The 113,946-nt window shown below is 65.6% G+C and carries 103 protein-coding genes, 1 tRNA gene and 2 pseudogenes; 41 read left to right on the forward strand and 65 right to left on the reverse strand.

Annotated elements, in window-relative coordinates; translation table 11 throughout:
* Positions 1–318: 318 nt before the first annotated feature.
* The gene (locus tag K3F48_RS01835; protein WP_222573709.1) at positions 319–1,320 is read right to left on the reverse strand and encodes an adenosine kinase; all 1,002 of its coding nucleotides are present in this window, start codon (positions 1,318–1,320) and stop codon (positions 319–321) included.
* Positions 1,321–1,675: 355 nt separating this feature from the next.
* Between K3F48_RS01835 and K3F48_RS01840 the strand changes: the two genes are divergently transcribed.
* The 3 genes from K3F48_RS01840 to fba are packed head-to-tail and all read left to right on the forward strand — an operon-like array spanning position 1,676 to position 5,675.
* Entirely contained in the window at positions 1,676–2,551 is an 876-nt protein-coding gene (locus K3F48_RS01840; protein WP_222573710.1) for a phosphoribulokinase, read from the forward strand.
* Positions 2,552–2,562: 11 nt separating this feature from the next.
* Positions 2,563–4,569 carry a transketolase gene (tkt, locus tag K3F48_RS01845; RefSeq protein WP_222573711.1) on the forward strand — a complete coding sequence of 669 codons (2,007 nt, stop codon included), beginning with the start codon at positions 2,563–2,565 and terminating at the stop codon, positions 4,567–4,569.
* 23 nt (positions 4,570–4,592) lie between these two features.
* Positions 4,593–5,675 (forward strand): class II fructose-bisphosphate aldolase, encoded by a 1,083-nt coding sequence (gene fba / locus K3F48_RS01850; RefSeq protein WP_222573712.1) that lies wholly within the window; start codon positions 4,593–4,595, stop codon positions 5,673–5,675.
* Between the two features lie 82 nt (positions 5,676–5,757).
* Here the strand turns inward: fba and K3F48_RS01855 are convergent, their stop codons facing one another.
* The gene (locus tag K3F48_RS01855) at positions 5,758–7,302 is read right to left on the reverse strand and encodes a hypothetical protein (RefSeq protein WP_222573713.1); all 1,545 of its coding nucleotides are present in this window, start codon (positions 7,300–7,302) and stop codon (positions 5,758–5,760) included.
* A gap of 340 nt (positions 7,303–7,642) precedes the next feature.
* Here K3F48_RS01855 and rpe point away from each other — a divergent pair, with 340 nt between their 5' ends.
* The 5 genes from rpe to K3F48_RS01880 all read left to right on the forward strand — a co-directional run bounded on the left by rpe (position 7,643) and on the right by K3F48_RS01880 (position 12,634).
* Positions 7,643–8,323, forward strand: a complete 681-nt coding sequence (gene rpe / locus K3F48_RS01860; protein ID WP_222573714.1) for a ribulose-phosphate 3-epimerase — start codon at positions 7,643–7,645, stop codon at positions 8,321–8,323.
* Positions 8,324–8,461: 138 nt separating this feature from the next.
* Entirely contained in the window at positions 8,462–9,949 is a 1,488-nt protein-coding gene (locus K3F48_RS01865; RefSeq protein ID WP_222573715.1) for a pyruvate kinase, read from the forward strand.
* 77 nt (positions 9,950–10,026) lie between these two features.
* A tRNA-Gln gene (locus K3F48_RS01870) sits at positions 10,027–10,101 on the forward strand.
* A 135-nt stretch (positions 10,102–10,236) separates the two neighbouring features.
* Positions 10,237–11,157, forward strand: a complete 921-nt coding sequence (locus tag K3F48_RS01875) for a hypothetical protein (RefSeq protein ID WP_222573716.1) — start codon at positions 10,237–10,239, stop codon at positions 11,155–11,157.
* A gap of 397 nt (positions 11,158–11,554) precedes the next feature.
* A complete protein-coding gene (locus K3F48_RS01880) occupies positions 11,555–12,634 on the forward strand; it encodes an ATP-binding protein (protein WP_222573717.1) in 1,080 nt (359 codons plus the stop codon).
* 2 nt (positions 12,635–12,636) lie between these two features.
* Here the strand turns inward: K3F48_RS01880 and K3F48_RS01890 are convergent, their stop codons facing one another.
* Genes K3F48_RS01890 through K3F48_RS01905 form a run of 4 tightly spaced genes read right to left on the reverse strand, consistent with a single transcriptional unit; the run spans position 12,637 to position 17,557 of the window.
* The gene (locus K3F48_RS01890) at positions 12,637–13,644 is read right to left on the reverse strand and encodes a class I SAM-dependent methyltransferase (RefSeq protein WP_255608014.1); all 1,008 of its coding nucleotides are present in this window, start codon (positions 13,642–13,644) and stop codon (positions 12,637–12,639) included.
* A 24-nt stretch (positions 13,645–13,668) separates the two neighbouring features.
* Positions 13,669–14,535, reverse strand: a complete 867-nt coding sequence (locus tag K3F48_RS01895) for an ATP-binding protein (RefSeq protein ID WP_222573718.1) — start codon at positions 14,533–14,535, stop codon at positions 13,669–13,671.
* Between the two features lie 2 nt (positions 14,536–14,537).
* Positions 14,538–15,506 (reverse strand): hypothetical protein, encoded by a 969-nt coding sequence (locus K3F48_RS01900; protein WP_222573876.1) that lies wholly within the window; start codon positions 15,504–15,506, stop codon positions 14,538–14,540.
* Between the two features lie 5 nt (positions 15,507–15,511).
* Positions 15,512–17,557 (reverse strand): hypothetical protein, encoded by a 2,046-nt coding sequence (locus tag K3F48_RS01905; protein ID WP_222573719.1) that lies wholly within the window; start codon positions 17,555–17,557, stop codon positions 15,512–15,514.
* 818 nt (positions 17,558–18,375) lie between these two features.
* On the opposite strand from K3F48_RS01905, the gene K3F48_RS01910 reads away from it, so the two are divergent.
* Positions 18,376–19,365, forward strand: coding sequence for a DUF1566 domain-containing protein (locus K3F48_RS01910; RefSeq protein WP_222573720.1), 990 nt, complete (start codon positions 18,376–18,378; stop codon positions 19,363–19,365).
* A 314-nt stretch (positions 19,366–19,679) separates the two neighbouring features.
* Entirely contained in the window at positions 19,680–20,120 is a 441-nt protein-coding gene (locus tag K3F48_RS01915; RefSeq protein WP_222573721.1) for an SRPBCC domain-containing protein, read from the forward strand.
* A gap of 116 nt (positions 20,121–20,236) precedes the next feature.
* Here K3F48_RS01915 and K3F48_RS01920 read toward each other — a convergent pair whose 3' ends face one another.
* Both K3F48_RS01920 and K3F48_RS01925 read right to left on the reverse strand, forming a co-directional pair.
* The gene (locus K3F48_RS01920; RefSeq protein WP_222573722.1) at positions 20,237–21,604 is read right to left on the reverse strand and encodes a VOC family protein; all 1,368 of its coding nucleotides are present in this window, start codon (positions 21,602–21,604) and stop codon (positions 20,237–20,239) included.
* Between the two features lie 173 nt (positions 21,605–21,777).
* Positions 21,778–23,313, reverse strand: a complete 1,536-nt coding sequence (locus K3F48_RS01925) for an aldehyde dehydrogenase family protein (protein WP_222573723.1) — start codon at positions 23,311–23,313, stop codon at positions 21,778–21,780.
* A gap of 218 nt (positions 23,314–23,531) precedes the next feature.
* On the opposite strand from K3F48_RS01925, the gene rocD reads away from it, so the two are divergent.
* Both rocD and K3F48_RS01935 read left to right on the forward strand, forming a co-directional pair.
* Entirely contained in the window at positions 23,532–24,761 is a 1,230-nt protein-coding gene (gene rocD / locus K3F48_RS01930) for an ornithine--oxo-acid transaminase (protein ID WP_222573724.1), read from the forward strand.
* A gap of 95 nt (positions 24,762–24,856) precedes the next feature.
* Positions 24,857–25,720 carry a dimethylarginine dimethylaminohydrolase family protein gene (locus K3F48_RS01935; RefSeq protein WP_222573725.1) on the forward strand — a complete coding sequence of 288 codons (864 nt, stop codon included), beginning with the start codon at positions 24,857–24,859 and terminating at the stop codon, positions 25,718–25,720.
* A 172-nt stretch (positions 25,721–25,892) separates the two neighbouring features.
* Here K3F48_RS01935 and K3F48_RS01940 read toward each other — a convergent pair whose 3' ends face one another.
* Together K3F48_RS01940 and K3F48_RS01945 are read right to left on the reverse strand one after the other, a co-directional pair.
* On the reverse strand, positions 25,893–27,005 hold the full coding sequence (locus K3F48_RS01940; RefSeq protein WP_222573726.1) for a PAS domain S-box protein: 1,113 nt from the start codon (positions 27,003–27,005) through the stop codon (positions 25,893–25,895).
* A gap of 267 nt (positions 27,006–27,272) precedes the next feature.
* On the reverse strand, positions 27,273–29,528 hold the full coding sequence (locus tag K3F48_RS01945; protein ID WP_222573727.1) for a response regulator: 2,256 nt from the start codon (positions 29,526–29,528) through the stop codon (positions 27,273–27,275).
* 443 nt (positions 29,529–29,971) lie between these two features.
* Between K3F48_RS01945 and K3F48_RS01950 the strand changes: the two genes are divergently transcribed.
* Complete coding sequence (locus K3F48_RS01950; RefSeq protein WP_222573728.1) at positions 29,972–34,285, forward strand: DEAD/DEAH box helicase; 4,314 nt, start codon at positions 29,972–29,974, stop codon at positions 34,283–34,285.
* Between the two features lie 105 nt (positions 34,286–34,390).
* Here the strand turns inward: K3F48_RS01950 and K3F48_RS01955 are convergent, their stop codons facing one another.
* Positions 34,391–35,314: an extensin family protein gene (locus tag K3F48_RS01955; RefSeq protein ID WP_222573729.1), complete on the reverse strand. Its 924-nt coding sequence runs from the start codon at positions 35,312–35,314 to the stop codon at positions 34,391–34,393.
* A gap of 680 nt (positions 35,315–35,994) precedes the next feature.
* On the opposite strand from K3F48_RS01955, the gene chpT reads away from it, so the two are divergent.
* The 5 genes from chpT (at position 35,995) to K3F48_RS01980 (ending at position 41,597) form a co-directional block, all read left to right on the forward strand.
* A complete protein-coding gene (chpT, locus tag K3F48_RS01960) occupies positions 35,995–36,681 on the forward strand; it encodes a histidine phosphotransferase ChpT (RefSeq protein ID WP_222573730.1) in 687 nt (228 codons plus the stop codon).
* A 198-nt stretch (positions 36,682–36,879) separates the two neighbouring features.
* Entirely contained in the window at positions 36,880–39,462 is a 2,583-nt protein-coding gene (locus tag K3F48_RS01965) for a chemotaxis protein CheW (RefSeq protein ID WP_222573731.1), read from the forward strand.
* On the forward strand, positions 39,459–39,992 hold the full coding sequence (locus K3F48_RS01970; RefSeq protein ID WP_222573732.1) for a chemotaxis protein CheW: 534 nt from the start codon (positions 39,459–39,461) through the stop codon (positions 39,990–39,992). The genes K3F48_RS01965 and K3F48_RS01970 overlap by 4 nt, the downstream gene beginning before the upstream one ends.
* A complete protein-coding gene (locus K3F48_RS01975) occupies positions 39,989–40,354 on the forward strand; it encodes a response regulator (RefSeq protein WP_222573733.1) in 366 nt (121 codons plus the stop codon). The genes K3F48_RS01970 and K3F48_RS01975 overlap by 4 nt, the downstream gene beginning before the upstream one ends.
* A 400-nt stretch (positions 40,355–40,754) precedes the next feature.
* On the forward strand, positions 40,755–41,597 hold the full coding sequence (locus K3F48_RS01980; protein ID WP_222573734.1) for a protein-glutamate O-methyltransferase CheR: 843 nt from the start codon (positions 40,755–40,757) through the stop codon (positions 41,595–41,597).
* 57 nt (positions 41,598–41,654) lie between these two features.
* Here K3F48_RS01980 and ctrA read toward each other — a convergent pair whose 3' ends face one another.
* Positions 41,655–42,356, reverse strand: coding sequence for a response regulator transcription factor CtrA (gene ctrA / locus K3F48_RS01985; protein ID WP_004448313.1), 702 nt, complete (start codon positions 42,354–42,356; stop codon positions 41,655–41,657).
* A 609-nt stretch (positions 42,357–42,965) separates the two neighbouring features.
* Here ctrA and rpmH point away from each other — a divergent pair.
* The 8 genes from rpmH to K3F48_RS02025 all read left to right on the forward strand — a co-directional run bounded on the left by rpmH (position 42,966) and on the right by K3F48_RS02025 (position 52,195).
* Positions 42,966–43,100, forward strand: coding sequence for a 50S ribosomal protein L34 (gene rpmH, locus K3F48_RS01990; protein WP_004448308.1), 135 nt, complete (start codon positions 42,966–42,968; stop codon positions 43,098–43,100).
* A gap of 102 nt (positions 43,101–43,202) precedes the next feature.
* On the forward strand, positions 43,203–43,607 hold the full coding sequence (gene rnpA, locus K3F48_RS01995) for a ribonuclease P protein component (RefSeq protein ID WP_255608022.1): 405 nt from the start codon (positions 43,203–43,205) through the stop codon (positions 43,605–43,607).
* Positions 43,604–45,433 (forward strand): membrane protein insertase YidC, encoded by a 1,830-nt coding sequence (gene yidC / locus K3F48_RS02000; RefSeq protein ID WP_222573736.1) that lies wholly within the window; start codon positions 43,604–43,606, stop codon positions 45,431–45,433. Before rnpA ends, yidC begins: the two co-directional genes overlap by 4 nt.
* The gene (yihA, locus tag K3F48_RS02005; protein WP_222573737.1) at positions 45,430–46,089 is read left to right on the forward strand and encodes a ribosome biogenesis GTP-binding protein YihA/YsxC; all 660 of its coding nucleotides are present in this window, start codon (positions 45,430–45,432) and stop codon (positions 46,087–46,089) included. The genes yidC and yihA overlap by 4 nt, the downstream gene beginning before the upstream one ends.
* 154 nt (positions 46,090–46,243) lie before the next feature.
* Positions 46,244–47,128 carry an acetylglutamate kinase gene (gene argB / locus K3F48_RS02010; protein WP_222573738.1) on the forward strand — a complete coding sequence of 295 codons (885 nt, stop codon included), beginning with the start codon at positions 46,244–46,246 and terminating at the stop codon, positions 47,126–47,128.
* Positions 47,129–47,139: 11 nt separating this feature from the next.
* Positions 47,140–47,940, forward strand: coding sequence for a pyrimidine 5'-nucleotidase (locus K3F48_RS02015; RefSeq protein WP_222573739.1), 801 nt, complete (start codon positions 47,140–47,142; stop codon positions 47,938–47,940).
* Between the two features lie 102 nt (positions 47,941–48,042).
* Positions 48,043–49,326, forward strand: a complete 1,284-nt coding sequence (eno, locus tag K3F48_RS02020; RefSeq protein ID WP_222573740.1) for a phosphopyruvate hydratase — start codon at positions 48,043–48,045, stop codon at positions 49,324–49,326.
* Positions 49,327–49,480: 154 nt separating this feature from the next.
* Positions 49,481–52,195, forward strand: a complete 2,715-nt coding sequence (locus K3F48_RS02025) for a valine--tRNA ligase (protein WP_222573877.1) — start codon at positions 49,481–49,483, stop codon at positions 52,193–52,195.
* Between the two features lie 247 nt (positions 52,196–52,442).
* Here the strand turns inward: K3F48_RS02025 and K3F48_RS02030 are convergent, their stop codons facing one another.
* From K3F48_RS02030 to nifH, 20 genes are all read right to left on the reverse strand, one after another.
* On the reverse strand, positions 52,443–52,736 hold the full coding sequence (locus K3F48_RS02030) for a ferredoxin family protein (RefSeq protein ID WP_222573741.1): 294 nt from the start codon (positions 52,734–52,736) through the stop codon (positions 52,443–52,445).
* A gap of 14 nt (positions 52,737–52,750) precedes the next feature.
* Positions 52,751–54,058, reverse strand: a complete 1,308-nt coding sequence (locus K3F48_RS02035) for an FAD-dependent oxidoreductase (RefSeq protein ID WP_222573742.1) — start codon at positions 54,056–54,058, stop codon at positions 52,751–52,753.
* Between the two features lie 15 nt (positions 54,059–54,073).
* Positions 54,074–55,180: an electron transfer flavoprotein subunit alpha/FixB family protein gene (locus K3F48_RS02040; protein ID WP_222573743.1), complete on the reverse strand. Its 1,107-nt coding sequence runs from the start codon at positions 55,178–55,180 to the stop codon at positions 54,074–54,076.
* A 13-nt stretch (positions 55,181–55,193) separates the two neighbouring features.
* Positions 55,194–56,045, reverse strand: a complete 852-nt coding sequence (locus tag K3F48_RS02045; RefSeq protein ID WP_222573744.1) for an electron transfer flavoprotein subunit beta/FixA family protein — start codon at positions 56,043–56,045, stop codon at positions 55,194–55,196.
* A gap of 40 nt (positions 56,046–56,085) precedes the next feature.
* Complete coding sequence (nifW, locus tag K3F48_RS02050; protein WP_222573745.1) at positions 56,086–56,421, reverse strand: nitrogenase stabilizing/protective protein NifW; 336 nt, start codon at positions 56,419–56,421, stop codon at positions 56,086–56,088.
* Positions 56,418–57,161, reverse strand: a complete 744-nt coding sequence (gene cysE, locus K3F48_RS02055; RefSeq protein WP_222573746.1) for a serine O-acetyltransferase — start codon at positions 57,159–57,161, stop codon at positions 56,418–56,420. The genes nifW and cysE overlap by 4 nt, the downstream gene beginning before the upstream one ends.
* A complete protein-coding gene (gene nifV, locus K3F48_RS02060; protein ID WP_222573747.1) occupies positions 57,158–58,330 on the reverse strand; it encodes a homocitrate synthase in 1,173 nt (390 codons plus the stop codon). The genes cysE and nifV overlap by 4 nt, the downstream gene beginning before the upstream one ends.
* Positions 58,331–58,344: 14 nt before the next feature.
* The gene (nifS, locus tag K3F48_RS02065) at positions 58,345–59,538 is read right to left on the reverse strand and encodes a cysteine desulfurase NifS (protein WP_222573748.1); all 1,194 of its coding nucleotides are present in this window, start codon (positions 59,536–59,538) and stop codon (positions 58,345–58,347) included.
* A gap of 10 nt (positions 59,539–59,548) precedes the next feature.
* On the reverse strand, positions 59,549–60,586 hold the full coding sequence (gene nifU, locus K3F48_RS02070) for a Fe-S cluster assembly protein NifU (RefSeq protein ID WP_222573749.1): 1,038 nt from the start codon (positions 60,584–60,586) through the stop codon (positions 59,549–59,551).
* A gap of 22 nt (positions 60,587–60,608) precedes the next feature.
* Complete coding sequence (locus K3F48_RS02075) at positions 60,609–60,929, reverse strand: iron-sulfur cluster assembly accessory protein (RefSeq protein WP_222573750.1); 321 nt, start codon at positions 60,927–60,929, stop codon at positions 60,609–60,611.
* Between the two features lie 222 nt (positions 60,930–61,151).
* Positions 61,152–61,829, reverse strand: coding sequence for a nitrogen fixation protein NifQ (locus tag K3F48_RS02080; protein ID WP_222573751.1), 678 nt, complete (start codon positions 61,827–61,829; stop codon positions 61,152–61,154).
* A gap of 5 nt (positions 61,830–61,834) precedes the next feature.
* Positions 61,835–62,152, reverse strand: a complete 318-nt coding sequence (gene fdxB, locus K3F48_RS02085; RefSeq protein ID WP_222573752.1) for a ferredoxin III, nif-specific — start codon at positions 62,150–62,152, stop codon at positions 61,835–61,837.
* Positions 62,152–62,352: a CCE_0567 family metalloprotein gene (locus K3F48_RS02090; RefSeq protein ID WP_222573753.1), complete on the reverse strand. Its 201-nt coding sequence runs from the start codon at positions 62,350–62,352 to the stop codon at positions 62,152–62,154. The genes fdxB and K3F48_RS02090 overlap by 1 nt, the downstream gene beginning before the upstream one ends.
* Before the next feature lie 19 nt (positions 62,353–62,371).
* Positions 62,372–62,839, reverse strand: a complete 468-nt coding sequence (locus K3F48_RS02095; protein WP_222573754.1) for a NifX-associated nitrogen fixation protein — start codon at positions 62,837–62,839, stop codon at positions 62,372–62,374.
* A complete protein-coding gene (gene nifX, locus K3F48_RS02100) occupies positions 62,832–63,242 on the reverse strand; it encodes a nitrogen fixation protein NifX (protein WP_222573755.1) in 411 nt (136 codons plus the stop codon). The genes K3F48_RS02095 and nifX overlap by 8 nt, the downstream gene beginning before the upstream one ends.
* Before the next feature lie 17 nt (positions 63,243–63,259).
* Positions 63,260–64,657 carry a nitrogenase iron-molybdenum cofactor biosynthesis protein NifN gene (nifN, locus tag K3F48_RS02105; protein WP_222573756.1) on the reverse strand — a complete coding sequence of 466 codons (1,398 nt, stop codon included), beginning with the start codon at positions 64,655–64,657 and terminating at the stop codon, positions 63,260–63,262.
* A 9-nt stretch (positions 64,658–64,666) separates the two neighbouring features.
* Complete coding sequence (nifE, locus tag K3F48_RS02110) at positions 64,667–66,337, reverse strand: nitrogenase iron-molybdenum cofactor biosynthesis protein NifE (RefSeq protein WP_222573757.1); 1,671 nt, start codon at positions 66,335–66,337, stop codon at positions 64,667–64,669.
* A gap of 145 nt (positions 66,338–66,482) precedes the next feature.
* Positions 66,483–68,042 carry a nitrogenase molybdenum-iron protein subunit beta gene (nifK, locus tag K3F48_RS02115; RefSeq protein ID WP_222573758.1) on the reverse strand — a complete coding sequence of 520 codons (1,560 nt, stop codon included), beginning with the start codon at positions 68,040–68,042 and terminating at the stop codon, positions 66,483–66,485.
* 126 nt (positions 68,043–68,168) lie between these two features.
* Entirely contained in the window at positions 68,169–69,635 is a 1,467-nt protein-coding gene (gene nifD, locus K3F48_RS02120; RefSeq protein ID WP_222573759.1) for a nitrogenase molybdenum-iron protein alpha chain, read from the reverse strand.
* An 81-nt stretch (positions 69,636–69,716) separates the two neighbouring features.
* Positions 69,717–70,604, reverse strand: coding sequence for a nitrogenase iron protein (gene nifH / locus K3F48_RS02125; protein WP_109027624.1), 888 nt, complete (start codon positions 70,602–70,604; stop codon positions 69,717–69,719).
* Between the two features lie 401 nt (positions 70,605–71,005).
* Here nifH and K3F48_RS02130 point away from each other — a divergent pair, with 401 nt between their 5' ends.
* Entirely contained in the window at positions 71,006–71,434 is a 429-nt protein-coding gene (locus tag K3F48_RS02130) for a response regulator (RefSeq protein ID WP_222573760.1), read from the forward strand.
* A 167-nt stretch (positions 71,435–71,601) separates the two neighbouring features.
* Here K3F48_RS02130 and K3F48_RS02135 read toward each other — a convergent pair whose 3' ends face one another.
* The 14 genes from K3F48_RS02135 to nifB form a co-directional block, all read right to left on the reverse strand.
* The gene (locus tag K3F48_RS02135) at positions 71,602–71,934 is read right to left on the reverse strand and encodes a ferredoxin (protein WP_222573761.1); all 333 of its coding nucleotides are present in this window, start codon (positions 71,932–71,934) and stop codon (positions 71,602–71,604) included.
* Between the two features lie 46 nt (positions 71,935–71,980).
* Positions 71,981–72,880 (reverse strand): SIR2 family protein, encoded by a 900-nt coding sequence (locus tag K3F48_RS02140; RefSeq protein ID WP_222573762.1) that lies wholly within the window; start codon positions 72,878–72,880, stop codon positions 71,981–71,983.
* Between the two features lie 35 nt (positions 72,881–72,915).
* A complete protein-coding gene (locus K3F48_RS02145; protein WP_222573763.1) occupies positions 72,916–73,131 on the reverse strand; it encodes a hypothetical protein in 216 nt (71 codons plus the stop codon).
* A gap of 19 nt (positions 73,132–73,150) precedes the next feature.
* Positions 73,151–73,456: a 2Fe-2S iron-sulfur cluster-binding protein gene (locus K3F48_RS02150; RefSeq protein WP_222573764.1), complete on the reverse strand. Its 306-nt coding sequence runs from the start codon at positions 73,454–73,456 to the stop codon at positions 73,151–73,153.
* A gap of 239 nt (positions 73,457–73,695) precedes the next feature.
* Positions 73,696–74,847, reverse strand: a complete 1,152-nt coding sequence (locus K3F48_RS02155; RefSeq protein ID WP_222573765.1) for a DegT/DnrJ/EryC1/StrS aminotransferase family protein — start codon at positions 74,845–74,847, stop codon at positions 73,696–73,698.
* Positions 74,848–74,851: 4 nt separating this feature from the next.
* Positions 74,852–75,115, reverse strand: coding sequence for a hypothetical protein (locus K3F48_RS02160; RefSeq protein ID WP_222573766.1), 264 nt, complete (start codon positions 75,113–75,115; stop codon positions 74,852–74,854).
* Between the two features lie 2 nt (positions 75,116–75,117).
* Entirely contained in the window at positions 75,118–75,330 is a 213-nt protein-coding gene (gene nifT, locus K3F48_RS02165; protein ID WP_222573767.1) for a putative nitrogen fixation protein NifT, read from the reverse strand.
* A gap of 76 nt (positions 75,331–75,406) precedes the next feature.
* Positions 75,407–75,634, reverse strand: a complete 228-nt coding sequence (locus K3F48_RS02170; RefSeq protein WP_222573768.1) for a nitrogen fixation protein NifZ — start codon at positions 75,632–75,634, stop codon at positions 75,407–75,409.
* The gene (locus tag K3F48_RS02175) at positions 75,631–75,927 is read right to left on the reverse strand and encodes a nitrogen fixation protein NifZ (RefSeq protein ID WP_222573769.1); all 297 of its coding nucleotides are present in this window, start codon (positions 75,925–75,927) and stop codon (positions 75,631–75,633) included. Before K3F48_RS02175 ends, K3F48_RS02170 begins: the two co-directional genes overlap by 4 nt.
* On the reverse strand, positions 75,924–76,748 hold the full coding sequence (locus K3F48_RS02180) for a 4Fe4S-binding leucine-rich repeat protein (protein ID WP_222573770.1): 825 nt from the start codon (positions 76,746–76,748) through the stop codon (positions 75,924–75,926). The genes K3F48_RS02175 and K3F48_RS02180 overlap by 4 nt, the downstream gene beginning before the upstream one ends.
* Entirely contained in the window at positions 76,738–77,283 is a 546-nt protein-coding gene (locus K3F48_RS02185; protein WP_222573771.1) for a hypothetical protein, read from the reverse strand. The genes K3F48_RS02180 and K3F48_RS02185 overlap by 11 nt, the downstream gene beginning before the upstream one ends.
* A gap of 17 nt (positions 77,284–77,300) precedes the next feature.
* Positions 77,301–77,654, reverse strand: a complete 354-nt coding sequence (locus K3F48_RS02190; RefSeq protein ID WP_222573772.1) for an iron-sulfur cluster assembly accessory protein — start codon at positions 77,652–77,654, stop codon at positions 77,301–77,303.
* Positions 77,651–77,884 (reverse strand): 4Fe-4S binding protein, encoded by a 234-nt coding sequence (locus K3F48_RS02195; RefSeq protein ID WP_004448253.1) that lies wholly within the window; start codon positions 77,882–77,884, stop codon positions 77,651–77,653. The genes K3F48_RS02190 and K3F48_RS02195 overlap by 4 nt, the downstream gene beginning before the upstream one ends.
* A 127-nt stretch (positions 77,885–78,011) precedes the next feature.
* Positions 78,012–79,571 carry a nitrogenase cofactor biosynthesis protein NifB gene (gene nifB / locus K3F48_RS02200; protein ID WP_222573773.1) on the reverse strand — a complete coding sequence of 520 codons (1,560 nt, stop codon included), beginning with the start codon at positions 79,569–79,571 and terminating at the stop codon, positions 78,012–78,014.
* 342 nt (positions 79,572–79,913) lie between these two features.
* On the opposite strand from nifB, the gene K3F48_RS02205 reads away from it, so the two are divergent.
* The 3 genes from K3F48_RS02205 to K3F48_RS02215 all read left to right on the forward strand — a co-directional run bounded on the left by K3F48_RS02205 (position 79,914) and on the right by K3F48_RS02215 (position 83,075).
* Positions 79,914–80,393, forward strand: a complete 480-nt coding sequence (locus K3F48_RS02205) for a hypothetical protein (RefSeq protein ID WP_222573774.1) — start codon at positions 79,914–79,916, stop codon at positions 80,391–80,393.
* A 126-nt stretch (positions 80,394–80,519) separates the two neighbouring features.
* The gene (gene nifA / locus K3F48_RS02210) at positions 80,520–82,292 is read left to right on the forward strand and encodes a nif-specific transcriptional activator NifA (RefSeq protein ID WP_222573775.1); all 1,773 of its coding nucleotides are present in this window, start codon (positions 80,520–80,522) and stop codon (positions 82,290–82,292) included.
* Between the two features lie 24 nt (positions 82,293–82,316).
* Positions 82,317–83,075, forward strand: a complete 759-nt coding sequence (locus tag K3F48_RS02215; protein ID WP_222573776.1) for a 4Fe4S-binding leucine-rich repeat protein — start codon at positions 82,317–82,319, stop codon at positions 83,073–83,075.
* 101 nt (positions 83,076–83,176) lie between these two features.
* On the opposite strand, the gene K3F48_RS02220 is transcribed toward K3F48_RS02215, so the two are convergent.
* The 6 genes from K3F48_RS02220 to K3F48_RS02245 form a co-directional block, all read right to left on the reverse strand.
* Positions 83,177–83,767, reverse strand: coding sequence for a hypothetical protein (locus tag K3F48_RS02220; protein ID WP_222573777.1), 591 nt, complete (start codon positions 83,765–83,767; stop codon positions 83,177–83,179).
* Positions 83,751–84,176: a group II truncated hemoglobin gene (locus tag K3F48_RS02225; protein WP_222573878.1), complete on the reverse strand. Its 426-nt coding sequence runs from the start codon at positions 84,174–84,176 to the stop codon at positions 83,751–83,753. Before K3F48_RS02225 ends, K3F48_RS02220 begins: the two co-directional genes overlap by 17 nt.
* Before the next feature lie 414 nt (positions 84,177–84,590).
* Positions 84,591–86,093 (reverse strand): sugar transferase, encoded by a 1,503-nt coding sequence (locus tag K3F48_RS02230; RefSeq protein WP_222573778.1) that lies wholly within the window; start codon positions 86,091–86,093, stop codon positions 84,591–84,593.
* Between the two features lie 144 nt (positions 86,094–86,237).
* The gene (locus K3F48_RS02235) at positions 86,238–87,191 is read right to left on the reverse strand and encodes a prephenate/arogenate dehydrogenase family protein (protein WP_222573779.1); all 954 of its coding nucleotides are present in this window, start codon (positions 87,189–87,191) and stop codon (positions 86,238–86,240) included.
* Positions 87,184–88,305 carry a histidinol-phosphate transaminase gene (hisC, locus tag K3F48_RS02240; protein WP_222573879.1) on the reverse strand — a complete coding sequence of 374 codons (1,122 nt, stop codon included), beginning with the start codon at positions 88,303–88,305 and terminating at the stop codon, positions 87,184–87,186. Before hisC ends, K3F48_RS02235 begins: the two co-directional genes overlap by 8 nt.
* Positions 88,306–88,307: 2 nt before the next feature.
* Positions 88,308–89,183 carry a chorismate mutase gene (locus K3F48_RS02245; protein ID WP_222573780.1) on the reverse strand — a complete coding sequence of 292 codons (876 nt, stop codon included), beginning with the start codon at positions 89,181–89,183 and terminating at the stop codon, positions 88,308–88,310.
* A 190-nt stretch (positions 89,184–89,373) separates the two neighbouring features.
* Here K3F48_RS02245 and K3F48_RS02250 point away from each other — a divergent pair, with 190 nt between their 5' ends.
* The 3 genes from K3F48_RS02250 (at position 89,374) to K3F48_RS02260 (ending at position 90,709) form a co-directional block, all read left to right on the forward strand.
* Positions 89,374–89,634 (forward strand): hypothetical protein, encoded by a 261-nt coding sequence (locus tag K3F48_RS02250; protein ID WP_222573781.1) that lies wholly within the window; start codon positions 89,374–89,376, stop codon positions 89,632–89,634.
* A 218-nt stretch (positions 89,635–89,852) separates the two neighbouring features.
* Positions 89,853–90,203 carry an antitoxin Xre/MbcA/ParS toxin-binding domain-containing protein gene (locus K3F48_RS02255; protein WP_222573782.1) on the forward strand — a complete coding sequence of 117 codons (351 nt, stop codon included), beginning with the start codon at positions 89,853–89,855 and terminating at the stop codon, positions 90,201–90,203.
* An 8-nt stretch (positions 90,204–90,211) separates the two neighbouring features.
* Positions 90,212–90,709, forward strand: coding sequence for an RES domain-containing protein (locus tag K3F48_RS02260; RefSeq protein ID WP_222573880.1), 498 nt, complete (start codon positions 90,212–90,214; stop codon positions 90,707–90,709).
* Between the two features lie 84 nt (positions 90,710–90,793).
* Here the strand turns inward: K3F48_RS02260 and K3F48_RS02265 are convergent, their stop codons facing one another.
* Together K3F48_RS02265 and K3F48_RS02270 are read right to left on the reverse strand one after the other, a co-directional pair.
* On the reverse strand, positions 90,794–91,264 hold the full coding sequence (locus K3F48_RS02265; protein ID WP_222573783.1) for an NfeD family protein: 471 nt from the start codon (positions 91,262–91,264) through the stop codon (positions 90,794–90,796).
* Positions 91,265–91,343: 79 nt separating this feature from the next.
* Positions 91,344–92,327: an SPFH domain-containing protein gene (locus K3F48_RS02270; protein ID WP_222573784.1), complete on the reverse strand. Its 984-nt coding sequence runs from the start codon at positions 92,325–92,327 to the stop codon at positions 91,344–91,346.
* A gap of 170 nt (positions 92,328–92,497) precedes the next feature.
* Here K3F48_RS02270 and cobS point away from each other — a divergent pair, with 170 nt between their 5' ends.
* The 3 genes and pseudogenes from cobS to K3F48_RS02285 all read left to right on the forward strand — a co-directional run bounded on the left by cobS (position 92,498) and on the right by K3F48_RS02285 (position 93,945).
* Positions 92,498–93,280: an adenosylcobinamide-GDP ribazoletransferase gene (gene cobS, locus K3F48_RS02275; protein ID WP_255608028.1), complete on the forward strand. Its 783-nt coding sequence runs from the start codon at positions 92,498–92,500 to the stop codon at positions 93,278–93,280.
* Positions 93,281–93,309: 29 nt separating this feature from the next.
* Entirely contained in the window at positions 93,310–93,567 is a 258-nt protein-coding gene (locus K3F48_RS02280; protein ID WP_222573785.1) for a type II toxin-antitoxin system Phd/YefM family antitoxin, read from the forward strand.
* Positions 93,564–93,945, forward strand: a pseudogene (locus K3F48_RS02285) (type II toxin-antitoxin system VapC family toxin). The gene K3F48_RS02280 and the pseudogene K3F48_RS02285 overlap by 4 nt, the downstream one beginning before the upstream one ends.
* Before the next feature lie 10 nt (positions 93,946–93,955).
* Here K3F48_RS02285 and dusA read toward each other — a convergent pair.
* Positions 93,956–94,969: a tRNA dihydrouridine(20/20a) synthase DusA gene (gene dusA, locus K3F48_RS02290; protein ID WP_222573786.1), complete on the reverse strand. Its 1,014-nt coding sequence runs from the start codon at positions 94,967–94,969 to the stop codon at positions 93,956–93,958.
* A gap of 106 nt (positions 94,970–95,075) precedes the next feature.
* On the opposite strand from dusA, the gene K3F48_RS02295 reads away from it, so the two are divergent.
* Positions 95,076–96,137 (forward strand): site-specific integrase, encoded by a 1,062-nt coding sequence (locus tag K3F48_RS02295; RefSeq protein ID WP_222573787.1) that lies wholly within the window; start codon positions 95,076–95,078, stop codon positions 96,135–96,137.
* 471 nt (positions 96,138–96,608) lie between these two features.
* Here the strand turns inward: K3F48_RS02295 and K3F48_RS24125 are convergent, their stop codons facing one another.
* From K3F48_RS24125 to K3F48_RS02330, 7 genes are all read right to left on the reverse strand, one after another.
* Positions 96,609–96,950 (reverse strand): hypothetical protein, encoded by a 342-nt coding sequence (locus tag K3F48_RS24125; RefSeq protein ID WP_255608029.1) that lies wholly within the window; start codon positions 96,948–96,950, stop codon positions 96,609–96,611.
* Positions 96,951–97,110: 160 nt separating this feature from the next.
* Positions 97,111–97,971 (reverse strand): alpha/beta fold hydrolase, encoded by an 861-nt coding sequence (locus K3F48_RS02305; RefSeq protein ID WP_222573788.1) that lies wholly within the window; start codon positions 97,969–97,971, stop codon positions 97,111–97,113.
* Between the two features lie 51 nt (positions 97,972–98,022).
* On the reverse strand, positions 98,023–98,520 hold the full coding sequence (locus tag K3F48_RS02310; protein ID WP_222573789.1) for a DUF302 domain-containing protein: 498 nt from the start codon (positions 98,518–98,520) through the stop codon (positions 98,023–98,025).
* Positions 98,521–98,631: 111 nt separating this feature from the next.
* A complete protein-coding gene (gene fahA, locus K3F48_RS02315; RefSeq protein WP_222573790.1) occupies positions 98,632–99,954 on the reverse strand; it encodes a fumarylacetoacetase in 1,323 nt (440 codons plus the stop codon).
* Between the two features lie 7 nt (positions 99,955–99,961).
* On the reverse strand, positions 99,962–101,191 hold the full coding sequence (locus K3F48_RS02320) for a CaiB/BaiF CoA-transferase family protein (protein ID WP_222573791.1): 1,230 nt from the start codon (positions 101,189–101,191) through the stop codon (positions 99,962–99,964).
* 1 nt (position 101,192) lies between these two features.
* Complete coding sequence (locus K3F48_RS02325; RefSeq protein ID WP_222573792.1) at positions 101,193–102,002, reverse strand: enoyl-CoA hydratase/isomerase family protein; 810 nt, start codon at positions 102,000–102,002, stop codon at positions 101,193–101,195.
* Between the two features lie 259 nt (positions 102,003–102,261).
* A complete protein-coding gene (locus K3F48_RS02330; protein ID WP_222573793.1) occupies positions 102,262–103,341 on the reverse strand; it encodes an AraC family transcriptional regulator in 1,080 nt (359 codons plus the stop codon).
* A gap of 282 nt (positions 103,342–103,623) precedes the next feature.
* On the opposite strand from K3F48_RS02330, the gene K3F48_RS02335 reads away from it, so the two are divergent.
* Both K3F48_RS02335 and K3F48_RS02340 read left to right on the forward strand, forming a co-directional pair.
* On the forward strand, positions 103,624–105,030 hold the full coding sequence (locus K3F48_RS02335; RefSeq protein WP_222573794.1) for an NAD-dependent succinate-semialdehyde dehydrogenase: 1,407 nt from the start codon (positions 103,624–103,626) through the stop codon (positions 105,028–105,030).
* Positions 105,031–105,081: 51 nt separating this feature from the next.
* Positions 105,082–105,564, forward strand: coding sequence for a tautomerase family protein (locus tag K3F48_RS02340; RefSeq protein WP_222573795.1), 483 nt, complete (start codon positions 105,082–105,084; stop codon positions 105,562–105,564).
* Between the two features lie 127 nt (positions 105,565–105,691).
* On the opposite strand, the pseudogene K3F48_RS02345 reads toward K3F48_RS02340, so the two are convergent.
* The 3 genes and pseudogenes from K3F48_RS02345 to K3F48_RS02355 form a co-directional block, all read right to left on the reverse strand.
* A pseudogene (locus K3F48_RS02345) lies at positions 105,692–106,708 on the reverse strand (ParB/RepB/Spo0J family partition protein); the annotation flags it as partial.
* Positions 106,709–106,879: 171 nt separating this feature from the next.
* Complete coding sequence (locus K3F48_RS02350) at positions 106,880–108,076, reverse strand: DUF932 domain-containing protein (protein WP_222573796.1); 1,197 nt, start codon at positions 108,074–108,076, stop codon at positions 106,880–106,882.
* Positions 108,077–108,492: 416 nt separating this feature from the next.
* Positions 108,493–112,329 (reverse strand): SIR2 family protein, encoded by a 3,837-nt coding sequence (locus tag K3F48_RS02355; protein WP_222573797.1) that lies wholly within the window; start codon positions 112,327–112,329, stop codon positions 108,493–108,495.
* A gap of 130 nt (positions 112,330–112,459) precedes the next feature.
* Between K3F48_RS02355 and K3F48_RS02360 the strand changes: the two genes are divergently transcribed.
* Together K3F48_RS02360 and K3F48_RS02365 are read left to right on the forward strand one after the other, a co-directional pair.
* On the forward strand, positions 112,460–112,750 hold the full coding sequence (locus tag K3F48_RS02360) for a hypothetical protein (RefSeq protein WP_222573798.1): 291 nt from the start codon (positions 112,460–112,462) through the stop codon (positions 112,748–112,750).
* Complete coding sequence (locus tag K3F48_RS02365) at positions 112,740–113,324, forward strand: type II toxin-antitoxin system VapC family toxin (protein WP_222573799.1); 585 nt, start codon at positions 112,740–112,742, stop codon at positions 113,322–113,324. Before K3F48_RS02360 ends, K3F48_RS02365 begins: the two co-directional genes overlap by 11 nt.
* Positions 113,325–113,946: the final 622 nt, after the last annotated feature.

A 113,946-nucleotide genomic window follows, 5' to 3' on the forward strand; every position in this document is an offset into this window, starting at 1 on the left:
CGGAACATGAGCCGAACATCACCGCCTCTTTTTCCCGCACGTCGCGGTGTCACGGCGTGGATGCCCGCGACAAGCGCGGGCATGACGCGGTTGCACGGAAGTTGTTAACCTGGATTCGAAGCCCTGCGTCCCGAGGCGGCGTCTCGAAGAACGGCTGCAGAGCGAAATCAAAGGTTTCTTCCCATTGCCGTCCTTCGAGACGCCCGCTTCGCGGGCGCCTCAGGACGAGGGTGATGGGGCTATAGTCCTTCACCCGATTGCCCTGCGTGAGCGACCCCCGGATCGCTTCGCTCACAATGCGGGAGCCCGGATCGAACGTCAGGCCAGCAGGCCGTGATCCCGGGCGAGCTGGCGCAAATCCTTCTGCGGGCGGGCGCCGACATGGGAAATGACCTCCGCCGCCGCCAGCGCGCCGAGCGAGGCGCCGCCCTCGTAAGGCAGGCCGCGCGCGAGGCCGGCGAGGAAGCCCGCGGCGAAGAGATCGCCCGCGCCGGTCGTGTCGACGACCTCCTTTACCGGAAACGCCGGAACGGCGACGCGCTTGCCGCCCTCGATCACGACGACGCCCTGTTCCGAGCGCGTCACCACGCCGAGAAGATTGCTCTCGCCGCCGAGAGCCTTCACCGCCGTTTCGAAATCGGCGGTCTGATAGAGCGAATGCAGCTCGCTCTCATTGGCGAAGAGAACGTCGACGAGACCGTCGCGCACGAGCTTTAAAAACTCGTCGCGATAGCGGTCGACGCAGAAGGCGTCGGAGAGCGACAGCGCCACGCGCCGGCCCGCGGCGCGGCTCGCCTTGGCGGCTTTGAGAAAGGCCTCCTTCGCCGCCGGCGGGTCCCACAGATAGCCCTCGAGGTAGAGGATGCCGGCCGAGCGCACGAGTTCCTCGTCGACATCGGCGGGTCCGAGCGCCTGGCAGGCGCCCAGAAATGTGCTCATGGTGCGCTGGCCGTCCGGCGTCACCAGGATGAGGCAGCGAGCCGTGGCCGCGCCGTCGGCGGCGAAGGGCGTCGAGAAGGCGACGCCGGCGCCGCGAATGTCATGGGCGAACTCGCGCCCGGCGTCGTCGTCCTTCACCTTGCCGATGAAGCCGGCCGCAAGGCCGAAGCTCGCGGCTCCGACGAGAGTGTTGGCGGCCGAGCCGCCGGACATCACCGTGGTCGGGCCCATGGCCGCATAGAGCTGCGCCGCGCGCGCCTCGTCGACGAGCTGCATCGCGCCCCTGTGCAGGTCCAGCGCGACCAGGGCGTCGTCCTCGGCCCGCGCGAGAGTGTCGACGATGGCGTTGCCGATTCCGAGGACGTCGATGGCGGCGGACATGAATGCAACCTCTTGGAACGAGCGGGAACGGGAGCGCCCTCTGTAGCCGACGCCGCCGCGCCGTCAATTGCCGACGCCCGCAGAGCGCCCTCCCCTCGCGGATCCTCATCCGCTCTCCACAGCGGCGAGATTTTGTGTAAGCTGCTGATATCGGCTGGAATGACGCCCTGGAACCGGCGCTCCCGGGGATTTCTCCGCGGCGGCGGAGTTTTTTTTTGCCGAGGCCGAGCAAAAGCCGACCTTTTCTTGTAGGAGAGGGAGCGAGAGGACGCTGGCGAGCGCCCGCGCCCGCTTCACGCCGTTGGCCTTCGGAGGCGGCGCGCGAACAGGAACGAACCCCGCGGTGAGCGCCGCCATGTCGATCAGGCACCCGATCATCTCCATCACTGGCTCGTCTGGGGCCGGCACGAGCTCGGTCAAGCAGACGTTCGAGCAGATTTTCCGGCGCGAGAAGGTCGAGGTCGCCTATGTCGAGGGCGATTCCTTCCATCGCTACGACCGCGAGGAGATGAAGGTGGCGATGGCCGAGGCGCATGCGCATGGCCACGCCCATTTCAGCCATTTCGGCCCCGAGTCCAATCTGCTCGGCGAGCTCGAGACGCTGTTCAAGGAATATGGCGAGACCGGCACGGGCCGCTACCGCCACTATGTCCATGATGAGAACGAGGCCGCCGTGCTCGGCTCTCCGCCCGGAACCTTCACGCCCTGGCAGGAGCTTCCGGCCAACACCGACCTGTTGTTCTATGAAGGCCTGCACGGCGCCGTGGTGACCGAGGAGGTCAATGTCGCCCGCTACGCCGATCTCAAGATCGGCGTCGTGCCGGTCATCAACCTCGAATGGACGCAGAAGCTGCATCGCGACCGCAACATGCGCGGCTACACGACCGAGGCGGTGACCGAGACCATTTTGCGCCGCATGCCGGATTATGTGCACTATATCTGCCCGCAATTCTCCGAGACCGATATCAATTTCCAGCGGGCGGCGACCGTCGACACCTCCAACCCCTTCGTCGCGCGCTCCATACCGAGCCCGGACGAATCGATCGTGGTGATCCGCTTCCGCGATCCGCGCGGCGTCGATTTCCCCTATCTCGTCGCGATGATCGCCGGCAGCTGGATGTCGCGCGCCAATTCGATCGTCATCCCCGGCAACAAGCTCGATCTCGCCATGCAGCTCATTCTCACGCCGCGCATTCTGGAGCTGATGAAGCGCAAGCGAGGCGCGGCCTAAGGAAAGAAGAAATGTCGAACGTGCTAGAGGAAATCGCCGACATCGCCGCCGCCAAGGACGAGCGCCGCGCCGCTAACGCCATTCGCGCGCTCGCTATGGACGCGGTGGAGAAGGCGAAATCCGGACATCCCGGCATGCCGATGGGCATGGCCGATGTCGCGACCGTGCTGTTCAAGGAGGCCATGACCTTCGACGCCGGCGCGCCCGAATGGCCGAACCGCGACCGCTTCGTGCTGTCGGCCGGCCACGGCTCGATGCTGCTCTACGCGCTGCTCTATCTGCTCGGCTATCCGGGGCTCGAGGCCGAGGATCTGAAGAGCTTCCGCCAGTTCGGCTCCAAGACGCCGGGCCATCCCGAATATGGCCACACCATCGGCGTCGAGACGACCACCGGCCCGCTCGGCCAGGGCCTCGCCACCGCCGTCGGCTTCGCCATCGCCGAGCGGCTGCAGGCGGCGCGCTTCGGCGACGATCTCGTCGACCATCGCACCTATGTGCTCGCCGGCGACGGCTGCCTGATGGAGGGCGTCAGCCATGAGGCGATCGATCTCGCCGGTCATTTGCGCCTCGGCCGGCTGATCGTGCTGTGGGACGACAATGGCATTTCGATCGACGGACCGACGACGCTCTCCACCTCGACCGACCAACTCGCGCGCTTCACGGCGTCGGGATGGCATGTGCAGAGCGTCGACGGCCATGAGCCGGGAGAGATAGCCGCGGCGCTGGCGGCCGCGCAGCTGGACGCGCGGCCCTCGCTGATCGCCTGCCGCAGCGTCATCGGTTATGGTTCGCCCGGCAAGCAGGGCAAGGAAAGCGTCCACGGCGCGCCGCTCGGCGAGTCCGAGATCGAGCTGGCCCGCGCCGAGCTCGGCTGGCCCTATGCGCCCTTCGAGGTCCCGGAGGACGTGCTCGCCGACTGGCGGGCCGCCGGCCAGCGCGGACGGGAGGCGCGGCTCGACTGGGAGCAGCGGCTCGCCGCTTCGCCGAAGCGCGCCGATTTCGAGGCCTTTCTGACGAGCGATGTCGCGCGCGACATCGCCGCGCCGCTCGCGGCGCTGCGCGCCAAATTCGCCGCCGAAATGCCGAAGATCGCGACGCGCAAATCCTCGGAGACGACGCTCGCCGTCGTCAATGAGGCGACCAAGGCGACGATCGGCGGCTCGGCCGATCTCACCCATTCGAACTTCACCATCACAAAGGGCCTCGGCTCGGTCTCCGCCGACGATTTCTCGGGCCGCTACATCCATTATGGCGTGCGCGAGCACGGCATGGCGGCGGCGATGAACGGCATCGCCCTGCATGGCGGCTTCATCCCCTATGGCGGCACTTTCCTCGTCTTCTCCGATTATGCGCGGGGGGCGATTCGCCTCTCGGCGCTGATGGGCCAGCGCGTCGTCTATGTCCTCACCCATGATTCGATCGGCCTCGGCGAGGACGGTCCGACGCATCAGCCGATCGAGCATCTCGCCAGCCTGCGCGCCATTCCCAATCTCAACGTGTTCCGCCCTGCGGACGCGATCGAGACGGCGGAGTGCTGGGAGATCGCGCTGACGAGCCGGAGGACGCCGTCGGTACTGAGCCTGTCGCGGCAGAATCTGCCGACGCTCGAGCGGCCGATCACCGAGAACCTCACCGCGCGCGGCGCCTATGTGCTGCGCGAGCCGAGCTCCGGCCGGCAAATAACGCTGATCGGAACCGGCTCGGAGGTGGAAATCGCGTTGGCGGCCGCCGATCTATTGTGGACGCGCGGCGTGCGCGCCGCTGTCGTCTCCATGCCCTGCTGGGAGCTGTTCGAGGCGCAGCCCGCCGCCTATCGCAACCGGGTTCTGGGCGCGACGCCGCGCATCGCCATCGAGGCGGCGTCGGGCTTCGGCTGGCACCGCTGGCTCGGCGAGCGCGGCGTCTTCGTCGGCATGAACGGCTTCGGCGCCAGCGCGCCGGCGAGCGCGCTCTACCGGCATTTCGGCGTCACCGCCGAGAATGTGGCGGCGGCAGCCGAGCAGCTGCTGCGAGCCTGACAGTTTCGAAGGGAGGAACGGCCATGGCCCTCATCACATTGCGACAGCTACTCGACCATGCCGCCGAGCACGACTATGGCGTGCCGGCGTTCAACATCAACAATATGGAGCAGGGCCTCGCGGTGATGGAGGCCGCGGCTTCGGTCGACGCGCCGGTCATCATCCAGGCGAGCCGCGGCGCGCGCTCCTACGCCAATGACGTGATGCTGGCGAAAATGATCGAGGCGCTCGCCATCATGTATCCCGACATCCCGCTGGTCATGCATCAGGATCACGGCAATAGCGAAGCGACCTGCGCCAGCGCCATCCGCTTCGGCTTCACCTCGGTAATGATGGACGGCTCGCTCGAGGCCGACGCCAAGACGCCGGCGAGCTACGACTACAATGTCGCGGTGACGCGCCGCGTCGTCGATCTCGCCCATTGGGTCGGCGCTTCGGTCGAAGGCGAGCTCGGCGTGCTCGGCTCGCTGGAGACGGGCGAGGGCGAGAAGGAGGACGGCCATGGCGCCGAGGGCAAGCTCAGCCACGACCAGCTGCTGACCGACCCCGGCCAGGCGGTCGACTTCGTCGCCCGCACCAAGGTCGACGCGCTCGCCATCGCCATGGGCACCTCGCACGGCGCCTATAAATTCTCGCGCAAGCCCGACGGCGCCATTCTGGCGATGCATGTGATCGAGGAGATTCACAATCGCCTGCCGAACACGCATCTCGTGATGCACGGCTCCTCCTCGGTGCCGCAAGATCTGCAAGACGCGTTCAATGCGGCCGGCGGCGAGATGCCACAGACCTGGGGCGTGCCGGTCGACGAGATTCAGCGCGGCATCAAGTTCGGCGTGCGCAAGATCAACATCGACACCGACTGCCGCATCGCCATCACCGCCTCGATCCGCGCAACCTTGCTGAAGAACAAGGGCGAGTTCGACCCGCGCAAATATCTGAAGCCGGCGCAGGAGGCGATGCGCAAGGTCTGCAAGCAGCGCTATGAGGAGTTCGGCGCGGCTGGCATGGCCTCGAAGATCAAGCCGGCGCCGCTGGCGGAAATGGCCAAGCGCTACGCCTCCGGCGCGCTCGACCCGCAATTCGCGACGAAGAAGGCGGCCGAGTAAGGGGCGGCAAGACCGCCGCGCAAGCTCTGCCGAAAAGCAAAAAGGCGCGCTTCCCTCTCGCGCGAGAGGGAAGCGCGCCCCTTCACTTCGAGCGCGTCACTTTCACCGAGAAGACCGATCCCGAGCGGCTCAGCACGTCGACCCGGATTCCATCGGCCGTCGAGACATAGGATTTGCCGACCCCATATTGCGCGTTGAACAGCGCGTAATTCGGGTAGGCGCGCCCGCCGGCGTCGCAATAGGGCGCGTCGCGGTAATCGCGGGCGGTCGCGTCGATCGGCACGGCCCAGCCGCTCGTCGAATTGAAGAAGCAGGCGTTCCCGGCTCCGATCGGCGCGCGATTGGCGCGGAAATCGTGGATGATCACGCCTTCTCCTGGCAGTCCCTTGTCATAGGCGAGCGTTTTGACCCGCGCCTCCACCGTCAGGTAATGCGCCGTCGAGCCGGCGCATGGCTCGCCGGACAAACAGATCTTGATCATCTTGAGGCGCGCGCCCAAAGGGGCCGAATCCGCCTCGAGCGACAAGGTCCGCGTCGTCACGGCGTTCACGACGAGCCTGTTGGCGGCCGGTATCCAGCCGAGCTTGTCCTTGTAGGCCGCTATATAGCCGCCGCCTGGCTCCGTGCAGAGGAGCGATCGCGTCGCATTCGCGCTATTGGCGGATTTGTAGGAGCCGCAAACAAGGGCTTGCGCGGTCGAGCCGCCGCTCATCTCGTCCCATGAGCTGTCATAGGCGTAATAGGCCCAGCCGGAATGCGGCAGGCCGAGGCTGTGCCCCATCTCATGGACATAGACCGCAGTCTCCTGCCCCCACGGCGGCTCCCAGGTCGCGCCATAGAGCTTGTTCTCGAACACGAAGCCGCCGCCCCAGGCGCAACAGTCGAGATCATTGTTGAGCACGAAATTGATATTCGCATAAGCGGCGACGTCCACCCCTTGCGCCTTGACCAGCTTCATCGCGTCGCTGGCGATGAGATCGAGATCGGCACAGACGCCGGACCAGCCGCAATTCGCATATTGCGCTTTCGTTCCCGGCAGGACCAGCCAGCCTCGCGGCGTCAGTCCGCCGACGCCGGCGACATCCGCGCTCCAGAGCTGCTTGCCCCAGGACGTCGCATTGAAAAAGCCGTTGATCGTCGCCGGAATTTTCAGCGATGCATCCGGCGTCAACGGATTGGCGAGCGCCCTGAAGAAGGCCGCGGAATGCGGCGCCTGCCGGTCGCCCTTGAATTTGAGCAGGATGAACAGCACGCGCCGGGCGGCGGCGGCGGGCTGCAGCGCCTCGGTCTGCGCATCGAGGACCGTGATCTTGCCGGCCGAGATCGGAGCGCCGGCCATGGCCGGCGCCAAATCCCTCGTCTCCACCCGCACCGTCTTGCCAAAGGCGCCGATCGCCTCCTCACGATCCGCCGGAGCGACGATCAGCGGCGAGACGGAGCCATCGGGACGCGCGAGGGCAAAGCGCAAATCGCCGCCTTCCCGGCCCTCGCGCGGGTCGCCCCAGCGAACCAGCAGGCGTCCTTCGAGCGCGGACGCGGCGCTCTGCGCCGAAGCTTCGCAGCACAATGACACGGCCGCGACGGCCGCGCAGGCCGCTTCGATGATAAAACGTCGGAATAGCGTCAATTCGCCCCCTCGCGGCCTCGGCGGCCCCCTTACGTCGATATCCGTAGGGATGATGCGCGCGAGGACTTGCGCAGCTGTTAACAGCGCGCCGCGCTCCGAAAAAGGCTTCCCTTTCCGACGGTCTCGCGGGAACCGCAGCCTATGTGATAAGTTTTGTCAAAGACGCCGTTTTCTCGGGGCCGGATCGAACGATCCGCCTCCGCGCGAGCGGCGGCTCGTCCCTTGTCGGCGACGGCCGGACGCGCATCGCGGCCTCCGTCGCTCGACGCCGCTCCTCCAGGTGGTCGAAGGCATTGCTCCGCAGCCTCTCGATCCTTCTCTATCGGAACGCCGCGCGTAAATGACAGATGTTCTCGTCGCCCCCAGCATCCTTTCCGCCGATTTCGCGCGCCTCGGAGACGAAGCCCGGGCAATGGAGGCCGCCGGAGCCGACTGGCTCCATCTCGATGTCATGGACGGGCATTTCGTGCCCAACATCACCTTCGGCCCCGCAGTCGTGGCGGCGATGCGCCGGGTGACGCGGCTGCCGCTCGACGCGCATCTGATGATCTCGCCGGTCGATCCCTATATCGCCGCTTTCGCCGAGGCCGGGGCCGACGTCATCACCGCTCACGCCGAGGGCGGGCCGCATCTGCATCGCACGCTGCAGGCGATCCGCGCGCGCGGCAAGAAGGCGGGCGTCTCGCTCAATCCGGCGACGCATGAGAGCGCGCTCGTCCATGTGCTGGACGACATCGACCTCATTTTGGTGATGACCGTCGATCCGGGCTTCGGCGGCCAGAGCTTCATTCGCTCGCAGCTCGCCAAGATCCGCGCCATTCGCGAGATGATCGGGCGGCGCCCCATCCGCCTCGAGGTGGACGGCGGCGTGACCCCGGAAACGGCGACCTGGATCGTGGAGGCGGGCGCGGACACGCTCGTCGCCGGCTCGGCGGCCTTCGCCGGCGGCGCCGACGCCTATGCGCGCAATATCGCCGCGCTGCGGCAGGCGGCGGCGGCCGCCGGCGCCATGATCGCATGAGGCGCGGATCGTATGGGGCGCGGATCGTATGGGGCGCGGATCGTATGGGGCGCGGCGTCCCGCCGCGCGTCGATGTAACGGTAATGTCATGATCGCGGACCAGAGCGTTGGAGATGAGCCGCAGGGACGCTTGAGCCAATGACCTTCTCCACGACGGCCGAGGACACGCGCCGCGAGCTCGACGACCTGCTGACGTCGCTGCGGCGCCTGCGCGAGGACGTGGCCGCCGACGGAGCCGAGATCGTCCGTGGCTTCGGCCCCGACGTCGCCGCGAGCGGATTCGCGCCGGCGGCGGAAAATCTCGCCCATTATCTCGCCCTGCGGCGGCGCGACCTCAGCGCGCTGCAGGCGCGCCTCGCCGCGCTCGGCCTCTCCTCCCTCGGCCGCAGCGAGGCCAAGGTGCTCGCCGCACTCGACGCGATCATCGCCACTTTGCGGCGCCTCTGCGGCGAGGCCGACGCCGCCTATCCGCCGCCCGCGGCCATGCGCGCCGGAGAGGAAGCGATCCTCGCCGCGCGCGACCTCATCTTCGGCGCCGTTCCAGCGACGCCGCGCGCCGTGGTGATGGTCACCCTGCCGAGCGAGGCGGCGAGCGACGCGGCGCTGGTGCGTCGGCTGATGGAATCCGGAATGGGCTGCGCGCGGATCAATTGCGCGCATGACGACGCCGACGCCTGGCGGCGCATGATCGCCAATATTCGCGCGGTCGAGGCGGAGCTGAAGCGCTCCTGCCGCGTGCTGATGGACATCGCCGGCCCCAAATGCCGGATCGAGCAGCTGCGCGCGCCCGAGAAGCTGCGGCTGTTCCGCGGCGACCGCTTCGCCTTCGTCACGAGGCTCGATCCGCAGACGCGGGGCCCCGTGGCGGTACGGCCATCCTTTCCGCAAGTGGTCGGCCAGCTGGCGCCGGGCGCGGAAGTCTGGATCAACGACGGGAAGATCGGCGCGCGCGTGGTGGGCCAGCGACCGGACGGGGTGGAGCTGGAAGTGTTCAGCGCGCGCGCCAAGGGCGAGCGGCTGAAGCTCGAAAAAGGGCTCAACTTCCCGACGACCGACCTCCGCTTGCCGCCGCTCACGCCCAAGGATTTCACCGATCTCGACACCGTCGCCGAGCTCGCCGATCTCGTCGGCTTCTCCTTCGTGCAGGAGCCTTCGGACGTGGAGCTGCTGCAGGATCATCTCGCCGCGCGGCGCGGGGACCGGCCGCGCCAGGCGCTGGTGCTGAAGATCGAGACGCCGCTCGCGGTGCGCAATTTGCCGCGGCTGATCGTGAAATCGGCGGCGCATCATCCGACGGCGGTGATGATCGCGCGCGGCGATCTCGCCGTCGAGCTCGGCTTCGCCCGTCTCTCGGAGATGCAGGAGGAGATTCTGTGGCTGTGCGAGGCGGCGCATGTGCCGGTGATCTGGGCGACACAGGTGCTGGACCAATTCATCAAGGACGGCGCGCCGAGCCGCGCCGAGACCACCGACGCCGCCATGGCGCAGCGAGCCGAATGCGTGATGCTGAACAAGGGCGCCTATCTCGCCGAAGCGGTGACCTTCCTGCGCGACGTGCTGGCGCGGATGGACCGCCATCACAGCAAGAAATTCGCTCGCTTCACCCCTCTACGCGCCTGGGGGTGAGCGGCGCGGGGGAGTTGCGGCGAGGGCGAGGGAGCATTATGGGAGAGCGCCCAGCCGCGACGAGCGGTCCGGGACGTTGGGGCGTCGCCAAGTGGTAAGGCAGCGGATTTTGATTCCGCCATACGGAGGTTCGAATCCTCCCGCCCCAGCCAACAAACTCAACTAATCGGCTGTGCATAAGGCTCGGGCTCTCTCTGTTAAGGTCCATAGTGCTTCCTATGTAAGCAGCCAGACAAGCACGAGCCTAGTTTGAGGCTCCGCTGTCCGAAGTAAAGATGAGGACGCTCGTGAGCCTGCTACGAGAGATTCAGGGAAGTTTGGTTGAGGGACACCCACTTGGCCCCATCTTGCTGAAGTTGAAATTGCTTGCGTCTCGACTAGGAAGCGATGTCCTTGAGGATTGGGTCAAGCACGAGTCGGAGGGATATCCAAATGATATCGATGTCCCCGATTATAGAAAGGTACCTGTTTCGTATACAGGAGTTTTTACTGGCCCATTTAATAGCGGAATACGGAACGCTCCTATACCAGGAGCGTTGATAAATAGCCTTGGTGGTGAAAATTGGACTATATTTCGGCTCACACAGGGCATAGTTGCAATAGACGATATATTATCTAATAATGAATCAAGATTTATTACAATAGATGCATCAAATTTGATTTTATTATTACAAGGAGAGGTCTATCCAGGATATGCATGCGTTTCTGTTATGGGAACTATTTCTACGAGTAGACTTGCGGATTTGCAAAATGCCGTAAGGGCTCGCATTCTAGATCTTACGTTGGCGTTGGAAAAGAAGCTTCCAGGATCCGCTGAAATAACTATTGTTCTATCAAAGGCACCAAATCCGAAGGCGGTGGAGACAGTGGCACAGATCACTCAACAAGTGATTCACGGGAACGTGACGACGATCTCGAACAGCGGCGAAGGAGCTCGGTTCAACTTGAGCATCACGTCGGGCGACACAAGCTCTGTTATAAAAGCTTTGGCGGATGGTGGTATCTCTGAAGACGATGCCGGTGAATTTGCGACGATTATCGCATCTGAGCCAAGCACGTGCGATAAGGAGCAGCCTTTCGGCCCAAAAGCAAAGGAGTGGCTTAGCAAAAATATTGGTAAAGCACTCGATGGGACATGGAATGCAAGTATATCTGTAGCAACTAAAATTCTGACTGAGGCGGCCCTGCGCTACTACGGGCTGAAATAGCTCCTCGTGGACTCTCACCTTTGTGACGCTGGCGCACGCCCGTGTCGCGACGGCGACCGACCCTCTGGCGTTGCCCCCCTCGCCTTTCTCGAAAAGCTCGACGCCGAACAACGCCGCGCCGTCGAGCGCGGCCTGCATGACGGCTCGTCGGCCTCCGCCAGCAGCCCGCTGCTAGGTTCAGGACTCATCGACTACGAAAGAATTCGATTTAAATTGTCGCCGTTCGAGCATCTGCTCGAACGGGTGAGATTTGTTCTTTACCTCGACGGCGACTGCCGCCAGTATGCAAGCTCGGATCGAAGGTCCGACACCAAGGAGCTTCGGCTCTACAATGAAAGCCCGGGCGGCGCTCAGCGTCGACAACCGAGGCGGTCGGGGAAATCGACTGGGAGAGCAGATGACCGACGCGCAGACGGCGGCAGATGACTGGCGTCGTCTCGTCTTCGACGAGACCAGCGCCGCTTTGATGTTGATCGACCGTGACGGCGCCGTCCTCTGCGCCAACGCAGAGGCGCAGCGCCTCTTCCATTATTCTGACGACAACCTCCGCGGCCGGCCGATCACCGATCTTCTTCCGGACTTCGCGCCTGTTTCGTCGCTCGGCGGCGGCGTCTACGGCGCGCGCCGCGACGGCGTCCGCATTCCTGTGTTCATGCGCCTGACGCCGCTCGGGCGCGACGCCGGCGCCCCCCTGCTGGCGGCCGTGTTCCGTCTCGCCGGGGGACCGGAGGGAACGGCCTCGCTCGTCGAGCGCGCCGCCGGCCTCGAGGAGGCCAATGAGCGGCTGGCGCGATTCGCCTTCGTCGCCTCGCAAGACCTGCAGGAGCCGCTGCGCAAGATCGCCACTTTCGGCGATCTGATGCAATCGGCGATCACGCGCGGCGTGCGCGACGAGATCGTGAACGCCAATGAGGTGATGCGGCTCGCCGCCTTGCGCGCCCGCGCGCTGGTGGAGGATCTGCTGTCCTTCTCGCGCATCGTCAATGACGAGCTGGAGCTCGCCGCGCTCGACCTGCGCGAGGCGATCGAAGCCTCGCTCGAAGCTCTCGCGCCGTCGCTCGCGGCGGCGGAGGCCCGCATCGAGGTCGATCTGCCGAGCGTGTCGATCGCCGCCGACGCCGTGAAATTCCAGCGCCTCATGCGCAACATCCTGTCCAACGCAGTAAAATATCGCAAGCCGGGCCGGCCGGCGAGCATCGCCATTCGCGCCTTCCGCGACGCACGGCAGCTCTGCCTCGCCATCGCCGACGAGGGCATCGGCTTCGAGGCGCAATATGCGCAGCGAATCTTCGAGCCGTTGAAGCAATTGCACAGCAAGATCGACTATCCGGGCTCCGGCGTCGGCCTCGCAATGTGCAAGGCGATCGCCGACCGGCACAATTGGCGCATATCGGTCGAGGCGCAGCCCGGCGTCGGCGCGACCTTCTTCATCGTGCTGCCGCTCATCGGAGCCGGCCTCGTGGATCTTGCGCGATAGGCTCATCGAAACTTGCCGATCGCCTTGGCCGAGGCGACGCCCCTGAACGTATGAAAGTTCGGGCTCGCTCCGGTTTCCCGGCAATAGCGGAGAAACTCGTCCGCGCCGACGTCGATCAGCACGACACGCCATCCGCTCCTTTGCCAATTGGCGATCTCTCGCGCTTGCAGACGCAGCCATTTCTCATGCGTGTCGGCGGGATAATTGTCGACGACGCGCGCCAGCGTCGCGTGATCGGCCGCCGCGACGCGCGGCAGATAGGCCGTCCTCGTCCTTGTCGTCGCCGCCCCGGCGTCTATCGCCGGCGCTTGTCTGACGGCGATCCAGCCGCCGAACAGGAACGTCTGGTAGAAGCGCAGCACGGAATCGAACCCCGCTTCGCCCAGCAGCGCGACGAGCTCGGCCTCCGGGATGAAGTCGATGTCACGCTCGATATGCGCGCGATCCGCGGCGAGTTCGTCCGCGTCGGTGTCTTGCGAAGCGTAGGACTGGAGCCAGGCGTCGGACAATCGCTCGAAATCCGGCGAGCCTTTCTCGCCGAAGAGATCGGCGAGAATGAATATCCCACCGGGCTTCAGCCTCCGGGCGACGGAGCGAAAATAGGAGAGCTTTTCGTCTCGCCCGGCGATGAAATGGGCGACGAAGATGGAGGACGTTGCGTCGAACAGCGTCGGCGCTTCGTAATTCTGCAGGCGCCCGTCGAACAGCTCCACCCGGCTCGCTATTCCGGCTTCGGCGACTTTCCGCCGACACGCGGCCAGCATGTCGGTCGAAACATCGACGCCGACGAAGCGCCAGGACAAAAAGCGCTCCCCGAGAGCGATGATCTCGGCGCCGGCGCCGCAGCCGACCGACAGGAAGAGCGCATCTTCCGGCAGGCGCCCGAGCCATGGCGCGATCATTCGATGCAGGGCGTCGTAGCTCGGACAGAATCGACGAATCCTGCGATCATATCTGGCCGCGAGGCTTTCGTCGAAATGCGCCGTGGCGTCGAACGGCTCATGGGTCATGGGCGATCACCGAGCTCTTGCATGTCACGCCTCCAGCGTCCTGCCGAGACGCCCGGCGAGGTCCTGGATATATTGCCAGGCGACGCGGCCGGAGCGCGCGCCGCGCGTGATCGACCATTCGAGCGCCTCGCGTTCGATCGTCTCCTTCGGCGCGTCGAGTCGATAATGGCGCGCATAGCCGAACGCCATGTCGAGATATTCGGCCTGGCTGCAATTGTGGAAGCCGAGCCACAGGCCGAAGCGGTCGGAGAGCGAAATCTTCTCTTCCGCCGCCTCGCCGGGAATGATGGCGGAGGAGCGCTCATTCTCCATCATGTCGCGCGGCAGCAGATGGCGGCGGTTGGAGGTGGCGTAGAACAACACATTGCGCGGCCGCCCCTCGACGCCGCCTTCGAGCACGGATTTCAAGGATTTATAGCTGGTCTCGGCGGCGTCGAAGGAGAGATCGTCGCAAAACAGCAGAAAGGCGCAGGGCGCGCCGCGCAGCGCGCCGAGCAGGCCGGGCAGGCTCTCGATGTCCTCGCGATGAATCTCGATGAGCTTCAGCGGCAGGCGGCTCTGCGGATCGCGCGCGACCGCGGCGTGAATGGATTTGACCAGCGAGGACTTGCCCATGCCGCGCGCGCCCCACAGCAGCGCATTATTGGCCGGCAGTCCGCGCGCGAAGCGGCGCGTGTTGTCGAGCAGGAGGTCGCGCTGGCGATCGATCCCTTCGAGCAGCGCCAGCTCGACGCGATTGACCTGCGCCACCATGGTCAATTCGGCGCGCGCGGCGCGCCACACGAAGGCCTCGGCCGCGCAAAAATCCGGCGCCGACGGCGGCGGCGGCGCGAGCCGCTCCAGCGCCGCGGCGATGCGGGCGAGGAGGACGAGGGCGTCGGCCTCGGGCATGTTCACATCCTTTCCGAAACGGGCGCGCCGTCGATCTGATCGAAGCCGAAGAGGAAGGCGTTGTCGAGATCGAGCGCCGCATAGAGCAGCGGATCGGCGGTGAGGAACGGCCGCCAGAATTCGGTGAAGGCGCGCGGGCCGGCGACGCCCTTGCGGCGAAAACGCCGCTCGCCGCCTCCATGCGGATCGATGTTCGGATTCTGAAACGTCTTCACGAAGCCGAAGGCCGAGAGCGCGATGAAACGGACCGCGACGCGTCCCTCGAGCGCGCGCAGCGCGTCGCTCCACGGCGCCGCCTGCAGCGACCGGCGCAGCGCGTGCAGCGCGACGGCGGGATCGCAGGCGTAAGTGAAGGCGCTCGGCCCGAGCCGCACGAACAGCCGCTCATATTGCGAGAAGGCGACGACGACGCGCCGCGCGCGATTGTCCGGCGCGAGCGCCAGCCGCTCGAGCAGCCGCGCCAGATTGGCGACCCAGAGACTGTCCTCGAAACGCGCCAGCGGCAGCACGATGACGATCGCCTCGGCGCTCTGCAATTTTCCGGCGAAATCCTCGCGCACCTCATAGGGCGCTTCCGCGGCGACATCGTCCGGAAAGGCGACGGCGCCGGCGGCGTCGATCACGCGCAGCAGAAAAGGCCCCCTCTCCCGCAGCGCCGGCGGCGCCTCGCCGATGAGCGTCAGCCGGAAGAAATATTCATTGAGCCGCGTCGGCTCCGTCGGCGCGCCGCCGGCGGCGAAATCGCGGCGCAATTTCTGGTAGTCGTCGACCTGCCCGCCGAGAAGATCGAGCTTGGAGGCGGAGGAATCGAAGCCGTGAAAGGCGGCGCGGGAAATCGTTTGCAGCATCGGCCGCAGCTCCGCCGGATAGCCATGCGCATTCTGCACGATGCAGTCGGTCGCGGTGGCCAGCAGCGAGGACTTGCCGCTTCCGCGCGGGCCGACGAGGCAGATGGTCAGCGTATCCGTCATCGGCGTCACGCGCGCGGCCCTTTCGAGCCGCCCAATCTCAACAAGCTGCGCATCGTCGCCAGCAGTCCGTCCGGCCGCCCCGCCGCCGGCGCGACGCCGCGCGGCTCGGCGAGCTGAGCGGCGCGCGGCGCGACGCGCTCGGCCTGCGGGCGCCGCCAATAGGCGTTGGCCTCGTCCACCATCACGGCGAGACGCGCGGCCTCGTCGAAGCGCGTCCAGCGCCCCGCGCGACGGCGCTCGAGATAGTCCCGGAGCGCGCGCGCCTCGTCCTCCAATTGCAGATCGTCGCAATAGATCGCCGCGCGCTCGACGATCGCCTCGTCGATGAGCAGCCGCGCCGTCGCCGCGAGCCGCGCCGGCTCCTTCGCGTCGGCGAGCTCTATCCGCGCGGCGATGAGCGGCTGCGCGAGCGCGGCCTCTCCGAGCAGCGCCCAGAGGCGCAGCTCTCCGGCAAGATCGATGTCGGCGGCGGCGAGCCCCTGCGCATGGCAGAGCGCCAGGAAGCGCCGCAGCAGCGGGCGCGCCGGACCGCAATAATCGCGAAACCGCGCCTGCGTCGCTGCGCGCGTCAGCTCGGCGCGGCGCGCGCAGGCCTCCATCAGCGGGGAATCGGCGCGATAGGCGTCATAGCCGCCGAGCCGGGCGAGGGCCGCGCGCCCGTCCGGCCCCGCCTCCCCGGCGAGCGCGACGAATGCGGCCATCATCAGCGGGTCGAACATGTCCCAAAGACGCGCGGCGGCGAAGCGCCCGCCATAGCCGCAGAGGGCGAGCGCGGCGTTGAAGCTCGCGAGCAGCCGCTCGCGCCGCCCTTGCGCGCTCGCCGCGCGCTCGCGGTCGCGCCGGCCCGAGCCGCCCTCGGCCTCGCGCTCGACGTCGACGGCGCGGCGCAAAATCTCGTCGAGCAGCCGGTCGTCGTCGGCGACGCGGCGCGCCGTCGCCCCGTCGCTCTCGATCAGGAACAGGCGGGCATAGGGCGCGCCGCCCGGATCATCGGGAACGACGCCGAAATCGCCGGCGTCGGCGCAGGTGCAGACGAGGCCGACCTCATCGCCGAGCGCGGCGCCGAAAAAATGCAGATCGACGACGAGGCCGCTCTCCGCCCGTTCGGATATGCGCGTCGCCGACACGCCGTCGAAGACGGCGCCGTCAGCCGCGGCGAGCACGTCGGCGAGGCGATGGATGACGATGGCGTCGGACGAGTCCACCGCCTCCGGACGCTCGTTCGGCTCGCCGATGGCGCGGCGAATGTCGGCGACGCCGAGCAGATCGACGGTCGGCTCGCCGGCCGCGCGCTGCTCGCGCAGCCAATCGCGGAAGCGCCGCCGCTGATGCAGCACGAGCACGATGGCCGCGCGCGCGAACAAGAGATCGCCGCGCACCGCGTTGGGGATGCGAATGCGCAGCGTCGGACAGGGCGCGCCATTCTCGCGCAGCCAATTCTCCATGATGGCGAAGGGCGCCTTCAGCGCGGTCGGCCCGCGCGTCGGCGGCGCGTCGATCGCCTCGACGGCGATGCGGCTCTGCTGGGCGGGGAAGATGCGCTCGGCGGCGGCGAGGCGCATCAGCGCGGCGGCGCCGTCGCGGCGCTCGACGCGGCGGTTTTGACGCACGGCCCAGACCAGGCGGCCGCCGCTGCGGGCGATCTGGTCACGCGCCGCCCGTTCGGCGTCGCCGCGCGCGGCGAGCGAGACGGCGCGGAACGACGGGGCCTCCGCCTCGCTCTCCCCGGCCTCGACGAGCAGAAGGCGAGCCTCGCCGCCGGCGTCCTCCGCCTCGACGCCGCCGAGGACGAAACGCAGCTCGCCGCCATCCGCGGCGCGCAGGCTCACATGGGAGTGCTCGGGCGGCAGCTCGACGACGCAGCAGCCGCAGCGCAGCCGCGGCGCGTCGAGAACATCGACGAGGCTGGCGGCGGAAAATGCCGGGTCCCTCGCGCAAAACAGCGTGAGATCGGGGCGAAGGCTCGGCGCCTCGGCTCCGTCCTCCTCGAAAAATGCAATGACGAAGACTCTGCGTCCGTCCCAAAAAGCGTCTAGCCGATCTCGCCACATGCGACAGCATTCACCACTCGAGAGACGACAGGCGGCGGCAAGATAGCCGCTAATGCGCCCCGCGCAAGCCGCATCGGGCGCGCCCCGGCGCCCCGCCGCCGTTCCCGGCGCGGGAGATGGGAGGTCCGAAACGCCGCGGCGCCGTTTCGGCCGCGGAAAGAGGAAGGTTGGTCGGAGCCGGAACGTTCCGGACCACGGCCGCCTTTTCTGTTCGCCGCCTGCGGGCTCAGGGTCCTTGCTCCCTTTCGGGTAATCGGTCCCCGTGCGAGCCTCGCATATTCGGCCCGGCTCTCGCCTCGCTGTCGCGAGGCCCTCCGCACGAAGGAGGAGCCGGAACCGGCGGCGTGGCGTCGCGAGGTTTCGAGAGAGGGTCGCCTCCCGTCCCCGCGAACCGCGCCCCGCCGACGCCGCCCGACCCTTCGGGCGGCGTCCGATGCGGCGGAAGCAGGGGAGAGAACAGGAATAAAATCCGATACTGTCAAGTAGCGCGCGCCCTTCTCCCACTTGTGGGAGAAGCGACTGTCTTGGGGGTCAAGCGGTTTTTGATCGCCATGGCTGCGAGTCCCGGATGATGGCGTTGAGGAGGACGGCCGCGGGCGCAATCAAAGGTTTCTCCCGTTGCCGTCCTTCGAGACGCCCGCTGCGCGGGCTCCTCAGGATGAGGGCGATGGGGATGCAATCCTTCACCCGATTCCCTGAACCGCGACCCCGACATCTGGTTTCGCACCAGCATATCGATTAACATACAAAAGTAGCGACTCCGTGCCGGTCGCTGATTGATTTGCATGATCTGTAGCGACGCCCGGGAGATGAAAACAATGAAATTTCAGAATTTCCTCTTGCTCGCCTGTGCGGCCGCGACGCAGGTCGCTCCAGCTTTCGCGGCGCATCCCATTTGCGGCAACGTCCCGGAATTCACAAACAAATCAGAAGAGTCGAACATCGACAAAGGAGATCTGAAAGCGGCGGCGGAAGCCCTGTCGAAGAAAGCTCTGAACATAGACATATCCGGAAATATAGACGCCGAACGAAAGACAATATATAACACGTCAGATAAAAATATAGCCGCACAAAAGGACGCCTACTTTCAATATATGATGTGCGTCCTCGTGATGGACGACAAGCAGATGGCGACGGAACAAAAATTGAAGCTCATAACCGATATGAGCAACGCAAATGTCGTAAAAGAAAACAGTGATAGAAATATAAGGCAACCAGAGGCCGCGACCTCAGAAAAGACCAGAGAAGATCCCGACCCGCCGAACGCCAACGCCCCGCGAGTCGCGAGCTCTAATTCCGGCGCCGCGCTGCTATCGAATACGAACGTCGCGCTCATCAGGTCTCCTGCAAAACCACTCGAAACCTCGACTAAAAAGGACGTCGAACTCCACGACAGATTTGTCACGCAATCATGTGGATACATATCGGATATGGAAACAGATCTGGACTGGATCATCGGTCCGAACGTCAATATGGCCTGGAACGAGGCGCGTGATTGGGTCGGCGCCCAAGCCAAGTCCAAGTGCGGAGGGAACTGGCGCCTGCCGACGGTCGATCAGCTGGAGTCTCTTTACGATCAACGCCAGACGGCGGGGCAAGGCTATCAGTTGAACGGGAAGAGCTTTCCAGCTCACATCGACCCGGCGTTCAGCGCGATCGGCGGCGGCTCGTGGGTCTGGACGAAAGAGGAAAAAGACGACAACTTAGCGGTTTCGTTCAACTTCAATCGAGGAATTCCAGTTTCCTACAGCAAGCTCAATACTGAATATTCGACGAGAGCCTTCGGCGTGCGCCGAGCAACGAGGTGAGAGCTTCTCGCCGCGGCCGTCCTTCGAGACGCCCGCTTCGCGGGCGCCTCATGACGAGGCGATAGGGATGCAATCCTTCGCCCGATCACAATCGATCTCGTGAAGCGCTTCGTCGAAATTGATGGGCCTCGAGAGCGAGCCTCTAAGGCTCTCGGTCCGAGCACGCCCCTGGACCGCGAGCCTTAGAGGCTCGCCCTTTCAACCCATCGAATTAGCTGGATCGCCACGCTCCCTCCCGCCGCCAGATCGCGTCTTATTTTCTGCGCACTGTCCCGCTAACGCTCCCCTCGTTTTCTCGGCGCGCGGAGGAGCAAATGAGTCGTCGCCAGATCGAAACGAAGATCGAGATCGATGCGCCGGCCTCGCGCGTATGGGCGCTGCTGACCGATTTCGAGCGCATGCCGTCGTGGAATCCGTTCATCATCGCCATTTCCGGCGAGCTGCGGGAGGGCGGACGTCTCGCGGTGCGCATCGCTCCGCCCGGCAAGGCGGCGATGCGGTTCACGCCGGCGATCCTGGCGGCGCGTCCGAACGAAGAATTGCGCTGGCGCGGCGGCGTGCTGTTGCGCGGCGTGCTCGACGGCGAGCATTATTTCCGGCTCGAGCCGCTCGACGAGCGCCGAACGCGGCTGACGCAGGGCGAGATATTCTCCGGCCTTCTCGCCGGCCTGATCGGCGGCATGCTGCCGGCGACCGCGCAAGGGTTCGAGGCGATGAACGCCGCCTTGAAGGCGCGGGCGGAGGCGGCGGAATAAGCGGCGGCGCTCACGCCGTCGGAACGGGTTTCAAATAGCGAGTCTGAAGGCTCGCGGTCCAGATGCGCCGTCGACAGAAGCCTTCAGGCTCGCGGTGATCGAGGCGTAGCGCCGGCTCACACTGCCGTCGCCGAGGCTCCCAGCGCCTCCAGCGTCGCCCGGATCGACGCTTCCTCCGATTGCGCATAGAGCGCCAGCTCGTCGGCGGGCGTGGCGCCGAGCGCCTCCTCGAAAGCCCCGCGGGCGGCGCCGGCGGCAAGCTCGCGGCGACCGCCCTCGCCGAGATTGGACTGGAAGATGCCGGCCGCGCTGACCGGAAGGAAATCCTCATAGAAGATCGGCTCGGCCTGCGCGAGGCCGGCCTGGATTAGCTCGTCGATCCCGCCGCGTCCCGCGCCCATGCGGGCGCCCGCCGCCGGAGCGTAGCGGAAGAAGGCGAGGCGGCGCGCGCGCAGCGTCGCGGCGTCGTCCGGGAAATCGGCGAAGCGCCGGGCGAGCTCGGCGCCGTAATCGGCCGGGCTGGCCTTGTCGGGCGGGGCGGCGGCGAGCGTCTGCGCCAGCAGCTCGTCATAGAGCGCGCGGCCCGCGGCGGTCAGCGCGGCGCCGCGCTGCTCGATCTCGCCGAAGCGCGCCTTGTGCGCGCCCTCCTCTCCGTCGAAGCGCGCCTTCTCCTCGATCGCCTTGAAGCTCGTCTGGCGCAGGAGGATCGGCGCGCGCCGGCGCGGCGGGCCTTCGACGATCGCTTTCGGATCGAGCCCATGCTCGACCATGGACTGCTGCACGGCGTCGATGTCGAGCGAGGGCAGAGTGAGGTGATTGATGTGCGGCCCCTGGAAGCACACGACATCGGCGACGAGCGGATGCGCGGCGAGGAATTTGCGATAGACGTCGGCCGAAACCTTCGCCTGTCCATGCCAGCGGAAGGTCTCCGCCGCCTCATGCACGAATTCCATCGCCTGCGCTTCGCTAAGGCCGCCATGAGCCTCGTGGAGCTCGATCAGATGCTCGCAGCGCGGCGTGAAGATGCGGCGGCGCTCGAGGATCGCGAGCGCCTCGCGGCGCAGCGCTTCGTCCTCGATCAGCTCGGGACGCAGCAGCGAGGTGAAGATGCGGAACGGACAGATGCGCGTCGCCTGCTCCGTCACCGGGCGGAAGCAGGTGGAATGCACCGGCACGCCGGCCGGCGAGAGATCGTAATAGCCGACCGGCGTCATGCCCATCACGGCGAAGAGGCGCCGCAAGCCCGACAGCTCCTCCGGCCGGCCGACGCGGATGGCGCCGTGACGCTCGACGCCGATGAGATCATAGCGGCCGGCGCGCCGCAGCCGTTCCGCCAGCGTCTCGTCGGCGGCGAGCGTGCGTCCGTCGACCTCGGCGACGATATGGGCGAGCTTTTGATATTGCGGAACCTCGGCGCGATACATTTGCGTCATTTCCGCGGAGAACATCGCGCGGATCGTATCGGCGGACACCAATTGCGTCATGACCGGCCCTCCGGAGCTTGCAGCACAATTTCGGCGCCCTCACCCTGAGGAGCCCGCGCAGCGGGCGTCTCGAAGGCTGGACGCAGCGCCGCCTTCTGGAGCATCCTTCGAGGCTTCTCGCGTTCCGCGAGAGGCGCCTCGGGATGAGGGCGCGGGCGCGGGCGCCCTCCACATCACAAGTCGAACTGCACCCCCTGCGCGAGCGGCAGCGCGCTCGAATAATTGATCGTGTTGGTCGCGCGTCTCATATAGGCCTTCCAAGCGTCGGAGCCCGCCTCGCGGCCGCCGCCTGTCTCCTTTTCGCCGCCGAAAGCGCCGCCGATCTCGGCACCCGAGGGGCCGATGTTCACATTGGCGATGCCGCAGTCCGAGCCTTCGGCGCAGAGGAAGCGCTCCGCCTCGCGCAGATCATTGGTGAAGATCGACGAGGCGAGGCCGTGCGAAACGTCGTTCTGCATCGCCAGGGCTTCGTCGAGATCGCGGTAGCGCATCGCATAGAGGATCGGCGCGAAGGTCTCGCGCTTGGCCACGGCCGCCTGCTCGCGCAGCTCCACCAGCGCCGGGCGTGCGTAAAATGCGTTCGGCCAGCGGTCGGAGAGAATGCGCTCGCCGCCGGTGACGCGGGCGCCGAGATCGCGCGCCTCGGCGAGCGCGTCGCGCATGCGGCGATAGGAGCCTTCGTCGATCAGCGGGCCGACGAGATGTTTTCCTTCGCGCGGATCGCCGACCGCGACGGTGCGATAGGCGGCGTGCAGGCGCGGCAGCAATTGGTCGTAGACGCTGTCATGCGCGATCAGCCGCCGCAGGCTGGTGCAGCGCTGGCCGGCCGTGCCCATGGCGGAAAAGGCGATGGCGCGCACGGCGAGGTCGAGCGAGGCCGACGGACAGACGATCGCGGCGTTGTTGCCGCCGAGCTCCAGAATGGCGCGTGCGAAGCGCTGCGCGAGACGCGGGCCCACGGCGCGGCCCATGGCGGTGGAGCCGGTCGCCGAGACCAGCGGAACGCGCCTGTCGTCGACGAGCGCCTCGCCGAGCTCGCGTCCGCCGATGGCGAGTCCCGAGAGCCCCTTCGGCGCCTCGTCGCCGAAGCGCTTCGCGGCGCGCTCGAACAGCGCCTGCGTCGCCAGCGCGGTGAGCGGCGTCTTCTCCGAGGGCTTCCATACGAGCGCGTCGCCGCAGACGAGCGCGATGGCCGCGTTCCACGCCCACACCGCCACGGGAAAGTTGAAGCTGGTGACGATTCCGACGACGCCGAGCGGATGCCAGCTCTCCATCATGCGATGGCCGGGCCGCTCGGTGGCGATGGTGAGGCCGTAGAGCTGGCGCGACAGGCCGACGGCATAGTCGCAGATGTCGATCATCTCCTGCACTTCGCCCTGCGCCTCGGAGGCGATCTTGCCGGCTTCGATGGTGACGAGCTGCGCCAGCTCGTTCTTCGCCGCGCGCAGCTCCTCGCCGAGCAGACGCACCAGCTCGCCGCGGCGCGGCGGCGGAACCATGCGCCAGCGGCGGAAGGCGGCGTCGGCGGCGCCGATCGTTTGTTCCAAAGCACAGTTATCGCTTGTCTTCACATTAGCGATGACTTCGCCGGTAACTGGCGAGCATGACCGTAGAGTTCCGCGCTCGAACAGCTCAGTCTCGACGGTAAGCTTGGCAAGAATGCCTGCAGCATTCGCCGCGATTTGGCGCGGATTCGTTTGCACATCCATCACTGTTCTTCCTTCGATCTCGGCGAGCGGATTATTTGTCTCGCAAATAGCTCGCGTTCGATGTATTTGCAATCCATCCGGAGCGTCCGATCGACGCGCTCCGTCCTGTGCAAATCGCTCCCGCGCGCCCGGCGCGGCGGGAGCCGCCGCCGATCGCCCGCGCAAGCACGCTTTTGAGGCGAGGCCGCGAACAGCCCGAGAAGCGAGGTCGCTCGTTCATGAACGCGAAGCTGCAAGAGATACGCGACAATCCGCACCGCGCCCGCAATTACGCGCCTCTGCCCGTCGTGCTGACGAAGGGCGAGGGCGCGCATCTCTATGATGTCGAGGGCCGGCGCTATGTCGACATGATGAGCGCCTATTCCGCCGTCAGCCACGGCCATGCGCATCCGCGCATTCTCGCCGCGCTGACCGCGCAGGCGCAGCGCCTCGCCGTGCCGTCGCGCGCTTATTTCGACGATCGTCTCGACGCTTTCCTCACCGAGCTCTGCGCGCTCACCGGGCTCGATGTCGCGCTGCCGATGAACACGGGCGCCGAGGCGGTGGAGACCGCGATCAAGGCGGCGCGCCGCTACGGCCATCGCGTGCGCCGGCTGCAGGCGCCGGAGATCATCGTCGCGGCCGGCAATTTCCACGGCCGCACGACGACGATCATCGGCTTCTCGTCGGAGGATTCCTATCGCGACGGCTTCGGCCCCTTCGCGCCGGGCTTTCGCGCCGTTCCGTTCGGCGATCTCGCCGCGATGGAAAAGGCCATCGGTCCGAACACGGTCGCCATCATGGTCGAGCCCGTGCAGGGCGAGGCCGGCGTCATCGTGCCGCCCAAGGGCTGGCTCGCCGGCCTGCGCAAGCTCTGCGACGCGCGCGGCCTGCTGCTCATCGTCGACGAGGTGCAGGCGGGATTGGGCCGCACCGGCGCCTGGTTCGCGTTCCAGCACGAGAAGGTGAAGCCCGACGGCGTGATGCTCGGCAAGGCGCTCGGCGGCGGCGTGCTGCCGGTGTCGGCCTTCGTCGGCACGCGCGCGCTTATGGAGGTGTTCACGCCGGGCTCGCACGGCTCGACCTTCGGCGGCAACACGCTCGCCGCAGCGGTGGCGCTCGAGGCGCTGCATGTGATGCGCGACGAGAAGCTGGTCGAGCGCAGCCGCGACCTCGGCGAGCATATGCTGAATCGCCTGCGCGCGATCGACAGCCATGCGCTGCGCGACGTGCGCGGCCTCGGCCTCTGGGCCGGCGTCGAGATCGATCCCTTCTATGCGACGGGCCGCGAGATTTGCGAGCGCCTCTGCGAGAAGGGCGTGTTGTCGACGGTGACGCATCAGCAGGTGGTGCGCCTGTCGCCGCCGCTCGTCATCTCGCGCGAAGACCTCGATTTCGCGCTCGATCGGCTCGAGGAGACGCTCGCCGAAATGGTGTCGCGCCGCGCGCCGCGCCGCGCGGTGGGGTGAGCGAAGAGGCATGACGAAGGGCGTTTTCTTCTCCCGCTCGCGGGAGAAGGAGCGCGCGTCGACAGTCGGCTAATGACGCAGAATGAGGAACGACGATGACCAAGCCGCTCGCCATGGCGCAGACCGTCGCCGCTGCGCGTCGCGACGCGCGGCAGCGCATATTGATGTGCGCGCCGGATGATTTCGACGTGCGCTATGTGATCAATCCGTGGATGGAGCATCAGATCGGCAAGGCGACGCGCTCGCTGGCGCGCGCGCAATGGGAGGCTCTGCGCCGCAGAATCGCGCAATCGACGGCGATCGAGCTGGTCACGCCCGCCGCGGGCCTGCCCGACATGGCGTTCACCGCCAACGCCGGCTTCGTCATCGGCGACACCGCCGTCGTGAGCCGCTTTCGCGCCGAGCAGCGCCGCGCCGAGGAGCCGTTGTTTCGCGCCTTCTTCGCGGCGCAGGGCTTCCGGCTCGCGCCATGGCCGGAGGAGGTGGCGTTCGAAGGCGCGGGCGACGCGCTCGTCGATCGCGCGCAGGAGCTCGTCTGGTGCGGCTATGGCATGCGCTCCGACGCCGCCGCGCCGCGGACGCTCGAGACGCTGGCTCGGCGCCGCGTGATCGGCCTCGAGCTGGTCGACGCGCGCTTCTATCATCTCGACACATGCTTCTGCCCGCTGTCGGGCGGCTATGTGATGTATCACCCGCCGGCGTTCGCCCCCGATTCGCGCGCGGCGATCGAGCGGGAGACGCCGCCGGACAAGCGCATCGAGATCGGCGAGGACGACGCCATGCGCTTTTCCTGCAACGCCGTCGATCTCGACGGAACGATCGTCATGAACGACGCCTCGCCGGCGCTGCAGGCGCGTCTCGCCGCCGCCGGCTTCACGCCCGTGCTGTCGCCGCTCGGCGAGTTCATGAAGGCGGGCGGCGCCGCCAAATGCCTGACGTTGAAGCTCGTCGAGGCGTGAGCAAAGGAATATCGACCTGTCACCCTCGTCCTGAGAAGCCCGCGAAGCGGGCGTCTCGAAGGACGGGCCACAGCGAGAATCCCGCGACTCGGCCCGCTGCCGTCCTTCGAGACGCCGCCTCCGGCGGCCCTCAGGACGAGGGTGGGGATTTTATTCTTCACCCGGATCTGCACTAGGCGGGCGGCGCCTCGCGCGGAATGGACAGCGTGAATGTCGCGCCAGCGCCGAGCTGCGAAGCGCCGCGGATGCGCCAGCGATGCCTGTCGCATGTGGCCTTGCACAAGGCGAGGCCGACGCCGGCGCCGGGATATTGCGCGAAGCTGTGCAGACGCTTCAGCGGCTCGAAGATCGCCTCGGCGTATTTCGGCTCGAAGCCGATGCCGTCATCGGCGACCGAGAGGCGCAGCTCCTCGCCGTCCTCGACGGAGAAGACGATGCGCGGCCGATGGTCGAGCTTGCGATATTTGATGGCGTTGGACAAGAGGGTGGCGAGGCAGCGCTCGAATTGCGGCTTGTCCGCCTCGAGCCTCACGCCGGGCGGAACCTCGATGCTGACCTGCGCGCCGGTCTGGTGAATGAGCGCGGAAAAATCAGAGACCACGGCCTCGATCTCATGACGCAGATCGAGCCGCTCCAGTCGCGGCGGCGTCGACACCTGCCGCGAATAGGCGAGCAAGCCGTCCACCAGCTCGCGCGCCCGCAGCGCCGAGCTGCGCACCACCCGGCTCGCATGGACGGCGTCGCGGCGGTCATCGCGCGCGAGCGCGGACTCGATCATTTGCGCGAAGGCGGCGATCTTGCGCAGCGGCTCCTGCAGATCATGCGAGGCCACATAGGCGAAGCGCGAAAGGCGCTCATTGGCGAGCTCCAGCTCGCGCGCGCGTTCGACGAGCTGGCGCTCGATCTCCTTGTGATGAGAGATATCGATGACGGTGACCGCAATGAAAAGTCTTTCCTGCTCGTCGCGGATCGGCGCGAGCCCGATGTGGACGGGAAATTCGGAGCCGTTCTTGCGAACCGCGAAAATGTCGCGGTCGAGGCCGATCATCCGGCGGCTCGGATTGCGATAGAAGTCCTCGCGCAGTCCGCGATGAATGTCGCGCATGCGCGGCGGCAGCAGAACGCCGATGTCTCTGCCGACGAGCTCCTCGGCGGAAAAGCCGAACATGTCCGCCGCGGCGCGATTGACATAGACGATCCGGTCGTCGGCGGCGCTCACCAGCAGTCGAGCCGCGAATGCGGTCTCGACGACCATGCGCAGCTGCTCGGGAGCCAATTCGGACATCGTCGCTTTCCGTCACGGGTGGCGTGACGCCGCTCCGGGCGAGGCGTCGCTCGGCGGGTCGCGCTGTGACGGCCTAATATGGGAACGTGTCAGGTCTGGCGCGAGGGGCGAATCGGGTGAAGGACCCCTAACCCTCGTCCTGAGGAGCCCGCGAAGCGGGCGTCTCGAAGGACGGCAACGGGAGAAACCTTTGATTTCGCCCCGCGGCCGTCCTTCGAGACGCCGCCTCCGGCGGCTCCTCAGGACGAGGGATAGGGTTTTTGTCCTTCACCCCTTGCGGCGTGCGTCGATCAGTCTCTTCAGCGCGTCGAGATCGGTCGGCTTGACGAGATGATGGTCGAAGCCGGCGGCTTCGCAACGCAGCCGCACGGTCTCGCCGCCCGATCCGGTCGAGGCGACCAGCAAAATCTCCCGCCCCTCGGGCAAGGCGCGAATCCGCCGCGCCGCCTCATAGCCGTCGATGCCGGGCAGGCTGAGATCGAGCAGCGCGATCTCCGGCCGAAAGCTCTGCGCCAGCTCGATCGCCTCCTCGCCGTTCCTCGCCACCTGCGCGTCATGCCCGTCGAGCCTCAGCAGCTCGACCATGGCCTCGCCGACGGCCGCGTCGTCGTCGACGACCAGAATCTTCGCCGCCGCCGCGCCGGGCGGCGGCGGCGCGCCCGCCTCGCGGCGGTCGAGCAGATCGCGCACCTTGCGCGCCAGTCGATCGATCGAATAGGGCTTCACGATCAATTCGACGCCCGGATCGAGCACGCCATTGTGCACGACGGCGTTGCGCGTGTAGCCCGTCGTGAACAGGATCTGCAGCTGCGGCCGCCGCCGCCGCGCCTCGTCGGCGAGATGGCGGCCATTGGCGCCGGGCATCACCACGTCGGTGAACAGGAGATCGACATTCGCGTTCATCTCGAGCTGGCGCAGCGCGGCGGCGGCGCCCTCCGCCTCGAGCACGCTGTAGCCGAGCTCGGTCAGCGTGTCGGCCGTGAGCGCGCGCACGCGCGCATCGTCCTCGACGACGAGAATGGTCTCCCGTCTCTCGCCGCGCGGAGTCGTCCGCGCATGAGGCGCGACCGGGTCCGGCGTCTCCAGCGCGCCGTGATGGCGCGGCAGATAGATCTTCACCGTCGTGCCGTGCCCCGGCTCGGAATAGATTTTTACATGGCCGCCCGACTGGCGCACGAAGCCATAGACCTGACTCAGCCCGAGGCCGGTGCCGCGCCCGGCCGGCTTGGTGGTGAAGAAGGGATCGAAGGCGCGCTCGCTCACCTCGCGGCTCATGCCCGCGCCCGTGTCGGTGACGGCGACGAGCACATATTGGCCCGCGGGAATGCCGACCTCGCGCGCCGCATATTCCTCCTCGAGATAGGCGTTGCTGGTCTCGATGGTGAGCTTGCCGCCCTCGGGCATGGCGTCGCGCGCGTTGAGCGCGAGATTGAGGATCGTCGTCTCGAGCTGGCTCGGATCGACGAAGGCGCGCCACAGGCCGCCGGCGAAAACCGCCTCGAGCCGGACCTGCTCGCCGAGCGTGCGGCGCAGCATCTCGGCCATCGCCGAGACCATCTTGTTCGGATCGAGCGGCTCGGGCGCCAGCGGCTGCCGCCGCGAGAAGGCGAGCAGCCTGTGCGTCAGCGTCGCCGCATGTTCGGCGCCTTCGAGCGCGCTGTCGAGATAGCGGATGGCGTCCACCTGATCGGCGCCGCCGAGGCGGCGCTTGGCGAGATTGACGCTGCCGATGACGACGGCGAGCATATTGTTGAAATCATGCGCGAGTCCGCCGGTGAGCTGGCCGATCGCCTCCATCTTCTGCGACTGCCGCAATTGCTCGGCGAGCGTCTCGCGCTCCCCCGCCTCGGCGGACAAGGCCTCGTTGGCGGCGCGCAGATCGGAATGGGCCGAGGCGAGCGCCCGCACCTGGCTGCGCAGCAGCGCGATCGCGGCGGCGCCGACCACCATCGTCATCGCCAGGGCGACCGCCGCGCCGACCCTCAGAAGACCGCCGCTGCGCTCGAAGTCGAGCGACTGGCGGTCGATGAGCCTCTGCTGGGACGCGACCATCGCGTCGAGCTCCGCGCGGATGCGCTCCATCAGCACCCTGCCGTGGCCGTCGCGGACGATCGCCAGCGCCTCGTCGCGGCGGCCCTCGGCTTGCAGATCAATGCTCTTCTTCAGCTCGCCGAGCTCCTCGTCGGCGAGCGCGCGGATCGTCGCCAGCGCATTCGGCTCGCTCGCGAGGCCCATCGAATTCGCCAGGGATTGAAAATGGTCGCCGAGCACACGGCCCGCCTCTTCATAAGGCTCGAGATAGGAGCGATCGCCGGTCAGCAGAAAGCCTCTCTGGCCGGCTTCGGCCGCATGGAGACGGCCCAGCAGCTCGCGTTGAATCTTGCGTTCGGCGATCAGCTGCCGCATGCCGCGAAATTCGGCCGATTGCTTGCCGACGAAAGCGAAAGCCGCGAACAGCGACGCGGCGAGCACCGCGAAGCCGAGATAGCTGGGAGCCGAATTGTCGACGAATCTGTTGCGCATGAGCTTTCCCGGCGGTGGTGACGAGACCGCGCGCTCCGCCCGCCGGCCCGGCGCCGGCGCTCCAGATCGCGCGATCCCCGAGGCTCACGACGGCGCCGGGACGAAGGCGCGGCCAGCGCCAAGGCAATCGGGTGAACGAGAATTGTTGCCGGAAGAGGCGTTTTCACCTCCCCCTCGAGGGGGGAGGCCCTGCGCCGAAGGCGCTCGGGAGGGGGGCTCCCAAAGTCTTTGCCGTGGCTCCCCACCCCGTCCGGCTTCGCCGGCCGCCCCTCCCCCTGAAGGGGAGGGCGATACGCCCCCTTCCTGCGTTCACCCGATTGCCCTGCGGTCAGCGCGCTCTCGCCTTGTGTCGCCACCGAGCGAGGACTACATCTCGCCATTGTTCTCACGCCGGGGCGCCGTTGTCCGCACGCCGCCGGGCGTCGTCTCCTCTCCTGATGACCATGCGCCTTTCCCACCTTTTTCATCCGGCGGTTGCGGCGTGGTTCGCCGATCATTTCCGCAATGCGACGCCGGCGCAAGCCGAAGCATGGCCGGAAATCAAATCCGGACGAAATATTTTGATCGCCGCCCCCACCGGCTCCGGCAAGACGCTCGCCGCCTTTCTCGCCGCCATCGACGATCTCGTGCGGCTCGGGCTCGACGGGCGGCTCGCGGACGAGACCCGCGTCGTCTATGTGTCGCCGCTCAAGGCCCTGTCCAACGACATCAGCCGCAATCTCGAGGCGCCGCTCGCCGGCGTGCGCGAAAAGCTGAGGCAGGGCGGCTATCCCGATGTCGAGATTCGCGCGCTCGTGCGCACCGGCGACACGCCTTCCGCCGAGCGCGAGCGCATGCGCCGGCGTCCACCCCATATTCTCGTGACGACGCCGGAATCGCTCTATGTCCTGCTCGGCTCGGAATCGGGCCGCAAGAGTCTGGCGACGACGCGCACGATCATCGTCGACGAGATTCACGCCGTCGCGCCCAACAAGCGCGGGGCGCATCTGGCGCTGACGCTCGAGCGGCTCGCCGCGCTGTGCGGCGACGGGCTCGCGCGCATCGGCCTGTCGGCGACGCAAAATCCGATCTCCGCCGTCGCCTGTTTCCTGGTCGGCGCGGCGGCGGGCGGCGCGCCGGCGATCGTCGATTCCGGCCATCACCGCGCGCGCGACCTCGCGATCGAAATCCCCGACGCGCCGCTCGAGGCGGTGATGTCGGCCGAGGTCTGGGCGCAGGTCTATGACCGCCTCGCGGCGCTGATCGAAGCGCATCGCACCACTCTCGTCTTCGTCAACACGCGCCGCCTCGCCGAGCGCCTCGCCCGCGAATTGTCCGATCGTCTCGGCGAGGCCGCGGTCACGGCGCATCACGGCAGCATGGCCAAGGAGCACCGCCTCGCCGCCGAGCAGCGGCTGAAGCGCGGCGAATTGCGGGCCCTGGTCGCGACCGCGTCGCTGGAACTCGGAATCGACATCGGCGACGTGACGCTCGTGTGTCAGATCGCCTCGCCGCGCTCGATCGCCAGCTTTCTGCAGCGCGTCGGCCGCTCCGGCCATGTCGTCGGCGGCCTGCCCAAGGGGCGGCTGTTTCCGCTCTCGCGCGATGATCTCGTCGAATGCGCGGCGCTGCTCGACTGCGTGCGGCGCGGCGAGCTCGATCGTCTTTCCATTCCGCCCCATCCGCTCGACGTGCTGGCGCAGCAGATCGTCGCCGAGGCGGCGGCGCAGGACTGGCCGGAGCAAGACCTCTATGAGCGCTGTCGGCGCGCCTGGCCCTATCGCGACTTGCGGCGCGAGGATTTCGACGCGGTCGTCCGCATGCTCGCCGAGGGCTTCGCGACCCGGCGCGGACGGCGCGGGGCGCTCATCCATCATGATGCGGTCAATCATATGCTGCGCGGCCGCCGCGGCGCGCGCATGACGGCGCTGACCTCCGGCGGCGCCATTCCCGAGACCGCCGATTATCAGGTGCTGCTGGAGCCCGACAATCACATCGTCGGCACGGTGCATGAGGATTTCGCCGTCGAGAGCATGGCCGGCGACATCTTCCAGCTCGGCAACGCCTCCTATCGCGTGCAGCGCGTCGAGCGCGGAACCTTGCGCGTGGAGGACGCGCAGGGCCAGCCGCCGACCATTCCGTTCTGGCTCGGCGAGGCGCCGGCGCGCACCGACGAACTGTCGGCCTCCGTCTCGCGCCTGCGCGCGGAGATCGAGTCGAAGCTGCGCGCCGACGCGAGCGCCGCCGCCGCGCTGCGCTGGCTGATGGAGGAGGTCGGCGTCTCGCCGCCCGCCGCCGAGCAGCTCGTCGATCATCTTTCCGCCGCCTTCGGCGCATTGGGCGCGCTGCCGACGCAGGACATGGTGATCCTCGAGCGCTTCTTCGACGAGGCGGGCGGCATGCAGCTCGTCGTCCATTCGCCGTTCGGCGGGCGCGTCAATCGCGCCTTCGGCCTCGCATTGCGCAAGCGCTTCTGCCGCAAGTTCAATTTCGAGCTGCAGGCGGCGGCGACCGAGGACAATATCCTCCTCTCGCTCACGACCGCGCACAGCTTCGAGCTCGCCGATGTCGCGCGCTACCTGCATTCGGCCAGCGTGCGCGGCGTGCTCGTGCAGGCGATGCTCGCCGCGCCGATGTTCATGACGCGCTGGCGCTGGACCGCCGGCATATCGCTGGCCATTCCGCGCTATCAGGGCGGACGCCGGACGCCGCCGCAATTCCAGCGCATGCAGGCGGAGGACCTCGTCGCCGCCGTCTTTCCGGATCAGATCGCCTGCGCGGAGAATATCGTCGGCGAGCGCGAGGTTCCCGCGCATCCGCTGACCGATCAGACGATTTGGGACTGTCTGCACGAGGCGATGGACATCGACGGGCTGGAGGCGCTGCTGCGCCGCATGGAGGCCGGCGAGGTGCGCGTCCTGGCCTGCGATCTGACGCAGCCCTCGCCGCTCGCTCTGGAAGTTCTTTCCGCGCGGCCTTACGCATTCCTCGACGACGCGCCGCTCGAGGAGCGCCGCGCCCAGGCGGTGATGGCGCGCCGCTGGCAGGACCCGCAAAACGCCTCCGATCTCGGCCGGCTCGACCCCGAGGCGATCGCGCGCGTGAAATCGGAGGCCTGGCCCGAGCCGGCCGACGCCGAGGAATTGCATGACGCGCTGCTGTGGATCGGCTGCCTGACCGAGGCGGAGATCGCCGCCGCGCCGGAATGGGCCGGCTGGCTGGCGGCGCTCGCGCGCGACAGGCGCGCGACGCGCGTCGAGACGCAGCAAACAGCCGTCTGGGTGGCGGCGGAACGGCTGAGCCAGTTTCACGCACTATGGCCGCAGGCGCGGCTCACGCCGAAGATCGCGCCGCCCGAGGGCGAGACGCAGCTATGGTCGGCCGAGCAGGCGCTCGCGGAAATTCTGCGCGGACGGCTCGAGGGGCTGGGGCCGGTCACAGAGGCTTCGCTCGCCGGGGCGCTCGGCCTCGCGCCCGCGGATATCGCCTCCGCCCTGCTCGCGCTCGAGGCCGAGGGCACGATCATGCGCGGGCGCTTCCTGCCCGGCGCGGAGGGCGAGCAATGGTGCGACCGCCGTCTGCTCGCGCGCATCCATCACTACACGATCAAGCGCCTGCGCGCCGAGATCGAGCCGGTCGCCGCGCGCGATTTTCTGCGCTTCCTCGCCTGTTGGCAGCATGTCGCGGCGGACGCGCGGCTGGAAGGCCCCGAGGCGCTCGGCGCCGCGCTCGACGCTCTCGAGGGCTTCGAGGCGCCGGCGGGCGCCTGGGAGACCGAGATCCTGCCCGCGCGGCTCGCCGATTACGAGCCCGCCTATCTCGACCGGCTGTGCCTTGCCGGCCGCATCGCCTGGGCGCGGCTGATCCCCCCGGCCGGCAAGAGCGGCCGCGTCGCGACGCCGGTCAGAAGCTCGCCGATCGCGCTCCTCGAGCGCCGCCGGCTCGGCGATTGGATGTCGGTCGCCGCGCCCGCCGAGGCGCCGCAGCCGAGTCCGCGCGCGCTCGCGGCGCTGGAGACGCTGCGGGCCGAGGGCGCGCTGTTCTTCGACGAGCTGGCCGACGCCTCGCGCCTGCTGCGCACGGAGCTGGAGACGGCGCTCGGCGAGCTGGCCGCGCTCGGCCTCGTGACCTCGGACAGCTTCGGCGGATTGCGGGCGCTGCTCGTGCCCTCCGACAAGCGCAAGCCGATCGACGGCGCGGCGCGGCGCCGGGGCCGCGTGCTCTCCTTCGGCATGGAGAGCGCCGGCCGCTGGTCGCCGATCCGCCGCAGCGTCGCGGAGCCGGGGTCCGCGCGAAGCGCCGCCGTGGAGCATGTCGCGCACGCGCTGCTGCGCCGCTATGGCGTCGTGTTCTGGCGGCTGCTGGCGCGCGAGGCCGGCGCGCTGCCGCCCTGGCGCGATCTGCTGCGCGTCTATCGCCGGCTCGAGGCGCGCGGCGAAATCCGCGGCGGCCGCTTCGTCGCCGGCTTTTCCGGCGAGCAATATGCGCTGCCGGACGCCGTCGGCCTGCTGCGCGAAATTCGCCGGCGGCCGGCGTCCGGCGAGTTCGTCTCGCTGTCGGCGGCCGATCCGCTCAATCTCATCGGCGTGCTGACGCCGGGGGCGAAGCTCGCCGCGCTGACCGGCAACCGCCTGCTCTATCGCGACGGCCTCCCCGTCGCGGCGCTCGCGGGCGGCAGGATCGAGTTTTTCGGTGATCTCGACGAGGCGACGCGATGGGAGGCGGAGAAGCGCCTGCTGCGCTCGGCGGCGCGGGGGCAGATGGCGGATTTGGCGTGAATGCAAATCGAAAGTATGAAAAGCAAGACATGAAGGGTGTTCGACGCCTCGAGAGCGAGCATTCAGGCTCGCTCTTTATCCCTTCAATCCGGATGACGCAGCGCTCTAGCGCCGGGATCGGATGCTCGACGTGACGTCCGTGTCTCGATAGGCGCTCTCGGGGACGAACGCCCGCGCCGGCGGGCGCGGCGGCGGCAGCGGCGCCGCTATGGCGAGGCCGTCGCCGCCGCCGCGCGAGGCGTGAATGTCGAAGGCGGCGCGCGGCGGCGGGCCGGGCAGATCCGTGTCGATGTCGATCGGGCCTTGCGAGGCGAGCAGCGGCTCGCCCGGCGGCGGCGCGACATCGCGCGGGGCCGGCTTGCAGATGCGCCGAGCGCCGCCGCGGCCGTGCATCGCGAGGTCGACGTGAATGTGATTATAGTGAAACGGATTGGAGCCCGGCGACAGCACGGTGGTGAAGTGCCGGCACGACCCGCCGTGAATCTCGGCGAGAAAATCCTTGGTCGGCTCGTCGCCGCGCGTCCAGTCGCGCACGATGGAAATCTCGCGCCCGTCGGCGAGCACGAAGCCGCCGATGTCGAGGGCGTTGCCGAAGGAATGCTCCGACAGCGGCGCGCCGCTCTGTCCATTCATGCCGCGGCAGGAAAAGGAGCCCATGGAATTGATCCGCACGACAGCCTGGCCGAAGCGCGCCTGCGCCGCGGGCTGCACGACATCGGCGAGCCATTGGTCGAGCTCGGCGACCATGGAGCAGTCGAGCGTCGCCGTGGCGTTGAAGGCGACCGCGCCGCCTTGCAGCGCGGCGACCTTGAACGGCTTGGTGAGGCCGCAAATGCCGGGGCCGTCGATCTCCTCGACGATGCGGGCGTAAGCAGTGGGCTGCGCGCGGCCCGAGGCGAGGCAGGCGTTCTCCGCCTGGGTGCGCCAGGCGGGCCGCTCGGGCTTGGCCAGAAAGGAGCAGCCCGACAGCGCCGCCACGGCGAGCGGGGTCAGCAAGACGAGCGCATAGGGGGAAACGCGAGGCGCCATGGGCGCGACAATGAGCGCGGAGCGTTAACGCGCGGTCGAAAGACGTGGTTAACGGGAGGTTTGCACGCGGCGCACCTGCTTCAACTGTGCTTTTCTAAAGAGATTAGCCATAAGCGCGAAGAGGCCCAAACGCCCGCGCGACGCGAACCAACTCGGGAAACTCGTCGTTGATATCGCCACCGGCAATGCTCGAGATGCGGCAGAGTCGGACAAGGGTCCGGTGTCCGTTTTGGGTAACTTCTTGATTTAGGGGCGGCAAAGTGTCCAAAGTCATTCGGATCACAAGGACGGATAGGCCTGATAGAGCACGCTGGGCGCCGTTACGGACCAATGCGGGATATCAACTGGTCAACAGGACCACCCCATATCCAGCTCGAAATCTGCGCAAGCATGCGACTTTCGTTTCATCACTCGATGAAGCAGGTGACTTGATCGAATCTGGATTCGCGATCCGCATGGCAGAGCCTGGTGCGCGGCGCGGGAACTATATCTACCCCGAAAATCTCTCAGTCATTCGTTCCTAATTTCAAACCGACCCACTACCGCTTTGCCGCTCTGCTTCCCAAGCCCGCCCGGCGCCGCTACCATTCGCCCGAACGATTCGCTCGGCCCGCGCTTGCCGCGAGCCGGCCGCGGCGGATCGCCCCCTATCCCGCGCTCGCGCCAGGCTGGATCGCTTCATGACCAAATTCGCGCTCGACCCCATGGATCTCGCCGCTCTTCTCTCCTCGCGCGTCTGCCATGACGTGATCTCTCCGGTCGGGGCGATCGTCAACGGGCTCGAGGTGCTGGAGGAGGAGAAGGACGCCGAGATGCGCGGACATGCGCTCGCGCTGATCAAGTCGAGCGCGGCCGAGGCCTCGGCGCGGCTGCAGTTCTGCCGCCTCGCCTTCGGCGCCGCCGGCTCCAAGGGCGCCGCCATCGACACCGGCGACGCCGAGCATGTGACCCGCCAGCTCATCGCCGACGAGCGCACCAAGCTGGAATGGAGCGTGCCGCGCGTGCTGATGTCGAAGAACAAGGTAAAGCTGCTGCTCAACCTCTGCCTGATCGCCGACGCCGCGATTCCGCGCGGCGGCGTCATCAGCGTCTCCTCGTCCGGCGACGAGGACGATGTGTCCTTCCTCATCGAATGCAAGGGGACGAATGCGCGAGTCGCGGCGGCGATTCCCGGTTTGCTCGCCGGAACGCCGGAGGACGGCGCCGTCGACGCGCGCGCCATTCAGGCCTATTACGCCGGCCTCGTCGCCGAGGCGAGCGGCCTCGCCGTCGAGATTTCCAGCGAATCCGACCGTGTGACCATCGCCGCCCGGCCGGCCCCCGGCGCTCTCGACGCCGCCGAGGAACAGGCCGAGATCGACGCCTAGCGGCTTGCGTCACACGAAATCAAAGAGCCGAAGGCCTCTCCCTCACGATCCCCCGCTGCGCGTCGCTTCGCGGGGGAGGGTTGGGGAGCGGGCGTCGAGCGACGCGCGGCGGTCGGCTCCCCAATCGGATTTCATGTCTCTTAACCCCTATGCGTCATGTAGGTCGTCACAGCCGCGAGCGCGGCCAGAGGCGACGCCATGGACGAACTGCTGAGCGATTTCCTTGTCGAGACGACCGAGCACGTCGATGCGGCGACGATGGAGCTCGTTCAGCTCGAGAAGGACCCCGGCGATCAGGCGCTCATCGCCAGCCTCTTCCGGCATATTCATACGATCAAGGGCACGAGCGGCTTTCTGAAGCTGCCGCGGGTCGGGCGGCTCACCCATGCGACCGAGGCGCTGATCGGCGCCCTGCGCGACGGCGCGCGCGTCGCTCCCTCCCACATCACGCTCGTCTTCGCCTCCGTCGACCGGCTGAAGACGATTCTCGCCGAGATGGGCCAGTCCGAGGACGAGCCCGCCGGCGACGACGGCGATCTCATCGACGCGCTGGAGGCGGCGACGAATTCGGCGCGCCTGGAGGCGGCGACGAGCTCGGCGCGCCTGGATGCGGCGCGCTTGCGCGAAGCTTTGGAGCCGCGGGCCGAGACGGGCGCGGCGTCGGCGATTCCAAATCCGAGCGTCGAGACCCACGCCTCGGGCGGCGCCGGGCATATCGGCGAGACGGTTCGCGTCTCGGTCGGCGTGCTGGACCGGCTGATGGGCATCGTCAGCGAGCTCGTCTCGACGCGCAACCGGCTGCTCGAGCTGTCCGGCGCGCGCAACGACGAAGCGATGACGAGCACGGTGCAGACTCTGTCGAGCATCACCAGCGACCTGCAGGATGCGGTGATGAGCGCGCGCATGCAGCCGGTCGGACGCCTGTTCTCGACACTGCCGCGCCTCGTGCGCGATCTCGCCCATGATCTCGGCAAGAAGATCGCGCTGTCGACGGAAGGCGCCGAAACCGAGCTCGACCGGCAGGTGATCGAGATCATCCGCGCGCCGCTCACCCATATCATTCGCAATTGCGCCGACCACGGCCTGGAATCGCCGGCCGAACGCGCCGCCGCGGGCAAGAGCGAGACCGGCCTCGTCACCGTTCGCGCCGCTTATGACGCCGGACAGATCACGATCGACATCATCGACGACGGCCGCGGGCTCGACCTCGAGCGCATCCACGCCAAGGCGCTGGCGCTCGGCCTCATCTGCGAGCCCGATATCTCCAAGCTCGCCGATCAGGACCTGTTTCAGCTCGTCTTCACCCCCGGCTTCTCGACGGCGGAGGGCGTCACCAAGGTCTCGGGCCGCGGCGTCGGCATGGATGTCGTGCGCGAGAACATCCAGTCGATCGGCGGCGCCATCACGCTCAACTCCCGCCGCGGCCGGGGAACCGCCGTCACCCTGCGCATCCCGCTGACGCTGGCCATCACCCCGGCGCTGATCCTCGCTTGCGGCGGCATGCGCTTCGCGATTCCGCAAATGACCGTCGTCGAGCTGGTCGGCGTCGGCGGCGGCTTCGAGCATTCCATCCAATATATTCACGACGCCGCCGTGCTGCGCCTGCGCAATGATGTGCTGCCGCTGCTCGACCTCGCCGGGACGCTCGACCTGCGCCGTCCGAACGCCGCGCCGCCGCTGCAGGGCTTCGTCGTGGTGCTGCGCGTCGGCCTCGCGCGCTTCGGACTCCTCGTGGAGGCGATCGCCGACGTGCAGGAGATCGTCATCGAGCCGCTGGTCAGCACGTTGGCGCGGCTCGGCGTGTTCTCCGGCCAGACCATTCTCGGCGACGGCTCGGTGGTGCTGATCCTCGATCCGTCGGCGCTGATGGAGCGCGCCGGCCTCACGCGCCTCGCGGAAGATCTGTCGCGGCTGGACGCGGCGCCCGAGGCGTTCGTTCCGCCGCAGGAGAAGACCCGCATCATATTGGTGCGCGCCGGCCCCGGCCCGCTGAAGGCGCTGCCGCTGTCGATCGTGCTGCGCATCGAGGAGGTGGAGCGCGATCGGCTGGTTGCGGCCGACGACGCTTTCGTCATGGCCTATCGCGACAATCTGCTGCCGGTCATTCCCGCCAGCGGCGACGTCGCGCGCGACCGCAAATCCTATCCGATCCTGGTGATCTCGGGCGCGGGCCAATCCATGGGACTGATGGTCGAGGAGATCGTCGACGTCACCGACGAGCTTCTCGATCTGCAGCGGGAGAGCGCCGCGCCGCATGTCCTCGGCTCGATCCAGATCGACGGGCGCATCGTCGAATTCCTCGACGCGACTCATTTCATGCGGCTGGCCTGCCCCGCGGCGGTGGCGCGCGGCGTCAACCGGCGGCTCAAGATCCTGCTGGTCGACGACAAGGCGTTCTTCCGTGACATGCTGGCGCCGATTCTCGCCGCCGCCGGCTATGACGTGACCTCGGCGGGCTCGGCGCATGAAGCGCTGTCCTTCCTGCGCAAGGGTCTCGTGGCGCAGGCCGTCGTCACCGACACCGACATGCCCGAGATGGACGGCTATAATTTCGCCCGCGCCCTGCATCGGCTGCCCGGCCTCGCCGAGCTGCCGATCGTGGCGCTGGCGGCGCAGGCGACGCCGAGCGTGCTGGCCGCGGCGCAAGCCTGCGGCATTTCCGCGGTGGCGGGCAAATTCGACCGGCGCGCGCTGCTCGACAGCGTCGCCCGCCTGCTCGAGGCGGCGCAGACGGCGCCGCAGGACATCGAGCTGCGCATCATATCGGAACTGGCGGCGTGACCGGCGCTCCTCCCCAAAGCCGGCGCGGCGACCGCGCCTTCGACGCCACGCAGCAGAGCCGCAACTTCACCATCAAGGTGCGCGCCCAGACCTTCGGCCTGCCGGTCGAATGCGTGAAGACGATCTTCCACATCGACGCTCTGACGCCGGTGCCGCTCGCGCCGCGCGAGGTCGCCGGCCTCGCCAATCTGCGCGGCCGCATCGTCACCGCCCTGCATCTCGACCGCTGCCTCAAGCTCGACGCCGAGGGCGACCGCGCGCCGGGCGCGCTCGCCGTCGGCATCGAGCAGAATGGCGAGAGATATGCGCTGCTCATCGACGACACGGGCGATGTCGTGGTCTGCGACGAGCGCGACCGCATTCCCTGTCCGACGCATGCCGGCCTGCAATTGGCCGAAGCGACGAGCGCCTGCTACCGCGTCGGCGACGGATTTCTGCCGATCCTCGACATAGACGTTCTGCTGAAGCGCATGTCCAGACTGGCCGACGCCACGCAGCAGAGAGAGGCCACAGGAGGAGGTGAGAGATGAAGCAAATTCTGGTGGTCGACGACTCGGCGGTGATCCGCAAGGTCGCGCGACGCATTCTGGAAGGCTTGGAGTTCGGCACGAGCGAAGCGTGCAATGGCCGCAAGGCGCTCGACGCCTGCGCCGCCGCCATGCCCGACGCGATCCTGCTCGACTGGAACATGCCGGAGATGGATGGATTCGAGTTCCTGCGCGAGCTGCGGCGCATGCCCGGCGGGCGCGAGCCCAAGGTCGTGTTCTGCACGACGGAGAACGAGGCCGGCCACATCGCCGCGGCGATCGACGCCGGCGCCGACGAATACATCATGAAGCCCTTCGATCAGCAGATCGTGCGGTCCAAGCTCGAGGAGATCGGCTTCATTTAGAGCAATTTCCGATCCGAGCGGATCGAAAACTGCTCCAGCTTTTTTTGATTTGGAGCGAATTCTGATCGATCCGACGATTCCGTTCGATCGGAAAGCGCTCCAGAGCCCCCTCCCCAACCCTCCCCCGCCGCGGGAGAGAGAGCAGAGTCGGCGTTTCATCGACGGTTCGCGAATGGTCGGCCGCCATCCTCCCGCGAAGCGGGGGAGGGTGAGGGAGGGAGCCTTCGGACTCGAGCCACAGGTCTCCTCGGCTTGGAGCGATGCTTCCGTTCGGGCGGAAAGCGCTCTGGAGCCGACCCCGCTCTCGAGGCGAGTTCAGCCTATGCGTGACATGCGGTCATCGGTCATCGGACGCCCGCGGGCGGTCCGCTCTGGAATCGGCGGCGGCGGAGCCGAGGCGATGAGCGTCGCCTTCGCGCGCCTGCGCCGCCTGCTCCTCTCCGTCGCCGGGATCGCTCTCGACGCCGATAAGCTGTATCTCGCCGAGAGCCGGCTCGCGCCGATCATGCTCGAGAACGGCGACGTCGACCTCGCCGAGCTGATGCGCCGCATCGAGCTCTCGGGCGACGAGCGGTTTCTCCAGGCGATCATCGACGCGATGACCACCAACGAGACCTTCTTCTTTCGCGATCGGGCGCCGTTCGAATGGCTGAAGCGCGAATGGCTGCCCCACACGATGGCGCGGCGACGGGAGCAGCGCCGGCTGCGCATCTGGTCCGCCGCCTGCTCGACCGGACAGGAGCCCTATTCCCTGGCCATCGCGCTCGAGGAGGAGGCGACACGGCTCGCGGGCTGGACCGTCGAGATTCTGGCGAGCGACATCAACGGGACGGCGCTGGAGACGGCGCGCCGGGGCGTCTACAGCCAGTTCGAGGTCCAGCGCGGCCTCTCCACACAGCGGCTGCTGCGCCATCTCGAGCCGCATATGGGCAGCTGGCGCATTCCCGAGCGGCTGCGCGCGCGCATCGTCTTTCGCAGGATCAATCTGTGCGACGACTTCCGCGATGTCGGCGCGTTCGATCTGATCCTCTGCCGGAACGTGCTGATGTATCTCGATCCCGAGGTGAAGGAGCAGGTGCTGGCGCGCCTCGCCCGCGCGCTCTTGGACGACGGCTATCTGATCCTCGGAGCGGCGGAGAACGCCGGCGCGGATCGATCCTTCGCGCAGGATGCGGCAGATTGCGGATGGCGGCTGCGGCGCAGAGCGGCGCGCGCGCGGCTCTGCGCCGCAGTCGGCGCCTGAGAGCGAATAGCGAATAGCGAGTAGAGCGTGGTCTACTATTCGCTATTCGCCCCCAACTCAGGCGATGATGCGCTCGTCGGCCTCGCTCGGCTCGCGCAGCACATAGCCGCGGCCCCACACCGTCTCGATGTAGTTGCGGCCGTCGCTGGCGTTGGCGAGCTTCTTGCGCAGCTTGCAGATGAACACGTCGATGATCTTGAGCTCCGGCTCGTCCATGCCGCCATAGAGATGATTGAGGAACATCTCCTTGGTGAGCGTCGTGCCCTTGCGCAGCGAGAGCAGCTCCAGCATCTGATATTCCTTGCCGGTCAGATGCACGCGCGAGCCGGAGACCTCGACCGTCTTCTGATCGAGATTGACGACGAGATCGCCGGTGATGATGACAGATTGGGCATGGCCCTTGGAGCGGCGGACGATGGCGTGGATGCGCGCCACCAGCTCGTCCTTGTGGAACGGCTTGGTCAGATAGTCGTCGGCGCCGAAGCCGAGGCCCTTCACCTTGTCCTCTATGCCGGCGAGGCCGGAGAGGATGAGGATCGGCGTCTTCACCTTGGCGACGCGCAGCGTGCGCAGCACCTCATAGCCCGACATGTCGGGAAGGTTCAGATCGAGCAGGATGATGTCGTAATCATAGAGCTTGCCGAGATCGATCCCTTCCTCGCCGAGATCGGTCGCGTAAACATTGAAGTTTTCGGACTTGAGCATGAGCTCGATGCTTTGAGCTGTCGCGCTGTCATCCTCGATCAGTAAAACGCGCATCTTCAGGTCCCCACCCCAGCTCCACGTACGGGCGTCGCCGCGCCCGCGCGACGGCGACGCGCCCGATTTCCTCGAGGCGCCCGCTCGATCGAATGTCCCTTTCTGGAAACGCTAAGCGGTAATGGTTAACAAACCCTGATCTCGACCCCGGCCGTCGTGCGGACGTCGCCGGCTCGGGGGGTCGCCGCCCCCCTGACAGGCGTCCGGAGGCGAAGCGAATCGGGCGGCGTCTTTCCTTATACCTCTCACCCCCGCCGGCTAGAAGCGTAGCCGGTCCGCGCCGCGCGCGCCGTTCAGCCTGGGGAAAGCCCGGAGCGCGCATGACGCCTTCGCGCGCCGGAGCGCGCACGGCGCTTTCGCGCGCCGGAGCGCGCATGGCGCGTTCGCGTGATTGACTAATGCGCGGGCTTTTTCGTATATGCGACGCGCGGCGTCGGGCGATAGGCGGTTCCAGCGACGGGTTGTCGCGCCCGCGCGACGATAGACGCGCCGCGGAACGGCGACCTTCGACAAACAAGACCACGGCGGAGCCGAAGCGTTCAGCTTTCGGCGCCCGGAACGGCGGCGGCGCACCACGTCCGCAGCCCAGAAGCGAGCGGAGACTTCGAGGTGAAGAGAACCTATCAACCCAGCAAGATCGTGCGCAAGCGCCGCCACGGCTTTCGCGCCCGCATGGCGACCGTCGGCGGCCGCAACGTCCTCAACGCGCGCCGCGCGCGCGGGCGCAAGCGCCTCTCGGCCTGACGCTCCCGCGGCCGTCGAACGCGCGGAGGCGCGCCCCATGGCCCAGGAATCATGCCCCCCGCTGGAATCATGCCCCCCGCAGAACTCATGACACCGGCCGGAATGACGGCAGCGCATCCGGAGCGGCTGCGGCGAAGGCGCGAGTTTCTGCGCGCCGCCAAGAGCGGGCTGCATCGCAGCGGCGGCGGCGCGTTCAAGCTGCAGGCCGCGGCGCGCGAGGGTCATGACGAGGCCCCGCCCCGCTTCGGCTTCACGGTAACGAAGAAGGTCGCCGGGGCCGTCGGACGCAACCGCATCCGCCGGCGGCTGAAGGAAGCGTTGCGGCTCGGCGGGGCGGCGGGCGCGCTTCGCGGCTATGATTATGTCTTCGTCGCCCGTCCCGGCGCGCTGACCATGCCCTTCTCAGAGCTGGAAGCGCAGATGGCCGAGGCGCTGGCGAAGCTGCGGCCGCGCGCGAGCGGCCCACATCCGCGCAACTCTCGAGCAAACGGGCCTCCGGCGTCATGAACGAATACACCAAGAATGTGATCATCGCCGCGGGCCTGTCGATGTTGTTCATCGGCGCCTGGGATTATTTCTACGCTTTCCCCAAGCTCGAACGCGAGCGGGCGGAACAGCTCGAGCAGCACAAGGCGGCGCAGCCGCCGCACAAGCCCGTGACCGCGACCGCGACGCCCGAGGCGGCGCGCCCGGCGCCCGCCGCGCAGCCGCAGCAGCAGCAACGTCCGGCCGTCGCGCCGAAGACGCGCGAGGCGGCGCTGGCGGAGAGCCCGCGCGTCTCGATCGACACGCCCGCGATCCTCGGCTCGATCTCGCTGAAGGGCGGACGCATCGACGACGTCTCGCTGAAGAACTACCGCGAGACCGTCGATCCGAAGAGCCCGATGATCGTGCTGCTCTCGCCGGAGAACTCGCCCAATCCCTATTACGCCGAAACGGGCTTCCTCGCCCCGGCCGGCGGCGCGCCCGCGCTGCCCAATGGCGAGACGCTGTGGACCGCGGATCGCGACAGGCTGACCGTCGCGGAGCCGGTCACGCTCACGCACGACAACGGCCAGGGCCTCACCTTCAAGCGCCGGATCTCGGTGGACCAGAACTATATGTTCACCGTTTCCGACAGCGTCGAGAACCACCGCGACGCTCCGGTCTCGCTCTACTCCTATACACGCGTCGCGCGCGTCGGCATTCCGCAGAGCGCGGGCTATGCCATTCTGCACGAGGGCTTCATCGGCGTCGTCGGCGAAAGCGCCGTGCAGGAGATGAAATACGACAAGATCGAGAAGGAGCCGCGCGCCACCAAGACCATGAGCGGCACGGGCGGCTGGATCGGTTTCACCGACAAATATTGGGCGGCGGTGGCCGTGCCGCAGCAGGACAAGCCGTTCGAGGCGCGCTTCTCGGCGGCGGGAGCGGGAACGGTCAAGGCCTATCAGGCCGATACGGTCGGCGGCCCGCTGACGATCGCGCCCGGCGCGACGCAGTCGGTCTCCGAGCGCATCTTCGCCGGCGCCAAGGTCGTCGACACGCTCTACGCCTATCAGGCGCAGGGCATCGAGCATTTCGACCTGCTGATCGACTGGGGCTGGTTCTACTTCCTGACCCGGCCGATGTTCCGCATCATCGACAGCCTCTATCATGTGCTCGGCAATTTCGGCCTCGCCATCCTCGCCGTCACCGTGCTGGTGAAGATCGCCTTCCTGCCGATCGCCAACAAGAGCTATCACGCGATCGCCAAGATGAAGGAAGTGCAGCCCAAGCTGCAGGCGCTGAAAGACAAATACGGCGACGACAAACAGAAGCTCGCGCAGGAGCAGATGGCGCTCTATAAGCGCGAGAAGATCAATCCGGCCGGCGGCTGCCTGCCCGCGCTGCTGCAGATTCCGGTGTGGTTCTCGCTCTACAAGGTGCTCGTCATCACCATCGAGATGCGCCACGCGCCATTTTACGGCTGGATCAAGGACCTCTCGGCGCCGGACCCGACGAATATCTTCAATTTGTTCGGCCTGCTGCCCTTCGATCCGACCCAGATTCCGGTGTTCGGCCCGTTCCTGTGGCTCGGCGTCCTGCCGATTCTCATGGGCGTCTCCATGTGGGCGACGATGAAGATGAATCCGGAGCCGACCGACGAGATTCAGCGCATGGCCTTCGCCTGGATGCCGGTGATCTTCACCTTCTCGATGGGCGGCTTCGCTTCCGGACTGATCATCTACTGGACCTGGAACAATATTCTCTCGGTCGCTCAGCAAGGGTTCATCATGCGCCGCGCCGGGGTGAAGTTCGAGCTGTGGGACAATGTGAAGAAGACTTTCAGCTTCAAAAAGAAGGCCGCGTGAGCGGGGCGGAGGCGGATTTCGTCGAGCGCGGCCGGCGGCTGTTCGCCGGCCCGTGCGAGTTCTTCTTCGCCAGCGCCAGATCCTCCGACCTGCCGCCGATCGGCCCGCCGGAGATCGCCTTCGCCGGCCGCTCCAATGTCGGCAAATCCTCGCTCTTGAACGCGCTCACCGGCCGCAAGACGCTGGCGCGAGTCTCCAACACGCCGGGCCGCACGCAGCAGCTCAATTTCTTCGCCCTCGGCGCCGAGCCCGGCGCGGAGCCGCTGCGCCTCGTCGACATGCCGGGCTATGGCTACGCCGCCGTCGGCAAGGAGAAGGTCGCGAGCTGGACGCGGCTGATGGAGGATTTTCTGCGCGGACGGGCGTCGTTGGCGCGCGTCTTCGTGCTGATCGACAGCCGGCGCGGAATCAAGGACATCGACGAGCAGATGCTCGACCTGCTCGACAAATCCGCCGTCTCCTATCAGATCGTGATGACCAAGCGCGACGAGCTGAAGCTCGCCGAGCGCGCGGCCGCGCTCGCGACGGTCGAGGCGGCGCTGGCCAAGCGCCCCGCGGCGTTTCCGGCGGTCGCCGCCACTTCCTCGCGCGACGGCGAGGGGATAGCGGAGCTTCGCGCAGGCATCGCGCGGCTGCTGGCCGAACGAATCGCTTGAATATTGCAGGCGCGTCCGGTCTAACGGAGCCAGCTTCTCTCACCCGAGAACGATCGGCTGAATGACCGCGGCGCCACCCTCCCCTCGAGGGGGAGGTGGGGCGCTCGCTACGACCTGTCATTCACCCGGGCGGCTCAGCACCGGAAGGCAGCCCATGACCGACGACTCGGCCGACAGCGCGCTCCAGCAAGCCCGTATCCTGATGCAGGCGCTGCCGCATATGCTGCGCTACGACGAGGCCATCGTCGTGGTGAAATATGGCGGCCACGCCATGGGCGACGACAGGGTCGCGCGCGACTTCTCGCGCGACATGGTGCTGCTCGAGCAATCGGGCGTCAACCCGGTGGTGGTGCACGGCGGCGGGCCGCAGATCGGCGCCATGCTGGGCAAGCTCGGCATCAAATCAGAATTCGCCGACGGCCTGCGCGTCACCGACAAGGCGACGATGGAGATCGTCGAGATGGTGCTCGCCGGCTATATCAACAAGCAGATCGTCGGATTCATCAATTCGGAAGGCGGCCGCGCCATTGGTCTTTGCGGCAAGGACGGCCGCATGGTCACAGCGGAAAAGTTGGCGCGCCCCACTCTCGAGGATGGCCGCACGGTCGATCTCGGCTTCGTCGGCGAAGTGGCCAAGGTCGACACCACCGTGCTCGACCAGGTGCTCGGCCGCGAGCTGATCCCGGTGCTGGCGCCGGTCGCGCAAGGCGCCGACGGCGAAACCTACAACATCAACGCCGACACATTCGCCGGCGCCATCGCCGGCGCGCTCGGCGCCAAGCGGCTCTTGTTTCTCACCGACGTGCCCGGCGTGCTCGACAAGAACAAGCAGCTCATCAAGGAGCTGAAGGTCTCCGACATTCCCGGCCTCGTCGCCGACGGAACCATCACCGGCGGCATGATCCCCAAGGTCGAGACCTGCATGTATGCGATCGAGCGCGGCGTCGAAGGCGTCGTGATCCTCGACGGCAAGCTGCCGCACGCCGTGCTGATCGAGCTCCTGACCGATCATGGCGCGGGCACGCTGATCACGCGGTGAGTGGAGAGGCGATGACCCGTCATTGCGAGAAGCAGAGCGGAGAAGCAATAGAGGCCGGGGCTCTGGATCGCCTCGCTCCGCTCGCGACGGGCGCCGGCCGATTCGCACAGGCCGGCAGGTCCGCCCCTATCGACAGCTTCGCCCATGTCGATACTTGGGTGTTCGATCTCGACAACACGCTCTATCCCGCCTCCTGCGACCTGTGGCCGAAGATCGACCACCGCATCACCCTCTATATGATCCGCATGTTCGGGCTCGACGGCGTCTCCTGCCGGGCCCTGCAGAAACATTATTATCATCGCTACGGAACCACCCTGCGCGGGCTGATGACCGAGCATGGGACCGACGCGGACGCCTTCCTCTCCTTCGTCCATGACGTCGACCGCTCCTCGCTGCCGCCCGCCCCGGCGTTGGCGAGCGCCATCGCCGCTCTGCCCGGCCGCAAGCTCATCCTCACCAATGGCTCGCGGCGCCATGCGCTGGAGACGGCGCGCCGGCTCGGCGTCGACCATCTGTTCGAGGACATCTTCGACATCATCGCCGCCGACTTCGTCGCCAAGCCGCATGAAGAGGCGTATCTGCGCTTCTTCGACCGCCATGCGGTGGAGCCCGCGCGCGCGGCCTTGTTCGAGGATCTGGCGCGCAATCTCGTCTTCCCCCATGCGCGCGGCATGACCACGGTTCTGGTGACGCCCGCGCCCGGCGGCGAGGACCGCCGCGAGAGCTGGGAGATCGCCCATGGCCGCGAGCCCCATGTCGATTTTTCGACCAGCGATCTCGCCGCCTTTCTGCGAGGGCTGAGCGCCCGATAGCCGCGCGCAAAAGCTCCAGCCGAAGGCTTTCGAGGCTTTCGCCACGGCGCGGATCGGTCTACAACGCGCCAAATTCCGTCAGAACGACGCAAGAGGCCCGGCATGACCGAAATCATCCATATTCACGCCCGTGAAATTCTCGATTCGCGCGGCAATCCCACGGTCGAGGTCGAAGTCACGCTGGAGGACGGCTCGTCGGGCCGCGCCGCCGTCCCCTCCGGCGCCTCGACCGGCGCGCATGAGGCGGTGGAAAAGCGCGACGGCGACAAGAAGCGCTATCTCGGCAAGGGCGTGCTCGGCGCCGTGCAGAGCGTCAATGACGAGATCGCCGGCGAGCTGGTCGGCTTCGAGGCCGAGGAGCAGGCGGCGATCGACGAGGCGCTGATCGAGCTCGACGACACCCCCAACAAGTCGCGCCTCGGCGCCAACGCCATTCTCGGCGTCTCGCTCGCCGTGGCCAAGGCCGCCGCCGACGCCTCCTCGCTGCCGCTCTATCGCTATATCGGCGGCGTGCAGGCGCGCGTGCTGCCGGCGCCGATGATGAACATCATCAATGGCGGCGTCCACGCCGACAATCCGATCGACTTCCAGGAATTCATGATCCTGCCGGTCGGCGCGCCGACCGTGCGCGAGGCGATCCGCTGGGGCGCGGAAGTGTTCCACACGCTGAAGGCCTCGCTGAAGAAGGCCGGTCTCTCCACTTCGGTCGGCGACGAGGGCGGCTTCGCGCCGAACCTTCCCTCCGCCGAGGCCGCCCTCGACATCATCGTCGAGGCGATCGCGGCGGCGGGCTTCGTGCCGGGCGAGGACATCTATCTCGGCGCCGATTGCGCCGCGACCGAGTTCTTCAAGGACGGCAAATATGTCTATGAGGGCGAGAAGGTGACGCGCTCGATCGAGGAGCAGGTCGCCTATCTCGCCAAGCTCGCCGAGGCCTATCCGATCGTCACCATAGAGGACGGCATGGCGGAGGACGATTGGGAGGGCTGGCGCCTGCTGACCGATACGCTCGGCGACAAGATCCAGCTCGTCGGCGATGATATTTTCGTCACCAATGTCGAGCGCCTCGCGCGCGGCATCGACGAGGACGTGGCCAATTCGCTGCTGGTGAAGGTCAACCAGATCGGCACGCTGACCGAGACGCTCGCCGCCGTGGAGATGGCGCATCGCGCCGCCTATACGACGGTGATCTCGCATCGCTCCGGCGAGACCGAGGACGCGACCATCGCCGACATCGCCGTCGCCACCAACAGCGGCCAGATCAAGACCGGCTCGCTGGCGCGCTCGGACCGGGTCGCCAAATACAATCAGCTCATCCGCATCGAGGAGGAGCTGGGCGCGGCGGCGATCTACGCCGGCCGCAATGCGTTGAAGGGGCTGGCTTAAAGCCCCCTCCCTCACCCTCCCCCGCTACGCGGGAGAGGAGGCGGCGACGTTACGCGAATTTTGGATGAAGGGCCGAGTCTGCTCCCTCTCCCGCAAGGCGGGGGAGGGCTGGGGAGGGGGCCCCTCGCACGGATATTCGGCTCCCCCCATGCCCATGGAAAAAACCTTCGATCCCGCCGCCATCGAGCAGCGGATGCGCGAGCTGTGGGAGGCGACCGGCGCCTTTCGCGCCGGTCGGCCCGAGCGCGCCGGCGCCGAGCCCTTTTCCATCGTCATTCCGCCGCCGAACGTCACCGGCTCGCTGCACATGGGCCATGCGCTCAACAACACGCTGCAGGATATTCTGGCGCGCTATCAGCGCATGCGGGGCAAGGACGTGCTGTGGCAGCCCGGCACCGACCACGCCGGCATTGCGACGCAAATGGTGGTCGAGCGCCGCCTGATGGAGCGCCAGCAGCATCGCCGCGAGCTCGGCCGCGAGAAATTCCTCGAGGAGGTCTGGGCCTGGAAGGCGGAGTCGGGCGGCGTGATCGTCGAGCAGCTGAAGCGCCTCGGCGCCTCCTGCGACTGGTCGCGCGAGCGCTTCACGCTCGACGAGGGCCTCTCGCGCGCCGTCGTGAAGGTGTTCGTGCAATTGCATCGAGACGGGCTGATCTACAAGGACAAGCGCCTCGTCAATTGGGACCCGAAGCTGCTCACCGCCATCTCCGATCTCGAGGTGCAGCAGATCGAGGTGAAGGGCCATCTCTGGCACTTCCGCTATCCGATCGTCTATCAGGACGGCCAGCCGACCGGCGAGTTCATCACCGTCGCGACGACGCGCCCCGAGACCATGCTCGGCGACACCGCCGTCGCCGTGCATCCGGAAGACGAGCGCTATAAGAGCCTCGTCGGCCGCAATGTGCGCCTGCCGCTGGTCGGGCGTCTCATTCCGATCGTCGCCGACGACTATTCCGATCCCGAGAAGGGCACGGGCGCGGTGAAGATCACGCCGGCGCATGACTTCAACGATTTCGAGGTCGGCCGCCGCCATGGGCTGAAGCTCATCAATGTGCTCGACGCCGAAGGCTGCGTGACGCTTCGCGACAATCACGAGTTCTTCGAGCATGTCGCCCCCTCGCCAGAGCTCGACGTGACCGTCGCGGCTCTGCACGGCCTCGACCGCAACGCCGCGCGCGCGCGCGTGGTGGCGATGATGGAGGAGCACGAGCTGCTCGCCGAAGTGTCGGACCATAAGCATATGGTGCCGCATGGCGACCGTTCCGGCGCCGTGCTGGAGCCGCGCCTCACCGATCAATGGTATGTCGACGCCAAGACGCTGGCGCAGCCGGCGCTGGAAGCCGTGCGCGCCGGCCACACGGTCTTCGTGCCTAAGAATTGGGAAAAGACCTATTTCGATTGGCTGGAGAACATCCAGCCCTGGTGCGTCTCGCGCCAGCTGTGGTGGGGCCATCGCATTCCGGCCTGGTATGACGCCGACGGCAATGTCTATGTCGAGGAGAGCGAGGAGGACGCGCTCGCCGCGGCGCGCGCGAAGCGCGGCAATGAGGCGGCGCTGACGCGCGACGAGGATGTGCTCGACACCTGGTTCTCCTCGGCGCTGTGGCCGTTCTCGACGCTCGGCTGGCCGGACGAGACGAAGGAGCTCGAGCGCTTCTATCCGACCAATGTGCTCGTCACCGGCTTCGACATCATCTTCTTCTGGGTCGCCCGCATGATGATGATGGGCCTCTATTTCAAGAAAGAAGTCCCCTTCCGCGACGTCTATATCCACGCCCTCGTCCGCGACGAGAAGGGCGCGAAGATGTCGAAGTCGAAGGGCAATGTCATCGACCCGCTGCATCTCATCAACGAATATGGCGCCGACGCGCTGCGCTTCACACTCGCCGCTATGGCCGCGCAAGGACGCGACATCAAGCTGGCGACGCAGCGCGTCGAAGGCTATCGCAATTTCGCGACCAAGCTGTGGAACGCCTCGCGCTTCGCCGAGATCAACGGCTGCGCGCGCGTTTCGGGCTATGATCCGAAGGCCAATGCGATCACGCTCAATCGCTGGATCGTCGGCGAGGCGGCGCGGGCGGTCGCAGACATCGGCGCGGCGATCGAGGCCTATCGCTTCAACGAGGCGGCTGCCGCCGCCTATCGCTTCGTCTGGAACGTGTTCTGCGACTGGTATCTGGAGCTGGCGAAGCCGCTCCTGCAAGGCGAGGACGGCGCCGCAAAGAACGAGACGCGCGCCGCCGCCGCTTTCGTGCTCGATCAAATTTATGCGCTGCTGCATCCGTTCATGCCCTTCCTCACCGAGGAGCTGTGGGGCGTGAAGGGTTTCGAAGGACCGCCGCGCCAGTCGCCGCTGGCGCTCGCCGCATGGCCCGAACTAGCGGGGCTGCGCGACGAGGCCGCGGAAGCGGAGATCGGCTGGGTGGTCGATCTCGTCTCCGAAGTGCGCTCGGTGCGTTCGGAGCTCAATCTCGCGGCCGGCGTCGAAGCGCCGCTGATCCTCGTCGGCGCCGGCGCCGATGTGAAGGCGCGGGTTTCGGTCTGGGGCGAGACGGCGCGCAAGCTGGCGCGGCTCTCTTCCATCGGCTTCGCCGACGCGGCGCCGAAGAGCAGCGCTCAGCTGCTCGTGCGTGGCGCGCTCGCGGCCATTCCACTCGAGGGGATGATCGACTTCGCCGCGGAAAAGACGCGGCTCGCCAAGGAGACGGCGAAGCTCGAAGGCGATGTGAAGAAGATCGAGGCCAAGCTCGCCAATGCGGACTTCCTGGCGCGCGCGCCGGAGGAGGTGATCGAGGAAAATCGCGAGCGCCTCGACGATCTGCGCGCCCGCATCGAGAAGCTGGCGGCGGCGGCGAAGCGGCTCGGCTGACGCTGCGCGGCCTCCTGCGAGCCCGAAGGCTCGGCTGACGCTAAAATGCGAACGCCCCGCTTTGCGCGGGGCGTTTCGATTCGATCATGTCGGTTTCTTGACGTCTCTGTCACAAGACCGGCGGCACGCTTTGTCGGCGCTGCCGTGTCATTGCGAGCGCAACGAAGCGATCCAAAGCCGTTGGCCGACTCCGGGATCGCTTCGTCGCTGTGGTCCTCGCAATGACGCCTCGGCGGTCGGCACGCGCTCAGCCGAACTTGAACAGCACGCCATAGCCGCCGCGCGGATAATTCCACACGATATCGCCCTGTGGCTCGCAGAGCACGCGGCAGGTGCCGCATTCGAGGCAGCCGTCCGGCGTGATCTCGACCTGTCCGGACGCATTCTGCTCATAGCAGCCGGCCGGGCAGATCTTGGTCATCGCCAACAGATTCTTCGACGGCGTCGTGTGCGGCTGCACGACGATATGGGGCTTTCCTTGGTCGACGAGATAGCGGTTCTGGAACAGCTTCTCCTCGACTCGCGCAACTTGCGTCGACATCGCAAATCCTCCTCTCAGCGCCAGGCGCGAGCCAGGCGCCATGCATCTCCGACCAATCCCGTCAGCGAGCGCTTCTGGCGGAAGGCTCTGACCGACGCCTTTTCCTTCTCGATCTTCGGCGTTCCGTCGACACGCAGGAAATTCTCCATCGCTTTCGACACCAGCGTCGGATAGTCGAGGAAGAAGTTCGACGCCTGCGTGTGCAGCAGCGCCGGCATATCTTTGTATTTCTTCAAATCCTTCATGACGAAGCTGTCGTCGAGGAGCTTCTTGTAGAGCGCCAGATTCTGCTTCGTCATCGGATCCTTGCGCGACTTCACCTGGAAGATCGCCTCGCCGGCGAGCCGCCCCGAGGTCATAGCAAGATTCGAGCCTTCGCGATGAATGGCGTTGTTGAGCTGCGCCGCGTCGCCGACGACGACCCAGCCGTCGCCGAACAGCTCCGGAATCGTCTTGTAGCCGCCCTCCGGAATGAGATGCGCGGCATATTCCTTCACTTCCGAGCCTTCGATCAGCGGCGCGATCGACGGATGCGTCTTGAAGTTCTCGAGCATGCCGTAAGGCGTCTCCTCGTTCGCGGCGAAATCCGACACGAGGCAGCCGAAGCCGACAGAAATGCTCTCCTTGTTGGTATAGACGAAGCCCATGCCGGTCATCCCCTTGGAGATGGTGCCGGCCGCCTCGATCACGACGCCCTCGTCGCCATGCAGATTGAAGCGCGCTTCGATCGTCTCGCGCGGCAGGAAGTGCATTTCCTTCACCGCGAGCGCGACATGCTCGGCCTTGGGCGTCGGCCGCAGGCCGGCGCGGGCGCCGAGCAGGCCATTGACGCCTTCCGCGAGCACGACGACATCGGCGAACACCGTGCCGCCGCTGCGATCCGTGCGCACGCCGATGACCTTGCCATAGGCGTCGCTGACGAGCTCGGTGACCGTTGTCTCGCTGATGACGATCGCGCCCTGCGCCTGCACCTGCTTGTTGAACCAGCGGTCGAACTGCGAGCGGATGATCGTGTAGCGGTTCGGACGCTCCTCGTTGAAGTCGTCCGAGCGATAATGCATGCCGGTGTGCGAGCGGTCGGTCATGAACCAGAAGCGCTGCTCGATGAGATGCCGCTCGAGCGGCGCCTCCTCGCGGAAATCCGGAATGATCTTCTCCAGCATGTCGGCGTAGAGAATGCCGCCCTGCACATTCTTGGAGCCCGGATATTCGCCGCGCTCCAGCTGCAGCACATTCAGCCCACGCGACGCCATGGTGTAGGCCGCCGCATTGCCAGCCATGCCCGCGCCGATGACGATCGCGTCGAATCTTTCTTCGATCATGATGATCTCCTCGGGTCAGCCGGCGAGCCGGTCGGCGCTCTCGGGCGAGAGCCGCTTGCGGAACGCTTCCGTCAGAGCGGGAAGCAGACGAATGGCGTCGGTCACGATGCCGACATGCGCGAAATCGAAGATCGGCGCGTTCTTGTCGGTATTGATCGCGACGATGCAATCGGCGCCCTCGACGCCGACGCGATGCTGAATGGCGCCGGAAATGCCCGCGGCGATATAGAGCTTGGGCCGGATCGTCTTGCCGGTCTGGCCGATCTGGCGATCCGCGGTGATCCAGCCTTTCTGCACCAGCGGCCGCGAGCCGCCGAATTCGGCGCCGAGCACGGCGGCGAGATTGCGCACGAGCTGATAATTCTCCGCGCTCTGCAGGCCGAGTCCGCCGGCGACGACGACGTCGGCGAAGGCGAGATTGCTCTTCGCGGATTCGCGATCCGGAATGAACTTCAGCAGCTTGGTGATGATCTTGTCCTCGTCGAGATCGGGCTTGAACTCGATCACGCGGCCGCTGCGCGTCTCGTCGCGCGCCGGCGTCGGCAGCTGGCGCGGACGCACGGTCGCCATCTGCGGACGATAGTTCAGCGTGTAGATCGTGCACAGCAGCGAGCCGCCGAAGGTCGGGCGCGTCGCCGCCAGCGAGCCATCGGCGTCGACCGCGAGCTCGGTGCAATCGGCGGTGAGCCCGGTGAGCAGCGTCGTCGCCACGGAGCCAGCGAGATCTCGGCCGAGCGTCGTCGCGCCGAGCAGCAGAATCTCCGGCTTATGCGTGTTGACGAGCTGCGTGACCGCCTTGGAGAAGGGCTCATTGCGATAATCGGCGAGGATCGGGTCCTCGACGAGATAGGCGAGATCCGCTCCGTAATAGAAAGCTTCCTGAATCGCATTGCGCGTTCCCTCGCCCGGCGCGCCCAGCACCACGGCGGCGAGATCGACCTTCAGCTGATCGGCGAGCTTGCGGCCGGCGCCGAGCAGCTCCCAGGAGACCGGGTGGACGACGCCGCGCTCGAGCTCGACGAACACCCACACATGCTTATAGCCGCGGAAATGCTCCGGGAGCTCCTTCTTCGCGCTGGCGCGGCTCTGCTGCGGCGCGGCGGGGGCGGGCTTGTCGGACATTCTCGCTTCTCCTTTAGAACCCACTGGCCAATTTCGTCATGTCGTCCTCGAGCGCCGGATGGCGCTTGAAAATCGCCTCGAGGATCGCATCCGCCGAGTCGCCCGCCGTCTTGCCCGGCTCGACGAAGGCCGCGCGCTCGGTGCGCGGCGTCGGCGCGAACACTTTCTTCACGATCGTCGGCGAGCCCTTCAGTCCGCATTTCGACAGGTCTTCGATCTCGGCGTCCTTGGCGCTCCAGGTGATGATCTCGGCGCGCGCGGCGCGCAGAGAATCCGAGATCGAGCCGCGACGCACCTCATTGGTGCCCTCGAGCATGGCGATGAGGCAGGGCATTTTCGTCTTCAGCACCTGCGTGCCGCCTTCGGCGCGCCGCTCGATGACCACCTCGCGCTTCTCCGCATCCGCCTCGACGATCTTGGAGACATAAGTCAGCTGCAACAGATCGAGACGCTTGGCGACTCCCGGACCGACCTGCGCCGTGTCGCCGTCGATGGTCTGCTTGCCGGTGAAGACGAGATCGAGATCGCCCCAGGTCTTCTGAATCTTCTTGATCGCCTGGGCGAGCGCATAGGTGGTCGCCAGCGTGTCGGCGCCGGCGAAGAAGCGGTCGGTGAGCAAAATCGCCCGATCGGCGCCGATCGCCAGCGTCTTACGCAGCGCCGCCTCCGCCATTGGCGGGCCCATGGTCAGAACCGTCACCTCGCCGCCGAACTTGTCGCGCAGCTTCAGCGCCTCCTCGAGCGAGAACAGATCATAAGGATTGATGATCGTCGGCACGCCCTGCCGCATGATCGTGTTGGTGACAGGATGAACGCGAATCTGGGCGCTGTCGGGAACTTGCTTGATGCAGACGAGTATCTTCATTTGTCCATCCTTTCCCGATCCCGACGCGCAAAATTGATGATCATCCGTTCGACACCGTGAGATTGCCGAGCGGCACGAACGGCTTCTTCGGCTCCTCGGCCGGCTTCACGGCGTCCTTGTGCACCTTGAACAGGCGCTGCTCGATCGGCGTCGAGACGAGGAAGTCCTGATAGGCCTGAGCGAGAAACGAGCGGCAATTCTCGCGAATCTCCTCGTCGCTCGCGCCGTCGGGCGCGCTCTTGTGCAGATATTCGCCCATGCGCCGCAGAATGTGCAGACGCGAGTGCCGCACGACCGTGGGATCATACTCCACGCCGAGAATGTCGAAGAATTCCTCGGCAGCCGAGAGTTTGCGCAGATCGTCCAGGAAGCTCATGGCGTGCTGTCTCCGGTTGGTCGATGAGCGGCTTCGTTGACGCGCAATTGCACATGCGCGAGCCGCGCCTCGAGGAAATCGATGCGGTCGATGAGCACGGAGATCGCGTCTCCGACCGGATCGGGAATGAGATGATGCTCGAGATCGATGCGTCCGTCGACGCCCGAACGCCGCCGCTGCTCGCGCACGATGCGGCCCGGAATGCCGACGACCGTCATCTCCGGCGGCACGTCTTCGATCACCACCGAATTGGCGCCGATGCGCGCCCGCGGACCGACCGTGATCGGGCCGAGGATCTTCGCGCCCGCGCCGATCAACACGCCGTCCTCGACGGTCGGATGGCGCTTGCCCGCCGACCACGACGTGCCGCCGAGGGTGACGCCGTGATACATGGTCACATCGTCGCCGATGACGGCCGTCTCGCCGATGACGACGCCCACGCCATGATCGATGAAAAAGCGCTCGCCGATCGTCGCGCCAGGATGAATGTCGATATTGGTGACGAGACGCGCGAACCACGACAATCCGCGCGCGGAGAATTTGCGGCCGGCGCGCCACAGGCGATGCGCGATGCGATGCCAGATGAGCGCATGCACGCCGGGATAGAACAGCACCACCTCGAGCGTGCTGCGCGCCGCGGGATCGCGATGCGGCACGCAGGCGATGTCTTCGCGAATGAGCGTGACCAGCCCTTTGGAGGAAGAGACGCGCGGCGCGGCGGCGATCGATAGCTCGCTCATGATGGGCTCCCGACGGCCTGCGCCGCGTGCAGCGCCGCGACTTCCGCGAGCGCGCGGTCGACGAGGCGGATGAACTCGCCGCGCTTGACCGGACGCTTTTCCGCGAGCGCCCGGCGCTTCACATGATCGAGCACGCGCGCCGCGGTCTCGCGGTCGAGATCGACGCCGATCTCGTCGCATTTTTTCTGGATCGCGCTCATGCCGGAGTGCTTGGCGATGACGATGCGATGACGCCGCCCGAGCCGGGCGGGATCGAGCCCCTGATAGGTGCGCACATCCTTCATCAGCGCCGCGACATGAATGCCGGATTCGTGCGTGAAGATGTCGGCCCCGACAATGGCCTTGCCGCGGCCGATCTTGCGGCGCGCCGCGCTCGCGACCAGCCGGGCCAGGCTCTGCAGGCGCTTCAGGTCGACGCCGGTGCGTCCGTGCGCCACATGGCCGAGCGCCGTCGCCACCTCCTCGAGCGCGGCGTTGCCGGCGCGCTCGCCGAGGCCGAGCACGGTGACCGAGGCGTGCGTCGCGCCGCCCCGCACGGCGGCGAGCGTGTTGGCGGTGGCGAGCCCGACATCGTCATGGCCATGGAACTCGATCGGCAGATCGGTCTCGTCGCGCACCCGCTTGACCGATTCATAGGTGGTGAAGGGATCGAGAATGCCGAGCGTGTCGGCGTAGCGAAAGCGGGTGGCGCCGGCCTTCGCCGCCGCGCGCGCGATCCTGCCGATATCGCGCGGATCGGCGCGCGAGGAGTCCTCGCCTCCCAGCGCGACGGTCAATCCTTTGCCACGCGCATAGGACACGACGCGCTCAACCCGCTCCGCCGCGCCCTCGACATCAGCCTGCAGCTTCACGCCGATCTGCAGCCGCGACATGGGCGACGAGACATTGACATGGGCCACATTGGCGGCGAGCGCCGCGTCGATGTCGCGCTCGTCGAGCCGACACCAGGCCATCACCCGGCAGGCGAGGCCCGCCGCGGCGACGGCGCCGATCGCCTCGACCTCGTCGCGTCCCATGATCGGAGTGCCCGCCTCGATCTCGTCGACGCCGGCCGCGGCGAGAGCCCGCGCGATCGCCAGCTTCTCCGCGGCCGTGAAGGCGACGCCCGGCGCCTGCTCGCCGTCGCGAAGCGTCGTGTCATTGATGAAGATGCGGGGCTGCTCGTCCACGGAGATTCGCCCTATCAAGCCAATACGGGATTGGTCTTCTTCTCGGCGTCGGCCCAGAAGGGTGACATTTCGCGCAGCTTCTCGACGATCGGCGGCAAGGCCTCGATGACCCTATCGACGTCGCTCGCGGCATTGTCGCGCGAGAAGGAAAAACGCACCGCGCCGTGCAGCGCCGCCTCCGGCACCGCCATGGCCTTCAGCACATGGCTCGGCTCCATCGAGCCCGAGGTGCAGGCCGAGCCGGATGAGGCCGCGACCCCGGCCCGATCGAGATGCAGAAGGATTGCTTCGCTCTCCACATATTCGAAGGCGATGTTGGCGGTGTTGGGCAGACGATCGTTGCGGTCGCCATTGACGATGCAATTGGGCACACGCTGCACCACGGCCGTCTCCAGCCGGTCGCGTAGATCCTTCACGCGACCCTGCTCCTCGGCCATGTGCTGCAGCGCCAGCTCCGCCGCCTTGCCGAGGCCGATGATCGCCGGAACATTCTCCGTGCCGCCGCGCCGCGCGCGCTCCTGATGGCCGCCGCGAATGAGCGGCTTGAAGCGCACGCCCTTTTTCACATAGAGCGCGCCGATCCCCTTCGGTCCATGCAGCTTGTGGCCGGACAGCGACAGCATGTCGATCGGACTGTCCTTCAGCGCGATCGGCGTCTTGCCCGCGGCCTGAACGGCGTCGGTGTGGAACAGCGCGCCATGCTGCTTGGCGAGCTCGGCCAATCCTTCGATCGGGAAGATCGTGCCGGTCTCGTTGTTGGCCCACATCAAGGAGACGATCGCCACCTTGTCCGACAGCGCCGCGCGATAGGACTCGATGTCGAGCTGGCCCAGACGATCGACGCCGATGAAATGGACCTTCGCCCGGCCGGTCTTCTCGAGATGCTCGCACAGCGTCAGGATCGCCGGATGCTCGACCTTGCTGGTGACGATCTCATTGCGCTCGGGCATGGCCTCGAGCGCGGCGAGGATCGCCGCATTGTCGCTCTCGGTGCCGCCGGACGTGTAGATGATCTCGTGATCATGCGCAGCGCCGAGCAGCGCCTGCAGCTTCTGGCGCGCGGCCTTCACCGCCTCGCCCACGCTGGCGCCGAAAGAATGCGCCGAGGAGGCGTTGCCGAAATGGTCGGTGAAATAGGGCAGCATCGCTTCGACGACGGCCGGATCGGTTCGGGTCGTGGCGTTGTTGTCGAGATAGATCGCGGTCATGTCGCGCTCCTCAAAGTCCATGGGCGTTGCGGCCGACGGGAATGACCCGCATGGGAATGCCGAGCTTGGCGATGAGCCGCTCTTGAATGCCGGAAACGGTGACGCTGGCCATCTGGCAGCCGACACAGGCGCCTGTCAGGCTGACGAGCACATTGGAGCCGTCGACGTCGATCAGCTCGCAATCGCCGCCGTCCTTGCGCAGATAGACCCGCAGATCTTCGATCGTCTCCTCGATCAGCCGGATCTTCTTGAGATTGGTCATGCCCGCCGACGGCGGCGGCAGCGGCGACGTCGGCGTCAGCGGCGACGATTCGGCGGCGGCGCGCGCCGGACGCGGGCTCTCCGGCCGCGGTTGCGCGGGCGCGGGACGCGGACGCGACGACAGCAAGGTGACGGTTCCCGGCGCAGCGGGCGCCGGCGCCTGCCTGCCGCGCGCGGCGGCCTCGGCGGCGACGCGCGCCTCCTCCTTCGCCCGCAGCGCCTCCGCCGTGACGCGCACGAGAATATCCTCGATACGCTCATAGCAGGTCGTGCAGCCGGAGCCGGCCGTCGTGCGCGCGGTCACCTGCTCGACGGATGTGAGCTGGTGCGCGCGAATGGCCTGCTCGATCGCCTTCTCGTCGACCCCATGGCAGCGGCAGACGAGAGCGCCCTCCTCGAACTCGAACGCGCGGCGCTCTCCGCGAAAATCGGCGAGCGCCGATTGCAGCGCCTCGGAGCCCATCACCGCGCAATGCCCCTTCTCCGGCGGCAGGCCGCCCAGAAAATCGGCAATGTCGCGGCTGCCGATGGCGGACGCCTGCGCCACGGTCTTGCCGATGACGAGCTCGGTCAGGGCGGAGGAGGAGGCGATCGCCGAGCCGCAGCCATAGGCCTGGAATCGGGCCTCGAGAATGATCTCCGTGACCGGGTCGATATGGAGCATGAGCGTCAGCGCATCGCCGCAGGCGAGCGCGCCGACCTCTCCGACCGCATTGGCGGTCGCGAGAACGCCCGCATTCTTCGGATTGAAGAAATGCTCCTTGACCTTGTCCGAATATTCCCACATCGCCGCGCTCCTTCGTGCCGCCTCAGCCGAACGACTTGCCGCAGGAGCAGCTCGACTTGGCCTGCGGATTTTCGAAGGTGAAGCCGGAGCCCTCGAGGCCGTTGACGAAATCGACCTTGGTGCCGTCGAGATAGGCGAGCGAGCCTTCTTCCACGAAGACCTTGACGCCGTCGCGCTCGAACACATGGTCGGCGGGATTGGTCTCGTTGACGAGGCCCATCATATATTTGAAGCCCGCGCAGCCCCCGGCCTCGACCATGATGCGGAGGCCCTCGACCTCCTGGCCGGCGCCCGCAATGGCCGAACGCACCGCATTCACGGCGCTGTCTGTGAGCTCGATCATTTGTTGAACCCCTTTGCGGAAATGTCCTGCAAAGGTTTTAGCAACCGCTATGCCAAGCTCTCCCGACTTCGAGAATCAAGTGATTCCCCGCGGCCGCAGCTGTTCGCTAACCCACAATGTCCGAGATCGTACAAGATTGGCCAACAGCTGCGAAATTGGTCGCTGCATTCGACCTCGAGACAAATCGACGACAGCAGTGCTAAGGCCCAGGAGGCGGTCGGATCAATTGTCGCGAGGTCCGGGACGGCCGAGCCGGGCGAGCGCGCTCTCGCCGCTCTCATCGCCGAAGCAGTCGTGAAAATCGCCGCACTCGCGGCAGGTCGGAGACGAGCACAGCACGAAGCCTTCGAGCTCGCACAGCGACCGATAGAAAAACTTCTTCCATTTCATCTGGTTGAAATTGCGCGCCGCCAGGCCGGGAAAGCGCTCCCCCATCAGGCGCCCGAGCTCGTCGCGCGCGCCGAGGCCGAGGTCCTGCCACAAATGCCGGGGAGACATCGAGCGCTTCGTGACGATGGCCGCGATCCAGCTCGTCTCATCCGACGGATCGCCTCTATAGCGCTCGAGCAATTGGCGGATCTGATCTTCTTCCTCGTCGAGCGCGACGCTCTCCGGCTCGCCCTCGAAGTCGACATATCGTTCGGCTTCCGGCGCCCAGGCGGCGACGAGACGGCGCAGTTCCTTCCGCCCCATGCCCAAGGCGGGACCGAGATCCCGTCCTTCCGCCAGCGTTTCCGCCAAGCCGATCGCGAGCGCGCAAGCGAAGACATGGGCCGTGAACGGGTCGCGCGCCTCCCTTTCACCGGGACGTGCGCGCAACCGCGAATAAATGCCCGCCGCGTCGGTCTCGGGCGAGACGACGCCGCTCTCCGAACGTCGATCTTCGGAGAGGAAGGCCATCGACGTCAGCCGCCCAGCTGATCGACCGGAACATGCGTCTGGCAGTCCTTCGGACACACCTTCGCACATGCGGAGCAGCCGATGCAGTCCTGCTCACGCTCGACTTTCATGATCTTGCGGTTGAGCTCGCCGTCGAAATCATCGTCGTCGTCATCGGTGACGATGCCGAGGATGTTGCTGTCGGCGTCGACGCCATAGAGCGCCATGACATTCTGCGGGCAAACCTTGAAGCAACGGCCGCAGCCGATGCAGGTCGCAGGGTTGATGTCGGTGAGATAAGACGGCGTCCAATCGGCGCCGCCCCTCGTCTTGAAAGCCCCCATCACGCCGTCTCCAATTCCTTGAGCTTCTGCCGAGCCGCCTCCAACGCCGCATAGGCGTCATGTGTCTCTTGCGCGATCGACAGGATATTCGTCCAATTGATCGGCAGTTCTTCCGAGAGGTCGTGCAAGTTCATCTTCATATTGGTCGCCTTGGCGGAGAGCTTCTTGATCTCGGCCTTCAGCTCGTCGACGGAGCTCATCGTCGCTTCCCTTTCCGTCTCAGTAACGCGCCACTTCGGGGAATTTCTCGATCATCTCGACCCCCGCGGCGACGAGCTTGGTTCCCTCGTCCGCCAGCTTCTCCAGCGTCTCGAAGCCGAAGCGATGAACGTCGCGCAGCTGCTTGTTGACGACGATGAGACGACCGGCGATCAGCACCTGACGGCCGAAGCCCTCATGGCTCATCTTCATCATCGGCTGCACCATCACGCCGGAGGCGCGCTCGATCGCGAGGCCGACCGCGCTGTAGAACAGCTCGACGCGCCAGATCGTCTCCGGATCCGGGTCGCCGATCATCGGAATTTGCTTGCGGGCTTCCTTGTCGACGATATACGGCTTGAGAAGATCGAGATCCTTCTTGTTGTCCCAGGTGCCGTGCGTGTCCTGCGCGCGCCACTGCTTGATCAGCTCTTTGATGAAGACGCAGTTCTCCGCGTCGGTCGCCGTGATGGTCCCGGTCTCAGCCATTTGCAGCCTCTTCCTCGAAGTCGAAACTTCTCTCTTTGCCCTTCGTCATCACCTTGCGCAGCCAGGGCGGCGGCGCGCCCTGCAGCACGACCCTGAGCTTCTCCAGGAGATCGATAATGCTTTCGGGCTGCGGAACTTTCATCGGATGAATGCCCTGCGCCACGACGCGCGCGGCGCCGGAGCCGCCGATCGCGGCGACATAGAGGATCGCGCAGTCCTTGATCGCCTCGAGCTTGGGCTGCAGCTTGTCCTCATTGCCGTCCTCCTGCAGATCGCCGGTGAACGGGATCGCCTCGATGAGGGAATACCCCTCCGCCGTGAGCTCATAGATCGCGATGTTCTTCGCCCAGCCGAAATGGGCGTCGACCCGCTCGAGGTCCTGTGTGGCGAATGCGACTTTCATGCTGCCCTCCTCGCTGGTCAGGCCATCGGCGTCAGCTGGACGAGCTCGCGCTCGGCTTCGCCGCCGAAATGATGGACGTCCTCGTCCGATCGACGCCACGTGTCGGGATCGGGTTCATGCGCTTGCGCAATGAACATATTGCCGACAGTGAAGATCAAACTGCGTGTTCCCCGATAGCCGACCGTCAGCTCATGGCCGGCGCCCAGGCGATCGAAATTCGGCAGGCCGAGCCGGAACAGCGGCACGCCGAGCCGTTCCGAAGCCTGTCGGCCGTGCGAATGCGTCATCAGCAGATCGGCGCCTTTCGCCCGCATCTCCAGATCTTCGAGATCGCCGATCAACACCTCCTCGATCTCCAGCTTTTCGAGCACAGGCGATTGCGTCGTCGTGATGGCCGCTTGCAGATGCGCGCCCATTTCGGTGAGCCAGGAGCCGATCGCATAGAGCAGATCGGGCTCCGCGCCGACGGCGACATTCTTGCCGCCGAAATGGAAGTGGCCGTCGAGCATCGCATCGACCAGCTGGCCTCTCTGGCGCTTCAGCTTCAGCGGCACGGGCCGGCCGCTGATGCGCGAGAGGAACGCCACCAGCTCGTCATTGGGCGCGAGCCCGGTGAGCCGGTCGAACAGAACGAAGGGAACGCCGGCTCGCTGTTCCAGCGTCGTCGCCGCGAGGCGCATCTGCTCGCCGACGGCGATCGTCCACGCCGCCGAACCCATTGCGGCCATTGTCTCGCGCGATGTGCCGCCGAGCGTCGTCGGCGTGAAATCCTCCGGCAGATGCCCGTCCAGCGAGCCCGAGAGATCGGGCAGGAACGCCGGCTCTAGCCCGAAGGCTTCGATAATGTCGCGCAGCTCGTCGATGTCGCCGGGCGTCAGGTGACATCCCGGCAGCACATTGACCCGCTGCGGCGCCCGCGGCGCCGCAGCCTCGCTCTTCGGCACGAACGCCTCGATCAGCTTGGCGACAGTTTTTTCCCAACCGTCCTGGAAGGCGTCCTTGAAGTCCGGCGTCGACACATAGACGATGCCCATGTGATCGAGTTCGGGATGACGCTGCCGGATCAGCTGAATATAGCCGTCGACGTCATCGCCTTTGGTTTCGGTCACGCCCGTAGAGCAGATGCCGATCACCTCGGGCTTGGCGCGCTTGGCGATGTTGACGATCGCCTCTTCGACATTCTCCAGGCCGCCGAGCACAGTCGCCACTTCGCTCATCGCCGTCGTCTGCAACGGGATTGCCTCTTTGAAGTGGCGAACGAACAGCACCAGCCCAAAAGATGTGCAACCCTGCGAGCCGTGCAGCAGCGGCATGCAGCCCTGCACGCCCATGAAGGCGAGCGCGCCGCCGATCGGCTGGCTCATCTTGAGCGGATTGACCGCGCAAGCCTTTTTGGTGGTTTCAACTCTCGCCATGACGCTGCCTCACGCCGCCAGTGAAGCAGGAACCGCGCCACTCGCATTCGCGGCTTCGAGCATCGTCTCGAGCGTGTCGCGGCAACCGCCACAGCCGGTTCCGGCATGGGTGGCCTCGCCGATCGCGTCGACGCTCGTCGGCTTGCTGTCGCGAATAGCGTCCTCGATCTGGCCGACATTGACATTATGGCATTTGCAGACACGCTTTTCACGACGCGCGGCCTCCGCCTTCACGGGGTCGGCGGCAAGGGCCGCCGCTTCGGCGGCGATCGCCTCATTGGCGCGTTCTTCCCAGGTCTTTTCCTGCCATGGCGGCGGACGCCGCACCTGTTCCCACACGGGATTGGACAGCGCCTTGTCGATTTCGTGCACGAGCTCGACCATCCCCTCATAGCCCGCATAAGCGTGATGGCGTTCCTGGTTGATGTCGAGCCAGGGCATCTTCGCCTTGAGCGCGATGAACTGCGACCGGCCGCCCGAGAGCATGATGTCCGCCTGCGCGTCGCGCAGCATCTTGAACATTTCGCGCGGCGTCATGTCGTCGATCATATGCGCGTCCTGGCCCATCAGCTCCTTGATGCGCTCCTTGTCCTCCTTGGTCGACTTCTTGACGCTGGTGCCCACGAGCTCCATGCCGGCTTCCTGCAGCGCGGCGACCACCGACCAGGATTTCACGCCGCCGGTGATCAGCAGCACTTTTTTGCCCGTCAGCCGCTCCTTATAGGGGGCGATCCGCGCCCAAGCGCGGGCCTCTTCGCGCGCGATCAGCGCCTCGGTGCGATCCTTCAGCTCCTCCGGCGCGCCCCGCTCGATCAGCAGACGCGCGATCTCGCGAAGCGAGTCGCTCATGTCGCCGATGCCGTAGAACGACCCTTCGAAGAAGGGAATGTCGTAGCGCTCCTCCATCTTGCGGGCGACATTGATCATCGCCTTGGAGCACACCATCATCGACGCCTTGGCGCGATGGGAATAGGCGACTTCCTTGTATTTCGCATCGCCGGAGATGCAGGAGAGAATGCGAATGCCGAGCTCGTCGAGCAGCGGCTTCACCTGCCACAATTCGCCGGCCAGATTATATTCGCCGATGATGTTGATGTCGTAGGGCGTCGTATATTCGGGCTCTTCCGTGCCGATCACGTGATCGAGGATCGCCTCGCCGGCGAGCTTGTTGCCGAGGTTCTTGGGACCGACGAAGCCGGGCGAATTGATCGGAATGACCGGCTTGTCGAATTTCTTGCTGGCAGCCTTGCACACAGCGTCGATGTCGTCGCCGATCATGGCCGGCACGCAGGTCTGATAGACGAATACGGCCGGAGGATTATATTTGTCGATGATTTCCTTGATCGACTTGTACAGCCGCTTCTCGCCGCCGAACACGACATCCGTCTCGGAAATATCGGTGGTGAAGCCGGTGCGGTAGAGGCTGGAGCCCGACGTCTTGGCGCCGCGATTGTCCCAGGAATTTCCCTCGCAGGCGATCGGGCCGTGAACGAGATGAGCGACGTCGGTGATCGGCTGCAGCGCGATCTTGGCCCCATCGAAGGCGCATCCGCCGGCGGCCGCGCCGGGCGCCAATTGCTTCGTGCAGCCCTTTTTTCGCTCTTTTTCGGATTTGCCCTTGTTCTTATCGCAACCGGGCTCGTTGAAGACGTCTTGAATTTTGGCGGCGACAGAGCTCATTTCGCACCTCCTGCGACGGCCATCGCCTCCCACACTTGCGCGATATGGCGCCGGCGCGGCGATCGACCCGAGCGTTCAATTTGATCTTGTTGTTTTGTTCCGCCGGGCCGATGACGCAAGGCCGGCCCGGCGGACGCTTTGGCGATCAGCGAATGATGTCGAAGCTGTAGTCCGACTTGGCGGGGACGATCGTGTTGCGATCGGTCTCCTCGAACACCTTGTCGAGCAGCCACACCAGAACATTCAGGCCGCCCTGATAGCCCCACACCGGATAGCGGTGATAGTGGTGACGATCGAAGATCGGGAAGCCGATGCGCAGCAGCGGGGTGCCGGTGTCACGCTCGAGATATTTGCCGTAGGTGTTGCCGATCAGGAAGTCGACCGGCTCCGTGAACAGCAGCGAACGCATGTGCCACAGATCCTTGCCGGGATAGCACTTGCAGTTCTTGCCGAAGGGCGAGGAGGCGAACAGCTCGTTCATCTTCTCTTCCCACAGCTTGCCGCCGTTGGAGGCCAGCACCGTGACCGGCTCGGCGCCGAGCTCGAGCAGGAAGGCGGCGAGGCCGTAGCAGAGATCCGGATCGCCGTAGATCGCATAACGCTTGCCGTGCAGGTGCGCGGACGAGTCGGCGATGGCGTCGACGAGGCGACCGCGCTCCTTGGTCAGCTCCTTGGAGATCGGCTTGCCGGTGACTTCCGAGACCTTCATCAGGAACTCGTCGGTGCCGCGAACGCCGATCGGATGATGGAACGAATAAGTGTCCTGGCCGCTGGCGGCGATGAGCGGCAGCGTCTTCTCGGTGGAGAAGTGCTGCATCGAGAAGGTCGCCTTGGCGTGAATGGCGTTGGCCGCGTCCTCGAGCGTCGTGCCGCCGTCATACATGCGGAACTCGCCGTCGGTCGGCGTATCCCACACGTCGCTCGGATCGCCGAGGATCGTGTATTCGACGCCCATCGAGTCGAACATGCGCTTCACTTCACGGATATTGCCGACCACATAGCCGTCGAAGCCGCCGATGAAGTTGATCTTCTCATTCGGAACGCGCTCGAGCTTCGGCGCGGTGCCGGCCTTGCCGTTCCAGAAGTGGTCGACGATGCCCTTCATCACATTGTCGTAGCCGGTGACGTGGCTGCCGACGAAGGCGGGCGTGTGAGCGAAGGGAACGTCGTACTCCATCGGAACGGAGCCCTTGTCCTTCGACGTCTTGATGAAGGCGTTGAGATCGTCGCCGATGACTTCCGCCATGCAGGTGGTGGAGACGGAGATCATCTTCGGCTTATACATATTGTAGGTGTTGGCGAGGCCGTCGATCATATTGTTGAGGCCGCCGAACACCGCCGCGTCCTCGGTCATCGAGGAGGAGACGCAGGACGTCGGCTCCTTGAAGTGACGCGAGAAATGCGAACGATAATAGGCCACGCAGCCCTGCGAGCCATGCACGAAGGGAATCGTGCTCTCGAAGCCGAGCGAGGCGAACACCGCGCCGAGCGGCTGGCAGGCCTTGGCGGGATTGACCGTCAGAGCTTCACGAGCGAAGTTCTTTTCCTGATATTCCTTGGTCTTGGCCCAATCCTTCACGCGCTCGACCTCGGAGTCGGCGACATGATTCTCGAACTCTTTCTTCTTTCTCTCGAACAGCTCGATGTATTCCGGCTGACGGAATAGATTGAAATGGTCGAGAACATTTTCTGCATTCTGTGGCATGTCGGTTCCCCTCGTTGTCCGCGAGCGCCCGCTCTCGAAGACCAAAGTCGGCGATCCGACATCGGCCCTCCCGAATGCGAACGGGGCGAACCCCGTTCGCACAGAGAGCGTTTGACTCTCAGTCGATCAAGCCGCCCAGGGCGCCTTGGCGAATTTCCAGACCGGCGAATTGATCGCCATGTCCATGTCGCGAGCAAAGATCGCGAAGCCGTCATAGCCGTGATACGGACCCGAGTAGTCCCAGCTGTGCATCTGACGGAAGGGCACGCCCATCTTCTGGAAGACGTACTTCTCCTTGATGCCCGAGCCGACCAGATCCGGCTGGATCTTCTCGACGAACTTCTCGAACTCGTAGCCGGTCACGTCGTCATAGATCAGCGTGCCGTCCTTCACATAGTGGGTCGTGCGCTGATAATCGTCGTTGTGGCCGAACTCATAGCCGGTGCCGACGATCTCCATGCCGAGGTCCTCATAGGCGCCGATCACGTGACGCGGGCGGAGACCGCCGACGAACAGCATGACCTTCTTGCCTTCGAGGCGCGGACGGTATTTCGCGATCACCGCGTCCATCAGCGGACGATATTTGGCGATGACGCGCTCGGCGCCTTCCTTGATCTTGTCGTCGAAATGGCTGGCGATCTTACGCAGCGACTCCTCGATCTTGGACGGTCCGAAGAAGTTGTACTCGACCCACGGAACCCCGTACTTCTCTTCCATGTGACGGGAGATGTAGTTCATCGAGCGGTAGCAGTGCAGCACGTTGAGCTTGGCGCGAGGCGTCGCCTCGAGCTCGGCGATCGTGCCGTCGCCCGACCACTGCGCAACCACGCGCAGACCCATCTCTTCGAGCAGAATGCGCGAAGACCACGCGTCGCCGCCGATGTTGTAATCGCCGATGATCGCGACATCGTAAGGCGTCGCCTCGAACAGAGCCGGCTTGCCTTCCATCTTGTCGAACACCCAGTCGCGGATCGCGTCATTGGCCAGATGGTGGCCGAGCGACTGCGACACGCCGCGGAAGCCTTCGCAGCGCACCGGAACGATCGTGTGGCCGTTGTACTCCTTGGTCTTGGCCTTGGAGACAGCCTCGATGTCGTCGCCGATGAGGCCGATCGGGCACTCGGACTGGACGGAGATGCCCTTGTTCAGCGGGAACAGCTCCTGGATCTCGTCGATCAGCTTGGCGAGCTTCTTGTCGCCGCCGAACACGATGTCCTTCTCCTGGAAGTCCGACGTGAACTGCATCGTCACGAAGGTGTCGATCCCGGTCGTGCCGATGTAGTAGTTGCGGCGCGACGCCCAGGAATACTGGCCGCACCCGACCGGGCCATGGCTGATGTGGATCATGTCCTTGATCGGACCCCACACCACGCCCTTCGAACCGGCGTACGCGCAGCCACGGATCGTCATCACGCCGGGGATCGACTTGATGTTGGACTTGACGCCGCAGTCCGGCTTACCGTCCTCGAACGTGTTGAGGTGCTTCGCGCGGCGCTTGGCGGTCTTTTCGGGATAAACTTCGAGGACTTCCTTGATCAGCGCTTTATTGCGCGCCTTGATGTCCTCGATGGATTCGGGTTGAGCAAGGCTCATTTCGCCACCCCTTCTCAATGGATCGTGTCTGAAAGATCGACCCGGCCCCGTGTGAGGCCGGGTCGCGTGCTTTCAAACGGATTACGCGATCGCGGCAAGATCCGCGGCGGTCTTGCCGACCTGCGACTCGTCGACCGCCTTCATGATGCCGTGCTCCATGAGGAGGTCTTCGAGCTCGTCCATGGTGATCGGGGTCGGGATGATTCCGTTGCCCTTGTTCGCATGGACCTTGTTCGCGAGATTGCGGTAGTGGCCGGCCTGCGTGGAGTCGGGAGCGTACTCGACGACCGTCATGCGGCGCAGCTCGGCGTGCTGAACGATATTGTCGCGCGGCACGAAGTAGATCAGCTGGGTGCCGAGCTTCTTGGCGAGAGACTCGGCCAGCTCGTACTCCTTGTCGGTCTGGCGCTCGTTGCAGACCAGCCCGCCCAGGCGCACGCCGCCGGAGTTGGCATACTTCAGAATGCCCTTGGAGATGTTGTTGGCCGCATACATGGCCATCATCTCGCCGGACATGACGATGTAGATCTCCTGCGCCTTGTTCTCACGGATCGGCATCGCGAAGCCGCCGCAGACCACGTCGCCGAGCACGTCATAGGAGACGTAATCGACGCCGTCATAAGCGCCCTGCTCCTCGAGGAAGTTGATCGAGGTGATGACGCCGCGGCCGGCGCAGCCGACGCCCGGCTCCGGACCACCGGACTCGACGCAACGAATGTCCTCGAAGCCGATCTTCATCACGTCTTCGATCTCGAGGTCCTCGACCGAGCCGGCCTCGGCCGCGAGCGACAGGATGGTGTCCTGGGCCTTGGCGTGCAGGATCAGACGGGTCGAGTCGGCCTTGGGGTCGCAGCCGACGATGAGGATCTTCTTGCCGGTCTGCGCGAGAGCGGCCAGGGTGTTCTGGGAAGTCGTGGACTTGCCAATACCGCCCTTGCCGTAGAACGCGATCTGTCGAAGTTCTGACATTTCTGTCTCCTTAAGATACCGTTTCTTTGCGATCGGCGCGCGCGGCGCACGAAGCCGAAGTCGTCGTTACCGACCGAGCCCGGCGCCGGTTGCGGATCGCCCCCTTGGGATCGGGGCCGCCCAATTCCGCAGCCACTCGCCTTGCGGGCCTACCGTCGCAAGCGTCGTGCCAGGTCGGACGCATCACAATAAGTATTTGAAAATACAATGATTGAAAGTTTTCGCGGGGCGTCAGTGGGCAGGTGTGTCAAAGCCGACAGTCATGCGCGGAATCGGACGAAGGTCCCCTCCTCGTATGTGTCTCGGCGTTTCGCGACGCAAATCGGACGGCGTTGTCCGTTCCCGATCGCGCCGGCATACCGATTGCTTCGTTTCGGACACGCAAACCCGGAGAAGACGACATGCAGATCGGCGTCGAAACGTCCCGCGCGGTCGAGAACAAACGAATCTTCGTCGTCGACGACGACGAGATCATTCGCGCGGCCCTGCAATTCATGCTGCATGACGAATACGAAACGCATGAAGTCGCAAGCCTCGCGGAAGCCTTCGCCAAAGCGGAGTCGATGAAGCCGGACCTCGTCATCCTGTCGGAGAACGTCGTCAAGGGCGCGGGCCTGTCCGTGCTCGCCGAGATTCCGCAGCGCATTCCCGGCACAAAGACCCTGGTCGTGGTGGATTCGCTGCAGAACGGCTTCGGCAAGGAAGCGCAGGCGGCCGGCGCGCATGGCTATTTCGTCAAGCCGCTCACCGTCGAGTTCGTGCGTCAGAAGGTGGACGTCCTGCTCGGGCGCCGTCAGGGCGTCGCCATCCCGCTCAACGTGCTCGGCTGACGATCGTCCGGCTTTCGCATCACAAAGCCCGATGTCTCGTGAGCGGCTCGCGGAGACATCGGGCTTTTTGCTGTGCCGCTGCCGAAAGCTCTGCCGCAATTCATGGGCCGAAACGAACGACGCCCGCGCGACAGGCGCGGGCGTCGGCGTTCTCTGCGGCGATCGGGTCAGAGCTGCGGCACGATGATCAATCGTTCGACCGGATTGCCCTCGATGAAATGCGATTGGACGATCTCGTCAATGTCTTCCGGCGTGCGCGGCGCATACCAGACGCCTTGCGGATAGACGACCATCAGCGGGCCGGCGCGGCAGAAGCCGAGGCAGCCGGTCGCGGTCATCGAGACATCGGGCAGCGGCTGGGCGCCGAGCTTGGCCTGCAGCCGATCCCACAGCGGCTTGGCGCCGGAGGTCGTGCAGCTGCCGCGCGGATGTCCGGGCGGGCGCTGCTGGAAGCAGGTGAACACATGATATTTGAACACTACCGGAAGGTCTTCGAGCATTTCGGTTCCTTGTCGTCGATGCCGTTCATCGCCGCGGCGCGCCTGATCACGCGGCGGCTTCGGCCGTCTTGACGCTCGCCGCGCCGTCGGTCAGCTGCGAGACAAATTCCGCCAAAGGCATGTCGATCCGTTCGATATTCTGCTCCTTCAGGAATTTCGCTTCGTTCTTGGTCAGGGCTCCGTCGATCACCGCCCAATGGACGTCGCTGGAGCGCTTCATGATCTGACGGGCGAAATTGCGCTCGAGCTGCGTGGCGAAACGGCAGCCGAGGAACAGAAAATTGCGGCCCTTGCGCAGCGATTGCACCACTTCCGGGATCGGCGTCTGAATGTCGATCTCCGTCAGAACCTCGACATAATCGGAGTCGGAAATGATGTAATTGGCCGCCGGCGTCACCGAGCCGAGCGGCTGATAGAGCAGCGTGTCCCAAGCGAGGGTTTCAGTCGGCGCCTCGGCCGGCGCCTTGGCGCCGGAGCCGTCTTGGACGAACGCCTTCTTCGTCACCATCGACCCATCGGGACGGAAGTAGTCGACCCAATAGCCGAAATGTTCGGCTTGCGACACGCCTTGCGCCTGCCCCCAATTGCCGCGAACGGCGAGCGCCTTTTGCGGCAGATCGTCGTACCAGGCGTGAACGAGCAGCGGCAGCTGCGGACGCGCCGCCAGCCATCGATGGAGCCCGCTCGGCTCGGTGGGATGCGCGTAAGCCTTCGCCATCGCCGCGACGATCGTCTTCCGATGCTTGAAATTCTCGATATACTGCGCGGCTGCGGTGAGATTGTTGCGAATCTTGTGCGGCACCGTGGCCAATGTGGTCAGATGCCCGACCAACTCCTCGGGCGACGCAGGCACGGAAGCCCCTTCACGCGCCAGCGCCAGAACGCCGGGTCCGAGATAGGGAATCACGAGGCCGCGCCCGAGGCCCGTTTCGATTGCGCTCAGCACTTGTCAGTCTCCTCTCGCCGAACCCGGTTCATTGATTATTGCAGCGCGCCGGCTTTCACCGAGTCGAGCTCTTCCGGCGTCAGCTTGAAGGCGCCACGTCCGCCGGTGAGCGCCATGTAGTCGCTCGCATAGGTGTTGCTCAGCTTGTCGAACCATTGCTGGCCGGACAGGCTGACGGGCCGCTCCCCGATTTCCGACACGGAACCGTCGGAATAGAAGCGCACGTGAATGACGACAGACTTCTCGCTCATGGTGATCCTCCGTCCAGTTTCAGCGACCCGAGTCGAAGCCGAGCAGCTCGACCGTCACATTTTCGGTTCCGAAATTGGCTTGGCAGGCGAGGCGCGACTTCGAGCCGACGCCGACGATGGAGTCGAGCCGCTCGTTTTCCGCGCGCGTCGTCTTGGACAGGCTTTTCCTGCCCTCCTGGACGAAGAGGTGGCAGGTTCCGCACTTCGCCTCGCCGCCGCATTTGCTCGGAATGCTTTCTCCGGCGGCGATGATCGCGTCCAGAAGTCTGCTGCCCTGCTCGGCCTCGATGGTTTTGCCTGACGGCAGAATAGTCAGTACCGGCATGTCGCTCGTCCTCCTTGCCAATGCCATGGTCCTCACAACAATGGATGAGCAAGTTTCGAACCACTCTAAATTGACGGTTCGGGCCGCCGCCGCTCGAGCGAAATGTGTTGGATTTGGGCTGCTTCCCGACTTGCGGCGCGTATCGGGGCGTCGACGAGGCGCGACCGACGCGCTGTTGTCGCAGCGCGTCGGTTTCTCGACAATGGCATTGGTTCGAAAGGGACGCTGTCGGCGTGGATTTAAAGATAGATCGCGGCGCCGGCGCCGATATTGATGGACGCATCCTTCATCGTGCCGACAATGAAGGCAATTTGGTTTTCCGTCAGATGCGCATGAAACGGCAGCGCCACCGCGCGATCGGCGACTTTTTCGGTCACGAAGAAATTGCCGCGGCGATAGCCGAGATCGAAATAATAGCGCTGCAGATGCAGCGGATGCGAATAGGCCGCGGCGTCGATTTTTTCCGTGTGCAGATCCTCGATGATGGAGTCGCGGCTGGAGCGCGAGAATCGCGTTCCGAGATGCACCACATAAAGGAACCAATGCACCTCTTCCACATCGGGCGCGATATAGGGGTCCTTGATGCCCTCGAAGGATTTCACATATTGATAGTACCAGCGCTCGACGCGCGTCCGCCGCGCCAGCAGCAGCTCGAGGCGCCGGAACTGAGCGAGGCCCAGCGCCGCTGTGATGTCGCTCATCGCCGCCTGCAGGGGCGGATAGGCCCCGAGCACGACGGAGGATCGCTCCTGCACGCGGCGGCTGCGCAGATTGCGGATGATCGAGGCCTTTTCGTCATCGTCGGTGACGATCATGCCGCCTTCGCCGCAGGCGAGCACGCTCGGTTGCGAGAAGTCGAAGACGGCGCAATCGCCGAATGTGCCGACGAGCCTGCCCTTGTAGATCGAGCCGATCGCCTCCGTCGAGTCCTCGATCAGCGCGACCTTCTTCGACTCTGCCAATTGGCGAAACCCGTCCCAGGCGGCGGGATGTCCGTTGGTGTTGCCGGCGACGATCGCCTTCGTCCGTTCGGTGACGACTTTTTCGGCCTTGTCCGGCTCGAGCGTCCCCGCCCAATAATCGATGTCGGCGAACACCGGCCGGGCGCCGGCCAGAGCGATCGCATGGACGGTTTCGCGGAATGAATGCGCCGAGGCGACAACCTCGTCGCCCGGCCCGATTCCATAGGCGCGCAGGATCAGCAGCAGGCCGATCGTTCCGCTCGACACCGCGATCGCATGCTTGCGGCCGAGATATTTGGCGAATTCCGCCTCGAATTGCTCGACCATCGGCCCCGCCGAGAGGCGGGGCGAGGTGAGCGTCTCGATGACCAGGTCCAGATCGCTCTGGGCGAGGTCCGGATCGTTCATCGGCAGATGGGTCGTTTGCATTCGCTCACCTTTTCGGGGCCACCACGAGACCCGTCGCGACCGTCGGGTCGGAGGTGATCTTGACGCAATGATCGCGTCCATCGATCAGGAACAGATCGCAGTTCTCATAGCTGCGATAGGGCGTTTCGTCCTGAATGTCGGTCTTGTCGCAGCGTATCGCATGGACGCCAGGCGCAATCTTGCGCAGGGCCGCGACGGCCGCCGGGTCGGCCGCCGCGGTCGCGAGCGTCGCGTCGATTGCGTCGAATAGCTCCGGCGCGATGCCCATGATCAATCTCCGCTCAGTCGTTTCGCCTCGACGGTGATCGGCAGCGACGTTTCGGCGGCCATCTCCGGAAGCTGCAGAACCCAGCCATTGGCGAGAGTGACCGTGCCGCCCCACAATTGGGCATTTTGCTGTTCGACGATCGGCTCCTCCAAATCCTTCTTCGGCACATAGGCCGAAAGCACCCCATCAGAGCCTCTACGGATCATGACTTTCACGTCGCGCCTCGCTGCTTGAATTGACGAGCATCTAAAAGCAATGTTCATACCGCCGGCGCGACAGGGGGCCTCCGGCTCAAGCCGGCTCGATCTCCTCCTCGAAGCAGCCGACGACCAAATTCTGAGCGAATTCAACGATATAGATCGGCGTGTCGGTTTCGACATGCTCGCCGATCTGGACGATTTCGCCAGGATCGCCGGCTTTCACCAGCAGCGCCTGGGGCTCATGCCCAGGGTGGGAGCCGTCATTGAACAGGTCGACGGTCGCGCGCACGCGCATGCCCCAATCATAGCGTCCGCTCATTTCTGCGCCTCTTCGGCAACGACCTCGATCGGCTCGAGCTCTTTCTTGCGCATGCCGACCTTATAGCCGGTTTCGACGAATTCGACGCCATAGATATAGAACTGCTGCAAAAACGTGCCGATGCTGGTCACATAGCCGATCTCGCCTTTCTTGACGAGAATCTCGCCGACGTCCTTGCCGCCGAAGGTGCCGTCGTTGCGCACCATCTTCTTCGACTTGACCTTCTCGCCATAGTTGAAGGCAGGCGGATCATTCAGCTCGACGGAGCCGTCGTCACGGTTGATGTTGCTCATATCCGTTCCTCGACATGAGAGGGGTTGCGATCGAAGTTCGAGCCCTGACGAGCCATGTCCGTTGCCTTGCCGAGCGTTTTGCCGAGTCGCGCCGCCGCTGTCTCGCGCACGATCGGATCATCGTCGGAGAGAAGCGGAGCGACGGCCTTGGGGTCCGCGCGTCGAGCGACTTCATAGCGCACGCGCCAGTCGGGATCGTCGCCGAGATCGGCGAGTTGGACCGGCTCCAGCCTTTGCGCCGCCTCATAGCGGACCTCGGCGTCGCTATCGGCGGTCAGCCGCTTCAGCGCCAGCGGGGCGATGCGCTGCGCCACGACGCGGCGCACCTCGATATCGGCGTCGTCGATCATCAGCACGAGCAGATCCGGCGCGATGCGGCGGGCCACGACCTGGCGCACATAATAGTCGCGATCCTCGATCATCGGCAGCAGATCGATCGGATCGAGCCGATGCGCGATCCTTATGCGCACCTCGCGATGCGGATCATTGCGGAGCTTCAGCAGATAGCGGTTCGGCAGGCGCCGCGCGGCGCTCCACCGCACCGCCTCCTCCGCATCGTCCAGCATCGCCGGCAGCAGGAAAATTTCCGCGGCTTTCGCGGCGCAGGCGCGCACTTCGAAATAGGGATGCTGGAGATAGTCGCGGGCGATCTCGGGATTCCAGTCGAAGAAGCGGTCGATGCGGCGCGCATAGCGATCGAACAGGCACGCTCGCAGCGGCCTGCACTTTTCCTGCCCGAGAAGCTCTTGATGCGGACAGCTCTCACACCGGACCGGCGCGCCGAGCCAGTCGATCGCCTCGTCGATCTCGTCAGTCGACATCCTCGGCCTCCATTCCGTCGAGAACAGAGATGAGCAGGGTGGCCCCGACCTTGTCGGTCGGATCGAGCTCCAGAAGCTTGTTGGCCGCCTCGCGGCCTTCCTCATATTCGCCGAGCCGAAGCTGCAGATAGGCGTAGCCCTTCAGCACGAACATGAAGAAGCGCGGCAGCACGGCGTCGTAGGAATCGAATGCGGCGTCTCCTCGGCGCACCTCGCGCCAGTCGAGCGGCAGCGAATTGTCGATCGCCGCCCGCGTGAGGCACGTGCGGGCGATCTCGAGCGTATCCTCGAGCCGGTTTTTGTAGAAATAGAATCGATAGAGGGCGATCAGCACCGCCACATGAGTCGGCGCGATGCGCCGCGCCTCGAACAAATGCTGTTCGGCGACATCGCCCGAGTGATAGGATAGCGCCGCTTCCCGGAGATGACGCTCGGCTTCCGCAGGCAGCCCCGCCCCGAATACGGGAGAGGAGAGGATTTCATCCGCTCCTGCGTCGAATGCCTGATTGCCGACGGCGCCATCTCCGGTCAACATGAAGCGTTCCTATTCACTCACGCCACAGTGATATCCGGCAGCTCGACGACGGTCTGCGTCGACGAGGAACAGCCGCAGGCCTTCGCCTTGGGATCGATGAAGGAGAAGCCGGTCGAGGTCGCCGTCTCCTTGAAGTCGATCGTGACGCCGTCGAGCAGCAAGCGGCTCTGCGCCGGCAGAAACAGCTTGAAGCTCGGGAAGTCGAACGCCTGCTCGCCTTCGCGCGGCGCCGGCTGGACCGAGAATTCGGCCGACATGCCCGAGCACCCGCCCGGGGAGACCATCAGGCTCAGCCCATAGCCCGGGCCGCCGTCGAACATGACGAGACGACGGATGAATTTTTCCGCGGCGGGAGTGAACTGGATATTCATGCCGCGCCCCCGGCAGCCTGATAACGCGGAAGCGACGTGTCGATGACGCAGGTGTCGTCGACCGGGCACACCGCGACGCATTGCGGCACATCGAAATAGCCGATGCACTCGGTGCACTTCTTCGGATTGATGACGAAGGTTCCGTTCTTCTCGGAGATCGCCACATTAGGGCACTCCGCCTCGCACGCCGAGCAGGACGTGCACTGCGAAGCAACGATCTTATAGGTCATCTGCCTGCTCCTCCATCGAGCTGTGGTCGGCATCAGGACGTCGGAGAGTCCGATGCGTCGAATATTCGCGCGTCCGCCGAGCGCCGAAGCTTTTGCCTCGCGTTCGGCGGACGCCGATGATTTTGCGTCAGGCCGTGATGAAGGCGCCCTGACGAAGCGTCGCGTCGCCGCGCTCCGCATGCACGATCTCGCCGCTGTTCACCTTGTCGAGATAGCGCTTGAAGTAGGTGATCGCCGACTGCTCGATGAACTCGAAGGCGAACTCGTCGACCGGATCGATGCCGGCCTTGACCAGATCGTTCTTCGGGCAGCCGCCGATCTTGGCGACGAACACGGCCGTGCAATCATTGATCGCGCGGATGATCGTCTCGAGGCTGTCCTCCTCGCCATAGCCGCCCTGGCAATAGAGGTCGACGCGGCGATGGCCGATGAACTTCGCGCCCTTGGTGGAGAGCTCGTAGATCTGGAACTCCTTCGCATGGCCGAAGTGCTCGTTGACGCGCCCCGAGCCCTTCGTCGCGACGGCGATCAGGATCTTGATGTCCTCATTGCCTTCGCCGGCCAGCGTGTTGAGCTCGGCGTTCTTGGCCGCCGCCACCTTCTGGCGCTCGATCTCGACCTGCGCCTGATAGGCCTGGCGCGACTCGAGGTCATAGGTGACTTCCATTGCCATGATCTTGTCGGTGGTGAACTCGGCGGAACGATCCTCGCCCAGCAGCCCGACCGCGTCGGCGCGGCACTGGCGGCAATGGCGCATCATGTTCATCTCGCCTTCGCAGGAGTCCTGCAGCGCCTTCAGCTCTTGAGCCGTCGGGCCGCGCTGTCCGTTGAGGCCGAACACGGTGCCGTGCTCGGGCGAGGAGATGAGCGGCATGATGTTGTGCAGGAACGCGCCGCGCGACTTCACCGCCTTGTTCACCTCGACGAGGTGCTTGTCGTTGATGCCCGGGATCATCACCGAGTTGACCTTGCAGAGAATGCCGCGCTCGGTCAGCATCTCGAGGCCGCGCATCTGGTGCTCCGTCAGGATCTCGGCGGCCTCGCGGCCGAAGATGCGCTTGCGGTTCCAGAAGATCCACGGATAGATCTGCGCGCCGATGTCCGGATCCACCATATTGATGGTGATCGTGACATGATCGACATTGAACTTGGCGATCGTGTCGACATGCTGGGGCAGAGCGAGGCCATTGGTCGACAGGCACAGCTTGATGTCCGGAGCCGTCTTCGCGATCAGCTCGAAGGTCTTGAAGGTCTTCTCCGGATTGGCGAGCGGGTCGCCCGGGCCGGCGATGCCGAGCACGGTCATCTGCGGGATCGTCGACGCGACGGCGAGAACCTTCTTGGAGGCCTGCTCGGGCGTCAGCTTCTCGGAGACGACGCCGGGACGCGACTCGTTGGCGCAATCATATTTGCGGTTGCAGTAGTTGCACTGAATATTGCAAGCCGGCGCCACGGCGACATGCATGCGGGCGTAGTGGTGATGCGCCTCCTCGCTGTAGCAAGGATGGTTCTTGACCTTGTCCCAGATTTCCTGCGGTAGATCATTCTCGCCGGCCCCCGTGCCGCAGCTCGCCTTGCCGCTGCCGCCCGAGGTGCCGCAGCCCTTGTGCTCGGCGACCTTCTGCATCACTTCGTCGATGTTTTGTGCCCCGCCGATATCGACGGTTTCGGTAGCTAGAGAGTCCATGTTCGGTTCCTCACGAGTCGAAGAGTTTCAAACTCTTGCGGAACGCAGTCGCGACATATCCGTCTGCCAGTGCTCCGGCGCTGTCGCGGAAGCGGTGTCCGGCGAGAGAGGTCGCAACAAGCATGCCATAGCGGCGCCGTCGGTTAATTGCTTGATACTGCGAGACGAAACCGCTTTGTTTGGAATCTGTCCAAATGCCGACACTTGTCGGAAAGGGGCTTTCCAGCTGTCGCGAACGCGACACTTCGCCGCGCCAGCGCGGATCGCGCGGCGAGTGGGAGCGCCGCGCCGCGCGGAAGCAAAGGATCGGAGGAATGGCGCGGCATTTGCCTAATGCGGCGCATGAATGATCTCACGCGCGAATCCGACATCATCGACTTCGGCGAGCTGTCGCCGGCGGTGAACGAGCTCCTGCAGAAAGGCGTCGCCGCCTATCGGCGCGATCCGGAGCGGGCCGATCAGCTGTTCCGCGAGGCGCTGGAGCTGTCGCCGCACGAGCTGCCAGCCTATTACTGCCTCTATAAGATTCATACTTATAACGGGAATCTCGAGGTGGCATGGGACATGGCCAATCTCGGCCTCGAGGAGGCCACGCGGCAGGCCGGCTGGTCGATCGACCCACGCGAATGGCCGCTAAAAGAAACGGCGCCGGGCTCGGCGGAACGCTTCGCGCTGTACACTCTGAAGGCGTTGAGCTTTATCGAGCTCAAACGGGGCAGAAAAGACAAGGCCTTGGATAATCTGGCGATTTTGAAAGCCGTCGATCCGTGCGGCGCGGTCGGTTGGACGGTCATCTACGAATTGGCGCAAGGAGTCGCCTGATGTCGCCACGATGACGGGGCGCGGCGCTTGGTCGCGCGTCGCAGAGTTTGTCACATCAACGGCACATTAGTTGCTAACCTTTCCAGACTGACTTATCGATTCCCGCGCACCTCTCGAGGCTAGTCGATGGGATACGAAGCTGGAACCAGCATGAACACGGCTCAAGCTCGATCGTTCGATCCGAGCGAATCGGCTCTTGTCGGAATCTATGAAATCTCGAAGCTCCTCGCCTCGCCGAGCCGGCTGGAGCGCACGCTCGCCGGAGTGCTGGCGCTGCTGTCGAGCTTTCTCGACATGCGGCACGGGCTGATCGCCCTGCTCGACGCGCAGGGCGATCCCGAGATCGTCGTCGGCTCCGGCTGGAGCGAGGGCAACGCCAAAAAATTCTTCGAGCATCTGCCGGAGCGGGCGGTCGGCCAGATCGTCGCGACCAAAATGCCTCTCGTGGTCGAGAATGTCGCCGCTTCGCCCCTGTTCGAAGGCTCGGACCTCTCCGAATGGGGACCGACCGACGGCCAGCCCTTTTCGCTGATCGGCGTGCCGATCAAGGACGGCGAGCAGGTGGTCGGGACTTTGACCGTCGACCGCGTCTACGGCAACCGCTCCTCGGTGCGGTTCGACCATGACGTCCGTTTTCTGACAATGGTCGCCAATATGGTGGGCCAGACGCTGCGGCTGCACAAGCTGATCGCCCGTGACCGCGAGCGCCTGATGCAGGAAAAGGCGAGGCTGGAGAAGGCCGATCGGCCCTCGCACGGCGAGGCGGCGCGCTACGACAACATCAAGGGCATCGTCGGCGAGAGCCCGGCGGTGCGGGCGGTGGTGGAAAAAATCCGCATTGTCGCCAAAGCCAAGTCGACGGTGCTGCTGCGCGGCGAGTCGGGCACCGGCAAGGAATTGTTCGCGGCGGCCATTCACAATCTCTCGCCGCGCCACGGCAAGCCCTTCGTGAAGCTGAACTGCGCGGCTCTGCCCGAGAGCGTGCTGGAATCGGAGCTGTTCGGCCATGAGCGCGGCGCCTTCACCGGCGCGGCGGGCCTTCGCAAGGGGCGGTTCGAGCTCGCCGACGGCGGCACTCTGTTCCTCGACGAAATCGGCGACATCACGCCGGCCTTTCAGGCCAAGCTGCTGCGCGTCTTGCAGGAAGGCGAGTTCGAGCGCGTCGGCGGCGCCCGCACGATGAAGGTGGACGTGCGCTTCGTCTGCGCCACCAACCGCAATCTCGAGGAGGCGGTGCAGAAGGGCGAGTTCCGCGCCGATCTCTATTACCGGATCAGCGTCGTGCCGATCTTCCTGCCGCCGCTGCGCGAGCGCAAAGGCGATCTGGCGCCGCTCGCCAAGGAGTTCCTGCGCCGCTTCAATGCGGAGCAGAATGTTCATCTGACGCTTTCGGACTCGGCGATGGAAGTGCTCTCGGAGTGCAACTTCCCCGGCAATATCCGCGAGTTGGAGAACTGCGTCTATCGCACGGCGACGCTGGCGCGGGGCGAGGCGATCGTCGATCGCGACTTCTCCTGCCGGAACGACGGCTGCCTCTCTTCGGTGTTGTGGAACGGTTCGCGCGAGGGCGCCGGCGCCGGGCTGCATCCGCCGAGCTTCACGCCGCTGCCGATCGTCTCGCGGCCGGTCCAGCCGCCTGCAGTTCCGGCGCGTCCCCCAGCTCGCCCGGTGGAGGAGCTCCCGCCCGTCATCGCTGCTGCGTCGCCCGGAGGCGCCTGTCCCGGCGCGGAGAACTGTAGCGCCGTCGAGGCCGACCAGCGTTCCGATCGCGAAAAGCTCATCGAGGCGATGGAACAGGCCGGATGGGTGAAGGCGAAAGCGGCGCGCCTGCTCGGCCTCACGCCGCGGCAGATCGGCTACGCCTTGCAGAAGCACGAAATTCCGGTAAAGAAATTTTGACGAGTTGCAACAGACGGCGCGACAATGGCCGCAGAGCCCGAACCCATCAGCGACGACCCACTGGATTGGCGAGGGCGCCCGATCCGATGCCGTGAGTGCTCTCATGTGGCGCTCAATCGTGAGGGCTTGTGCCGGAAAGGCGCGTCCTGTGTTCGCGACCGGCGTGCACGGCGCGTCGATCTGTTCTTCCGGGCGCATCCGGAGCTCGCCGACTCCTATCTCGATCATGCCTATTTCGAGGTGCGCGCGCGCGCGGCCCGCTTTGCGAGCGTGATGCGTTTGACGCCGCTCGTGAACGATCCGGAGCCGGAGGTGCGCGCCGTCGTCTGCTCGCGCCTGCCGGCCGCGCGCATCGCGCCGCTGGCGAAGGACCCGGAGCCGCGCGTGCGCATCGCCGTGGCCAACCGGCTCGAAGGGGCCGCATTGCTCGCAATGTATGCGGATGCTGATTATTTGGTGCGCATCCATGTCGTGCGACGGCTACAGCCGGAGCTTCTGGCCGTTGCCGCTCATGACGAGGATCCGGAGGTGCGCCGCTGGGTCGCGCGTCGCATCCCGCCGGATCGGCTGCATCTTCTGGTGACGGATCCCGAGCCGATGGTGCGCCTCGTCGTCGCCGAGCGACTGCCGGACGAGCGGCTCCATGCGCTGGCGCATGATGAAGATTTGCGCGTCCGCTTCACCGTCGCCGAGCGCTGCCCGAAAAATATGCTGAGCGCTTTCCTCGAGGACGAGGATGAACTCGTGCGCGCCTGCGCGCAAACGCGGCTCGACGAAGCCTGAGCCGGCTTCCCCTCTCGGCGAAGCGGCGATCCGAATAAAAATGCAATCCGGAGCCGGGGCTCTGGATTGCCTCTGTTTGTCGCGATTTGAACGAAAACGCGTCAGACCGGGCGATTCTCGTTGCGATTGCGCACCGGGCCCATGACCTCGAGGCCCTTCTCGAAGGTGATCTTCTCGAATTTGCCGTCGAAGGCGAGTCCCGCATTGGCCACCGCGTCGATCTTGCCGGCGGTCGACAGCTTTTTGAGATCGTTCTTCTCGATGTAGAACAGCTCGAGCAGCTCGTTGTAGACGGTCGATTCGTCGATCGGCAGCACGTAATAGTGGACGCTGTCGATCTCCACCTCGAATTTGCTGAGCAGATCGATGTTGTTGGCGAAGATGAAATATTTTCCGGTCGGGCTGAGCTTCTCCTTGAGCACCTCGTGGACGGTGCCGAGATGCTCGAAGGAGAGGAGCCACAGAGCGATGAAATCAAAGGTCGGCTTGCCGGCTTCGGCGATCGCGATCACCTGATCGGCGCAAAGCTCCGGCGGACGCGCCTCGTCGGCGACCTTCTGAGGGAATTTCAATGCCAGCATGCCGCGAAAGCCGAATCGGCCGGCCTTGTCGGTCGGTCCCTTGTGCACCGGGCTCAGCAGCCGCTTCTGCTCTTCCAAAGTCGAGAACGCCGTTTCAGTGATGCTTGTCATGTCGGTTATCCGGATCGTTACGTAGCCAATCCGCCAGTTTGGCGAAGTTCTGCTTCAGTGCGTCACGCAGTCTCACATCATCGACCACCTCTTCGAGCGCGCCAGTCATGCAGGCCATCCACGCGTCGCGCTCGGCGGGGCCGATCGCGAAGCCCATGTGTCGCATGCGCAATCGCGGATGGCCCCGCTGCTCCGAATAGGCCTTCGGCCCCCCCAGCCACTCGGCCAGATAAAGCTTCAGAACCGTCTTGGTCGGGCCGAGGTCCTCGGCGTGCATGGCGCGGATGGTCTGCGCCTGCGGCAGCACGTCCATGTTGCGGTAGAAGGTCTCGACGAGACGATCCACAGCCTCCTGGCCCCCGATGATGTCGAATGCGGTCTTGGTCGATTGCACGGCGTCCACAGTCATGCCCCAGCGCAAGCAATTCATATGCCGATGGGCCGCATTTTTCGGCCGCAGCAAGCGCTTTCGCCAGGGCGCTCCTGCGGCTTTTCGCGCGGCGCCGACCCGGAGCAACTCTTGTCGTGCGAATGTGCCCATTCGAGCGGAAAGCGCTCTAGTGGCGTGATTCAGCCGATTTGGCAGGGGGAAAGGCGAGCCTGAAGGCTCGCAGTCCAAGCGTGGCCCCTGGACCGCGAGCCTTCAGGCTCGCTCTCGAAGCCCATCAAGGCCCCCACCCCAACCCTTCCCCGCTTCGCGGGAGAGGGAGCGGAGTCCGAATAGCGAATAGCGAATAGCGAATAGCGAGCAAGTGAAGTAGCGAATGGTGAGAAAGTAAGCTCTATTCGCTATTCGCTACTCGCTTCATCCGCCATTCGCGTTTCACGCCGCTTCCTCCGTCGTCGCCGCAAGAAAGCGCGACGCGGCGGCGAGCTCGGCCGGATCCAGGGAATGACGCGGGCTCGCCTGGCGCAGGTCGCGCCGGGCCTTGCGGATTGCGACGGGGTCGACGCGCTCGCCGAAGACGACCAGCGTGATGGTGAGCAGAACGATCTCGATGTCGAGCGCGAGCGAGGCGTTGCGCAGATACCAGATGTCGAGCGCCGCCTTGTCGGCGGCCGAGATCGCGCGGCCGCCCTTGACCTGCGCCCATCCCGTCAGGCCCGGAGGTGCCATGAGCCGCGCCACGCATCCGCGCGGCTGATCGACCGGCAGCAGCGGCCGCGGGCCGACGAACGACATGTCGCCGGCCAGAATATTGAAGAGCTGCGGCAGCTCGTCGAGCCGCAGCCGGCGTGACAGGCGGCCGAGCCAGGACGTCCGCAGCTCGTCCGGGACACGACGGCCATCGGCGTCATGCGCCGCCCGCATGGTGCGCATCTTGTAGAGCTTGAACGGCCGACCGAACCGCCCCGGCCGCTGCTGCCAGAAGGTCGGCGGCCAGCCGACATCGATCACGCTCACCGCCACGGCGACCAGCAGGAGCGGCGCCAGCGCGCCGAGCAAAGCGACGGCGAGGATAACGTCCAGCCCGCGCTTCACGCGCCAATAGCGACGCGAAACCGCCTGCTCGATCGTCTCGGGATCGACGGAGAAGGGCGCCGCTCTCGTCACCCCGCCCCCTTTATCGCCGAGGCCGAGACGCTCGAGCAGAAATTCGAGCATGACGTCGCTCGACGCCTCTATGTCGAGCAGAGCGCGCTGCGCCGCAGCCGACAGCGCCTCGAACTCCGCCGCCACGACGATCTTGTCGACGAAGACTCCATGCAGCTCGAGATCGCGCAGGAGCTCGCCGACGCGCTCCGGCGCGCCGAGTACCGGATGGCCGTGAACGGAGCGCCCGACATGGCGGTCGTCATCGAGAAATCCGGCGATCCGCAGTCGATCGGGCGCATGGCTGGAGACCGCCCGAGCATAGAGCCCGCCCGCCTCGCCGACGCCGACGACGAGCACCGTGCGGCAGCTCGCGGCGAGCAGCGCCGGAGCGCGTCCGGACGAATCGCTGGAGCGGCGCCACAGCCATGTCGACACGCGCGCGCCGACGAGGAACACGAGCGTGAGCAGCCCTTGCAGCAGCGGAAGGGCGCGAGCCACTCCGTCCATGCGGTTGAACACGAAGCCGAGCGTCACGGCGCTGATGATGGTCGCCACCGTCGCGGCGACGATGCGCAGGCAATCGGACATGGTGGTGAAGCCCCATACGGCGCGATGCGCGCCGAAAGCGGGCAGGATCACCGCCGCGGAGGCGAGGGTGCAGAGCAGATAAGGGGCGACGCTCGCCGCCCGCTCGGGAGAAAATTCGAAATTATCCCTGATGACCAGGGCGGCGCCTGTGGCGGCGACAATCAATGCGAGATCGACGAGCAGCAATAAGTAATGGCGCATATCTGCGGCCTCTGTCGACGAAAGCTGTCGGCTCAACGCCGAAATACCTGGCGAAAACGACGCGACTTCGAGAGCGCGCATTGATACGCCACCTGCGGCGTTCGCGCGCGCTGGGAAAATTACAGAAAAAAAGCGAGACGGATCTCAGCGCGGCGGCGTCGGATCGCTTGTCGCGGCGGCGCGTCCGAAATCCGGCGCCGCCGTGTCCTGGCCCTGCGCCACGATGCTGCGGCGAATGGCGCGCGTGCGCGTGAACAAGGCGAACAGGCCGTCGCCGTCGCCGCTGCGGATCATGCGCCGCAGCGCCGTCAGATCCTCGTCGAAGCGGCCGAGCATCTCCAGCACGGCCTCTTTGTTGTTGAGGAAGATGTCGCGCCACATGGTCGGATCGGAGGCGGCGATGCGGGTGAAATCGCGAAAGCCGCTGGCCGAGAATTTGATCACCTCCGACTGCGTGACCTCCTCGAGATCCGCCGCCGTGCCGACGATGTTGTAGGCGATGAGATGCGGCAGATGGCTCGTCACCGCCAGCACCAGATCATGATGGGCGGCGCTCATCGTCTCGACATTGGCGCCGAGCCTGGTCCAGAAGGCCGCGAGCTTTGCGACGGCGGCCGGATCGACCCGCGGCGGCGGCGTGAGAATGCACCAGCGATTCTGAAACAGGCTCGCAAAGCCGGCGTCCGGTCCGGAATATTCGGTGCCGGCGATCGGATGGGCGGGAATGAAATGCACGCCCGCCGGCATATGCGGCGCGACCTGCGCGACCACCGCGGCTTTCACCGAGCCGACGTCGGAGAGAATGGCGCCGCGCGAAAGATGCGGCGCCAGCGCGCTCGCCACTTCGCCGCAGACGCCGACCGGCACGCAGAGGATCACGAGATCGGCGCGCGCCGCCTCGGCGACTTCCTCCACCATATCATCCGCTATGCCGAGCTCGCGCACCCGCGCGCGCACCGCGCCGGACGCATCGAAAGCGACGATGCGCCGCGCCGCGCCATAGGCGCGAATGGCGCGCGCGATCGAGGAGCCGATGAGGCCGAGGCCGATCAGCGCGACGCTGTCGAAGATCGGCGCGGAGGCGCCCTCCTCAGCCATGCGCGGCTCGCGGCGCCGCGCGCCAGGAGGCGACGAACTCGCCGAGCGCTGCGACGACGAGGCGATTGGCCTCCTCGGAGCCGATCGTCAGCCGCAGGAACTGCGACATGCCATAAGCGCCGATGGCGCGCAGCACGAGCCCGCGCGCGGTGAGGAAGCGATCGGCGTCCGCCGCCGCGCGGCCGGCTTCCTCCGGAAAGCGGATGGCGATGAAATTGGCGACGCTCGGCAGAACCTCGAGCCCGAGCGCCTCGATCTCGCGCGTCAGCCACGGCAGCCAGCGATCATTATGCGCCATCGCCGCGGAAAGATGCGCCTCGTCCGCGACCGCCGCGATTCCCGCCGCGATCGCCGCGCTGCTCACATTGAAGGGATCGCGCACGCGATTGATCGCATCGACGACCTGCGCCGGGCCATAGCCCCAGCCGAGCCTCAGCCCCGCGAGCCCGTAGATTTTCGAGAAGGTGCGCGTCACCGCCACATTCTCGCGCGTGGCGGCGAGCTCGAGCGCCGGCGAATAATCCTCGCGCCGCACATATTCCGCATAGGCCGCGTCGACGACCAGCAGCACATGCGGAGGCAGCGCGTCGGCGAGCCGCTCGATCTCCGATTTCGGCAGATAGGTCCCGGTCGGATTGTTCGGATTGGCGAGGAACACGATTCGCGTGCGCTCCGTCACCTTTGCGAGAATGGCGTCGACGCTGGTTCGATAATTCGTCTCCGGCGCGATGACCGGAACGCCGCCCGCCGAGAGAATGACGATGCGATAGGCGAGGAAGCCGTGCTCGGTATAGATCGCCTCGTCGCCGGCCCCGAGGAAGGCGAGCGCGAGCAGAGCGAGAATGTTGTCCGAGCCGGCGCCGCAGACGATGCGGTCGGGATCGAGCCCATGGGCCTTGCCGATCGCCTGCCGCAGCCGCGTCGCCGCGCCGTCCGGATAGGCGGCGATCTCCGGCGCGAGCGCACGCAGCGCCTCGACCGCCTGGGGCGAGGGCCCGAGCGGCGTCTCATTGGCCGAGAGCTTGAACACGCGCGCCGCGCCGGGCGCCGCGCTCTTGCCGGGGACGTAAGGATCGATCGCCAGAACGCTCGGCCGCACCACAGGTTTCGTCATCATCAGCTCCTCGGGGCGAAAACGCCGCCGCGCGCCTGGTCCAGCTCGAAACGCGCCGCATGGCTGCCGACCGGCGCGGCCTCGGCGCGGCCGGCGCCGGCGCGCTGCAATTCCTCGACGAATTGCGCGCTCGCAACGCGCCCGGGCGCGGCGACGAGCAGCGATAATCCGCCGGCGTGCGGCGCGGCGGAGAGAATCTCCCCGGCGAGCGCGCCGATCGCGCCCGGCGCCGCATGACTCCATTTCGGCAGCGAGACGGCGTGCAGGACGATGTCCTGCGAGGCCGCCTCGGCGAGCGGCCTGGCGACGATCAGCACCGGCAGGCCGGCCGGATGATTGGGCCGCTCGACGAAGGGCAGGCGCGCGATGACCTTGGGCGCGTCCTCGCCGGCGAGCCGGGTCCACCAGGCGCCCTCTTCCTGCGCGCCGGAGCAGCGTACCATGCCGAGATCGCCTTTGGACGCCGCCACGGCCGCGACGACCGCGCCGGCGCCGTGATGCGTCACATAAGGCACGGTGAAGCCGAAGTGGAAGCGGGCGCTGTCGCGCATGGCGGCGTCGCCGCCGGAATCATCGGCGTGGACGCTGTATTCGGCCTGCATATAAGTGAAGGTCGAGACGATGATGCGCCAGACGCCCTCCACCGTGTCGACCGGCAGCAGGCCGCAATGGCGCGAGACCAGCGCGCGCATCATCTGCGCCTCGCGGTCGGGGCGAAAGGCGGAGGCGCCGTTCCGGCCCTTCACGGCGATCAGCCGATCGATGATCTCGCCACGCCGCATCAAAAGCTCGTGCATGTCGCGATCGATCCGGTCGATCTCGGCGCGCAAGTCCTCCAGCGTCTCGGTGTCGGTGTTCGGCAAGGCGGCGTCTCGCATGGCGCGGGCGTTGGCGGCGAAAAAGGCGGAAGGTTCTCTTAGGGCGCCGCAAGGCGGGAGGCAATGCGAGCGGCGGCGCGCCTGCGACGCCTTTGCTCTGCGACGCCTTTGCTCTTGCCCGGCGCGGCGAAGCGCGTCAAATAACTCGCCGCCCCCGCCGCCGGCGGAACAGGCGCCTCGGGAGGAAACAATGCACGAAAAAACTCGCAACGGTTCGGCCCTGGCCATGGCGGCCGTCTCGCTCGCCCTCGCCGGCGCCGTGGCGACCACGGCCCATGCCGCAACCCCCGGCCGGGTGCAATGTCTCGGCGCCAACGCCTGCAAGGGCAAGGGCGACTGCCACAGCCCCAAGAACGCCTGCAAAGGCATGAACGCCTGCAAGGGCAAGGGCTGGATCCACACGGAATCGGCCGAGGCTTGCAAGGAAGCCGGCGGCAAGACGCTGGACTGACACGAAGCGTTGCGCCCGCGCCCCAGGTTGGGCGTGGGCGGCCCGCACCGGCTGAGCTGCGCCATTATTGCCGAGGCTGTCTGCGCGACGGCGCCGCGCGCTTTTCCGCCGCGGCCGGAAGAATTCCGTCGCCCTAAGCGCCATTGGGCAGACGCCCGATTTGAATATCTCTCAATGTGACGCTATATTGCGTCACAAATCACGGCGGAGGCGGCACGATGGGCTTGGCTCAATATGCAGACGACGGGATTTTCGCGCCACGCAAGATTGCGGACATTCTTCGCACGACGAGCGAGGAAATTGCACGAACGGCCGGGCTGGGCAAGGACGCGGTTCAACGCGCCAGCCGGCTGCGCTCGGATAAGACGCAGCGGCGCTTGCGCGAGATGGTCGAGGTCCTCAACAAGGTCGAGCCGCGCTTCGGGTCGGCTCTTCTGGCTTACGCCTGGTACCGTTCGGAGCCGCTCTCCGGTTTTTCCGGTCACACCGCCATGCAGCTCGTCAAAAACGGCCGGGCGGACGAGGTGCTCGAATACATCGACGCCGTCGACGCGGGCGTGCACGCCTGATCGTGGCGATCTCGTATAGGGGCAAGCTCTTTAGAGCGCTCAACCCCGTCTACGCGCGCGCGCCGATGTCGGGTCGAGTCGCAGCGCTCTACGGCGGCCGCTTCAATCCCAAGGGCGTTCCCGCGCTCTATTGCTGCCTGTCCGTGATGACAGCCATCCGTGAAGCCAATCAGGCCGGCAATCTTCAGCCGATCACGCTCGTGTCGTATGACGCAGAGGTCGAGCGGGTTTTCGACGGCCGGGATGCAAAGGCCCTTGCGAGCGAAGGCGTCGACGCCGCCGCGCTCGCCGCTCCGACGTGGCGCGATGAAATGAGAACAAACGGCGAAGCGCGAACACAGAGCTTCGCCCGCCGTCTGATCGCTGGCGAATACCGAGGCCTCTTGGTTCGGAGTTTTGCTCCCGGGACGAGCGAGGACGATCTCAATCTCGTGCTCTGGTCATGGGGAGACGCGCTTCCGTCTCGGCTGAAATTGATCGATGACGACGGACGATTGTCGAGATGACGCGCGCGGCTCTCATAGCGATTCCCGCGCGCGCATCGGCTCCGCCGCTCCGGGGGCAATCCAGCGCGGGGTCGCTCGCCATGCTCAGCTCCGCTTCTCCGAAACCGGCGTCAGCACCAGCACGAGGTTCTCGATCTCCGTCACCCGCGCCCGCACGCCCGGCGCGAGGCGGTCGGCAGGCGCGTCGGCGGCGAGGCGCGCGCGCCAGTCGACGCCGGACCAATGCACCGTTCCGCCCGATTTCGTCACCTCATGCGTGGTCGTCAGCTCGCGGCCGATGAGATCGCTGCTCTGATCCTCCTCGACATCGGCGTTCTGAAAGCGCTGCAATGGCTTCTTGCCGATGAGCGCGATTGCGAGGCCGAGCGCCGCGGCGAGCGCCGCCGTCTCGATCAGCGACGGACGAAAGCCGGTGAGATAGAGCAGCGCGCTGGCCGCGAGCGCGCCGAGCGCGAAGAACATCAGCGGCGACAGTCCGATCACCGCAATGTCGAGCGCGAGCAGCGCGAGGCCGACGACGAGGGCGAGATTGGCGGGATCGTAGAGCAGCTCCATCGCGGGCCTCATGCGGGTTGCGGGTGGTGCGAGCCTGAAGGCTCGCGGTCCAGGGGTCGGGCGCGGATTGCCTCTGGCCTCACTCGCTCTTTTGCCAAGGCTGCGCGCTCTTGGGCGCGGCGGCGCCGGAGGCGTTCACCGTCTTCAGCACGGCCATGGCCTTGGCCACCCAGCCGGCCGGATCGGACCCCTCCCCCATCAGCACCAGCGAATTGCCGGTCTTGGCGAGCCGTCCATATTGCTCGATGGCGAATTTCGCCACTTCGAGCTGCACGGCCTTGTCGCCGCCGTCCTCGGTGATCTGGTGGCGAACGAGCTCGATCGCCCGCGCCTGCCCCTCGGCGCGCAGGATCGCCGCCTGCTTCTCGCCTTCGGCGCGATTGATCTCGGATTGCTTGACGCCCTCCGATTCGAGCACTGTGGCGCGCTTGTCGCGCTCCGCCTTCATCTGCCGCTCCATCGACTGGCGCAGCGATTCGGGCATGGCGATGTCCTTGATCTCGTAGCGCGTCACATGCGCGCCCCAGAGCTGCGCCGCGTCCGACACCGCGCGCACGACGCGCTCGTTGATCTCGCTGCGGTTCTCGAAGGTCTTGTCGAGCTCCATGGAGCCGATCGCCGAGCGCATGCTGGTCTGCGCCAGATTGATGATGGCGCGGCTGATGTCCTGCGCGCCATAAGCCGCGTCCCTGGCGTTGACGATCTTGTAATAGAGCACGCCGTCGATCGTCACCGTGGTGTTGTCCTTGGTGATGGCGTCCTGCTCCGGCACGTCGATCACCTGCTCGCGCAGATCGAATGTATAGGCGGCGCGCTCGACGATCGGCCAGACGAAATTGACGCCGGCGCCGAGCGTGCGGTTGTAGCGGCCGAGCCGCTCGATGACGAGCACGGTCTGCTGGCGCACGAAGCGCACCATGGTCGCGAGCGCGAGCGCGGCGACATAAGCGAACCAGAACACCGGGCTGCGCAGGAGGCCGAGCGGCAGGCCGAGCCCGAGGCTCTGATCCAGAATCAGCAGAGCGATGGCGGCGACGCCGACGACGAGGAGCGAGGGACCCATGGCGATCTTCCCTGAGCGTTTCGAGAGACGAACACGGTCGTAGCCGCCGCCGGCCCCGGCCGATGTGCGCGAACGCACATGTTCCCTCGCAGGATTCCGCCGCCGCCGTCGGGCCCCGCAGGCTATCACGAGCAAGAGCGGACCGCTCGACAAATCGCGGATTCGGCTGCATGACGGACGTCATGCAACGCACATTTCGAGACGATCTGTTCGCCTGTCTCCGCTTCTACTCCCGCCTGCCGGTTCCGGCGCCGCGCGGGCATGAGATGCCGGACTTCCGCACCGCGGTGCGGGCGCTGCCGCTCGCCGGCGCGGTCATCGGCGCCTGCGCGGCCGCGGCTCTGCTCGCGGCGCGCGCGCTCGGCCTGTCGCCGTTTCTGGCGGCGGCGCTCGCCGTCGGCGCGCTCATCCTCGTCACCGGGGCGCTGCATGAGGACGGGCTCGCCGATCTTTTCGACGGATTCGGCGGCGGCGCGACGCGCGAGGAGAAGCTCGAGATCATGCGCGACAGCCGGCTCGGCTCCTATGGCGCGATCGGCCTGACGCTGTCGCTGATGCTGCGCGTCGGCGCGCTCTCGTCCGTAGCCGAGCGCTCCGTCGCCCAGGCCGCGGCGGTTCTCGTCTTCACGGCGGCGCTGTCGCGCACGACGGGGCTCGCGCCGATCATGATGCTGGCGCCCGCCCGTGGCGACGGCGCCGGCCATGCCGCCCTGCGGCCGTTCGAGCAGGCGCTTCGGACCGCGGCGCTGCTCGCCCTCGCCCTGGCCCTGCTGCCGCTGGGGGCGGGAACGCCGCTCGCCGGCCTGCTGCTCGCGGGCGGCGCCGCGGTGGGAGCGGCCTACGCCACGGCGAAGCTGGCCGAGCGCCAGATCGGCGGCCTCACCGGCGATGTGCTCGGCGCCGCGCAGCAGATGGCCGAGGTCGCGGCGCTGCTGGCCTTCGCGGCTCATTGATATGGGCCAAAATCAAGATGGAGCGGGCCATGCGCGTTTCCATGACGGAAGCGAAAGGGCAATTGACGGAATTGGTCCGGCGGGCGGAGGCGGGAGACGAAGTCATCTTGACGCGCCATGACCATGCCGCCGTGCGTCTGGTTCCGGTCGAGATCTCGCCCGACAGGACGTCCCGCCGCGCTTTGCTCGAGTCGGTCAGAGCTTCCGCCGCTGCGAAGGCGGCCGCAGGGCCGAGCGCGTCACGAAGCCAAGACTTTCTCTATGGCGACGACGGCCTGCCGAAATGATCGTCGTCGATACGTCGGCGCTGATGGCGGTCGTGCTCGATGAGCCGGAAGCGGACGCCTGCATCGCCGTGCTGTCCGACGAAGATGAGCTCGCGATCTCCGCCGCGACTGTCGCCGAGGCTCTGATCGTCGCGGCGCGCCGCAACGTCGGCGCGGAAATGGTCCGGCTGATCGACGGTCTCGGCTTCGAGATCGCGTCCGTGACAAAGGCCTCGGCGCGGCGCGCCGCGCTCGCCTATGAGCAATGGAGCAAGGGCGTTCATCCCGCGGCGCTGAACTTCGGCGATTGCTTCGCCTATGAGGCGGCGAAGCAGCGGGGCCCGCTTGCTCTTTGTCGGCGATGATTTTCGCGGCGCCGATAGTTTGAGCGCTCCGTAGCGCCTCGCCGTCACGCGCTCGCCGCCTCGGCCATTCGCGCCATGGCTCGGCTCACCTCGTCTGTCGCGGACAGCAGAACCTCGACCCCGGCGCCGGGGCGCACGGCCTCGCCGGCGAGGCGGCGGCGAAAGGCGCGGGCGCCGGGCTTGCCGGCGAAGAGGCCGAGCATATGCCGCGTCATCGACGAGAGCCGCTCGCCGCGCCGCAGCTGCGCCTCGATATAGGGAATGAAGGCCTCCACCGCCGCGAAGCCGTCCGCGAGCGGCGCCGCCTCGCCGAACAGCGACGGATCGACCTCGAGCAGAAGCTCGGGATTGTGATAGGCGGCGCGGCCGATCATCACGCCATCGACATGCTCGAGCTGCGCGCGCATCTGCTCGATCGTCTCAATCCCGCCATTGATCGCGATCGGAACAGAGGGAAACGCGCGCTTCAGCTCATGCACGAGCGCATAGTCGAGCGGCGGGACGTCGCGATTCTCCTTGGGCGACAGTCCCGCGAGCCAGGCCTTGCGCGCATGCACGATCAGCGCGTCGCCGCCCGCAGCGACGACGCGCTCGGCGAGCGCGAACAGCGCCGCTCTCGGCTCCTGATCATCGACGCCGATGCGGCATTTGACGGTGACCGGGAGCGCGACGGCGTCCTTCATCGCCTTCACGCAATCGCCGACGAGATCGGGCCGCAGCATCAGGCAGGCGCCGAAGGCGCCGTTCCGCACGCGATCCGATGGGCAGCCGACATTGAGATTGATCTCGTCATAGCCGAAGGGTTCGGCGATGCGCGCGGCCTTCGCCAGCTCGCCCGGATCGGCGCCGCCGAGCTGCAGCGCGAGCGGCCGCTCGGCAGGATCGAAGCCGAGCAGCCGCTCGCGATCGCCGAAGATCACGGCGCCGGTGGTGAGCATCTCCGTATAGAGCCGCGCGCGTCGCGACATCAGCCGATGGAAGAACCGACAATGACGATCGGTCCAGTCCATCATGGGCGCGGTAGAGAATCTAATGTCTTGATTTGTAAGCGATTTCATTTTGCTCTCGAGGCCCCAGGTCGGGTCGTGCGCACTCTCCCGCACGCCTCGATACGACACTTTTCGCTCCTTTTCGACTTCTCAGTGCACACAGAGCGCACACGAAATGGCGACCTTCACGAGGCTCAAATCCGGCTCCTGGCGCGCTCAAGTTCGGCGCAAGGGGAAATACGTCAACGAGACGTTTCTCCGCAGGCGCGACGCCGAGGAGTGGGCGCTCGACATAGAGCGCCGGATCGACCGTGGCGAGTCGCCGTCGAAGCGCGCGCGCAAGGAGGCGCGAACATTCGGCGATCTCGTCCGGCTCCATAGGGACGATCTCGCGGAAGTCGGAAAACGGATCGGCCGGTCTAAGGCCGCGAGCCTCGACTTTCTCGAGCGTCGCCTTGGCCGATTGAAGATTTCGGAGCTGGATCGAGAGCGGCTCATTCAATTCGGTCGAGATAGAGCGAAGGAAGGAGCCGGTCCCGTCACGCTCGGCATCGACCTCGGCTACATCAAGACGATTTTGTCGCATGCGGCGGCGGTTCACGGCATTCAGCTTTCAACGGAGCCGACCGACCTCGCACGCATTGCGCTGAACCGTTTGGGATTGGTCGGGAAGGGAAACGAGCGTGATCGTCGGCCGACGCAGGACGAGATTGATCGCATCATCGCGCGATCCGATTTGACTCCGCAGCTGACAATTCCGTTGGGACGGATTGTACGCTTCGCGATCGCGACTGCGATGCGGCTCGATGAAATTTGCCGCGTCGCTTGGGATGACTTCGATCCCGACCATAAGATGCTGATCGTCAGAGATCGGAAAGACCCGCGTCGGAAGTCGGGAAACAATCAGAAGATTCCTCTTCTCGACGTGAGTGGCTATGACGCATGCGCGCTCGTTAACGAGCAGAAGGGAGCCTCGAAAAGCAGCAAGGGTCGAATTTTTCCATACAATAGTCGATCGGTGGGGACCGCGTTTCGTCGGACATGTCGCGCCCTCAAGATTTCCGACCTACATTTTCACGATTTACGGCATGAAGGTGCAAGTCGCCTTTTCGAGGCGGGCTTTTCGATCGAGCAGGTGGCCCTGGTCACCGGCCATCGAGATTGGAAGATGCTTCGTCGATATACGCACCTCAAACCCGAGCAATTGCATACCCGAAAGAATGGGATGGCGGCGTGAAATCCGGGCTCGATGTTCATGAGAAGCGATGCGACATTGCAGCACAAAAAAGTAGGAGCGCCAGTCTCTCTTTGCCAAGGTTGGGGTCGAGGGTTCGAATCCCTTCGCCCGCTCCAAAACTCACAATGAAAATCTGATAGTTAGCAACGGCCCTTCGGGGCCGTTTCTGCTTAGAATGCCTGAACTCTCGGTTGCTCCAAGCAGAATCTATGCACTCGGATCAAAACCGCCGGGCGCGGGTTTCGGCTGCTTTGGCTCGGAGACCGTATTGGTGCGAGCGCGGTGACGGCATCGTTCACGAGAATGTCGGCGGTTCATGCATTGGCCGTGTGCAGGAAGCTCCAACTCCACGCCGCCGATAGCCAAAGCGGGTGTGAATCGCCCGACATTTTTCGGTGCGCTCACCCCGCTGACGGCCTCCCGCCGGATTTCTTGCGCTTTTTCTCCCGCAGAGTGGCTGTGTTCGGCCGCTCACACACGCAAGCGGCGCTTCAAGCCGTCGTCCAGATTCGGATTGTGATGTTGACTATTGCAACCTCCAGTATCGCCGTCAGCGAATTGAGCAGAGAGAACGTCGTCGATGTAAAATTCGAGGAAACCAAGCGCCAGCAAGGGGGAAGCCCGCCGAGTTTCTGTATAGGCCGATAAGGGGTTGTCGGTAAGAGCCATCGGCGAGGACTTGCCGAAAATGGCGTCATCGATTGATTGGTCGAAGAAGCCGGCGAGGCCGTCGTGAAAGGAATCGAGTGCGTCGGCTTTTGTCTGTGCGTCGAGAACGTCGTCTTTCGAACCGCCCCTCGGAAAGCCGGCCAACTCTCGCCCAGATCGAAGGCGCGGGAGCAAAATCGCGGCTTGCACCGAGAGTGAAGCAGAGCCGACTTGAGAGCGACACGACAACGGTCACAGCTATTCGGCGTCGCGCGTCCCAATTTTATCGGGGCTCCGTATCGCCCACCTTCATTACGCTCCTAGTCTAGGCGTCCAGAAATGCTCGCGCTTGGCTCACGAACAGCGAGTGGTGCTGGAAGAGTGCTCCATGGCCGGAGTCGGGATATAGAATGAGCTCAGCATTGCTCATCGCTTTGAACATCGCATAAGCGTTGCCCGCTGGCAGCATGGTGTCATGGCTGCCGCTCACCACCAGACTGGGCTGCTCGATCGCTCGTAGGAGCGCGTGCCCGGGATCTGTCGTTGCGCACCAGGTGATCAGCGCCTTCGCCTGTGGATCGGTTACGGCGCTGCCGTTATCGCTGTCCCGATCTTCCTTCCGGGCGTAGACTCGATCGAGAAAAGCCCTGCCAGCGGCTTGGCTGGCCGCCGATCGAGTAAAGAACAGCGGCAGCCGCGGATCCGGCGCTTCGGTATGGGAGAACGCCTCCTCGAGAACCGCCAGCAAATGCTCTTCGCCGCCTTGTGGCGCTGTGCCGACGAGGATCAGCTTCCGGACGAGGGAGCCGTGTTCGGCCGCGATCTGCTGAGCGACGCAGCCGCCGAGCGAGTATCCCAGCAGATCGACTTTCGAGAAGCCGAGAAGGTCGAGGAATGTCACGGCGTCGTGGGCCATGGCCGCGACATTGTCCGGTGTCTTGCCCGTGGAACGGCCGACGCCGGCGTTGTCGAATGCGATCACCGGACGATCCGACGCCAGGGCGTTCACGACGGCGGGATCCCATGCGTCGATGTTGCCCGAGAAATGCTGCAACAAGACCAGTGGCGTTCCGGTCGAAGGACCGAGTCGGCGATAGGCGAAGCGGATGCCGCCGCCTTCGACGTAACGTGTGGGCGCGGTTTCCAACGTCGCGCGCTCGGATGTCGCTGCATCGAGATTGGTCATGTCATCCTCCGTTTGGACAGGGAAACATAAGCAGACTGCTTCCGTGTCGACTCACGCGACAGCGCCTGTGGCGAGCTCGGCCAAAGCGCGGAGCTTGGCGTCGAGCGCGAGAGCCGCATCGGATACGTCTTCGTTGCGGAGCCTGCTCATCAGAGATGACGGCAGATCATAGGCCAGGCGAACTTCCCCCGTCGATGTTTGGAAGATCACGACCCTTATCGGGACGTTGAGGCCGACGCCGGGATCGTGTGTGATCATGGTCTGCGCGACCAAAGGGTTGCCGATGACATACGAACGAATTTTCGCGTCCGCGCCCATCCTCCCCATCCAGGCGCCGTGATCATTGGTCAAGAAGCGCATGAAACCGCTTCGACCCTCGTAGCGCCTGAGGCGCGTCTCGAAGTCGGCGCGACTCGTCGCCGCGGCCACCTCCCTTGGAATCGCGTCGTCCTCGACGCTGCCGAGCTCGGCCTCGAAGGCGGCGACGACATCCTCGAAGGAGCGATGGCTGACATGCTCATAATGCTCGACGGTGAAGCTATCGATCATGGCCGCCTCCTGGTGGTTATCGAGACCATTCGCGCATCTCCCTTGCCGACGCCGAGCCTTTGCCCCGCGATCATCGCAATGCCCGCGTGGCGCCTCCGGCGCCAGCGGCGTCTACAATGCGGGCGCTGGCTGCACCTCGCCGACGCAGTCGCCAAAGCCGATCCGAGCGAAACCGTCCTTCGCGCAATAGCCGGACAAGATGACGGCGTCGCCGTCTTCGAGGAAGGCGCGCTCCTCGCCGGCGCCCAGCGGCACGGGAGCATTTCCGGCCTTGCTGAGCTCGCTCAGCGCCCCTGCCCCCCCTTCGCCGGGGCCGGAAACCGTGCCGCTGCCGATCACATCGCCGATCTGCAAATTGCAGCCGTTCACCGTATGGTGGGCGATCATCTGCGCCACCGTCCAATATTGGTGACGAAAGCTGGTGACCGACACGCGCCGCGGCGACCGGCCGACCTCTCGTTGACGCGCCGTGCCCAAGCGGACTTCCAGGACAATGTCGAAGCCGCCGGAGGTTCGGTTCCGATTGCTGTCGAGATAGGGCAGCAGCGGGGGATCGCCCTCCGAGCGCGACGCCGCCGCGCGAAACGGCGCCAGCGCCTCCAGGGTGACAATCCACGGGGACACGCTGGTCGCGAAGTTCTTCGCCAGGAACGGTCCGAGCGGCGCCTGCTCCCAGACCTGTATGTCCCGGGCCGACCAATCATTGAGCAGGCCGATGCCGAACACCTTGTCCTCGGCCTCGTCGATCGGCACCCGCTCGCCGGGCGCATTGCCCTGGCCGATGTAGATCGCCAGCTCCGCCTCGTAGTCCAGCCTCCGGCATGCTTGGAGATGAGGGACGACCGCGCCCGGAGGCTTTGCCTGCCCCAGGGGACGGCGGACCGGACGCCCGCTGACGCCGATGCTCGACGCTCGGCCGTGGTAGGCGAGCGGCATCCAGCGAAAATTCGGCGTGACGAGATCGAGGCCCATCGCCCGGCCGATGTTGTCCGCGTGAAACAGCGAAGTATAGAAATCGGTATAGTCGCCGATGTCCGCCGCGACCTTGAAGATCGCGTCCTCCCGCGGAACCAGACACGCAGCCACGGCGTCGCGCCCGGCCGGCGGAGCGCCTTCCTTCAAGAGATCGAACAGGCCGTGGCGCAGAGCTCGCCAGGCGGTGGGCCCGAGCCGGAAGAGGGCGTTCAGGGACGGCGAGACGCAGGCGCGCGCGGCCACGGCGGCGACGCCCTCGAGCAAGGCGGCGTCCCCGAGCGCATGCAGGTCGACGATGTGATCGCCGATTGCGACGCCGCCGCGCCAATGATGCGGCTCGCCCGCGCGTCGAAACACCGCGAAAGGGAGATTCTGAATCGGGAAGTCGCCGTCGGGCTGGTCGGCGCCGGCCACCCAGCTGCGTGCGGCCGGGTCGTGGGTGTGGTTGATCGCGATCATGATGACCTCAATCGAAATCGCCCGTGACGCTGCGGCGGCTCAAAAGGATGCGTCGGTCCTTCAAGCCTTGGATGGCCTCGGGCGCCAGTTTGGCTTCCGCGCAGATCTCGGCGTTGTGCTCGCCCTGAAAGGCCGGCGCGCCCGGAGCCGGCAGCTCGGCGCCGCTGAAGATCCAGGGAGCGCCCGGCATCGGCGTCGTGCCGCCGTTGCGGTCGTCGACCGCGACGATGGCGTTCCATTCCCTGGCCCAGTCCGTCTTCGCGAACTCGGTGATCGAACGGACTTCGCCCACGGCGAGGCCGGCTTCGCTCACTTGGGTCTGCAGCTGCGCCAGATCCTCGAAGGTCAGGATCCAGGCCCGCACCTCGGCGAGGAGGGCCGCGAGGTTGGTCCGCCGGAGCCGCGCCGTGGCGAAGCGCGGATCGACCAGCAGATCCGTCCGCCGCATCATTCCGCAATAGCTCATGAACATCGGCGTGTAGATCGGGCTGGCGGCGATCGTCAGCCGTTTGCCTCCGGGCAGCTCGTAGATGTGGGATTCATTGGCCGAAAGAGCGATCGGCTCGCCCTCGGTGTCGATCTCCGACAGCAGAGCGCCGGCGCGCTCGTTGACCGAGAGCATGGTGGCGGCCATCGAGACGTCGACGTGCTGGCCTTTCCCGGTCTTGTGCCGGTGCTCGAGGGCGGCCAGCACCGCGATCACGCCCTGCAGCCCGGTATAAACGTCGGCGTGACTCGCGGCGTCGTTCATCGGCGCGCTGAGAGCGGCGCCGTAATGGGCGTGGACAATCGAAGTATGGCCCGTCTCGCCTTGCACCGTGGGCGCGAAGGCGGGCCGGCCGCGCCAGGACGTGGATTGGCCGTAACCGCTGATCGACACATAGACGATACGGGGATTATAGGCGCTCACCTCTGCGTAAGAGAGGCCGAAGCGCGCGAGCGTGCCCGGGCGGAAATTCTCCACGATGATGTCGGCGTGGCGGCAGAGCTCCGTGACGATCTCCCGCGCCTCTTTCCAATTGAGGTCGAGGCTGAGGTTACGTTTGCCGGCGTTCTGCTGGACGAAATAGAGGCCCATATCGCCGATGTGCGGCAGGCCCTTGCGACCGATGTCGCCCGACGGGGGCTCGATCTTGATGACGTCGGCGCCGAGGTCGCGTAGCGCCTTGGTGCAATGGGGGCCGGCGAGAACGCGGGTGAAGTCGATAACGCGCAGGCCTTGGAGGGGCGCGGACATCTCAGGTTCCCCGGTAGACGGCCGTGCCCGGCCCAGTCTTCAGGAACGCCTCGATCCCGCGTTTCCGATCCTCGGTTGCCCAGATCATCTCGTTGATCTCGACTTGGCGCCGGTCGGCCGCGGCGACGCCCGCGCGCGCGGATTCATGGGCCAGCATCTTGACGCCGGCGAGAATCCGCGTCGGGCCCGCGGCGAGCTGTCGGGCCCAGGTCAGGGAGACGGCGGCGAGCTCCGCTTCGGGAACGACCAGATTGATGACGCCCCACCTCTCGAAGGCCTGCGGTGAGTGGCGGCGGCCGAGCATCGCGATCTCCTTGGCGCGCGCGACGCCCGCCCGCTGCACCAGGCGCTGAGTGCCGCCGAGCATCGGGTGAAGGCCGACCGCGACCTCGACTTGGCCCATGAAGGCGGAGTCCGCGGCCAAGATCATGTCGCAGGTCAGCGCGATCTCCAGGCCGCCTCCCAACACGCCGCCGTTCAGAGCGGCGATGGTCGGGACCGGGACGTTCTCCAGACCCTCCATGAAGGCTGCGAATTTGACGGGGTCGGTGTGTATGACCGTCGTGACGCCGAAGGTCTCGACCTCCGCGCCCGCGCAGAAGTGGCGCAGGGCGCTGCGCAGCAGGATGGCGCGCGCGCCGGCCTCGACCGCCGCCCGATAGGCGGCGACGAGCGCTTCGAGCATGGCGTCGTCGAGAAGGTTGTGCGGCGGCTTGGTCATCATCACCACGGCGACTGCGCCGTCGAGCGTCCATTGGACGGGCGCGTCGGCCGCGGGCGTTCGGGAGTCCTGGACGGCGGTCGACGTCATTCCCTGTCTCCCTGTGCGCCACAGTCGCGTCGCCGCTGACTGGAACGCTCGCGCTTCGCCTCGCTGTGTCGCTGGGAGGGAGTGTGCCGGCGAACCGGTGGACCGGCCATGTCCGACTCTGCCAATTTTCGTATTCGAAACTGCCAGTCAGACCGAGCATCGAGCTTTCATATTCCCTGCTCGTCCGGCCCTCGCGACCATCGTTCGCGCAGGGGATGATAACGGGTCAGATCACGCCGAGCGCGAGGCTTCCTGGCCTCTATTCGGCGTTGGAGAGGGTCCCATCGGGGCCCTCCTGCAGGCCGCCGCGATAGACGCTCGGCGCATGTCCCGTCCACTTCTTGAAGGCCTTGCGGAAGCTCGTCGCATCCGCGAAGCCCACGCGTTCGGCGACCTCTTCGATCTGCAGCCTCGTGTTCTCCAGATATTCGGTGGCGATCGAGCGGCGCAGGTCGTCGATGATTCCCTGATACGACACGCCGCTCTCCGAGAGCCGCCGATGCAGGGTGCGCAATGAAAGGCCCAACTTGTCCGCGATCTCGCGGGCGGGCGGAAATTGCTGCGAGCTGTTGAGGCAGACGATGCGGATCTGTCGCGCCAAATCGGCGCCGCCGGTCGTCTCGGTCAACACCCGATCGCAGAATTGCTGGCACACCTGCGCGGTGATCGGATTGGCGTTCGGGCAGGCTCGATCGAGGACGGCGGGGTCGAAACGCCACTCCATGGTCTCGCCGCCGAACTCGACCGAGCAATTGAACATCCGCTCATAGAGCCGCCAATAATGCGGCCGCGGGAAGGTGAAAATCATGCGCTCGGTCGGAAAGGGCGCTCCCAGGACGTGGCTGAACAGCGACGTCATCGAGCGGCGCCAGAACTCGGCGGCGAAGGGCAGCAAGTCGCCGAGCGCCTCCACGCCGTGGCTCCGCAGAATGGCGGTGTTGTTTTCGATGCTGAAGCTGATCTGCCTCACCGCCGGCCCCGCCATGGTCACATGTTCGACGGAAAGCAGCAGCGCCTGGCCGAAGGTCGCGCTGCTGACCATGGCGTAACCGTAGATGCCATAGTCGCTCAACCGCTGACGCGCGCCGGCGAGCAGGCCGATCTCCGGTCGCGTCGCCAGCCGGCGGGCATTGGCGTAAATGGCCAGCCGCTGGCGGTGCGACATGCGCGCTTTTGGGTCCTCCAGCTGCCAAGGCTGGATGCCCGTCCGCGCGAAAAGCTCTTCGACGGAGACGCCCTGCGCGCCCAATTCCGCGGCGAGCGCGCTCAATCCAAGCAGGCTTTGCGTTGGAGCGTCGTGGTCGTCCGGCAGCGGATGCACGATCTTGATCGCTTTCAACGATCCCTCCTCCTCGTTCGGACTTTGGCGCGAATTGACCACCTCTTCCGCCGCCGCGCAACGGGTGCCCCGACGTGGGCAGGTCGATCAGAGGCTCGACGGGACACGCCAAATCGACCGGCGCCGCCGAGTTCCCCGGCGCGGCCCCTGGCACGTTCGAACGCCTAGATTGGCACAGTTCGACGTTATCGACGACGAAGCGAACGCCTAAGCTCCGCGACGAGACGGACGAACAAGCGCTGCAAGAACCATCGTGGCTCGATCACAATGACGGAGGAACGCATGGCCTACGAAACTGTGAACCCGGCGTCGGGAGCGCTTTTGAAGTCCTTCGCCGATATCTCCGAAGCGGCGCTCGAAGCGGCCGTCGCCACCGCTCAACGGGCCTACCAGACGGACTGGCGCGATCGCCCGGTCGCGGAGCGCGCTCAGATCCTTTCGAAAGCAGCTGCGCTGCTGCGGGAGCGAGTGGATGAGTATGCCGGCTACGTCACCCTCGAGATGGGCAAGCTTTCGGGAGCGGCTCGGGCGGAGGTCCAGCTCTCTGCGGCGATCCTCGACTACTACGCCAGCCACGCCGAGGAATTCTCGAGGCCGAAGACCTTCTCCGGCTTCCCCGACAGCGTGCTCGAGACCCGCCCGATCGGAGCGATCCTGGCGATCGAGCCGTGGAACTTTCCCTACTATCAGGTGGCTCGCGTGGTCGGCCCGCAACTCGCCGCGGGCAATGTCGTGCTGCTCAAACACGCCGAAAACGTGCCGCAATGCGCGCTGGCGTTCGAGCGGCTGATGCGCGATGCCGGAGCGCCTGCGGGCGTTTTCACTAACCTCTTCGCCAGCATCGAGCAGGTCGGGCGCCTGATCGACGACCCCCGCATCGTCGGGGTGACCATCACCGGCAGCGAGCGCGCCGGCGCCGCCGTCGCCGAGCGGGCCGGACGCAATCTGAAAAAGGTCATCGCCGAACTGGGCGGCAGCGACCCGCTCATCGTCCTCGAGGATGCGCCGCTCCTGTCCACGGTCGCGAGCGCCATCTTCGGTCGGATGTTCAACACGGGCCAGAGCTGCGTGTCGTCCAAGCGCATCATCGTGGTCGGCCGGGCGCGAGGACAGGCGTTCCAGGAGGCCTTTGTCAGCGGCCTGGCGGAACTGAAAGTCGGCGAGCCGACCGCGGAAGACACAGGGCTCGGGCCGGTGTCCTCTGAACGCGCATTGAACCTTCTGCTCGACCAGATCAGCGCGGCCAAGAAGGGTGGCGCCAAAGTCGTGGTCGGCGGCGAACGCATCGACCGGCCGGGCTTCTATTTGCAAGCGACGGTCCTGACGGACATAACCTCCGAAAATCCGATTTATGCGCAGGAGCTGTTCGGTCCCGTCGCGTCCCTTTTCGTCGTCGACACCGAGGAGGAGGCGATCGCCCTCGCCAACGCCAGCCCATTCGGTCTCGGAGGCTCGGTCTTCACCGGCGATACGGTGCGCGGCCGCGCGGTCGCCGATCGGATCGAGAGCGGAATGGTCTTCGTGAACCAGCCGGCCTGGACGACCCCCGAGCTGCCATTTGGCGGCGTCAAGCGCTCGGGCTATGGCCGCGAGCTGTCGGAATTGGGCTTCGGTGAGTTCGTCAATCGCAAGCTGGTCACCGTCGTTCCGGCTGGCTCCCCGCCCTGGGGACCGGTCCAATCCGGCTGACGCCTGCCCGGAAGACGCAGGGGCAGCCATAACATCGAGGGAGAAAGCACAATGCCGCTATGGAAAGTTTACACCCCGGTCGGAGCATATTCGGACGCCGACAAGGCGGAGTTCGTGGCGAAGATCACCGAAGCGTACGGCACGGTTCCGATTCCGGCCTTCTATGTCGTGGTCATCTTCGAAGAGGTGGCCGCGAATAACATTTTCGTTGCCGGCAAGCCGCACCCGAAGTTCGTGCGGTTCAAAATCGACCAGATGGCCCGAACAGCGAACGGCGCCGTGGTGAGAAGCTGGTGGGTTCAGACCATCGATAGTTTTATCGCCCCTTGGGTCAAGGACCGCGGATTCGACTGGGAGGTCACTGTTGACGAGCTTCCCGCCGATCTCTGGTCGATTCAAGGCCAGATTCCGCCTCCCTTCGAATCCGTCGCGGAGAAGCGCTGGATAGCGGAAAACAAGGTCAGCCCATATTCCTGTCACGAGACGATTCCGGCTAGCGGGAAGATTTGGAACGCTGGCGTCTCCGGCTCCTGAATGACCGGTTCCGAGCCGATGTGAGATGCGCGGGCCGGCCCCTTCCCCTGCGGCCGGCCTTCGTTTCCGCTTCAGGTGGAGCCCGCTCGACGCCCGAGTTCGCCACGAAGTGGAGGCCGTCGGCGCCCGGCAGTTCGTCGACTTTTTCATATTCGGTCTCCAGGCTCTCATGTTCGGCCTCGAGCGAATCGATCGTCGCCTGTTCGTCGTCGGTCAACTCGGTGGACGCGCCGACGAGTTCTCTCAGCCCATTCGTATGTCCGAATGGAAACGAGACCGCGACCTCGATCCATTTCCAGCCCTCGGCAGCGACCGCTTCGGCCGCCGCCTTCAACTTCTCGATGACGAGGCTGTCGAGCAATACGACATTTTCCATCCAGCCGCCGTCGTCGTGCTGAAACAGGTCGCGCATGACGATTCCGCCCGCCGATTCATAAGCGTCGAGGCCGACGAAGACGGCTCGCCGGTCGGCGGCGCGCACGGCTTTTTCCGTCAGCATGCGCCGGATCTGGTAAGGTTCCTTCGACCACGACTTTTCCAGCGCCGCCCAGACCTGCTCCTGGCGAGCATGGTCCGACGAGACGGTGAAGGCCATCAACTGCTCCAGCGACATTCCGTCTTCGGCATAGATGTCGAGGAGCTTCTCCGACACGCTGGTCAGCCGCAGGCGCTGCTTCACGACATTGACGCCGATGAAGAAGGCGGCCGCGATATCCTCCTCGGACTTTCCCTTGGCGCGCATCGCTTGAAAGGCGCGGAACTGATCGAGCGGATGCAGTGGCGCGCGCTGGACGTTCTCGGCGAGCGAGTCGTCTTCCGCGAGGATGTCGCTCGCGGGATCCCGGACGACGCAGGGGACGGGCGCCGTTTTGGCGAGCCGCTTCTGTTTGACCAAAAGCTCGAGCGCTCGATAGCGGCGACCGCCCGCGGGAATTTCGAACATGCCGGTCTCGGCGCCATCGGCGTCGAGCACGGGGCGGACGTTCAGGCTCTGGAGCAGTGTGCGCCGAGCGATGTCCTCGGCGAGTTCCTCGATCGAGACGCCGGCCTTCACGCGCCGGATATTCGCCTGGGAGAGGACGAGCTTGTTGAAAGGGATGTCGCGCGAGGACGACAGTGTGATCTTCTGAGCAGCAGTGGCCATTGGGATAAACTCCGTGACGGGCGGCCGAAAGCCTCTCTCTCGGCCTGAACCGTCACGAAGCACGGCGCCGCCCTCTCACTTTGAGGACGACGCCGCGGAATCGACGATCAGCAAATGCGGAAATGCACGAAGCCGGAGATACGGATTTCCGCGTCTCCGGCTTTCCGGAATTCAAGCTGCGCGATCGAGAAGCTTCTTGGCGCGCGCCTCCAGATCGAGACGGGCGTCTTGGTGAGTCTTATTCCGCGCGACGGCGGTGATGCCCTGCACGAAATCGAAGATGCTCTCAGGCTTGCGGCCTTCTTCGGCCAACACCGTTTCGATGATCTTCGCAGTCTCCTTCTTGGAAAAGCCGCGCCGTCGCAGGAACTCGTCTCGGTCCTCGTCGGTGCGCGCGACGATTTTCTCCCGCGCCGCCTTGATGCCGTTCACGAATGGCATGGGCGAGGAATCGGCGAATCGGGTCAGCGCCGGAGCCGCCTCATGCGCGAAGCGGGACGCGGCGTATTTCGAGTGACGGATGGTGATCTCCTCGAAATCTTCGACGCCCCAGAGATTTCTGTTTTGGCAGACCGCGCGGAGATAGAAGCTCGCCATGCCCAGCGTCTTGGCGCCGACCTCGGAATTCCAGCAGTAAAAGCCGCGGAAAAAGAGGTCTGGCGAGCCGTCCGGCAGCCGACCGGCCTCGATCGGATTGAGATCGTCGACCAGGAATAGGAAGACGTCCCGGTCCGAGGCGTAGAGGGTCGTGGAGTCTTGCGTGATATCGACGCGCGGATGGTAGACGCCGGTCGACCAGTCGAGCACGCCCGGCACCTTCCAGCGCGTATCGCCCGTGCCGTTTCCCGCAATGCGCTGCACGGCCTCGACGAGTTCGTGGTCGTAGATGCGGCCATAGTCGGGGCCGGTGACGGCGCGCAGCTCGACGCGGCCATCTTCGAGCTCCAACGTCTTGACCTGCTCGGCACGATTCGAAGTCAAGCCGTATTGGAGGTTAATGCCAGCGAGAGGCGCCGGGAGCTGGCGGAGGTAGGAGGCCGGCGCGCCGACCAGGCTCGCGAGCTGGCCGAAGCTCCAATGCGTCGGCGTCACAGGCGCGTCTGAGCCGGGCAATGTCAGAGTGAGGCGCTCCGCGTTGCCGCGGTCGGCTTCCACCCGGATCGCCGCGCTCTCCACGGTTCGGGTCCGGCTACGCTCGGTTCGGCCACGCACCGCCGCGTAGAGGTCCGACAGGGACAGATAACGCTCGTCGGCCGGCCGAGAAAACCATTCCGAGGACACGCGGCCGATTCGTTCGCCTCGATGCGCGTCCACCTTGTAGCCGCCAGTGCAATTGCGAGCCGCATCCAGAATTTCCACCTGGGTCATGGGATGTCTCCATGACGGGCGCCGGAGACCTCTCCTCCAGCCCTCGACCCGTCACGGAACACGGTCCGCACTCTCACTTTCAGCGGGGCGGTCCGCTCCTCAGAAGGGACTAAGGTCGACCGAGACCGATGCCCAGCCGTAGGGAAGGCTTTCCCCTCGAGGGTTCTGTCCGTTCGCGTCTTCCGATGAGTTCCAATCGTCGGAGCGGAGACTTCCAATCAGCCGGATGGGCGAAGCCCAGAACACTGGTCATAAGCGTCCGCGGATTTGCGTAACTCAGCCAGACATAGGCGCAGCATCTCGACTTGACCTGAAAGCATACGCCGATGATGGGATAGGCGCGGCACTCGAGAGATTCCATCGAGATAGGCGGCCGCGCCATCATTGTTGTCACCGCGCCCGACGTCCGGTTGAAACTACCGCTCCCGCCTCCGCCGCAAATCGGCGAGGCGAGGGTCGACGCTGGTCTCGGGAGCCTGCACGAGGATATCCAGCACCTTCTCGAAGTTGTAAGGCCACCCTCGGGAATCCTCGGGCAGGACCGCCTCGAGCAAATCAAGCATCGCACGCGGATGCCGGCGCGCCGAAAAGTCCGGATCTTCGCTGTTGATCGCCATGGTGATGAAGCTGCCATCGCGCACGGGCACAAGACGCGGAAGGACTAGCGCCACCACCTCAGGCATCAGATCGCCGCTCGCCATCGCGAATTCCGCCAGCCGCACGGAAATTTCGGGGATTTTCAGCGCGCGCTGTTTTGGCCACACTTCTGAAAGGAATGGAATGACGCGCTCTCGCCAACGGCCCTGGCTGCCGCTCGACCAGCGCTCGAGAGTTCTGAGCACCTGGCGCCGCAGCTGATTGTCAGAATGGATCAGCACCTCCCGAAGCTCGAGATCGCTGATCAACCGTTCGGGCTTGTCGGCGTCAGCGTCGCCGCCCCAGCCGGCGAGCAACATCGCCGCAAGGGTGCTGTCATGGGCTTCGCGGACGGGGGGCTGCAACGTCCTTGCCATCAGACAAGGCTTCAGTCGAACAAAGAGTTCCCGGCTAGGAATGCGCGCCGCCCAGAGGAAGCCGCCCCAGAAGGCGTCGCCATCGTCGCTCTCGTCCTCGACGGCAGGAAGAACCGCCGTTTCGGTCCAATTTGGATCGATATTATATAGCCATGCGACATGGAACGCGATCAGCACCAGCGCCTGTCGTCGCAGATCGCCCGGCAAGCCCAGCAAATCGTCGAGGCGGCCGCGCCACACAGGAGGGTAGCCGGCGCCGTTTTCGAGGCCGTTCTTCGCAGGATCCTTCATCAGCAAATTGACCAGCCTACCAACCGGCGCGTTCAACGCGTCGTCGGCCCAGCTGCGATCCGGTCGATGGGGCGCATTGGTCGATCCTATCATCAGCGCCTCGATCATCCGGTTCCACAGCGGGGCCAGCGCATCGGCGGCGTCTCCGAAGAGCCACGCGGCATTGCGCTCCATCCAATCGGCGACCGGATAGGCAATTTCACGGAACTGACCGATCGGTAGACGGCACAGCCTCGCCGCAATCGCGCGGATCATCCGTGGACGATTGGCGTCGCGCGCTTCCAGGCGAAGAAAGTCGGCCCATGGGTGACGAGGCGCCTCTCCACATCGGGCCGCATGGGCGAGCGCCATGAGGGCGCAGACGGGGCTGCGCTTGACCAGACCCGAAAACGGCGCGCGTTGGACGCGGTCGCGGATATCCATCCGGCCGGCCTCGCGCACGCGGGGAAGGATCTCCGAGATCGGCAGATCCATGAGCGAGTCGGGCGTGTCATCAGTGCCGATGCTAGACACTTCGGGCGCGTTCGACGCTGCGGCATCGGCGCCCGCGGCGCGCGTCCATTCAGGCGCGAGCTTGCGCAGCGCAGTCATCTCTGCGTCCAGATCAAACCCGAACGCCACTCCCTGCCCCGACAACCAGAAGAGTCGGTTGAGACGTTCGAATGCCGCAGCGCGGGTGGGGCCGCCGCGAACGTCGTCGGACCAAGGAAACGAGCCCTCGCGCAAGCGCGCCTCGAGACGCTCATGCTCCGTGACCGAAAAATCGGGCCAGCGGTCGCGCAGCGCATACAGCACATCGCGCTCGTGCTGCGATCCCCAGAAGACTTGCTCCGGCAGGCCGAGGAACACCGACGCGGCTTCGGGGCCGTCGAGCAGATCGCGCCGACCGGCCGCCCAGATTCGGAGGCGCGCGAAGACATGCTCGTCGGCGACAGGCCAACGGGAGACCTCTGCGCGCGCGCCATCCCGGTCGAGCTCGGCGAAACGCGTCATCAGCTTCTGGAAGAAGATCATCGGGCCGGTCAGCCCGTAGCTGCTCTCGTCCAGGCCCGGACCGTCATCATTGGCTCGGGTCGTCTGCAGGTAGAGATCATTGTGGCCGCTGATCTCATGCTCGAGTGCGATCGCCAACTCGAGATTTCCGCGGAACTGGCTGACGGCATAGAGCACGTAGGCGTCGGAGATCGCCACGGCCACATGCGGGCGAGGATAGTCGACACGCACGCGGATTATGTCGTCGGGGATCGGCGCTTGCCAATGGAAAGGATGGCGAACGCCAAACGCGCGCTCCACCTTCAGCTGTGGCTTGTACATGGCAGCTACGTCGCGAACGAGCGACGCCGACCAGCCATCGCGTCGGCCGCGCGCTTCCAGATCGTAGCGAATCATGTCCGGATCGTCGCGGCGGTCAGACCAGGCGGAAAACAGCCACTGCCAACCCTTTCGGATCGCGTCGGGGAAGCGGTCGGGAGAATAGCGCAAAGCGGATTGGATATGCTGCTGGATTTGCGGGTGCAGTCCTTGCTGGTGGGCGGCCCACCAGAGCGCTACCGGCTCATGCGCGACACGCTGGATCCAGACGCCGAGATTGGCGAGCCTCGGGGGCATCGGCGCCAGCGCGGATACGTTCGGGCCACGCAGCACGCCGTCTCCCGCCTGTCCGCCGTCCTCGTCGTCGAGGAAGTTTCTCGCAAAAGGATCGAACACGCCTTCCGGGAGTGGGTGGTGGTGAAACGGGTCATCCGGATTCAACGGCTCCGGCGGCGTGTCGCAATCCAAGCCGAGAGCGTCGAAGGGAAAGAACATCTCCGTCGTGTCGTCATAGGGCTCGACCCGGCCGGACGTCGCATAGCGCTGCACAGGATCGAGCGCCAGCAGCCAGCGGCTGTCGAGCGTTTCCGTCGCAGTGGCTATACGGTGTGCGCCTTCAGGGGTCGCCAGCATCTTCGCGATGACCCCGCGGAAATGCGTGTCGGTCGCCGCGGGTCCGGCGGCGGCGCGCGCGATCAGCTTGTCGTGCCAGCCGTCCACATCGCGGGCGCGCGCAGCCCATGCGGACAGAGTATCCCAGAGCGGAGCGTAGCCGCTGCTGTTGTCGAACGCTATGGCCCGTACGCCGCGATGCTCCCACAGCGCGGCGGCTTCGCCTGCATCGCCCTCCTGAAACGCGAAAAGGCGCGCCGATGTCCCGGAATGCAGGTTGAGCGCCTCGAGCAGATACTGAATCGGCGGATCATCGGCGGAGTAGCCGACGAACACGATCTGGTACCGACTGAGCAGCGACTGGATGAAGCGCGTCGCCCAGCCATCTGACAGGTAGGCGCGCCCGAAATCGGCGCTGGATACTACGAACTCGTCGTCGAACGGCCCGACATAGTCGTTGTCGACGCGGCCATGGAGGTGGACGATGCCGTGAAACTCTCGGGGATTGCGGGGATCCGGTAGCCGGGGCGGTCCCCAGCGCGGCAGGTCCGGCAGGCACTCTTCGAACAAGAGATCGAAATTGGTCGTGACTATCTGGGTCACACCTGCGCGCGACGTCGCCAAATCGAGCAGGATACGGTGCGCGTCCAATCCATAGTCGTCTGGGGGGCGGATCGATTCGGCGACCGCTTGGCGAACGTCATGTACATCGAACTCCCGTTCGAGCAAGCCGAACACCCGATCCGTGGCGAGAAGCCCGCCCACGCCCGCCATCCGCCCCATTTCGAGCGCCTTGTCGAGAAGCCTCCGGGCCGGACTGTCGAGCGCGGCGCCGAGAATTCGGATGACATGCCGGCCGAGGCGCTCGAAGTTCGGCAGGTGTGCATACGCCTGGGACACGCCAGCCCCGCAGAAGAAAATCACATCGCCCTTGTCGCGTGCGACAAGGAGCTCTTCGGGAATATCGGGACCTCCGGCAATGAAACGCATGCCGCCACTGTGCATGAGGAGCCGTGCTTCGTCCATGCGGCGCGGATGGGCTGCGCCCCAACTGAGCAGGGGGAGGTCAGACGCCGCTTTAGGATTTCGCCCCCCGGTTCATGGACGTTGCAACCGTTGGCCAAAATCTCTATTTCGTTTAACGAGGAGACTCGCAATGCCGAAGCCGATCCACGAAGCGTCCGATATCCCGGTTCAGTCGAGCATCAGGCGGCGCGCGGTCATGGATACTGCGCGAGAGCTCGGCCTGCTGGGCGGCGAGAACGGCCGAATCGGCGGGCGGATTCGTCGCGACCTCGTGGCGGCCGCGAAGAAGAAGTCTGGCATAGCCTCGGACACCGAACTGCTCGAATATGCGCTGGCGAAAGTGGCGCTCGAGGACGACTTCGGAACAAAGCTTGTCCGTCGCAAGGGCCGGATTGCCCGAGATATCGACCTTGAGCTTTGATCTCTCTCGCGCGCTGCGGCGGATCAAGCCGCAGCGCAAGGCGGACGCGCTCCCGTTACGCCCGTTCGATGCCCTCCCGGTCGTCGAATCGCCGGTTTCCGCGGGCGCCGAGTTGCTGCTCGATACCTGCGTCTACATAGACGTCCTGCAAGGGCGCACGCCGGCGAGCGTCGACGAACTGCTCCAGGCGCGGATCGTCAACCACTCCACCATTTGCTTGGCGGAGATGACGCACCTGTTCGGCCGTCTGGATCCCGCTCATGTCGGCACAAAAGATGTGCTGCGAGAAATCCGACAGACGATCGAGGATATTCCCGGCCATCGCATCTCATCGCCGTCGGAGACCGCGATGGGAGAAGCAGGGATGCTGGCGGGTCTGGTCGCGCGTCTCCTGCGTTTCGAGCGAGGCGAACGGATGCTTTTGTTGAACGACGCGACCCTCTATCTCCAGGCGCTCGAACGCGGATGGACGGTTCTGACGCGAAATGTCCGGGACTTCGACTGTTTCGACCAAATTCTTCCGGCAGGGCGAGTGCTGTTCTACGTGCAGCGAAGCCATCCCGTTTCAACATGATGTGGCCGGATCGTAGCGGCTTTGAAGAGCAATTCGTACCAGCGTCTATTGCCAATGCGTTCCAGGTGGTTAATAGAAGCCCTGAGAAATGTTGGGATATCCTGACCCCACAAATCAGGGCAACATCCGTTGCCCTGATTTGCTTATTAGCAGCGTAATTATACGCCAGATTGCAGGGCCTCCCACGCAAAATACCGAAACTGTTGCTGTCAGAAGGAATGCAAGCGCCAGCAGTCCACGCCATCCCCACCCCTTCAGGTGCCGGTCCTTTCCGAAAGAAAACTCATAATCCGGGACATTTGTCATGATCTTCTCGGTAGCTCGTGATGCAGGTTGCAAGGCGGACGGCGTCAATATGGAAGAACGAAAAGGGGAAATCTCCCTGAAGGCGGCGGACTAACCGGATCGAACCAGAATTCCGTCGTCGCTGTCACACGCTTGCGGCAAGTTAGCCGGACTGCCTTTGATCCTGGGCCAAGATCTCTTTGCATTTGGATCGACCTCCTATCCGAGAAGGAAAGCACATAGCCGTGTGACAAAGTGTCCATCTTTCATGGACGATTCATCCCGAGCCACGTCCGGAATTCCGGAAAAGTCTTCCGGCACATCATAGGCTCGCTCG

It is taken from the genome of Methylosinus sp. Sm6, assembly GCF_019802345.1.
In the GTDB taxonomy this organism is placed as follows: domain Bacteria; phylum Pseudomonadota; class Alphaproteobacteria; order Rhizobiales; family Beijerinckiaceae; genus Methylosinus.

Coding starts and splice junctions, on each gene's coding strand:
- K3F48_RS02080 (WP_222573751.1), bottom strand. CDS start 61,829: ATGGCCTTCCTCTCCGAAGATCGACGTTCGGAGAGCGGCGTCGTCTCG.
- K3F48_RS02195 (WP_004448253.1), bottom strand. CDS start 77,884: ATGACCTATAAGATCGTTGCTTCGCAGTGCACGTCCTGCTCGGCGTGC.
- K3F48_RS02225 (WP_222573878.1), bottom strand. CDS start 84,176: ATGACTGTGGACGCCGTGCAATCGACCAAGACCGCATTCGACATCATC.
- K3F48_RS02180 (WP_222573770.1), bottom strand. CDS start 76,748: ATGTCGACTGACGAGATCGACGAGGCGATCGACTGGCTCGGCGCGCCG.
- K3F48_RS02340 (WP_222573795.1), top strand. CDS start 105,082: ATGCCGCTATGGAAAGTTTACACCCCGGTCGGAGCATATTCGGACGCC.
- K3F48_RS02250 (WP_222573781.1), top strand. CDS start 89,374: ATGCACGAAAAAACTCGCAACGGTTCGGCCCTGGCCATGGCGGCCGTC.
- K3F48_RS02295 (WP_222573787.1), top strand. CDS start 95,076: ATGGCGACCTTCACGAGGCTCAAATCCGGCTCCTGGCGCGCTCAAGTT.
- nifH (WP_109027624.1), bottom strand. CDS start 70,604: ATGTCAGAACTTCGACAGATCGCGTTCTACGGCAAGGGCGGTATTGGC.
- fba (WP_222573712.1), top strand. CDS start 4,593: ATGGCCCTCATCACATTGCGACAGCTACTCGACCATGCCGCCGAGCAC.
- K3F48_RS01865 (WP_222573715.1), top strand. CDS start 8,462: ATGACCTTCTCCACGACGGCCGAGGACACGCGCCGCGAGCTCGACGAC.
- K3F48_RS02265 (WP_222573783.1), bottom strand. CDS start 91,264: ATGGAGCTGCTCTACGATCCCGCCAATCTCGCCCTCGTCGTCGGCCTC.
- K3F48_RS02175 (WP_222573769.1), bottom strand. CDS start 75,927: ATGAGCAACATCAACCGTGACGACGGCTCCGTCGAGCTGAATGATCCG.
- K3F48_RS02255 (WP_222573782.1), top strand. CDS start 89,853: ATGGGCTTGGCTCAATATGCAGACGACGGGATTTTCGCGCCACGCAAG.
- K3F48_RS01880 (WP_222573717.1), top strand. CDS start 11,555: ATGACCGACGCGCAGACGGCGGCAGATGACTGGCGTCGTCTCGTCTTC.
- fahA (WP_222573790.1), bottom strand. CDS start 99,954: ATGATCGCGATCAACCACACCCACGACCCGGCCGCACGCAGCTGGGTG.
- K3F48_RS01835 (WP_222573709.1), bottom strand. CDS start 1,320: ATGTCCGCCGCCATCGACGTCCTCGGAATCGGCAACGCCATCGTCGAC.
- hisC (WP_222573879.1), bottom strand. CDS start 88,305: ATGACGAAACCTGTGGTGCGGCCGAGCGTTCTGGCGATCGATCCTTAC.
- K3F48_RS02185 (WP_222573771.1), bottom strand. CDS start 77,283: ATGTTGACCGGAGATGGCGCCGTCGGCAATCAGGCATTCGACGCAGGA.
- K3F48_RS02135 (WP_222573761.1), bottom strand. CDS start 71,934: ATGCTCGAAGACCTTCCGGTAGTGTTCAAATATCATGTGTTCACCTGC.
- yidC (WP_222573736.1), top strand. CDS start 43,604: ATGAACGAATACACCAAGAATGTGATCATCGCCGCGGGCCTGTCGATG.
- K3F48_RS02360 (WP_222573798.1), top strand. CDS start 112,460: ATGCCGAAGCCGATCCACGAAGCGTCCGATATCCCGGTTCAGTCGAGC.
- K3F48_RS02015 (WP_222573739.1), top strand. CDS start 47,140: ATGACCCGTCATTGCGAGAAGCAGAGCGGAGAAGCAATAGAGGCCGGG.
- K3F48_RS02025 (WP_222573877.1), top strand. CDS start 49,481: ATGGAAAAAACCTTCGATCCCGCCGCCATCGAGCAGCGGATGCGCGAG.
- K3F48_RS02220 (WP_222573777.1), bottom strand. CDS start 83,767: ATGACAAGCATCACTGAAACGGCGTTCTCGACTTTGGAAGAGCAGAAG.
- K3F48_RS02075 (WP_222573750.1), bottom strand. CDS start 60,929: ATGATCGAGCTCACAGACAGCGCCGTGAATGCGGTGCGTTCGGCCATT.
- K3F48_RS01895 (WP_222573718.1), bottom strand. CDS start 14,535: ATGCCCGAGGCCGACGCCCTCGTCCTCCTCGCCCGCATCGCCGCGGCG.
- K3F48_RS01890 (WP_255608014.1), bottom strand. CDS start 13,644: ATGACCCATGAGCCGTTCGACGCCACGGCGCATTTCGACGAAAGCCTC.
- K3F48_RS02155 (WP_222573765.1), bottom strand. CDS start 74,847: ATGCAAACGACCCATCTGCCGATGAACGATCCGGACCTCGCCCAGAGC.
- K3F48_RS02040 (WP_222573743.1), bottom strand. CDS start 55,180: ATGTCCGACAAGCCCGCCCCCGCCGCGCCGCAGCAGAGCCGCGCCAGC.
- K3F48_RS02310 (WP_222573789.1), bottom strand. CDS start 98,520: ATGATCGATAGCTTCACCGTCGAGCATTATGAGCATGTCAGCCATCGC.
- K3F48_RS01980 (WP_222573734.1), top strand. CDS start 40,755: ATGAGCGTCGCCTTCGCGCGCCTGCGCCGCCTGCTCCTCTCCGTCGCC.
- K3F48_RS02215 (WP_222573776.1), top strand. CDS start 82,317: ATGGCCGCAGAGCCCGAACCCATCAGCGACGACCCACTGGATTGGCGA.
- K3F48_RS02230 (WP_222573778.1), bottom strand. CDS start 86,093: ATGCGCCATTACTTATTGCTGCTCGTCGATCTCGCATTGATTGTCGCC.
- K3F48_RS01975 (WP_222573733.1), top strand. CDS start 39,989: ATGAAGCAAATTCTGGTGGTCGACGACTCGGCGGTGATCCGCAAGGTC.
- K3F48_RS02045 (WP_222573744.1), bottom strand. CDS start 56,045: ATGAAGATACTCGTCTGCATCAAGCAAGTTCCCGACAGCGCCCAGATT.
- nifB (WP_222573773.1), bottom strand. CDS start 79,571: ATGGACTCTCTAGCTACCGAAACCGTCGATATCGGCGGGGCACAAAAC.
- nifS (WP_222573748.1), bottom strand. CDS start 59,538: ATGACCGCGATCTATCTCGACAACAACGCCACGACCCGAACCGATCCG.
- nifX (WP_222573755.1), bottom strand. CDS start 63,242: ATGAAAGTCGCATTCGCCACACAGGACCTCGAGCGGGTCGACGCCCAT.
- K3F48_RS01910 (WP_222573720.1), top strand. CDS start 18,376: ATGAAATTTCAGAATTTCCTCTTGCTCGCCTGTGCGGCCGCGACGCAG.
- K3F48_RS01940 (WP_222573726.1), bottom strand. CDS start 27,005: ATGTCCGAATTGGCTCCCGAGCAGCTGCGCATGGTCGTCGAGACCGCA.
- nifK (WP_222573758.1), bottom strand. CDS start 68,042: ATGCCACAGAATGCAGAAAATGTTCTCGACCATTTCAATCTATTCCGT.
- K3F48_RS02095 (WP_222573754.1), bottom strand. CDS start 62,839: ATGGCTGAGACCGGGACCATCACGGCGACCGACGCGGAGAACTGCGTC.
- rocD (WP_222573724.1), top strand. CDS start 23,532: ATGAACGCGAAGCTGCAAGAGATACGCGACAATCCGCACCGCGCCCGC.
- K3F48_RS02270 (WP_222573784.1), bottom strand. CDS start 92,327: ATGGGTCCCTCGCTCCTCGTCGTCGGCGTCGCCGCCATCGCTCTGCTG.
- K3F48_RS02335 (WP_222573794.1), top strand. CDS start 103,624: ATGGCCTACGAAACTGTGAACCCGGCGTCGGGAGCGCTTTTGAAGTCC.
- K3F48_RS01950 (WP_222573728.1), top strand. CDS start 29,972: ATGCGCCTTTCCCACCTTTTTCATCCGGCGGTTGCGGCGTGGTTCGCC.
- K3F48_RS02130 (WP_222573760.1), top strand. CDS start 71,006: ATGCAGATCGGCGTCGAAACGTCCCGCGCGGTCGAGAACAAACGAATC.
- rpe (WP_222573714.1), top strand. CDS start 7,643: ATGACAGATGTTCTCGTCGCCCCCAGCATCCTTTCCGCCGATTTCGCG.
- K3F48_RS02350 (WP_222573796.1), bottom strand. CDS start 108,076: ATGACCCAGGTGGAAATTCTGGATGCGGCTCGCAATTGCACTGGCGGC.
- nifU (WP_222573749.1), bottom strand. CDS start 60,586: ATGTGGGAATATTCGGACAAGGTCAAGGAGCATTTCTTCAATCCGAAG.
- K3F48_RS02325 (WP_222573792.1), bottom strand. CDS start 102,002: ATGACGTCGACCGCCGTCCAGGACTCCCGAACGCCCGCGGCCGACGCG.
- argB (WP_222573738.1), top strand. CDS start 46,244: ATGACCGACGACTCGGCCGACAGCGCGCTCCAGCAAGCCCGTATCCTG.
- K3F48_RS02190 (WP_222573772.1), bottom strand. CDS start 77,654: ATGAATATCCAGTTCACTCCCGCCGCGGAAAAATTCATCCGTCGTCTC.
- dusA (WP_222573786.1), bottom strand. CDS start 94,969: ATGAAATCGCTTACAAATCAAGACATTAGATTCTCTACCGCGCCCATG.
- K3F48_RS01965 (WP_222573731.1), top strand. CDS start 36,880: ATGGACGAACTGCTGAGCGATTTCCTTGTCGAGACGACCGAGCACGTC.
- ctrA (WP_004448313.1), bottom strand. CDS start 42,356: ATGCGCGTTTTACTGATCGAGGATGACAGCGCGACAGCTCAAAGCATC.
- nifA (WP_222573775.1), top strand. CDS start 80,520: ATGGGATACGAAGCTGGAACCAGCATGAACACGGCTCAAGCTCGATCG.
- K3F48_RS02320 (WP_222573791.1), bottom strand. CDS start 101,191: ATGTCCGCGCCCCTCCAAGGCCTGCGCGTTATCGACTTCACCCGCGTT.
- K3F48_RS02035 (WP_222573742.1), bottom strand. CDS start 54,058: ATGATCGAAGAAAGATTCGACGCGATCGTCATCGGCGCGGGCATGGCT.
- K3F48_RS01915 (WP_222573721.1), top strand. CDS start 19,680: ATGAGTCGTCGCCAGATCGAAACGAAGATCGAGATCGATGCGCCGGCC.
- K3F48_RS02150 (WP_222573764.1), bottom strand. CDS start 73,456: ATGCCGGTACTGACTATTCTGCCGTCAGGCAAAACCATCGAGGCCGAG.
- K3F48_RS02160 (WP_222573766.1), bottom strand. CDS start 75,115: ATGGGCATCGCGCCGGAGCTATTCGACGCAATCGACGCGACGCTCGCG.
- K3F48_RS02090 (WP_222573753.1), bottom strand. CDS start 62,352: ATGAGCTCCGTCGACGAGCTGAAGGCCGAGATCAAGAAGCTCTCCGCC.
- K3F48_RS02145 (WP_222573763.1), bottom strand. CDS start 73,131: ATGAGCGAGAAGTCTGTCGTCATTCACGTGCGCTTCTATTCCGACGGT.
- nifD (WP_222573759.1), bottom strand. CDS start 69,635: ATGAGCCTTGCTCAACCCGAATCCATCGAGGACATCAAGGCGCGCAAT.
- K3F48_RS01955 (WP_222573729.1), bottom strand. CDS start 35,314: ATGGCGCCTCGCGTTTCCCCCTATGCGCTCGTCTTGCTGACCCCGCTC.
- eno (WP_222573740.1), top strand. CDS start 48,043: ATGACCGAAATCATCCATATTCACGCCCGTGAAATTCTCGATTCGCGC.
- K3F48_RS01905 (WP_222573719.1), bottom strand. CDS start 17,557: ATGTGGCGAGATCGGCTAGACGCTTTTTGGGACGGACGCAGAGTCTTC.
- K3F48_RS01935 (WP_222573725.1), top strand. CDS start 24,857: ATGACCAAGCCGCTCGCCATGGCGCAGACCGTCGCCGCTGCGCGTCGC.
- nifW (WP_222573745.1), bottom strand. CDS start 56,421: ATGAGCTTCCTGGACGATCTGCGCAAACTCTCGGCTGCCGAGGAATTC.
- cysE (WP_222573746.1), bottom strand. CDS start 57,161: ATGAGCGAGCTATCGATCGCCGCCGCGCCGCGCGTCTCTTCCTCCAAA.
- K3F48_RS02205 (WP_222573774.1), top strand. CDS start 79,914: ATGAATGATCTCACGCGCGAATCCGACATCATCGACTTCGGCGAGCTG.
- K3F48_RS01945 (WP_222573727.1), bottom strand. CDS start 29,528: ATGCGCAACAGATTCGTCGACAATTCGGCTCCCAGCTATCTCGGCTTC.
- K3F48_RS01920 (WP_222573722.1), bottom strand. CDS start 21,604: ATGACGCAATTGGTGTCCGCCGATACGATCCGCGCGATGTTCTCCGCG.
- K3F48_RS02355 (WP_222573797.1), bottom strand. CDS start 112,329: ATGGACGAAGCACGGCTCCTCATGCACAGTGGCGGCATGCGTTTCATT.
- K3F48_RS02235 (WP_222573779.1), bottom strand. CDS start 87,191: ATGGCTGAGGAGGGCGCCTCCGCGCCGATCTTCGACAGCGTCGCGCTG.
- K3F48_RS02030 (WP_222573741.1), bottom strand. CDS start 52,736: ATGTCGACGCAAGTTGCGCGAGTCGAGGAGAAGCTGTTCCAGAACCGC.
- fdxB (WP_222573752.1), bottom strand. CDS start 62,152: ATGGGGGCTTTCAAGACGAGGGGCGGCGCCGATTGGACGCCGTCTTAT.
- K3F48_RS02245 (WP_222573780.1), bottom strand. CDS start 89,183: ATGCGAGACGCCGCCTTGCCGAACACCGACACCGAGACGCTGGAGGAC.
- nifN (WP_222573756.1), bottom strand. CDS start 64,657: ATGGCGAGAGTTGAAACCACCAAAAAGGCTTGCGCGGTCAATCCGCTC.
- rnpA (WP_255608022.1), top strand. CDS start 43,203: ATGACGGCAGCGCATCCGGAGCGGCTGCGGCGAAGGCGCGAGTTTCTG.
- chpT (WP_222573730.1), top strand. CDS start 35,995: ATGACCAAATTCGCGCTCGACCCCATGGATCTCGCCGCTCTTCTCTCC.
- K3F48_RS01925 (WP_222573723.1), bottom strand. CDS start 23,313: ATGGATGTGCAAACGAATCCGCGCCAAATCGCGGCGAATGCTGCAGGC.
- K3F48_RS01900 (WP_222573876.1), bottom strand. CDS start 15,506: ATGACGGATACGCTGACCATCTGCCTCGTCGGCCCGCGCGGAAGCGGC.
- cobS (WP_255608028.1), top strand. CDS start 92,498: ATGACGGACGTCATGCAACGCACATTTCGAGACGATCTGTTCGCCTGT.
- nifE (WP_222573757.1), bottom strand. CDS start 66,337: ATGAGCTCTGTCGCCGCCAAAATTCAAGACGTCTTCAACGAGCCCGGT.
- K3F48_RS02170 (WP_222573768.1), bottom strand. CDS start 75,634: ATGAGCGGACGCTATGATTGGGGCATGCGCGTGCGCGCGACCGTCGAC.
- K3F48_RS02280 (WP_222573785.1), top strand. CDS start 93,310: ATGCGCGTTTCCATGACGGAAGCGAAAGGGCAATTGACGGAATTGGTC.
- K3F48_RS01840 (WP_222573710.1), top strand. CDS start 1,676: ATGTCGATCAGGCACCCGATCATCTCCATCACTGGCTCGTCTGGGGCC.
- K3F48_RS02305 (WP_222573788.1), bottom strand. CDS start 97,971: ATGACCAATCTCGATGCAGCGACATCCGAGCGCGCGACGTTGGAAACC.
- tkt (WP_222573711.1), top strand. CDS start 2,563: ATGTCGAACGTGCTAGAGGAAATCGCCGACATCGCCGCCGCCAAGGAC.